The 115,343-nt window shown below is 41.3% G+C and carries 118 protein-coding genes and 1 pseudogene (1 of these 119 cut by a window edge); 39 read left to right on the plus strand and 80 right to left on the minus strand.

The genetic code is table 11. From position 1 onward, the window contains the following. Positions 1–304: the end of an ATP-dependent DNA ligase gene (locus tag SJY16_RS12705; RefSeq protein WP_377889664.1), read on the plus strand. It extends 638 nt beyond the left edge of the window; 304 of the gene's 942 nt are visible here — the last part of the coding sequence; the start codon falls outside the window, past its left edge; the stop codon is at positions 302–304. Positions 305–320: 16 nt separating this feature from the next. Next, complete coding sequence (gene ligD / locus SJY16_RS12710) at positions 321–1,565, plus strand: non-homologous end-joining DNA ligase (protein WP_377889666.1); 1,245 nt, start codon at positions 321–323, stop codon at positions 1,563–1,565. Between the two features lie 63 nt (positions 1,566–1,628). On the opposite strand, the gene SJY16_RS12715 is transcribed toward ligD, so the two are convergent. Both SJY16_RS12715 and SJY16_RS12720 read right to left on the minus strand, forming a co-directional pair. Then, positions 1,629–2,648: a LacI family DNA-binding transcriptional regulator gene (locus SJY16_RS12715; protein WP_377889667.1), complete on the minus strand. Its 1,020-nt coding sequence runs from the start codon at positions 2,646–2,648 to the stop codon at positions 1,629–1,631. Between the two features lie 173 nt (positions 2,649–2,821). Next, positions 2,822–2,917, minus strand: a pseudogene (locus SJY16_RS12720) (sugar ABC transporter permease); the annotation flags it as partial. Positions 2,918–3,178: 261 nt separating this feature from the next. Here SJY16_RS12720 and SJY16_RS12725 point away from each other — a divergent pair. Together SJY16_RS12725 and SJY16_RS12730 are read left to right on the plus strand one after the other, a co-directional pair. After that, a complete protein-coding gene (locus SJY16_RS12725; protein WP_224881418.1) occupies positions 3,179–3,520 on the plus strand; it encodes a P-II family nitrogen regulator in 342 nt (113 codons plus the stop codon). A 22-nt stretch (positions 3,521–3,542) separates the two neighbouring features. Beyond that, positions 3,543–4,931 (plus strand): ammonium transporter, encoded by a 1,389-nt coding sequence (locus SJY16_RS12730; RefSeq protein WP_377889669.1) that lies wholly within the window; start codon positions 3,543–3,545, stop codon positions 4,929–4,931. 79 nt (positions 4,932–5,010) lie between these two features. Here the strand turns inward: SJY16_RS12730 and SJY16_RS12735 are convergent, their stop codons facing one another. The 7 genes from SJY16_RS12735 to SJY16_RS12765 all read right to left on the minus strand — a co-directional run bounded on the left by SJY16_RS12735 (position 5,011) and on the right by SJY16_RS12765 (position 12,431). Continuing rightward, entirely contained in the window at positions 5,011–5,271 is a 261-nt protein-coding gene (locus SJY16_RS12735) for a hypothetical protein (RefSeq protein ID WP_377889671.1), read from the minus strand. A 162-nt stretch (positions 5,272–5,433) separates the two neighbouring features. After that, positions 5,434–7,281 carry an asparagine synthase (glutamine-hydrolyzing) gene (asnB, locus tag SJY16_RS12740; RefSeq protein WP_377889672.1) on the minus strand — a complete coding sequence of 616 codons (1,848 nt, stop codon included), beginning with the start codon at positions 7,279–7,281 and terminating at the stop codon, positions 5,434–5,436. Positions 7,282–7,381: 100 nt separating this feature from the next. Further along, complete coding sequence (locus SJY16_RS12745; RefSeq protein WP_377889673.1) at positions 7,382–8,380, minus strand: class I SAM-dependent methyltransferase; 999 nt, start codon at positions 8,378–8,380, stop codon at positions 7,382–7,384. A gap of 15 nt (positions 8,381–8,395) precedes the next feature. After that, the gene (locus SJY16_RS12750) at positions 8,396–9,724 is read right to left on the minus strand and encodes an FAD-dependent oxidoreductase (RefSeq protein ID WP_377889675.1); all 1,329 of its coding nucleotides are present in this window, start codon (positions 9,722–9,724) and stop codon (positions 8,396–8,398) included. Between the two features lie 136 nt (positions 9,725–9,860). Then, positions 9,861–10,034: a glycine zipper domain-containing protein gene (locus SJY16_RS12755; protein WP_377889677.1), complete on the minus strand. Its 174-nt coding sequence runs from the start codon at positions 10,032–10,034 to the stop codon at positions 9,861–9,863. 78 nt (positions 10,035–10,112) lie between these two features. Beyond that, positions 10,113–11,861 (minus strand): sensor domain-containing protein, encoded by a 1,749-nt coding sequence (locus tag SJY16_RS12760; RefSeq protein WP_377889679.1) that lies wholly within the window; start codon positions 11,859–11,861, stop codon positions 10,113–10,115. A 219-nt stretch (positions 11,862–12,080) separates the two neighbouring features. Beyond that, entirely contained in the window at positions 12,081–12,431 is a 351-nt protein-coding gene (locus SJY16_RS12765; protein ID WP_377889681.1) for a DUF1516 family protein, read from the minus strand. Between the two features lie 166 nt (positions 12,432–12,597). Between SJY16_RS12765 and SJY16_RS12770 the strand changes: the two genes are divergently transcribed. Further along, the gene (locus SJY16_RS12770; protein WP_377889682.1) at positions 12,598–13,791 is read left to right on the plus strand and encodes an ornithine--oxo-acid transaminase; all 1,194 of its coding nucleotides are present in this window, start codon (positions 12,598–12,600) and stop codon (positions 13,789–13,791) included. 41 nt (positions 13,792–13,832) lie between these two features. Here SJY16_RS12770 and SJY16_RS12775 read toward each other — a convergent pair whose 3' ends face one another. The 8 genes from SJY16_RS12775 to addB all read right to left on the minus strand — a co-directional run bounded on the left by SJY16_RS12775 (position 13,833) and on the right by addB (position 30,048). Beyond that, positions 13,833–15,257 carry an NAD-dependent succinate-semialdehyde dehydrogenase gene (locus SJY16_RS12775; protein ID WP_377889684.1) on the minus strand — a complete coding sequence of 475 codons (1,425 nt, stop codon included), beginning with the start codon at positions 15,255–15,257 and terminating at the stop codon, positions 13,833–13,835. 66 nt (positions 15,258–15,323) lie between these two features. Continuing rightward, complete coding sequence (locus tag SJY16_RS12780) at positions 15,324–16,205, minus strand: fumarylacetoacetate hydrolase family protein (RefSeq protein WP_377889686.1); 882 nt, start codon at positions 16,203–16,205, stop codon at positions 15,324–15,326. Positions 16,206–16,266: 61 nt separating this feature from the next. After that, complete coding sequence (locus SJY16_RS12785) at positions 16,267–17,397, minus strand: efflux RND transporter periplasmic adaptor subunit (RefSeq protein WP_377889688.1); 1,131 nt, start codon at positions 17,395–17,397, stop codon at positions 16,267–16,269. A 19-nt stretch (positions 17,398–17,416) separates the two neighbouring features. Continuing rightward, on the minus strand, positions 17,417–18,067 hold the full coding sequence (locus SJY16_RS12790) for a hypothetical protein (RefSeq protein ID WP_377889690.1): 651 nt from the start codon (positions 18,065–18,067) through the stop codon (positions 17,417–17,419). Positions 18,068–18,223: 156 nt separating this feature from the next. Then, positions 18,224–21,571 (minus strand): AAA family ATPase, encoded by a 3,348-nt coding sequence (locus SJY16_RS12795; RefSeq protein ID WP_377889691.1) that lies wholly within the window; start codon positions 21,569–21,571, stop codon positions 18,224–18,226. Positions 21,572–21,589: 18 nt separating this feature from the next. Next, the gene (locus SJY16_RS12800; RefSeq protein ID WP_377889693.1) at positions 21,590–22,750 is read right to left on the minus strand and encodes an exonuclease SbcCD subunit D; all 1,161 of its coding nucleotides are present in this window, start codon (positions 22,748–22,750) and stop codon (positions 21,590–21,592) included. 85 nt (positions 22,751–22,835) lie between these two features. Further along, positions 22,836–26,561: a helicase-exonuclease AddAB subunit AddA gene (gene addA, locus SJY16_RS12805; protein WP_377889695.1), complete on the minus strand. Its 3,726-nt coding sequence runs from the start codon at positions 26,559–26,561 to the stop codon at positions 22,836–22,838. Continuing rightward, positions 26,542–30,048, minus strand: a complete 3,507-nt coding sequence (addB, locus tag SJY16_RS12810) for a helicase-exonuclease AddAB subunit AddB (RefSeq protein ID WP_377889696.1) — start codon at positions 30,046–30,048, stop codon at positions 26,542–26,544. Before addB ends, addA begins: the two co-directional genes overlap by 20 nt. 194 nt (positions 30,049–30,242) lie before the next feature. Here addB and SJY16_RS12815 point away from each other — a divergent pair, with 194 nt between their 5' ends. From SJY16_RS12815 to SJY16_RS12830, 4 genes are all read left to right on the plus strand, one after another. Further along, positions 30,243–30,440, plus strand: a complete 198-nt coding sequence (locus SJY16_RS12815) for a hypothetical protein (RefSeq protein ID WP_377889698.1) — start codon at positions 30,243–30,245, stop codon at positions 30,438–30,440. A gap of 113 nt (positions 30,441–30,553) precedes the next feature. Further along, a complete protein-coding gene (locus SJY16_RS12820; protein ID WP_377889700.1) occupies positions 30,554–30,763 on the plus strand; it encodes a spore coat associated protein CotJA in 210 nt (69 codons plus the stop codon). A gap of 2 nt (positions 30,764–30,765) precedes the next feature. Then, complete coding sequence (locus SJY16_RS12825; protein ID WP_377889701.1) at positions 30,766–31,032, plus strand: spore coat protein CotJB; 267 nt, start codon at positions 30,766–30,768, stop codon at positions 31,030–31,032. A gap of 20 nt (positions 31,033–31,052) precedes the next feature. Further along, entirely contained in the window at positions 31,053–31,622 is a 570-nt protein-coding gene (locus SJY16_RS12830; RefSeq protein WP_377889703.1) for a manganese catalase family protein, read from the plus strand. A 420-nt stretch (positions 31,623–32,042) separates the two neighbouring features. Here SJY16_RS12830 and SJY16_RS12835 read toward each other — a convergent pair whose 3' ends face one another. The 6 genes from SJY16_RS12835 to SJY16_RS12860 form a co-directional block, all read right to left on the minus strand. Continuing rightward, positions 32,043–32,657, minus strand: a complete 615-nt coding sequence (locus SJY16_RS12835; protein ID WP_377889704.1) for a TVP38/TMEM64 family protein — start codon at positions 32,655–32,657, stop codon at positions 32,043–32,045. A 121-nt stretch (positions 32,658–32,778) separates the two neighbouring features. Continuing rightward, the gene (locus SJY16_RS12840) at positions 32,779–33,234 is read right to left on the minus strand and encodes a pyridoxamine 5'-phosphate oxidase family protein (RefSeq protein WP_377889706.1); all 456 of its coding nucleotides are present in this window, start codon (positions 33,232–33,234) and stop codon (positions 32,779–32,781) included. 229 nt (positions 33,235–33,463) lie between these two features. Beyond that, positions 33,464–34,834, minus strand: coding sequence for a hypothetical protein (locus SJY16_RS12845; RefSeq protein WP_377889708.1), 1,371 nt, complete (start codon positions 34,832–34,834; stop codon positions 33,464–33,466). 87 nt (positions 34,835–34,921) lie between these two features. Then, complete coding sequence (locus tag SJY16_RS12850; protein WP_377889710.1) at positions 34,922–35,443, minus strand: hypothetical protein; 522 nt, start codon at positions 35,441–35,443, stop codon at positions 34,922–34,924. Beyond that, a complete protein-coding gene (locus SJY16_RS12855) occupies positions 35,430–35,612 on the minus strand; it encodes a hypothetical protein (protein WP_377889711.1) in 183 nt (60 codons plus the stop codon). Before SJY16_RS12855 ends, SJY16_RS12850 begins: the two co-directional genes overlap by 14 nt. Before the next feature lie 65 nt (positions 35,613–35,677). After that, positions 35,678–35,896 (minus strand): hypothetical protein, encoded by a 219-nt coding sequence (locus SJY16_RS12860; protein ID WP_377889713.1) that lies wholly within the window; start codon positions 35,894–35,896, stop codon positions 35,678–35,680. Positions 35,897–36,077: 181 nt separating this feature from the next. Here SJY16_RS12860 and SJY16_RS12865 point away from each other — a divergent pair, with 181 nt between their 5' ends. From SJY16_RS12865 to SJY16_RS12875, 3 genes are all read left to right on the plus strand, one after another. Continuing rightward, entirely contained in the window at positions 36,078–36,533 is a 456-nt protein-coding gene (locus tag SJY16_RS12865) for a protease complex subunit PrcB family protein (protein WP_377889715.1), read from the plus strand. Between the two features lie 36 nt (positions 36,534–36,569). Then, positions 36,570–37,337: a DUF3891 family protein gene (locus SJY16_RS12870; RefSeq protein WP_377889717.1), complete on the plus strand. Its 768-nt coding sequence runs from the start codon at positions 36,570–36,572 to the stop codon at positions 37,335–37,337. A 179-nt stretch (positions 37,338–37,516) separates the two neighbouring features. After that, on the plus strand, positions 37,517–38,980 hold the full coding sequence (locus tag SJY16_RS12875) for a SulP family inorganic anion transporter (protein ID WP_377889718.1): 1,464 nt from the start codon (positions 37,517–37,519) through the stop codon (positions 38,978–38,980). Between the two features lie 56 nt (positions 38,981–39,036). Here the strand turns inward: SJY16_RS12875 and SJY16_RS12880 are convergent, their stop codons facing one another. The 17 genes from SJY16_RS12880 to SJY16_RS12960 all read right to left on the minus strand — a co-directional run bounded on the left by SJY16_RS12880 (position 39,037) and on the right by SJY16_RS12960 (position 51,413). Continuing rightward, complete coding sequence (locus SJY16_RS12880; protein ID WP_377889720.1) at positions 39,037–39,177, minus strand: hypothetical protein; 141 nt, start codon at positions 39,175–39,177, stop codon at positions 39,037–39,039. Positions 39,178–39,293: 116 nt separating this feature from the next. After that, positions 39,294–41,156: a PAS domain S-box protein gene (locus SJY16_RS12885; protein ID WP_377889721.1), complete on the minus strand. Its 1,863-nt coding sequence runs from the start codon at positions 41,154–41,156 to the stop codon at positions 39,294–39,296. 113 nt (positions 41,157–41,269) lie between these two features. Then, positions 41,270–41,509 carry a hypothetical protein gene (locus tag SJY16_RS12890; RefSeq protein WP_377889722.1) on the minus strand — a complete coding sequence of 80 codons (240 nt, stop codon included), beginning with the start codon at positions 41,507–41,509 and terminating at the stop codon, positions 41,270–41,272. A 70-nt stretch (positions 41,510–41,579) separates the two neighbouring features. Then, positions 41,580–41,729 (minus strand): aspartyl-phosphate phosphatase Spo0E family protein, encoded by a 150-nt coding sequence (locus SJY16_RS12895; RefSeq protein ID WP_377889724.1) that lies wholly within the window; start codon positions 41,727–41,729, stop codon positions 41,580–41,582. Positions 41,730–42,204: 475 nt separating this feature from the next. Next, positions 42,205–42,441, minus strand: coding sequence for an H-type small acid-soluble spore protein (locus tag SJY16_RS12900; protein WP_377889726.1), 237 nt, complete (start codon positions 42,439–42,441; stop codon positions 42,205–42,207). A gap of 3 nt (positions 42,442–42,444) precedes the next feature. Next, positions 42,445–43,077 (minus strand): HD domain-containing protein, encoded by a 633-nt coding sequence (locus tag SJY16_RS12905; protein ID WP_377889728.1) that lies wholly within the window; start codon positions 43,075–43,077, stop codon positions 42,445–42,447. Between the two features lie 51 nt (positions 43,078–43,128). Then, positions 43,129–43,857 carry a SurA N-terminal domain-containing protein gene (locus SJY16_RS12910; protein ID WP_377889730.1) on the minus strand — a complete coding sequence of 243 codons (729 nt, stop codon included), beginning with the start codon at positions 43,855–43,857 and terminating at the stop codon, positions 43,129–43,131. Between the two features lie 137 nt (positions 43,858–43,994). Continuing rightward, a complete protein-coding gene (locus SJY16_RS12915) occupies positions 43,995–44,672 on the minus strand; it encodes an amino acid ABC transporter permease (RefSeq protein WP_377889732.1) in 678 nt (225 codons plus the stop codon). Positions 44,673–44,688: 16 nt separating this feature from the next. Beyond that, positions 44,689–45,534, minus strand: coding sequence for a transporter substrate-binding domain-containing protein (locus SJY16_RS12920; protein WP_377889733.1), 846 nt, complete (start codon positions 45,532–45,534; stop codon positions 44,689–44,691). A 176-nt stretch (positions 45,535–45,710) separates the two neighbouring features. After that, the gene (locus SJY16_RS12925; protein ID WP_377889735.1) at positions 45,711–45,965 is read right to left on the minus strand and encodes a hypothetical protein; all 255 of its coding nucleotides are present in this window, start codon (positions 45,963–45,965) and stop codon (positions 45,711–45,713) included. Positions 45,966–46,031: 66 nt separating this feature from the next. After that, on the minus strand, positions 46,032–47,873 hold the full coding sequence (locus tag SJY16_RS12930) for an LTA synthase family protein (protein WP_377889737.1): 1,842 nt from the start codon (positions 47,871–47,873) through the stop codon (positions 46,032–46,034). 133 nt (positions 47,874–48,006) lie between these two features. After that, positions 48,007–48,279: a hypothetical protein gene (locus SJY16_RS12935; protein ID WP_377889739.1), complete on the minus strand. Its 273-nt coding sequence runs from the start codon at positions 48,277–48,279 to the stop codon at positions 48,007–48,009. A gap of 122 nt (positions 48,280–48,401) precedes the next feature. Beyond that, positions 48,402–49,181, minus strand: coding sequence for a formate dehydrogenase accessory sulfurtransferase FdhD (gene fdhD, locus SJY16_RS12940; protein ID WP_377889741.1), 780 nt, complete (start codon positions 49,179–49,181; stop codon positions 48,402–48,404). Between the two features lie 4 nt (positions 49,182–49,185). After that, positions 49,186–50,205, minus strand: coding sequence for a GTP 3',8-cyclase MoaA (gene moaA, locus SJY16_RS12945; RefSeq protein ID WP_377889743.1), 1,020 nt, complete (start codon positions 50,203–50,205; stop codon positions 49,186–49,188). A 131-nt stretch (positions 50,206–50,336) separates the two neighbouring features. After that, positions 50,337–50,819 carry a ribonuclease H-like YkuK family protein gene (locus tag SJY16_RS12950; RefSeq protein ID WP_377889744.1) on the minus strand — a complete coding sequence of 161 codons (483 nt, stop codon included), beginning with the start codon at positions 50,817–50,819 and terminating at the stop codon, positions 50,337–50,339. A gap of 89 nt (positions 50,820–50,908) precedes the next feature. Continuing rightward, positions 50,909–51,115: a DUF2188 domain-containing protein gene (locus SJY16_RS12955; RefSeq protein WP_377889745.1), complete on the minus strand. Its 207-nt coding sequence runs from the start codon at positions 51,113–51,115 to the stop codon at positions 50,909–50,911. Between the two features lie 46 nt (positions 51,116–51,161). After that, entirely contained in the window at positions 51,162–51,413 is a 252-nt protein-coding gene (locus SJY16_RS12960) for a hypothetical protein (RefSeq protein ID WP_377889746.1), read from the minus strand. A gap of 201 nt (positions 51,414–51,614) precedes the next feature. Between SJY16_RS12960 and SJY16_RS12965 the strand changes: the two genes are divergently transcribed. The 6 genes from SJY16_RS12965 (at position 51,615) to SJY16_RS12990 (ending at position 53,584) form a co-directional block, all read left to right on the plus strand. After that, the gene (locus SJY16_RS12965; RefSeq protein ID WP_377889747.1) at positions 51,615–51,836 is read left to right on the plus strand and encodes a spore germination protein; all 222 of its coding nucleotides are present in this window, start codon (positions 51,615–51,617) and stop codon (positions 51,834–51,836) included. Positions 51,837–51,907: 71 nt separating this feature from the next. Then, positions 51,908–52,522 carry a spore germination protein GerPC gene (gerPC, locus tag SJY16_RS12970; RefSeq protein ID WP_377889748.1) on the plus strand — a complete coding sequence of 205 codons (615 nt, stop codon included), beginning with the start codon at positions 51,908–51,910 and terminating at the stop codon, positions 52,520–52,522. Beyond that, positions 52,519–52,695: a spore gernimation protein GerPD gene (locus SJY16_RS12975; protein ID WP_377889749.1), complete on the plus strand. Its 177-nt coding sequence runs from the start codon at positions 52,519–52,521 to the stop codon at positions 52,693–52,695. The genes gerPC and SJY16_RS12975 overlap by 4 nt, the downstream gene beginning before the upstream one ends. Beyond that, positions 52,692–53,081, plus strand: coding sequence for a spore germination protein GerPE (locus tag SJY16_RS12980; RefSeq protein ID WP_377889750.1), 390 nt, complete (start codon positions 52,692–52,694; stop codon positions 53,079–53,081). Before SJY16_RS12975 ends, SJY16_RS12980 begins: the two co-directional genes overlap by 4 nt. Positions 53,082–53,144: 63 nt before the next feature. Beyond that, positions 53,145–53,360 (plus strand): spore germination protein, encoded by a 216-nt coding sequence (locus tag SJY16_RS12985; RefSeq protein ID WP_377889752.1) that lies wholly within the window; start codon positions 53,145–53,147, stop codon positions 53,358–53,360. Between the two features lie 14 nt (positions 53,361–53,374). Next, entirely contained in the window at positions 53,375–53,584 is a 210-nt protein-coding gene (locus tag SJY16_RS12990; RefSeq protein WP_377889753.1) for a spore germination protein GerPB, read from the plus strand. Between the two features lie 95 nt (positions 53,585–53,679). Here SJY16_RS12990 and SJY16_RS12995 read toward each other — a convergent pair whose 3' ends face one another. Further along, the gene (locus tag SJY16_RS12995) at positions 53,680–56,376 is read right to left on the minus strand and encodes a transglycosylase domain-containing protein (protein WP_377889755.1); all 2,697 of its coding nucleotides are present in this window, start codon (positions 56,374–56,376) and stop codon (positions 53,680–53,682) included. Between the two features lie 135 nt (positions 56,377–56,511). On the opposite strand from SJY16_RS12995, the gene SJY16_RS13000 reads away from it, so the two are divergent. After that, positions 56,512–57,351 carry a superoxide dismutase gene (locus SJY16_RS13000; RefSeq protein WP_377889757.1) on the plus strand — a complete coding sequence of 280 codons (840 nt, stop codon included), beginning with the start codon at positions 56,512–56,514 and terminating at the stop codon, positions 57,349–57,351. 336 nt (positions 57,352–57,687) lie between these two features. Here SJY16_RS13000 and SJY16_RS13005 read toward each other — a convergent pair whose 3' ends face one another. Both SJY16_RS13005 and SJY16_RS13010 read right to left on the minus strand, forming a co-directional pair. Further along, complete coding sequence (locus SJY16_RS13005; RefSeq protein ID WP_377889759.1) at positions 57,688–58,056, minus strand: hypothetical protein; 369 nt, start codon at positions 58,054–58,056, stop codon at positions 57,688–57,690. A gap of 104 nt (positions 58,057–58,160) precedes the next feature. Further along, positions 58,161–58,430, minus strand: coding sequence for a YuzI family membrane protein (locus SJY16_RS13010; protein WP_377889760.1), 270 nt, complete (start codon positions 58,428–58,430; stop codon positions 58,161–58,163). Positions 58,431–58,537: 107 nt separating this feature from the next. On the opposite strand from SJY16_RS13010, the gene SJY16_RS13015 reads away from it, so the two are divergent. Together SJY16_RS13015 and SJY16_RS13020 are read left to right on the plus strand one after the other, a co-directional pair. Beyond that, on the plus strand, positions 58,538–59,011 hold the full coding sequence (locus tag SJY16_RS13015; RefSeq protein WP_377889762.1) for a glycine/sarcosine/betaine reductase selenoprotein B family protein: 474 nt from the start codon (positions 58,538–58,540) through the stop codon (positions 59,009–59,011). A gap of 39 nt (positions 59,012–59,050) precedes the next feature. Further along, positions 59,051–59,275 carry a hypothetical protein gene (locus tag SJY16_RS13020; protein WP_377889764.1) on the plus strand — a complete coding sequence of 75 codons (225 nt, stop codon included), beginning with the start codon at positions 59,051–59,053 and terminating at the stop codon, positions 59,273–59,275. Between the two features lie 108 nt (positions 59,276–59,383). On the opposite strand, the gene aceA is transcribed toward SJY16_RS13020, so the two are convergent. From aceA to SJY16_RS13060, 8 genes are all read right to left on the minus strand, one after another. Next, positions 59,384–60,664, minus strand: a complete 1,281-nt coding sequence (gene aceA / locus SJY16_RS13025) for an isocitrate lyase (protein WP_377889766.1) — start codon at positions 60,662–60,664, stop codon at positions 59,384–59,386. 18 nt (positions 60,665–60,682) lie between these two features. Further along, positions 60,683–61,606: an aldolase/citrate lyase/malate synthase family protein gene (locus tag SJY16_RS13030; protein WP_377889768.1), complete on the minus strand. Its 924-nt coding sequence runs from the start codon at positions 61,604–61,606 to the stop codon at positions 60,683–60,685. Positions 61,607–61,962: 356 nt separating this feature from the next. After that, on the minus strand, positions 61,963–62,286 hold the full coding sequence (locus SJY16_RS13035) for a thioredoxin family protein (RefSeq protein ID WP_377889769.1): 324 nt from the start codon (positions 62,284–62,286) through the stop codon (positions 61,963–61,965). Positions 62,287–62,298: 12 nt separating this feature from the next. Next, positions 62,299–63,141 (minus strand): DUF1206 domain-containing protein, encoded by an 843-nt coding sequence (locus SJY16_RS13040; protein WP_377889771.1) that lies wholly within the window; start codon positions 63,139–63,141, stop codon positions 62,299–62,301. A 242-nt stretch (positions 63,142–63,383) separates the two neighbouring features. Beyond that, entirely contained in the window at positions 63,384–64,268 is an 885-nt protein-coding gene (locus SJY16_RS13045; RefSeq protein ID WP_377889773.1) for a metal ABC transporter permease, read from the minus strand. A gap of 2 nt (positions 64,269–64,270) precedes the next feature. Continuing rightward, positions 64,271–65,620, minus strand: a complete 1,350-nt coding sequence (locus SJY16_RS13050; RefSeq protein ID WP_377889775.1) for a metal ABC transporter permease — start codon at positions 65,618–65,620, stop codon at positions 64,271–64,273. A gap of 15 nt (positions 65,621–65,635) precedes the next feature. Continuing rightward, positions 65,636–66,388 (minus strand): metal ABC transporter ATP-binding protein, encoded by a 753-nt coding sequence (locus SJY16_RS13055; RefSeq protein ID WP_377889777.1) that lies wholly within the window; start codon positions 66,386–66,388, stop codon positions 65,636–65,638. 31 nt (positions 66,389–66,419) lie between these two features. Further along, the gene (locus tag SJY16_RS13060) at positions 66,420–67,343 is read right to left on the minus strand and encodes a metal ABC transporter solute-binding protein, Zn/Mn family (RefSeq protein ID WP_377889779.1); all 924 of its coding nucleotides are present in this window, start codon (positions 67,341–67,343) and stop codon (positions 66,420–66,422) included. A 396-nt stretch (positions 67,344–67,739) separates the two neighbouring features. Between SJY16_RS13060 and SJY16_RS13065 the strand changes: the two genes are divergently transcribed. After that, on the plus strand, positions 67,740–68,039 hold the full coding sequence (locus SJY16_RS13065) for a helix-turn-helix domain-containing protein (RefSeq protein WP_377889780.1): 300 nt from the start codon (positions 67,740–67,742) through the stop codon (positions 68,037–68,039). Here SJY16_RS13065 and SJY16_RS13070 read toward each other — a convergent pair. Next, on the minus strand, positions 68,022–69,824 hold the full coding sequence (locus SJY16_RS13070) for an ATP-binding protein (protein WP_377889782.1): 1,803 nt from the start codon (positions 69,822–69,824) through the stop codon (positions 68,022–68,024). The two genes, SJY16_RS13065 and SJY16_RS13070, sit on opposite strands and share 18 nt — an antisense overlap. A 247-nt stretch (positions 69,825–70,071) precedes the next feature. Here SJY16_RS13070 and SJY16_RS13075 point away from each other — a divergent pair, with 247 nt between their 5' ends. Continuing rightward, positions 70,072–70,356, plus strand: a complete 285-nt coding sequence (locus tag SJY16_RS13075) for a hypothetical protein (protein ID WP_377889783.1) — start codon at positions 70,072–70,074, stop codon at positions 70,354–70,356. Here the strand turns inward: SJY16_RS13075 and SJY16_RS13080 are convergent. Then, positions 70,347–72,194, minus strand: coding sequence for a helix-turn-helix domain-containing protein (locus tag SJY16_RS13080; RefSeq protein WP_377889785.1), 1,848 nt, complete (start codon positions 72,192–72,194; stop codon positions 70,347–70,349). The genes SJY16_RS13075 and SJY16_RS13080 overlap by 10 nt on opposite strands. A gap of 25 nt (positions 72,195–72,219) precedes the next feature. After that, complete coding sequence (locus tag SJY16_RS13085; RefSeq protein WP_377889786.1) at positions 72,220–73,419, minus strand: amidohydrolase; 1,200 nt, start codon at positions 73,417–73,419, stop codon at positions 72,220–72,222. A 234-nt stretch (positions 73,420–73,653) separates the two neighbouring features. On the opposite strand from SJY16_RS13085, the gene SJY16_RS13090 reads away from it, so the two are divergent. Next, on the plus strand, positions 73,654–74,271 hold the full coding sequence (locus tag SJY16_RS13090; RefSeq protein ID WP_377889788.1) for an NAD(P)-dependent oxidoreductase: 618 nt from the start codon (positions 73,654–73,656) through the stop codon (positions 74,269–74,271). Positions 74,272–74,414: 143 nt separating this feature from the next. Here the strand turns inward: SJY16_RS13090 and deoD are convergent, their stop codons facing one another. From deoD to SJY16_RS13105, 3 genes are all read right to left on the minus strand, one after another. Beyond that, positions 74,415–75,122: a purine-nucleoside phosphorylase gene (gene deoD / locus SJY16_RS13095; protein ID WP_377889790.1), complete on the minus strand. Its 708-nt coding sequence runs from the start codon at positions 75,120–75,122 to the stop codon at positions 74,415–74,417. 346 nt (positions 75,123–75,468) lie between these two features. Continuing rightward, a complete protein-coding gene (locus tag SJY16_RS13100; protein WP_377889792.1) occupies positions 75,469–75,999 on the minus strand; it encodes a DUF420 domain-containing protein in 531 nt (176 codons plus the stop codon). Between the two features lie 122 nt (positions 76,000–76,121). Then, positions 76,122–76,736: a hypothetical protein gene (locus tag SJY16_RS13105; protein WP_377889794.1), complete on the minus strand. Its 615-nt coding sequence runs from the start codon at positions 76,734–76,736 to the stop codon at positions 76,122–76,124. Positions 76,737–77,117: 381 nt separating this feature from the next. On the opposite strand from SJY16_RS13105, the gene zwf reads away from it, so the two are divergent. Together zwf and SJY16_RS13115 are read left to right on the plus strand one after the other, a co-directional pair. Beyond that, complete coding sequence (gene zwf, locus SJY16_RS13110; RefSeq protein WP_377889796.1) at positions 77,118–78,614, plus strand: glucose-6-phosphate dehydrogenase; 1,497 nt, start codon at positions 77,118–77,120, stop codon at positions 78,612–78,614. A gap of 251 nt (positions 78,615–78,865) precedes the next feature. Further along, the gene (locus SJY16_RS13115) at positions 78,866–79,489 is read left to right on the plus strand and encodes a cyclase family protein (RefSeq protein WP_377889798.1); all 624 of its coding nucleotides are present in this window, start codon (positions 78,866–78,868) and stop codon (positions 79,487–79,489) included. A 24-nt stretch (positions 79,490–79,513) separates the two neighbouring features. Here SJY16_RS13115 and SJY16_RS13120 read toward each other — a convergent pair whose 3' ends face one another. The 3 genes from SJY16_RS13120 to gndA form a co-directional block, all read right to left on the minus strand. Further along, the gene (locus tag SJY16_RS13120; protein WP_377889800.1) at positions 79,514–80,119 is read right to left on the minus strand and encodes a TetR/AcrR family transcriptional regulator; all 606 of its coding nucleotides are present in this window, start codon (positions 80,117–80,119) and stop codon (positions 79,514–79,516) included. Beyond that, positions 80,085–81,356: an MFS transporter gene (locus tag SJY16_RS13125; RefSeq protein WP_377889802.1), complete on the minus strand. Its 1,272-nt coding sequence runs from the start codon at positions 81,354–81,356 to the stop codon at positions 80,085–80,087. Before SJY16_RS13125 ends, SJY16_RS13120 begins: the two co-directional genes overlap by 35 nt. A gap of 153 nt (positions 81,357–81,509) precedes the next feature. Beyond that, positions 81,510–82,922 (minus strand): NADP-dependent phosphogluconate dehydrogenase, encoded by a 1,413-nt coding sequence (gene gndA / locus SJY16_RS13130; RefSeq protein WP_377889803.1) that lies wholly within the window; start codon positions 82,920–82,922, stop codon positions 81,510–81,512. A 229-nt stretch (positions 82,923–83,151) separates the two neighbouring features. Here gndA and rpiA point away from each other — a divergent pair, with 229 nt between their 5' ends. Further along, positions 83,152–83,814: a ribose-5-phosphate isomerase RpiA gene (gene rpiA, locus SJY16_RS13135; RefSeq protein ID WP_377889805.1), complete on the plus strand. Its 663-nt coding sequence runs from the start codon at positions 83,152–83,154 to the stop codon at positions 83,812–83,814. 32 nt (positions 83,815–83,846) lie between these two features. Here the strand turns inward: rpiA and SJY16_RS13140 are convergent, their stop codons facing one another. Both SJY16_RS13140 and SJY16_RS13145 read right to left on the minus strand, forming a co-directional pair. After that, positions 83,847–84,281 (minus strand): universal stress protein, encoded by a 435-nt coding sequence (locus SJY16_RS13140; RefSeq protein ID WP_377889807.1) that lies wholly within the window; start codon positions 84,279–84,281, stop codon positions 83,847–83,849. An 84-nt stretch (positions 84,282–84,365) separates the two neighbouring features. Continuing rightward, positions 84,366–85,643: a purine/pyrimidine permease gene (locus tag SJY16_RS13145; RefSeq protein WP_377889809.1), complete on the minus strand. Its 1,278-nt coding sequence runs from the start codon at positions 85,641–85,643 to the stop codon at positions 84,366–84,368. Between the two features lie 192 nt (positions 85,644–85,835). Here SJY16_RS13145 and SJY16_RS13150 point away from each other — a divergent pair, with 192 nt between their 5' ends. From SJY16_RS13150 to SJY16_RS13165, 4 genes are all read left to right on the plus strand, one after another. Continuing rightward, positions 85,836–87,110, plus strand: a complete 1,275-nt coding sequence (locus SJY16_RS13150) for an NCS2 family permease (RefSeq protein ID WP_377889811.1) — start codon at positions 85,836–85,838, stop codon at positions 87,108–87,110. Between the two features lie 85 nt (positions 87,111–87,195). Further along, complete coding sequence (locus SJY16_RS13155; protein WP_377889813.1) at positions 87,196–88,032, plus strand: polysaccharide deacetylase family protein; 837 nt, start codon at positions 87,196–87,198, stop codon at positions 88,030–88,032. Between the two features lie 49 nt (positions 88,033–88,081). Next, a complete protein-coding gene (locus SJY16_RS13160) occupies positions 88,082–88,207 on the plus strand; it encodes a DUF6254 family protein (RefSeq protein ID WP_377889816.1) in 126 nt (41 codons plus the stop codon). A 78-nt stretch (positions 88,208–88,285) separates the two neighbouring features. Continuing rightward, positions 88,286–88,492, plus strand: coding sequence for a heavy-metal-associated domain-containing protein (locus tag SJY16_RS13165; RefSeq protein ID WP_377889818.1), 207 nt, complete (start codon positions 88,286–88,288; stop codon positions 88,490–88,492). Between the two features lie 150 nt (positions 88,493–88,642). Here the strand turns inward: SJY16_RS13165 and SJY16_RS13170 are convergent, their stop codons facing one another. Further along, a complete protein-coding gene (locus SJY16_RS13170) occupies positions 88,643–89,488 on the minus strand; it encodes a YihY/virulence factor BrkB family protein (protein WP_377889820.1) in 846 nt (281 codons plus the stop codon). Between the two features lie 131 nt (positions 89,489–89,619). Further along, the gene (locus tag SJY16_RS13175; RefSeq protein WP_377889821.1) at positions 89,620–90,627 is read right to left on the minus strand and encodes an LCP family protein; all 1,008 of its coding nucleotides are present in this window, start codon (positions 90,625–90,627) and stop codon (positions 89,620–89,622) included. Positions 90,628–90,808: 181 nt separating this feature from the next. Between SJY16_RS13175 and SJY16_RS13180 the strand changes: the two genes are divergently transcribed. From SJY16_RS13180 to SJY16_RS13190, 3 genes are all read left to right on the plus strand, one after another. Further along, entirely contained in the window at positions 90,809–92,476 is a 1,668-nt protein-coding gene (locus SJY16_RS13180; RefSeq protein WP_377889823.1) for a PAS domain S-box protein, read from the plus strand. Positions 92,477–92,580: 104 nt separating this feature from the next. Further along, the gene (locus SJY16_RS13185) at positions 92,581–93,600 is read left to right on the plus strand and encodes a YecA family protein (RefSeq protein WP_377889825.1); all 1,020 of its coding nucleotides are present in this window, start codon (positions 92,581–92,583) and stop codon (positions 93,598–93,600) included. Between the two features lie 400 nt (positions 93,601–94,000). Then, complete coding sequence (locus tag SJY16_RS13190; RefSeq protein ID WP_377889827.1) at positions 94,001–94,678, plus strand: DNA alkylation repair protein; 678 nt, start codon at positions 94,001–94,003, stop codon at positions 94,676–94,678. Positions 94,679–94,759: 81 nt separating this feature from the next. Here the strand turns inward: SJY16_RS13190 and SJY16_RS13195 are convergent, their stop codons facing one another. Next, positions 94,760–95,488, minus strand: a complete 729-nt coding sequence (locus SJY16_RS13195) for a CAP domain-containing protein (RefSeq protein WP_377889829.1) — start codon at positions 95,486–95,488, stop codon at positions 94,760–94,762. Positions 95,489–95,800: 312 nt separating this feature from the next. Further along, positions 95,801–96,355, minus strand: coding sequence for a signal peptidase I (lepB, locus tag SJY16_RS13200; RefSeq protein WP_377889831.1), 555 nt, complete (start codon positions 96,353–96,355; stop codon positions 95,801–95,803). Positions 96,356–96,541: 186 nt separating this feature from the next. Here lepB and SJY16_RS13205 point away from each other — a divergent pair, with 186 nt between their 5' ends. The 3 genes from SJY16_RS13205 to SJY16_RS13215 all read left to right on the plus strand — a co-directional run bounded on the left by SJY16_RS13205 (position 96,542) and on the right by SJY16_RS13215 (position 98,008). Continuing rightward, entirely contained in the window at positions 96,542–97,210 is a 669-nt protein-coding gene (locus SJY16_RS13205; RefSeq protein ID WP_377889832.1) for a haloacid dehalogenase type II, read from the plus strand. A gap of 119 nt (positions 97,211–97,329) precedes the next feature. Then, positions 97,330–97,416: a YjcZ family sporulation protein gene (locus tag SJY16_RS13210; protein ID WP_224882924.1), complete on the plus strand. Its 87-nt coding sequence runs from the start codon at positions 97,330–97,332 to the stop codon at positions 97,414–97,416. 256 nt (positions 97,417–97,672) lie between these two features. Beyond that, positions 97,673–98,008 (plus strand): hypothetical protein, encoded by a 336-nt coding sequence (locus tag SJY16_RS13215; RefSeq protein ID WP_377889834.1) that lies wholly within the window; start codon positions 97,673–97,675, stop codon positions 98,006–98,008. On the opposite strand, the gene SJY16_RS13220 is transcribed toward SJY16_RS13215, so the two are convergent. Continuing rightward, positions 98,003–98,836, minus strand: a complete 834-nt coding sequence (locus SJY16_RS13220) for an STAS domain-containing protein (RefSeq protein WP_377889836.1) — start codon at positions 98,834–98,836, stop codon at positions 98,003–98,005. The genes SJY16_RS13215 and SJY16_RS13220 overlap by 6 nt on opposite strands. A 610-nt stretch (positions 98,837–99,446) precedes the next feature. Between SJY16_RS13220 and SJY16_RS13225 the strand changes: the two genes are divergently transcribed. After that, on the plus strand, positions 99,447–99,917 hold the full coding sequence (locus SJY16_RS13225; protein ID WP_377889837.1) for a sigma-70 family RNA polymerase sigma factor: 471 nt from the start codon (positions 99,447–99,449) through the stop codon (positions 99,915–99,917). A gap of 39 nt (positions 99,918–99,956) precedes the next feature. Here SJY16_RS13225 and SJY16_RS13230 read toward each other — a convergent pair whose 3' ends face one another. The 4 genes from SJY16_RS13230 to SJY16_RS13245 form a co-directional block, all read right to left on the minus strand. Further along, positions 99,957–100,199, minus strand: coding sequence for a type B 50S ribosomal protein L31 (locus SJY16_RS13230; protein WP_270181489.1), 243 nt, complete (start codon positions 100,197–100,199; stop codon positions 99,957–99,959). 424 nt (positions 100,200–100,623) lie between these two features. Continuing rightward, entirely contained in the window at positions 100,624–100,803 is a 180-nt protein-coding gene (locus SJY16_RS13235; RefSeq protein ID WP_377889839.1) for an aspartyl-phosphate phosphatase Spo0E family protein, read from the minus strand. Positions 100,804–100,994: 191 nt separating this feature from the next. Further along, complete coding sequence (gene fbpA / locus SJY16_RS13240) at positions 100,995–101,168, minus strand: Fur-regulated basic protein FbpA (protein ID WP_377889840.1); 174 nt, start codon at positions 101,166–101,168, stop codon at positions 100,995–100,997. Positions 101,169–101,170: 2 nt separating this feature from the next. Then, positions 101,171–101,881, minus strand: a complete 711-nt coding sequence (locus tag SJY16_RS13245; RefSeq protein ID WP_377889842.1) for a DUF421 domain-containing protein — start codon at positions 101,879–101,881, stop codon at positions 101,171–101,173. Positions 101,882–102,031: 150 nt separating this feature from the next. Here SJY16_RS13245 and recQ point away from each other — a divergent pair, with 150 nt between their 5' ends. Then, entirely contained in the window at positions 102,032–104,116 is a 2,085-nt protein-coding gene (gene recQ, locus SJY16_RS13250; protein WP_377889843.1) for a DNA helicase RecQ, read from the plus strand. Positions 104,117–104,611: 495 nt separating this feature from the next. Here recQ and SJY16_RS13255 read toward each other — a convergent pair whose 3' ends face one another. The 9 genes from SJY16_RS13255 to SJY16_RS13295 form a co-directional block, all read right to left on the minus strand. Beyond that, positions 104,612–105,799, minus strand: coding sequence for an ABC transporter permease (locus SJY16_RS13255; protein WP_377889844.1), 1,188 nt, complete (start codon positions 105,797–105,799; stop codon positions 104,612–104,614). Continuing rightward, complete coding sequence (locus SJY16_RS13260) at positions 105,796–106,485, minus strand: ABC transporter ATP-binding protein (protein ID WP_377889846.1); 690 nt, start codon at positions 106,483–106,485, stop codon at positions 105,796–105,798. Before SJY16_RS13260 ends, SJY16_RS13255 begins: the two co-directional genes overlap by 4 nt. Further along, positions 106,482–107,600: an efflux RND transporter periplasmic adaptor subunit gene (locus tag SJY16_RS13265; RefSeq protein WP_377889848.1), complete on the minus strand. Its 1,119-nt coding sequence runs from the start codon at positions 107,598–107,600 to the stop codon at positions 106,482–106,484. The genes SJY16_RS13260 and SJY16_RS13265 overlap by 4 nt, the downstream gene beginning before the upstream one ends. Positions 107,601–107,604: 4 nt before the next feature. After that, positions 107,605–108,267 (minus strand): YknW family membrane protein, encoded by a 663-nt coding sequence (yknW, locus tag SJY16_RS13270; protein ID WP_377889849.1) that lies wholly within the window; start codon positions 108,265–108,267, stop codon positions 107,605–107,607. Between the two features lie 300 nt (positions 108,268–108,567). Continuing rightward, positions 108,568–109,809, minus strand: coding sequence for a DHH family phosphoesterase (locus SJY16_RS13275; protein ID WP_377889851.1), 1,242 nt, complete (start codon positions 109,807–109,809; stop codon positions 108,568–108,570). A gap of 143 nt (positions 109,810–109,952) precedes the next feature. Next, entirely contained in the window at positions 109,953–111,518 is a 1,566-nt protein-coding gene (locus SJY16_RS13280; RefSeq protein ID WP_377889852.1) for a fatty acid--CoA ligase, read from the minus strand. A gap of 541 nt (positions 111,519–112,059) precedes the next feature. Beyond that, positions 112,060–112,656 (minus strand): LOG family protein, encoded by a 597-nt coding sequence (locus SJY16_RS13285; RefSeq protein ID WP_377889854.1) that lies wholly within the window; start codon positions 112,654–112,656, stop codon positions 112,060–112,062. Positions 112,657–112,778: 122 nt separating this feature from the next. Beyond that, a complete protein-coding gene (locus SJY16_RS13290; RefSeq protein WP_377889856.1) occupies positions 112,779–113,495 on the minus strand; it encodes an NAD-dependent deacylase in 717 nt (238 codons plus the stop codon). A gap of 165 nt (positions 113,496–113,660) precedes the next feature. After that, complete coding sequence (locus SJY16_RS13295; protein ID WP_377889858.1) at positions 113,661–115,220, minus strand: glycine betaine uptake BCCT transporter; 1,560 nt, start codon at positions 115,218–115,220, stop codon at positions 113,661–113,663. Positions 115,221–115,343 lie beyond the last annotated feature (123 nt).

Below are 115,343 nucleotides of genomic sequence, written 5' to 3' on the forward strand. Positions count from 1 at the left end.
AACTACGTTCTTATTGGGTCTGTATGACTCAAATAATCAGCTGCACTACATCGGAAGTGCTGGTACAGGAAAGTTAAATCGTGATGAGATCGCTCATTTCTCTGAAATCGTGGATTCATTCACACAACCAGCCTCACCAATCTTAGCACTTGATTCTAATCGTAAAGACGTTGTATGGCTTTCTCCAGAAATCATTGTAAAAGTAACCTATCTTGAGTGGACGGCTGATAAACGATTGCGTCAGCCTGTCGTGCAATCGGTAAGTAATGGTGATCCAAAAGCCTGCTCTTTTCAACAAAAATAGAAAGGTAGGAAATGATGTGGAACAGGTGATGAGAGAGTTGTTCACTTTTGACGACAACGTGTTTCGAGGCGATTTTATTATTTATGGTTACCATGAAGAGAGAGAGGAATTTGTCGTCTCGATTATGAAAGACGGTCATGAAACGATTGTAGGAGCATTTTCCGAAGGACTTTCTAATGAAGAATATGATAGTCTGTATCACACGATCGTTGCAAATCAAGACCATATCGATCAGAATATCAGCAGAGTTGCTCCCGGAATCTGTGTTGAACTTTCCTTCAAAGGCATGTTGAACAACGAAATCATTGATCCTACCTTTCTTTCATTTCAACTTGATACTGACTATAGAGAATGCACAGAAATGAACCTTATCCTAACCAATTTACCTTATTATGAAGTGGGGTTCCTTACGAATCCTTCAAAGAAATATTGGCCTGATGTGACGAAAAGAGATTATATTTCTTATTTACTTAACGTTTCGCCGTTGCTTTTACCAATGTTGAAAAATAAGCATTTAACTATCATTCGCTATCCGGACGGTGTTGAAAATGAATCATTTTATCAAAAGAACTGCCCCGCCTATGCTCCAGCTTTCATTCAAACAGATCGAAGCGAAGATATTGATTACATCATCTGCAATCATCTGTCGACGCTAGTCTGGCTTGGCAACCAGGGTTCACTGGAATTACATATTCCTTTTCATACGATTCAATCTAATAAACCTGTGGAAATCGTGTTTGACCTGGATCCGCCTGATGAAAAATCATTCGACCTTGTTATCTTAGCTGCAAACGAAATTAACAAGATTCTCTCTTCACTTGGTATCGTAGGATTCCCTAAACTCACTGGTAGCAAAGGAATTCAAATCCACATTCCTATGAAAGGATTGGAATTAACGTATGACGACACAAGGTTATTCACTTCGTTTATTGCGAACTACCTTGTTCAGCAGAACCCTGCCTCGTTCACAATCGAAAGAATGAAGAGAAATCGGAAAGGTAAACTGTATGTCGATTTTCTTCAACACGCTGAAGGAAAAACAATGATTTGTCCTTATTCCACTAGAGGAAAACATAAACCGACCGTCGCAGCCCCCTTATACTGGAAAGAAGTTAACAACTCTTTATCACCATCGTCTTTTACAATCAATTCAGTACTTGAACGAATAGAAAAGATGGAATGCCCATTCCAAGCATATTATCATGAAACGAACCCTTCCCTTTTAGCAATCATCGATAAGCTTCAGAAAGAAACATCATGAAAGAACTCTAGAATACAAAAGAAGACTGTCAAGAAATTCTCAACAGTCTTCGAAACCAATGCTTTACAATGTTTTAACAGACCAGCGCTCAACAAGTTTATGCGGGACACAAACTCGTTTGTTGCTTGATTCTGCATCTTCGATCTTTTCGAGTAAGCAGTTCACTGCTTGATAGCCTAGTTGAAAGATATTAATATCAACTGACGTTAATGGTGGGCTTGCGTATTCAGCGAGCATCACGTTATTAAAGCTGATGATCGAAATATCATCAGGGACGGAGAGTCCGATTTCATCAAGCTTGCTCATAATACCGAGCGCCATCAAATCATCCGCAACCACAAGTGCCGTTGGCGGTTCTTCAAGCGAGCATAATTCCATAACCGCTTCGTGCCCACCTTCCTTCAGAAACTCCACGTGCACAATATACTCATCCCTATATGTTAAGTTCGCTTCACGTAGTGCCTTCTCATAACCACTCAATCGATCGACGGTTACAACGAGGTCGAGCTTCCCTCCGACAAAAGCAATACGCTCATGCCCTCTACTGATCAGATGTTCGGTTACATCTTTTGCCGCTCGAAAATTATCGTTATCAACATGAGTCACTTCATCTGGATACTTAAAAGGCTTCCCAATAACAGTAAAAGGAAACTGTTCATCTTTTAAGAATTTCATAATGGAATCATCGATTCTAGAGTAAAGTAAAACGATACCATCCACTCTTCTTCCGTGAACCATTCCTTTCACAGCATCAAGTATTTCTTCTTCCTTCGAACCTGTCGACAAGTACAGCATAAATTCATTTTCATGCGCTTTCGTACTGATCCCTCGAAGAACTTCTGGGAAGAAAGGGTTTTGAAATACTTTATCTGCTGAACTAGGCATCACAATCCCTAGCGTTTGTGTGCTTCTGTTCGCAAGACTACGTGCGTTATAGTTTGGGTGATAGCCGAGTTCTTCCATCGCTTCACGAACGCGGCGTTTTGTTTTTTCACTGATTCTCGGATTATTTGCAATGACTCGAGAAACAGTGGATGGGGCGACATTTGCTAGCTTTGCTACATCTTTTATCGTTACTGCCACTGGTTTCCCTCCTGAACAACAGGCTATCCGCAATTGTTACGCTTTATGATTTTGTGCATAAGCCGTTGTTAATACTTTCTTATTGTAAACGATTCCAGTTTTAATGTACAAACTCAATTAAAAAAGAGAAAGAAGACGGTATACAACCTGAATCCTCTCCCTCCCCATGATGCCTATCCTTTCGTTCCTCCTGCTGTTAAACCAGAGATAAAGTAACGCTGAAGCGATAGAAATAGAATCGATATTGGAATCGCTATGAGGACAGATCCTCTCTCTCACATAACAGCCCAAAGCTTCTGGATTTCATTCCGGAAGCTTTTTTTCGTCTTTTTTCACTCTCAGTTTCTGAAAACGCAACCACCTAAACCCCATCTACGTTCAAATCATTTTGCTTTCCTTAATTCGTTAGATTACCTCACAAAGTATTTTAAATATTCTAAAAATAACCTTGAACTTCCTCGCTTTACAGCATAATATAAGCATATAGAAAGTAGCTTTTGTTAGATTAACTAACATGGAGGTGCCGGAAGGTGAAAAAAGTTGAAGCGATTATTCGTCCTGAATCATTTCAGGACTTAAGGGATCGGTTACGTGATGAAGGCATTACTGGAATGACCGTTTCAGAAGTAGCAGGATGTGGTTTACAAAAGAAACAAACGGGACTTTTCAGAGGAAGCCACTTCGAAGTTGATCTCCAACCAAAAGTGAAAGTTGAACTTATTTTTGAAGATTACCTTCTCGATCATGTTGTAAAAACGATTCGCGATGTATGTTCCACTGGGCAAGTTGGAGATGGTAAAATCTTCGTTTATCCTGTTGAAGATGTCATTCGTATACGCTCTGGTGAACACGGTCTAACTGCTTTTAAATAATAACGTAAAGGATGGTTACGTCATGAAAAAGGTATCAGTTCTATTTGCAGCTATTCTTCTATTATCAAGTGGAAAGGCTTTTGCCGCGGCAGATGACTCTGTGGTAACGGCGTTAAGTCAGTCAATCGATACGGTTTGGGTCATGATTGCAACATTCCTCGTGTTTTTCATGCATGCGGGATTTGCAATGGTAGAAACAGGGTTCACACGTTCAAAAAATGCACTTAATATCTTAATGAAAAACTTGTTAACGATGTCGATTGGAGCTGTTTTGTACTTCGTAGTCGGATATGCATTCATGTTCGGTGAATCTGCTTCCGGATTCATCGGGAGTAACGGGTTTTTCCTCATTGGACAGTCTGATCAAATCGGATTCTTTGTCTTTCAGGCCGTTTTTGCTGCTACATGTGCCACGATTATCTCAGGAGCAGTTGCTGAGCGTATGAAACTGATCAGCTATATCGCGATCACAATCGCCATGGTAGGTTTTGTTTATCCAGTAGTAGGACACTGGATTTGGGGAGGCGGCTGGTTAGCTGAATTAGGATTCACCGACTTTGCCGGCTCAACTGTCGTCCATCTTACAGGTGCCTTAGGTGCTGTCGTGGCCGTAACATTTCTCGGTGGACGTATTGGAAAGTATTCAAAAGATAAAGTGAACGTTATTCAAGGACATAACATACCTCTTGGTGCTTTAGGCGTATTTATTCTATGGTTCGGATGGTTCGGGTTCAACGCTGGTAGTACGTTATCTGCAAGTGATGCACTTATTCCTACAATCGTCGCTACTACTCTCCTAGCTGCGTCTGGAGGCGTCATTTCAAGTGCCCTTTATTCATACATTAGGTACAAACAGATCGATGCATCACTTACGCTAAACGGTGCGCTTGCGGGACTTGTTGGGATTACTGCTGGGACGGCAAGCGTCTCTCCTCTCGGTGCGATTGCGATTGGCCTTATTGCAGGCGTCATTCTCATTGAAGCTGTTCAGTTGATCGACCGTCGAGTGAAGCTAGATGATCCTGTCGGAGCGATTGCTGTTCACGGAGTATGCGGCGTTTGGGGAACCCTTGCTGTAGGTCTGTTTGCAATAGATGGTGGTCTTTTCTATGGCGGTGGCGCTGCCCTTCTTGGAGTTCAAGCTATTGGAATTCTCGCTGTCATGGCATGGACCTTCTCGACTGTAGGACTATTCCTATTCATCTACACCCGCTTCTCTTCCATTCGCGTTTCTAGAGAAGAAGAAATACAAGGACTCGACTTCTCTGAGCATGGTTCTACTGCTTACGAAGTTCGTGGAGCGATTAACTCAAGCAACAGTCTTTCTACTGGAGGTGGATTTGGTCACGGCCTTGTTGACCGATTAAATCGCTTAGAATCTCCGAAAGTGAAAGAATCTCAAACTCAATAGCACGCGAATGAAAACCGCTCAGAGCTTAAGCTCTGAGCGGTTCTTTCATGACATTGTTTTCGAATCATACTTATCGACTTTAGGAGTTTCCATCAGTAATAAAGTTTACGAAATACCCAATGAACATAAAGATAAAAAAGCTAAAAAACATCACTGTGTTTGCAATGATAAGCCACCTTCTTTTAATCAAAGCAGCAAACACAACGCCAACTGGAGCAATGAAGAATGTCACGATCCATAGTTGACTTGAAACATCGAAAATAATATTTGGCATCCAAACAAGTATACTAACAACCAAGCAAGTGATCGATAGTAGTTTTAAGGAACTGTTCTTTTCCATTTCCTCCTCACCCCAAACCATATTCTACCATATGTTGTTGACCGGAAATTAAATGAATTGGTGTTATTTAAAGCCCTATTAACCAAAAAAATGTCCTATGTTAATCCACAGGACATTCTATCATTATGAGATTTTTACACTTCAAGTTTAACTGACCACCCCTTAGTCCACGAGGTTTATCTTGTTGTGTTCTAACCAAAAATTAATCTGAGCGAGATGGGCGATGAGCTGTGGTCCTGCCATAAGCTGACCAAACCACGGAACTTTGAATGCTTTTCCATCCGTATCAAGGATGTCTTGAACGACTTTTCGATCAATCAGTTCAAGAATCGGTGCTTGCTTATTTGCAAGCGTCGCTGTTAGCCAGCTTTTCACAGCTTTGGTGTAAGCAGGGTTATATGTTTTCGGGTAAGGACTTTTCTTTCGATAAAGAACATCGTGTGACAACGCACCTGTCATTGCTTTTCGAAGTAGCCCTTTCTCTCTTCCATCTAGCATCTTCATTTCCCATGGAACATTCCAAACATATTCGATGATGCGATGATCAGAAAAAGGTACTCGCACCTCTAGACTTGCCCCCATACTCATTCTGTCTTTTCGTTCGAGAAGAGTTGTCATAAACCAATTTAAATTCAAATAGAAAAGCGCTCTTCGTTTCGCTTCAAGTTCACTCTCACCATCAAGTGTCGGGGTTTCCTTAATCGTTTCCCGATACCGTTCCGTTACATAGCTTTCGAGGTCTAATTTGTTTCGCAACTCTTCTTTTAACATTGCTTGACGTTCTAAAGTCGAACGCATCCACGGAAATTGTTCTTGGTCAAGTAGCTCTGGTTTGTGAAACCATGGGTATCCACCGAAGATTTCATCGGCGCACTCTCCAGATAGAGCCACCGTTGCTTGCCTTTTAATTTGTTTTGAAAACCATAAAAGCGATGAATCAACATCAGCCATACCTGGCAGATCACGACAGATAACGGCTTCTTTTAAATGGTGCACGAGTTGGTCGGTATCGATCACATGGTTACTGTGATCTGTGCCTAGCTCTGACGAAACTCGTTTTATCCATGGAGCATCTGAATTCGGCTGAAATTCACTGCTCTCGAAGTATTTATCATTGTCTACGTAGTCGACAGAAAATGAACGAAGAATCCCTTTTCCATCTTGTTGAAATGCCGATTGTGCTACTGACGTTATCGCACTTGAGTCGACTCCACCAGACAGAAATGTACATACAGGCACATCCGCAACCAATTGGCGCTTAATCGAATCTTTTAGAAGATCGCCCACCTTTCCTACAGTCGTTTCAAGATTATCTGTATGTTCGTTACTCTTAACGTCCCAATAACGCCAAGTCTTCAATCCGTTTTGATTAAAAATCATTGCAAATCCAGGGCGAATCTCATTTATACCCCTGAATACGCCGTGTCCTGGCGTACGAGAAGGTCCAAGCCCAAAGATTTCTTGTAATCCTTCTCTGTCGATCTCCGTTTTCACATCAGGATGCGCAAGAATCGCTTTAAGCTCTGAGCCAAACTGAAGGGATGGACCGCTAGACCGATAAAAAAGAGGCTTTACTCCTAGGCGATCTCTTGCTAGAAACAGGTGTTTCTTCAGGTCATCCCAAATGGCGAAGGCAAAGATTCCGTTCAAATGATCAACACAAGCTTCTCCCCACTCTATATAAGAAGTCAGAAGTACTTCTGTATCTGAATGAGACTTGAACGTATAGCCTTTCGTAAGGAGCACAGTTCGTATATCCTCTGTGTTATACAATTCACCGTTATAACAGATCGTATACGTATGATCACGATGCGTTCTTGACATCGGCTGGCCTCCACCAGACGGGTCTACAACAATAAGCCGCGTGTGACCAAACCCACAGTGTTTATTCATATAACAATTCGTATCATCCGGTCCTCGTTTAGACAGGGTCGCCGCCATCTGTTGAAGTACTGTTTCCTTTTGTGTTAGGTCTTGCTTCCAATCTACCCACCCTGTTATTCCACACAAAGGCATTCCCCTCCTATCCATACTCTCTTTAACGTATGCAGGAGCCCAAGTTTTGTGATAGGAAACTTCACAAAAAAAAGAAACCCTCAGCAGGGGTTCTTCACATAGCTTTTTGAAACGTTAAACAGTACCATGCGCCTTCTTTTACAATAGGCTTCATTTGTTTTAATTCAAAGCCTGCCTTCGAGGCCATATCGACCATCTCCTTGCTAGTTGGAAGCTGATGAAGGTTACTATGAGCACTCATAAAGCTATTGAATGCAGCTGAAAAAGCATGTCCGTGCTGAGACTCGTGCAGTGGGGAGATGATGATCAATGATCCGCTATCACTTGTAACCTCACTCGCTTTCTGAAAAAGCTGGTACCGCTCGTCCGGCGCAAAATAGTAAAGCAAGTTATTCATCATCGCTACATCAAATCGATCACCATCCCAGCTCCAGCTCATCATGTCTTCTGGATAAAGGTCGATCGATGATTTTAATTCGTATGGAATATGTGACTCAGCATCAAGACAAACCTGCCTGCTTTTCTCAATCCCTACTAGCTTCATATTCTCTTCCTTTGCGCCGATTCTAGAAAGGTAGCCTGCATACCCTGCTCCGAAGTCGACCACCGACTTCGCATCAACCTTTTGAAGCCATTGATATACTTTCGGAAATGCGAAGCGTTCAATAAAACTAGAAGTTGCCGCTACCGTTCCTGCGTAATCATCATCTTGATATGAAGCATACTCCTCGCCGTTCAAAAGTTCCGAGTACGAAAGGAGGATTGGAATATGTAACTCCATCATCTCTTTTAACAATACGCCTACGTTCTGATCACTACTTTTTGACATCGATTCAACCATACTCTTCTTTGATCGAATCAATCCTTTCCTGTCAATCTTCAAATGGCCGATCGCAACGCCAACCTCGGACCATCTTGTTAAGAGTAATTCATTCATTTCGCGCTTATCCGCAACTGCTGTAACAGTAGCTCCATGTTGAAATTCATCAAATAAATCATGAACATAACCTAAATGGGCATGCCACGCATAAAGGAACGGCTCATTGCTCTTCATCCATTTCCTTGCACGCCATATCTTTTTGATCTCGTTCACCCTATCTCCTCCTCACTACCCTTTGTTCCAAGGGTAATCCTCGTTTTTGTCAAAAATAACTTTATGTTCGATACCGGAAAGCTTGTTATCATTTCTCCTGGCCGGAAGGAGACCTGCTTGCTTCATACGATCCAAGATCGTAAATTTCCAAATTCCTAATCCAGATGTATTAAGCATCTGCTTGTAATGAAGCACGGATGAATGTTCTGTTTGCTGTACGCCTTTTATCCGTAGCCTCTGCCACGGGCGGTAAGGGAATGAATAAAGCAATGCCGCCTGATGACTAAGGCGTGAAACAAACTCAGCTCTTGGTTTTCTAACTTTTTCATACCATGCAAGGTGCTGCCATTCTGTTTGATTCGTCTTAAACATCCAACAAAGTAGTTCTCCGAGTATATCAGAATCTTGTATCGCAAGATTCATACCTTCTCCTGCCATCGGATGCACACTGTGCGCCGCATCGCCCGTTAATATAATATTGTCTTTTACATATTGAGAGACATTGTGTCGAACTGGAATCATGAGCTGAATCTTTTTCCACGAATCGATCTGTTGAACATACCCATCTAGTTCGGGTATCAATTCGCAGTACGCGCGGTAGAAGGAATTTAGCCCTTCTTTTCGCATTTCCTTGAATTCCCCTGGCTTGATCAACAATACACTTCTCACTTCATTATTTGGTAAAGGAAAGAGTCCAAGAAAACGATTCTGTGTCGTAATGATAGTGGATTGATCAAGGCTGTCAGGGCGAGGGAATGAGACTGTTAAGAAATGATGGTTGTATGTCGTTTTCTTCATTTGCACATCCATTGCAGTTCGCGTTGGAGACGCTCGTCCTTCAGCACCAACGTAGAACTTTGCCTCGATTTCAAGCCTTCCCTCCTTCGTTTCGATCACCGCTTTTTTCTTCGTTGCTTCTTCATCGGTAAACCCTGTAAACTTCGCAGGTTGTATATAATCAATTGAGTCATACTTTGATGCTTTCTCAAATAATAGTTCTTTCAACCGTTCATGCGGAATCATCAAAGACGTATTGTAAGGAGATTGAATGAGATCATATCGAAATTCGTTTTCACTTAATTTCTTAAGAGAGCCATTATCCAATCGTTCGAACTCATGAAATTCAATCGAAGGAAGGCTAACTCCGTTGGCTTTCACCGTTTGAAGGAGACCGATGCGATCTAGTATATCGAGACTTTTGGGCTGTAGAAGTTCTCCTTTGTATATCAAACCGCTTTTCTGATCTTTTTCTACGATAAGGGTCTTCACATTGCTCTGACCTAGCTTGACTGCAAGGGTGAGCCCCGCAATTCCCCCTCCGATAATCAAGACATCATATTGCATCTCTATCACCTCGTTACTACCCTTCTCTTCCCTTCTACATAGCCGGATAAACTGAATGACCAGCGCAAGATCTCCATCTCAACAATTTAATGCGACATACAAAAAAGCTTAGCCCAAAGGACTAAGCTGCAAAAAGTTATTTCTTTTTAGTAAATAGGATACTATCCAAGCCTGCTCCAAAAGCAACGCCAAGGGCAATTCCAAGTCCAATATTATCAAAGACGACGCCAAACACGACACCTAATGCAGTTCCGAGACCTACAAACGTTCCTGGTGCAGCTACATTCTTCTTCAGCTTTTTATCGTTCATTCTTATCCCCTCCTGCATGATTTTATTATGAATAAAAAACACCTATCAAATCAACTGGATTTGATAGGTGTAGCACACTTAAGTTGCGAGTGGAAATTTACGAGAAGTAAGGAGTTTTTCAAAGTGTTCTTTATTTAAAGGTTTACTATAAAAGAATCCTTGTGCGAAATTACATCCAAACCGTTTGACGATCTCGCCTTGCTCCTCGGTTTCAATCCCTTCTGCAACGATCGATAGATTCAAGCCTTCACACATCGTGATAACGGCTTTGACAATCGCTGCATCCGCACTGTTTTCTTTTAAGTTTCGGATAAAAGATTGGTCGATCTTTAAGATATCAAGCGGAAAATCCTTTAAATAACTAAGGGATGAGTAACCAGTTCCGAAATCATCAATCGATACCTTGATCCCCATCTTTCTTAGCTGTTTGAGCATCGAAATACTATAGTCAGTATTGACCAGCGTAGTACTCTCCGTTACTTCTAGATGAAGAGAATGAGGCGATAGCTGAGACTTATTTAACGCTTCTCGAACCGATTCAACGAACTGTTCACTCTGGAATTGACGCCCAGATACGTTCACGCTAATCGATAGGTGCTCATAACCTAAATCCTGCCACATCTTCGTTTGCATACACGCCTCGTTCAAAACCCAAATACCAATTTCTTCTATGAGTCCCGTATCTTCCGCAAGTGGAATGAACTCTGCAGGAGACACTAATCCTAACTTAGGGTGATTCCACCTGATCAATGCTTCACACGCATAGATCTTTTGTTCGTCAAGATTCACTTGAGGCTGATAGTAAAGCGTCAGTTCTTCCTTCTCGATTGCTCTACGTAAATAACTTTCTAATTCTAGTCTCTCAAATGCCTGATCATTCATTTCGTCAGTATAAAATTCAATATGATTCGCGCCCTGCTTTTTCGCACGGTCTAATGCGATATACGCATTTCGCATTAACTCATCCATACTCGCACCATCATGTGGAGAGATGCTGATGCCAATTCCTACTGTCATAAAGTATTCTACTTCATTATATAATATCGGTTCTTTCAGCTCATCGATGATCTTTTTCGCAAGACACAACGCATCATTTTCGGTATTCATCCCAGAAAGGATCATTGTAAACTCATCGCCACCAAATCTTGCTAGAACCGCATCTTCCTGTACTGCTTCTTTCAATTTCGCTGTGACGAGTTTTAATATATGATCACCCCGGTGGTGACCAAGACTATCGTTGATGAGCTTAAAACGATCTAAATCTACAAACATGACAGCAAGCATCTCTTCACGTGCTTTTAGCGATTCTTCTAAAAGATTCTCGAAAAGCAGACGATTTGGTAGTTCAGTAAGAACATCATAGTATGCAAGGTGTGCGATTTTCTCTTCAGCTCTAAGCTGCCTCATAATGTTCTTTCCGATTCCATAAGCACCTACTACTTCACCATTCTCGATGATAGGGATGTTCGTTATTGTAAAAAGAACACTTTCTCCTGACTTATGAATCAGATGCACATCATAAGACTGCGCTTGCCCTCTAAGAGCCTGATTGAATTTTTCTTTTGTTTTCGAGAAATCGCTTTGAGCTACAAAATCCAGTGAATAATTGCCCATCACCTCATCAGGCCTATAACCTAACAACGGTTTAAGAGCAGGGTTCACGCTGGTAATCTTACCAAAAACGTCAACAGAATAAACGAGGTTAGGATTTTGTTCAAATAGGGAGTTATATCGCTGCTCCGACTGCTGCAAACTAGCAGCCAACGATTCTAACTCTTCTGTTGATGCCTTGATCAAATGAGATAATGCCTTTGTTCCTCCATCCAATTCGTTCATCTCCTGCATATAGAATGATAGTAAAGATTCGATCCTCATCTTTTGTTCTATGTAATACCAACGACTTCTAATTATGTTCAATGATATCAAAAACTAAGGTATACGAATACCTTTAAAGCAAAAACAAGTCTATTACCCTATTCTATATATCGGTAGAAATATCCATTTGTTTAATAGAAAAAAACCGCCACAAATATGGCGGTTTTCGGCTTACAATTGATACAGATGTAGTACAGAGTACCCATAAAAGAAGACAAGAAAGAATGAAAACATAAACTGTAGCCAGAATGGCCAGATTGACTTTTCTTTCTTCCCTCTTACAAGAATCATCTCCATCGATGAAAGCAACCAGATTGCTAGGACCGCTTTCACGATAGAAGGTCCCCAGAAATTATACCCTGAAACGAGGATAACCCCTGAAATTAGAGTTAAGACGTATAACGTCCGAAGCACCATATGAGTGATTTTTTGGACTTTCATTTTCCCTTTTCTCATAAGAAAATAGCTAATGAGAAAGGTCAATAGCGTTAACCCAAACGCAGTGTAATGTGCATGAAGCATAGTAAAGTTCCTCCTCAGAATAATTGCAACAAATCTATCTTATCACGAAGAAGGATTCCCGCGAAAACTATCAGATAATTTTGACTCAAATGATAGGAACCTGCCAGTTTCATTGTTATAATAAGGGAGTGTGACATGAATATATAGACGGGAGTGACGGATTAACATGGTACAAACACAGGATATTATTCAAATGACAGAGCAATACGGTGCTAACAACTATCATCCATTACCTATCGTCATCGCAGAAGCTGAAGGGGTTTGGGTAAAAGACCCAGAAGGAAATCGCTATATGGACATGCTAAGTGCATATTCAGCAGTGAACCAGGGTCACAGACACCCAAAGATCATTCAGGCTCTCAAAGACCAGGCCGATCGCGTCACATTAACTTCTAGAGCATTTCACAACGACCAGCTCGGACCATTTTATCGAAAGATTTCTGAATTTACGAACAAAGACATGGTGCTACCGATGAATACGGGCGCTGAAGCTGTTGAAACAGCAGTAAAAGCGATGCGCCGCTGGGCTTACGAAGTAAAAGGTGTTGAAAAGGACAAGGCTGAAATCATTGCATGTGAAGGAAACTTCCACGGACGTACAATGACAGCTGTTTCTTTATCTTCTGAAGAAGAATATCAGCGTGGCTATGGACCGATGCTACCTGGAATCAAGCTCGTACCATACGGTGATATTGAAGCGCTAAAGAAAGCGATCACACCGAATACAGCTGGTTTCCTATTTGAACCGATTCAAGGTGAAGCCGGAATCAACATCCCACCTGAAGGGTTCTTAAAAGAAGCTTTTGAGTATTGTAAGAAACATGATGTTCTCTTCGTTGCTGACGAAATTCAAGCTGGCCTTTGCCGATCAGGTAAAAAGTTTGCTTGTGATTGGGATAACGTAGAGCCCGATATGTACATTCTTGGTAAAGCACTTGGCGGTGGTGTTTTCCCTATTTCTTGTGTTGCCGCTAACAGCAACGTCCTCGGCGTGTTTACTCCAGGCTCGCACGGCTCAACGTTCGGAGGAAACCCGCTCGCTTGTGCAGTTTCAATCGCTTCTATCGAAGTGCTTGAAAATGAAAAGCTTGCTGACCGTTCACTCGAACTAGGAAACTACTTCCAACAAAAATTAAAAGAAATCGATAACCCTGCTATCAAAGAAGTGCGCGGACGCGGTCTTTTCATTGGTGTCGAGCTTCATGAAGCGGCTCGCCCATACTGTGAGAAGCTAAAAGAGAAAGGCCTTCTCTGTAAAGAGACTCACGAAACAGTAATCCGCTTTGCCCCTCCACTAATCATTAGTGAAGATGATCTAAACTGGGCAATCGACCAAATTAAAGATGTCCTTTCTGTATAATGAAAAAGCCCCGCTGTCATGCAGCGGGGCTTCTTGTTGCTTTATAATCCGATCGAAACATATTTGGTTTCAAGGTAAGCTTCGAGCCCTTCATGACCACCTTCACGTCCAAGACCACTTTGCTTCATTCCTCCGAACGGTGCTTGTGCAGCAGAAGGAACTCCGTCATTCCAACCTACGATACCATAATCAAGACCGTTAACAACGGCATTCCCTCTCCTTACGCTTTCACTAAATACATATGCCGCAAGTCCAAATGGTGTTTGGTTCGCATATTTAATCGCTTCTTCATCAGTAGATACCTTTTGAATCGGCGCTACTGGTCCAAACGTTTCCTCATTCATGATCAACATGCCTGGTGTAACATCTTTCAAGATCGTTGGGCGATAGAAATAGCAACCATTTTCTTCGTATCCTTCTCCGCCTAGCACAACTGTTGCTCCTTGACTCGTTGCATTCTTCACGTGCTTATCAACTTTGTCATACCCATCTTTGTCGATCATCGGACCGATATCCGTTCCTTTTTCAAGACCATTACCAACGTTTAATTCTTTTGTTTTCTTAACAAATCGCTCAACGAACTCGTCGTGAACTTTCTCTTGAACATACACACGGTTCCCACAAATACATGTTTGACCACCGTTTCTAAACTTCGAGGCGATAACGCCATCAACAGCCTTTTCGATATCCGCATCATCGAGAACGATAATCGGTGCATGCCCTCCAAGCTCGAGAGAAATGTTTTTAACTGTTTCTGAAGCTTGTTCCATTAATTTCTTACCAACCTCAGTAGACCCTGTGAACGTAATCTTTCTTACGTGAGGATTACTCATCAGTTCACCTGCAACTTCAGAAGACTTTCCTGAAACGAGGTTCACGACTCCTTTTGGAATTCCTGCTTCTTCACAAAGTTCAACGAGTCGAACAGCAGTTAAAGGCGTTGCAGAAGGCGGCTTGACCACGAACGTACATCCTGCAGCAAGAGCAGGAGCTAACTTCCTCGCAATCATCGCAGCAGGGAAATTCCATGGGGTGATCGCCCCAACTACACCAACAGCCTGCTTTCGCACTTCCATCATTCTACCTTCTTTATGTGGCGGAATCGTACGGCCATACACTCGTTTTCCTTCTTCAGCAAACCATTCAACGAATGAGGCGGAATAAGCTACTTCTCCCTTCGATTCATGAAGGGGTTTTCCCATTTCTTTCGTCATTAATTCTGCTAACTCCTCTTCATGCTCGAGCATGAGTGAGTGAAGCTTTTTTAAGTATGAAGCCCGCTCGTATGCAGTTAGATTAGACCATGCGGGGAATGCGTTATGTGCGGCATCGATCGCTTTTTTCGTTTCGGACTTACCTCCGATCGGAACAGTTCCAACGAGTTCATTTGTTGCTGGATTTCTTACTTCGATTTTTTCTAAATCTTGTCCTGTCCATTCTCCGTTAATGTAATGTAACTTATCCATTTGGTAACCCTCCTGATAAACTCGAATCTGGTCATACATTTCCTTTTTTATGAAGCTGTTAAACACTTACCCTATACTTATTTCATTCTGAAGTGAGCCAATTCCTTCAATAGAAATTGTAATCTTATCACCATGTTTAAGGAATTTCGGTGGCTTGAATCCTTTCCCAACACCAGATGGCGTTCCAGTTGCGATGATATCTCCAGCTTCAAGAGTCATACCTTTTGAAAGGACAGAAAGTAATTCCGGAATATCAAAAATCAGATCCTCTGTACTCCCGTCCTGTCTTACTTCATCGTTGATTCTTGTAACGATATTGAGCTTATGAGGATCCGCAATTGCTGAATGGTGGAGAATAACGGGTCCCATCGGACAAGACTGATCAAGACTTTTACCTATAAAAAACTGTCCATGCTTTTTTTGAAGATCACGAGCTGTGATGTCGTTAACAATCGTATACCCGAAGACATGATCCAATGCCTCCTGACGAGAAATCCCTTTCCCACCTTTACCAATGATGATTGCAAGCTCCCCTTCATAATCAAGCTGTGACGAAACATCTGAAGGAAACAACAATAGCTCATTCGGGTTCGCAACACTTGTCGGTGCTTTTGTGAAAATCATTGGACTTGTAGGAATATCCTTTTCACTTCCCATCTCAATCGCATGATCTTTGTAGTTCTTACCTACACAAAAGATATTCTTTAACGGCCGTTGAATCGGCGAAATAAGCGTGATATCTTCAGCCGACAAACGGTACTTTTCTTCACTTTGTTCCATTAGGAATTCGACTTCACCATGGCAATCCTTTCTGATCAAGTCTACTAAAGTTGAAACGCTTTCACCTTTATCTTGAAAATACTCGGAACAATCAATAACTGTTTTCTCCTCTTCAAGCCATACGCCAAACCGGTTTTCACCTTTGTAAAGAAATGATATGTATTTCATCTTCCATTCTCCTTTCGTTATATGTGCAAAGAAGACCTGCAGTAACGTGCAGGCCTTCTTACTATTCTTTCTCTTCTTTACCGCTCTGCTTCTTTTCAGTTAGAAGTTCGGTAAATTCTTCTCTTGGTCTTTTCAATACTTTGTCATTCACTTTAAGTCCAGCTAGTACTTCAACAGAATTGTTCTTCATCCTGCCAGTTTCGATCGTTCTTAACTGTAGCTTCTTCTTCTCAACCACTACGACGTACGAGATACCATCTTTGTTGATGATGCTTTCTTCAGGTACGATCGGAGCATCAATATTCTGATGAAGAGGAACTTCAATCTCAACATGCGTACCTGCTGTCATCTCGCCCGTTTCTTCTATCAAAACTGTAAAGTGGAAGTAGCTTGATCCTTCTTCAATCGAATATGGACGGTTTTCCATCATCGTAATTCGACCGCTTACAGATTGTCCAGGATAAGCAGGAGCTTTAATCGTTACTTCTTGATCCACGGCAAGTAGTGGATAATCAAGTTCTGAGACAGTTCCTTGAACAGCCAGCTCATTCGAGTCTATTTTAGCAACTGCTTCTCCGTTTTTGGGAGTTCGGTTAATCTTCGTAACCGTTCCTTGTAACGAAGATTCTACCCCTCTTTCGACTTCTACACGATCAGCATCCTGAATTTTTCGATTTAGTTCTTTCTCATCTAGTTCAGCCAAACGCTTCTGATACTCCGTTTCGCGTATTTGTTCATCGATACCGAGTAGAAGTTGAATCTTTTCTTCATCTCTCAAATCAGAATTAAGCTGGATTGTCGATGCCTGGGACGCAAGGTCATCCAATTGATCATCCAACACATCGATCTGTGTTTCCACTTTGTTTTGCTCTGCTTCTAATTCAGAAACATCTATTTCCTTTTCAGCTTCATATTCAAAAAGCGCAGTTCCGATCGAAACTTCTTCCCCTTCACCGACAAGAAACTCTGAAATCTCTCCTCTAGATTGCTGGTAATAATAGACTTCTTCATCTTGGGGAACAAGCAAACCAGCAAAACTGTTTAAATCTTCAAACGTTTCTTTTTTCACCGATACCGTTTCTAGCTTCTTCTCTCCTGCAAGTACTCGTTGAATGACGAGTGTGTTCACAGTTACGAAAGCTACAAGAAGCAGACCGACACTTATACTGATCAAGAGCGACTTACGATTCAAGACGAAATCCACCTCTCATTTAAAATGCCGTCCTTATATATGCCATCATGAAAGCTAGTGCGATGTCGAGAATGATGATCCAGATAATGATTGCACTTCTTTTATGAGAAGTTGCTTGTTTGATGGCTGCATATTGCACAATGATGGCCCATACGAGAAACAACGACAAACTATAGCTGAAAAATAACCAAAATGAATCATCCACGAAAATATCGATATAGACACCGATGCTAAATGGTGAAATATATGAGGGCTCATGGAGAAAAATAATAAATGGCAGCTGCACGATCATTCCGATTAACAAAATAAATACAGCGTAACTATGTATAATTGCTAGTCTTTTAAACCCAACATCTTGAAAGAATGGCCAAAATAATAGCGCTCCAACAAGAATCATGAAGAAAAAGACAAGAATTCCTAAAACGCCATTCGATATGACTTCACTTAATACGAATAGTAGCTTCTCGCTCGACTCTAACCCTGCATACTCAGGTAACTCACCAGCATATTTAATGTTCAAAAAAGATGTTGTTGCCGTTACAACAAAAGCTAGCAAGCTGAGCAAGAGAAGACGCCACCATGAACCTTTTAACCGATAAGCCGAACTGAGCGTTCGAAAATGAGTAAAAGGCTTAACAATTCCTTTTCCTAATTTCATAGAGTGCAACATCCATGTTCCTCCTACGTTAATTACCTCAACTACTAATCATATTTTTACATAAAATACGTTATTTTGACAGTCTCTTTCATCAATTCTTTACAATTATTGTATGGATGAGAGAAAACAACAGGCTGCCGAGAATCATCTCGACAGCCTTGGATATAACTAAAGCGTTTCTAATTCGATTCTGCTTCCTTTACCTGAAGGCTCAGAAGGTGTTACAACAAGTTTCCGCGGAAGTCTTGCTCGTAACTCAGGGACGTGACTGATCACGCCGACTGAAAGACTCTCGGTTTGTAGCTTTTCGAGTGAAGTAATCACCGTATCGAGCAATGTTTCGTCGAGCGTTCCAAACCCTTCATCCAAAAAGAAGAATTGAAGAGGATGCGCTCCTCTTAGCTGAATTTGCCCTGATAGAGCAAGTGCTAGAGAAAGAGAGGTCAGGAACGTCTCGCCACCTGAAAGAGTCGAAACAGGTCGTTTCACTCCACCATTTGCGTCATCTCTTATAAGAAACCCACCAGCAGAATCAACTTCGAGTGCATAGCGTTGTCCTGTGAGATCGCCTAGTTTTTGTGAGGCATCAAGACTAACCTGCTCTAGCTGTTCTGAAGCGATGAATTCCACAAAACTATTGCCACGGAATACCGCTTGAAGCTTCCCAAGCTTTTCGAGCTCTTCACTTCTTTTCTTTCGATCACTTTCTAACTCCATGAATCGTTTGTGCCTTTTCGTGACGTCTTCTAATTGATGACGGCTTGCTGCTACATGTGAATGAGCATCGTCTCTTGCTTGTTGCTTTTCTTTGGCAGCTGCTTCTGCTTCTTTCCATTCATCCTCTGTAATCTTCTCTCCACCTAGTCTCGTTTCAAGCTCTTCGATTCCATGAATGACGCGATTCCATTCTCTCTCATACGTTTCTACTTCTTCTTCCCATTCAGAACGAGAACGTTTTGATACTTCAGCAGCCCTCACACTCTCTCGATCTGAGAATATTGATTCTTTTTGTTCATTCTCATAGGAAGATTTGGCTTTTTCTAAACGAACTTGCACATCTTTACCATAGTTTTCATCAGCAGCCGCCTGACGCTCTGCTTTCTGATAATGCTCTTCCATCTTAGTGAGCTCTTCTCGAGCCGTTTTCTCTGAAACTCTTAAATCATTCAACCGTTGTTCAACGTTTTGATACAATGATTGTGCTGAACCTTCGCCAACTAGTTCAGAAAGCTCTTGTTCGTCCCTGAGAACCTGCTCATTGTTCTGATGAAGGGTACTCTTGATTTCCGCTTTCTGAACAGTTAATGCTTGCACTCTTTCTTGTAAATGAGTAAATCGTTTTTCTTTTTCCTCGATATAAGGGATGCTTTTTGACAGCCGTTCTCGAATAACTTCCGCATCATTGTCCATCTTTTCAAGCTGCCTTACTTTCCCTTCAACCTCTTCAACATCAAGAGAAAGATCTTCCTTCATCCTTCTCTTTAATTCATCTACTCTCCCACTGAGTGTTGCCTTTTTCTCTAAGAGAGCTGTGAGATTTTCATTAACCTGGTCAATCCGATAGCTGTTCTTCGAAACAGTAGAACTGTACTCCTGCAGGTTTTTCCCTACACTTTTGATCGTTTCTTCTAACTCCTGTACATCTTGGGCAAAAGATTTCATCTCTGTTAGTAGATCCTCTGATAAATCAACAGGCTTCTGTTCCGCTTTGATTTCTCTTACACCTTCATCAAGATCAATCATAGTATCCGAAAGCTGTTCGAGTTTGTACTGAAGCTGCTTACCTTGTAAAAGGCTATCTTTCAGTGCCTCGCGCTGCTGTTCCGACCTTTCGATTTTATGCTGCCATTCGAGCGTTTGGTCTTCCCCACTTGCAAGATCAACATGTTCGACCGCTCCACAAACTGGACAAGCCTCTCCATCCTGAAGTTCTGAAGCAAGCTTTATCGCGATTGCATGAGTTCTACTATTTTCAAGTTTCTGATAGGCTTCATGAATCGTTTCACTTACTCTCGCAATTCGTTGGTCAATCGCTGTTTTGCATGAAGATACGCCTTCATAATTGCTTAATAACTTACGAAAAAGCGAACGATAGCTTTCTTTCGTTTTTTCGTAAGTTTCAACCATGTCTTTCTGGGAAGCTTCGATTGTGGATTTTTCGTTGTGAATCTTCTTTTCTTCCTCTACCGTTTCTTGCATTTGTTTTGTTACGCCTTCGTATTCTTGCTTTACCTGCTGAGCTGTCGACAGACGCTTTCGCTCTTCATTTGGGATTTGTAAGTCCTCGAGTTTACGATTCAAATCTTCTTGCAGCGATCTTGCTACTTTCAAATCATGATCGGCCTGTTCTTTCGCTTTGTTTGCTTCAACCGCTTCTTCTTCGATTAGATTCGATTTTTCAAGGTTACCGTCGCGATTCTTTTTCAAACTAGAAAGATCATTCTCAAGCTTAATTCCACGTTCAAGATCATTCAGCTTCTTGATTAGTTGCGGCTCTTCTGTCTGCTGTTTCTTTCTTACGTCGTCGTACTTTTCCTTAGCATTTTCATAATGCCTTTTCGCTTCAGATAGCTGTTGTTTCGTTCGTTCATAACGACGTTGCGCTTCTTCTTCCTCATTCTCAGTAGATTCTAGCGTATCGAGGTACGGTTTCAGTTCTGATGCGGCAAATGCTTGTTTAATCTTCGTCTTAAGCTCGTTCACTTCTTCACTTTTCGTAAGTAGGTTTGTTTTCTTATTCGTTAACTGCATGAGCTCTTGTTGAAGAGACCACGTACGCTCCGCATGTTCTCGACGCTTTTTCGAAGCCTCAAGTTCCATGTTTGCTTTTTCCGCTGATTCCTCGGCGCTTTTCAGAACTGCTTTCGCTTCCTTCAAATGTTCCTTAGAAGCATCTCCTAGACCGGTTTGCTCTGCAGTAAGCTCATTCAACACGCTTTTTTCTTGATCAACTCTCGCTTTCAGTCTGCGATTGAATTGGTCACCGTACTTCTCTAATTGGAATAGTCGTTGAAGCATCTGTCGCCGCTCCGTCCCTTTTAAAGAAAGAAATTCAGCAAATTTCCCCTGTGGCAAAACGACAGCACGCGTAAAATCATCAATTGTTAGTCCAAGAATTTCTTGAATGCGTTGCGATACGTCTCGATCTTTATCAGCTAGAATGCTTTCTTCGTTCGTAGTGATTTCTACAAGACGAGATGTGGTTGAGCGCACCGAAATATCACCAGAGCGCTTGTAGCTTCGTTCGACTCGATATTGAACCCCTTCACTAAGTTCAAATGTAAACGAAACAGAAAGCGTGTCTTCAGCATGGTTCATAATTCCCTGCGTATTGTTCGTCGCACGCTCAACTTTCCCGTAAAGTGCGAGTGTCATCGCATCAAGCAAGGATGATTTCCCACTTCCGGTCGGACCAAATATTCCGAAGACTCCTCCCTGACATAGCGCTTCGAAATCGACAACTTGTGATTCTCTAAAACTATGAAGACCTGATACAGATAAGCGTAATGGCTTCACCTTTTCATTCCTCCCTTCTTATTCATCTTCTTCACCTTGAGAAAGTTCTAAGAATAAGCGCACCAATTCTTCCTCAGGCTCTCCTCCATCTGTCTGCTGTTCATAGAAACGTTTGAACAGTTCATCGATTGGAAGACTTGAATTTGCCGTCGTATTCTTCGTTTCACTTTTATTAAAAACAGGTCTTATATGTATAAAACCATAGTGTTTACTTCGTAGTCTATGAATTTCTTCAATCGAGAGCGTATCACGTAAATGCACCTCAAGGTCGACCCATGCATCCTGATCCCTTCCTTCTTCAAGCCACGTATACACCTGTTCGATGCCTTGGTCCGCTATCCACCTCACTAGTGGTTTCCCCGACTGAAGAGGAACTTCATCAATATGTGCAAGACCACCTGGTTCTACGTCTATGAGCGTAACTGATTTTGCGTGGCTTGCTTCAGAGAAGCTGTACGCAAGAGGGGAGCCAGCATACCGCGCTAGAGCAGACCCTCTTGTGATCGTTTGTGGGCGATGGAGGTGCCCGAGAGCGACGTACTGAGCCTGTTCAGGTAATGAGTTAGCAGAAACAGTGTAAGCACCTCCGACTTGAATCGGCCTTTCTGAATCCGTCTCCCTACTTCCAGCAACATAAATATGACTCATCGCAATATGCACTGCATCATCTGGTACGTCTGAGGATAAATCGTGAAATAATTTCTCCACCCGATCATCGTATGCAAGCTGTAACAGCCCTTCTTCCTGACTTTCAGTAAGACATTCATTCAAACGAGATTCTGACGGATAAGGGAGAGCTGCAATCGAGAGTTTCTGTCCATTACGAACTGTCAGTTCAAGGCGTTCTGCCGTAGGAAAACCGATGATTGTAATACCGTTTCGATCAGCAAGAGGCCGTGATGCAGCTAGGCGATCTGGACTATCATGGTTTCCAGAAATAATGATAAGCGGTCGTTCGCCGTTTTGCGTTAGTTTAACAGCAGCATCGTAAAATAGCGTTTCAGCAGCTGCTGGCGGATTTACTGTATCGAACACGTCTCCCGCCATTAAGATTGCATCCACATTCTCATCATCTGCGATCGTGATGAGCTCTGCTAGGAATTCTTTTTGTTCCGGTAATCTGCTTCTTCCTTCAAGTGTTTTCCCTAGATGCCAATCTGCCGTATGAAGCAACTTCATCTTCTTCACTCCTTTGCAAATATATTGTGTATGTAGAATAGTACTTGAATAAATAAGCCAGCCGGACATCTGCCCGGCCAGCACATTAATCGATTGTAACCAACCTACCACCATCAAAGAAGTATAGTACCTTTTCTTTGCATGGCATGTTCCATATTTCATCGATTGCTTTTTCGTATAATCGTAACTGAGTCGAATAGCGGTTCTTCATTGTAGTTTCAACCTGTTCTTCTGAAGTGAACCGATTCTCGATAACATCCGTTTTGTAATCGACTAACGTTAATCCATCTTCCTCTTCGATAATAAGGTCGATGACACCTTGGAGGACAACCGTTTCTTGTTCGCCTTCGAAATCAGAGTAGATCCAGGTAGAATCTACACCGAGACTGAACGGAACTTCCTTATGAATAGCCTTTGCTTTCCTCATCTTTTCTCCAAGAGGTGAGTCAATAAACTGTGTAATCTGCACAGCATCGATCGCATCGGTTTGTTCAGAAGTTAACAGTTCTTTTTCTTCAAGACGAGCGATTACCTCCCTAACAGCATGCTTATCCGCAACACGTGAAACGTCCAGATGTTGCATCACGACGTGCATCGCTGTACCTCTCTCAGCCGGAGTTAGCTTTTTACTTTGCAAAAAGCGCGGTCGTTCTTTCAGAGACTGCTTAAATCCTTTGACGATCGTTGAGTCACTTCGCTCATCAGAAAACACTTCCCGCTGTCGCTTCACTTCAGTTACTGACTGCTTTGATTTCGTTTCTGTAGCACCGGTATGTGGATACGACCAGCTTAATCGATTCACGACATCTTCTTGATGTGTGCTACTTTCAGGAATCTTGTTTTTCTCACGAAGTAACCTTTCATACTCTTCTTGTTTTTCAACATCTTCAGATTCTACTTCAGCAAAGTCAGCCGCTGAGTGGATGGTAAGGTCCCACCTTGACGTGTGGTTGAACACAGGCTCTGGCTTCTTAATATCGGCTACTTCATCGATCACCTTCGCTAAATCACGGTGTCTGAGCAGGGATGGTCCGATCCAGCTTAGATAGGATTTCCCTTTTGATCGTTCAAAGTCTGAGAGCAACCATTCCTCTGTGGATGCGCCTGTCCAAGTTAATAGCTCTTTCTCCCATTCCTTCACGGTTCCGATCAAATAGAGCTTTTCTTTCGCTCTCGTTAACGCAACATACAATACACGCATTTCCTCTGCGAGCATCTCGAGCCGCATTCTTTTTTGAAGTGTAAAATACGGAAGAGTCGGATACGTTACGCGATTGATCGGATCAATGAATTTCGAAGCGACTCCTAGCTCTTTATGCATAAGCATCGGATTGACCATATCTCGTAAGTTGAACTGTTTTGCGATACCTGCAACAAACACGATTGGAAACTCGAGTCCTTTACTTTTGTGGATCGTCATCACTCTCACAACGTCTTCTTGTTCACCAAGAGCTCTTGCTGTTCCAAGATCTCCACCTTGCTCTTTCATACGATCGATAAAGCGAAGGAAACGGAACAAGCCTCGAAATGACGTTGCTTCATACTGTCTTGCGCGATCATATAATGCACGTAGGTTTGCCTGTCTCTGCAAGCCCGCAGGCATTCCACCAACAAATTCATAGTAGTTCGTTTCCCGATACAATTGCCAAATGAGTTCGCCAAGAGATGACTGTCTAGCTTGATCTCGCCACTTGTTCAGTTTCTGTAGAAAATCTGCAAGCTTGTTGGAAAGCGCATCGGATTCGTTCCTTACATACGTTTGTACTGCACCAAAATAGTTCGAATTTTTCTCATGGATTCGTATTCTAGCTAGTTCTTCCTCTGTTAATCCTATGATTGGAGAGCGAAGCACTGAGGCGAGTGGGATATCTTGATACGGGTTATCGATCACGTTGAGTAAACTCATCATGATCGCTACTTCAGTCGCTTCAAAATAGCCCGTAGCTAGATCTGAATACGAGGGTATACCCGCCTGCTTTAATTCTTCAAGAATAACTGGTGCCCAGCTTGCCGTTGCACGGAGCAGTACGACCATGTCCCTGTATTCCACTGGCCTCATTCGATCTTCTTTACGGTCGTAAACTTTGACGCGCTCCTGTTCACCCTTGCCCATCATCGTCTTGATGCGCGATGCCATCAAACGTGCTTCAAGCTGAACTTTCTCAACATCTTCTTCGGTATCTTCCACGTCTGTACTTTGATCGATCAAGTGAACTTCAGGAACGACGGATTCAGAAGATGGGTAGCTTGCCCCAGGTATCAATTCAGCTGCTTCATCATACTGAATTTCACCAACACGTTCGTCCATTATTTGTTTGAAGATATAGTTCGTCCCATTAAGAACTTCTTCACGACTTCTAAAGTTTCGCGCAAGATCGATTCGCTTTGATGGCTCGTCAGATGAACGTCCGAACGTCTTATACTTCGAAAGAAACAGACCTGGTTCTGCTAGTCGGAAGCGGTAGATACTCTGCTTCACGTCACCAACCATAAAGCGATTCCCTGCTTTATCACCACTACGACTGATCGAATTCAGAATTGTTTCCTGAACCGAGTTCGTATCCTGGTATTCATCAATCAACACTTCTGCAAACTGCGTTTGATATTCTCGCGCAGCACTAGAAGGGATAGGATTTGCTGGCGTTGACTCTTCATCAAGAAGAACCGAGAGACAATAGTGCTCAAGATCACTATAGTCGACAAGACCTTTCTCTTTTTTCAACAGTTTATAACGTTCTCGGAACTGTTTCACGAGCTCAGTTAGCGTTCGTAGATGAGGCGCTAACTTTTCAAGATCTTCCACATATTCTTCTGCCGATCTCTGGAATAATTCTTCCTGTAGGCTTTGAATCGTCTTTTTCACTTTGTCTCTCATACCTTTTACTGCATCGATTTTGGCTGAATCATACTGATCGCCTTTACATGGCTTCAGCCTACCGAAGTGAAAAGCTTCAAAGCTCGTTTTCAGGGATAACCAGGTATCATTTGCTGACTCGAGAGCAGCAGAGACCATCGTACGCTCAGTCTGAAGTGTTTCAAGATAAGGTTCCGGACCATCGGATGAAGACGCAAGATCAATCGATTTGTCCTGAAGTTCTTTCATCCCTTCAAGCTGAAGGGTCACATCCTTCTTCAGTTCCTTCACCCAAATCAATTCGTCGAATGCTAGATTGCCTGCATTCTCATACTGTACAACACTTTCATATAACCATTGATCTGGCCACGGATGACTTGATGAGAAATGATACAGCTTTTCGACAAGCTGCTGAAGGTCGATATCGCTTCGATCACTACTATAACGATCGACTAATTCAAAGAACGCCTCGTTCTTCTCGTCACTATAATGTTCCTCAAACAGCTCTTCCATTGCTTCTTCTCGAAGAAGCGCGGCTTCCGTTTGATCAGCGACTCGGAAGGCCGGATCAAGATCGATTTCATAGTAATTGCGGCGTAGAACCTCCATACAAAATGAATGGAGAGTGGAGATAGAAGCCCTATTGAGCATCGAAAGCTGTCTTCGCAAATAGAGTGAAGAAGGATCTTCCTTTAATCTCGCTTCAAGCGCTTCTCCAATTCGATGTCTCATTTCAGCAGCCGCTGCGTTCGTAAACGTAACAACAAGAATACGATCGACCTCCGCTGGATCTTTCTCATCCGCAAGTCTTCTAATAATGCGTTCAACGAGGACTGCTGTTTTTCCTGACCCGGCAGCAGCCGCAACAAGAACGTCTTGATTGCGAGCTGCGATCGCTTCCCACTGTTCGTCTGTCCAGTTTGAGCCTTCTGGTTTCTTAATTAAGTCCGTCATCATCGTCTCCCCCTTTCTCTCTCATACTTCTCAATATCGTTTCATCATCTTTTACGGGAATCACTTTGTATGAATTATCCTCCATTGCCTGATCAAACTGACAAAATGAGCGGTATGAACAAAACGTACATGGAATTTTATCTTTCATTTTGTATGGGTCTATATCGATTTTCCCATCTGAAATATCTGTCCCGATCTGTTGAATCGTTTTTCTTGTATATGAACGGAGTGCATCGAAATCTTCTCTTGAAAGAACCGAAGAGTTCTTTGTGAAATTGCCATCTTTCTTAAGTGCAGCAGGAACGATATCCGATTTATCCATCTCGATCGTATTATCCATCAGGCTAACCACATCTTTATCAGCAAGGAGCATGCCTTTCATCTTAAACTTCTTGAAGAGTTCCCTCTGTATGGCAGATTGTGTTGGAGATGACGTTTGAAGCATCGGATTATGAACATGGAAATAGAGCATTCCCGCTGCCGCTGCTTCTCTTCCTAACCAGAGATGGGAATAAGAAATCACCACATCTAAATAAGTAAGCATCTGTAGCGCTAGCCCAAAGTATACTTCAGACAGATCAAGTGACGTACCGCTCGATTTATAGTCGATAACTCTTAGAAGAAGCTGATCTTCTTTAAATGCTTGATCAACTCGATCGATTCGTCCAATCAATTGGAGTGTACAGCCATTTTTCAATTTGAATTGGATCGGCGGCAGTTCTTGTCCTGGACCGAAAGCTAACTCTAAGCCAGCTGGCTGAAAGCCACTTCTTTTTGCTTGCTGACCGAGCACGGATGATGCACGTCCAACGACTTGTTTTAGCTTTCTCATAATATAATGATAGCGGTTTGAGCTTAATAGAATCTCATTCTGTAGTCTTGGCGCCAGCTGCTCAACGATTTCACCAGAAAGTTCATAGTATTGATTCGATGAAAGCTTACTCCAGTCCCAGTCTCGCTGTTTAATTGTTTCTGCAAGCATATTTAAAGATGCATGGAAAAGCTGACCGATGTCTGGCGCTTCCAACTTAAATGTTGAGCGCTCTTTCAACCTGAGTCCATGTGAAGCAAACTGAGAAAAGGCACAAGATTGATAGCGCTCCATTCTCGAGACACTCGCTTGTATTTTCGATCCGTACAGTTCTCTGCTCGTTTCCACTGAGAGATTCGTTGCTTTGTTGCGATAGAAGAGGCTTTCTACTAATCTCAACTTACCGCTCTCTTGTTCTTTGTGGTCAACAAACCAGTTATATGCATCCCACCAGATAGGATTTATCGGATAGCCTCTATTCCATTGTCGAAGCTGACCAGTCAGCCTCCCGATCGTTTTCAAAGGATTCGTGATGAAGGATAGCTCATCGACCGCTTCTTCACCTGGTTCAGCAAACTTCAATCCAATATAGAGGTCAGGGAACATTTCTTGAATTCGGTTCATGACGATTGATGGCTGTAATCCTTTTCCTTCCTCATCAGCGAGTGGACAGCTTATCCATAAATAATCGGAAGGTGTAGAAAGGGCATGATAGATGAGAAACTCTTCATCTAATAACCGGCGTTTCAATCCAGGTGCAAGTTGAAGCCCCTGTTCTTCAAGCTTCTCTCGATCTTGCTCACTTAATAGCCCTTCATCCTGAATTTTCGCAGGTAAGACACCGTCGTTCACACCAAGTAAAAACCCACACTTCACGTTCGTGAAACGTGTACGATCGATGCTTCCGATTACAACTTGGTCAAGAGAAGCAGGAACGAGTGCAAACTTCATGCTTTCGATTCCAGCTTCAAGAAGCTTCGTAAACTGACCGATCGAAAGTTCCTGGTCTCCAATCAGTTCTACGGTTTCATCAAGAAGAGCGATTACAGCATCCCAAACCTGATCATGCTCTCTCGCTTTAGTAAGCTGCCCTTCCAGTTCCGCATGTTCTTTTAACCGATCTACCTTTTCTGCAGCGTTACAGTTTTCAAGGAAATAATAAAGAACTTCACACTTCTCTCGCACCGTTTTGGCATTTTTCATTTTTCGTTCGAATTTCTCAAGAGGATCCGCGATCCATTCCTTCGTTTCATTTAGGCGGTCTTCCATCTTCTCGATATCTTCTGAAGAGACCGTTTCTTTGTCTTCCAACTGACGGTAAATATTCGCTTTCCAGTGGTCTCCAGTTCTCCATCGATAGCCTTTGATTCCTTTTGCAATCACATAGTTTTCGAGTTCGTCCATCCGATCTCTCATTTCAGCTTTGCTATCCTCAGTTTCATCAGGGAATAACAATTCTGTTTTGACACAGCGGAATACTGCTTCATAACGCCAGTGATACTGAATTATATCCAAGCTCGATCGAATGAGCTCAATTAATGGATGATGAAGCATCGTACGTTTCTGGTCAGAGAAAATAGGGATACCATGATCAGTGAAAATCGTTTCGACCAGTTCATAATAAGTCGACATATCTCGAACCATCACAGAGATATCCCGATAGCGATATCCCTCGTCTCTAACAAGTCGAATCGTATCACGTGCTGCAGCTTCAACTTCAGACCGAATATTTACTGCATGATTAACGTGTATATGCTCAAGTTCCCCCGAATATAAAACCGGGGGGCGTTCACCATAATTTGCTTCTAAATGACGGAGCTCGTTGTTTCGATATCGTTTCTGTTCACTAAGAAGCTGAGGCGTTTCCACATTGATGACTTCCTCATTCGCAATCTCAAGCAACGTTTGATACGTTGTAGCAGGCTCATGAAAAAGATCAAGTTCATGCACAGTAGATAGGTTCATCTCGGTATCCATCGTAATCGTGAAGGTGATGTTCGCACCTTTTTTCATCAATGCTTGTAAAACGAGTAACTCCTGAGGTGTAAAGCTATGAAACCCATCGACCCATACCGATGCATTTTCTAAATAGTTAGATTCAGAGATTTTCTCAGCTAGTAGCTGCAAGTAATCTTCCGAATCTAAATAGTGACCGATCATCGCTCTCTGAAACGCCTCGTATACAAGATGAAGATCGTAGAGCTTGTCTCTCAATAAACTTCGATCGTCCGTTGTATAGTAATCATCTGCATAGCTTTTAATATGGTCTGGTTCAAGACAGTACCGCTTAAATTCAGTCACCATATCATTGAGCTGATCAATATAACCTGTTTTATCAGAAGAGCGTTGATAGATTCGAAGTTTCTGTTTATTTTCTTCAATTATATGGCGAAGCATCATGCTCGTACCAACAGACGTTAAATGCGGTCTCGCCATTCCACCGGTTTCTTGAAGCACTTTCCATGCAAGCCGTGTGAAGCTAAACACTTGAGCGCGGATCATTCCTTTTAAGCCACGATTATGTACTAACTCATACTCTGACTGAAACGTCATTTGTTCTGGAACTAAATAAATCATCGTCTCGCCTAGAGGACGTTTGGTTAACTCATTTTGAATTTCAGTAAGGCAATGATCGGTTTTTCCGCTTCCCGACCTGCCAATAACAAATTGAACTCCCATGCCTTTCTCCTCCCGTACCCGTGTACTAAGTATCTCTTCCTATTATCTCACGTTTTTGGGCAATTTGATAGGCACCATAAGAAGATATGTTCGCATCAAACACTACCAAATGTTGAGTGATTCTCCAATAGGTTTTAGGCAACACTGTAAGGGTATAGTGTACTAAGCACAACTTTTGAAAAGGAGTTTTTGACATGGAAAACAAAGAAATGGATACATTCAAATGGGAACTAAACAGAATTACGAGAGATATGACTGAATTTGTGCATAGCTATGAAAAGCTTGATGAATCACAGAAAACAAGTGTTCACAGCAACTACCCTTTCGAATTAGATCTTCATGAACTGAAAAACGCGTTAGCGAAATGGAACAACACCGTGAACAAAATGTAAAACCACCAAGCACCTCCCACTAGGGGGTGCTTTTTTTCATGTCCGAAACATCTTTTTAAAGGAAAAAACATACATCTAGTAAAGGTGACGATTCGAAAATGAGGAGGGGAACAATGTACACCAATAGGAAATATTACGAGCCTTATGTGAGCCCCTTTGACCCGTGTAAGCCAATTCGAGTGAAGTCTTATTCCACACCTCCCAATCTTTATTTAGGTTTTCAACCGCCTGGACTTGAACAGTTCTCTCCAAGAGAAGCACTCAGAGCGGGAACGCTCTGGAAAGTGTTCTATGATCCTTATGAAAAGAACAAGGAGGGATAATCGTGTCGCACAAACAGCTACCAAAGGAGTATTACGAATTACTCGAAGAGCTTCAGGCAACTGATTTTGTGCTATTAGAACTCACTTTGTACCTCGACACTCACCCGAACGACATCGATGCGATTAAACAGTTTAATGAATTTGCGAAAATGAGGAAGAAACTAAAAAAGAAATATGAAACCGAATATGGCCCACTCCTTCAGTATGGAAACAGTTACAGCAGCTATCCATGGAATTGGAACGATACACCGTGGCCCTGGCAAGTTTAATAGTGAAAGGATGAGTGCATTTGTGGGTTTATGAAAAGAAACTTCAATATCCTGTAAAAGTAAGCACATGTAACCCCATGCTTGCGAAATTTCTAATCGAGCAATATGGAGGAGCAGATGGAGAACTCGCCGCTGCCCTTCGATACTTAAACCAGCGGTACACGATTCCAGATAAAGTCGTCGGATTACTAACCGATATCGGCACAGAGGAATTTGCCCATCTTGAAATGATTGCAACAATGATCTATAAACTAACAAAAGATGCAACCCCAGACCAAATGAAAGCAGCTGGCCTTGGCGCGCACTACGCAAACCACGACAGAGCACTTTTCTACCAGAACGCAGCAGGCGTTCCATGGACAGCGAGCTACATCGCCGCAAAAGGCGACCCAATCGCAGACCTATACGAAGACATCGCCGCCGAAGAAAAAGCACGAGCCACCTACCAATGGATCATCGACCTCTCAGACGACCCAGACCTAAACGACTCCCTCGCCTTTCTTAGAGAACGAGAAATCGTCCACTCGCAGAGATTTAGAGAAGCCGTGGAGATACTGAAGGAAGAAAGGGATAAGAAGAAGTTTTATTGATTGGAAAAGCGGAGACGAGCGGTTAGAAACGGAGCTATTGGAACTCTTGAAATTGAACACGTTCTTTGTGTTCAGTTGAAAGAGTGAAATAGCGCAGTTTCTGCGAGTCGGAGCTGGAGGCTTTTTATAGCAATTTGCCGATAAAACAACCATTTCCGCTGATATATTGAAAAAAGCGCTGATATCGTACACTTTTTCGCTGATATATCAAAAATATCGCTGATATCGCTCCGTTTTTCGCCGATATCATAATTTGAGAACAACAGTTATCAGCTAAATCAAGGTTTTATTGTCCGAAACAGAGTTTTATTAGCCAAAATCAATTTTTATTGTCTAACTAAAATAATTCTAAACACGCCCCACTCCATCCACCGCCCAAAAGCCGAGCACTACAAAAGCCATGCCGACTGCCGGCATGGCTTATCTTGATTGATCTTCAACTCTAGTTTTCCTTGGTCGCTGATTCAATTTGAGTTCGATGATTTTTCCTGCTCCCCATAGCAAACCGATGGCAACAACGATCAATACCAACTGAAGCGGTTGATGGATCAGTGAAAAGACATCATGTCCAATGAATGAAACGATGGCAATCATAACCATTTTTCCAAGAAGAACAGCTAGTACAAAGTTTCTGATACTCATATTGGATAAACCCGCGACCACGTTTATAAGAGCGGATGGTGTAAATGGAAAGCACAATAATAGGAACACCATACCAAACCCGTGCCGCTCAATCCAACGCAAGGTTTTATCTATTTTTTTATGCCTTGAAATCAATCCCATGAAGCGCTGCCTAGCAAGTTTTCTTACTACTATAAAAACAAGCAATGCACCAAGAGATGCGCCTAACCACGAAAGCAATGAGCCAAACCAAAATCCATAGGCTGCGGCATTGCCAGCAACGAATAGGAATAATGGCAGTATCGGCAATACAGCTTCCAACATCGGTAGCAGGATGCCAGGCAAAGGCCCAAGTGCTGCATACTGGTTAAGCCATTCTTTTATAGTCTCTTCGTTTAGAGAATCAATTATCATTCCCCACTCCATATGGGAATCAACCTCGTTTCATGATGCGAGTGTCATGGTATGTGACAGCACGGATTACTTTTCTTAATCTTTATTAAAGCATAAAACAACTATGATAGAAAGTTGGAAGCTAGTTCATCAAGGCTTGATACACTTCCTCATCCAACGCTTTCGCTTTATCTTTGTTGTAAGTCTTTTCAAACTGTGGGTCAGCCGTAATCTTAGCTCCCCAAAACATGGACTCTAAGACTTGCTCAACTTCCACGTTTATTTTCGCTAGCTTTAAAGAAACACCATTCATGGCTTCTTCTAGAATAGAGACTTTCCCTTGTATAGAGTACACCGTTTCTAATCCGATGATTGCTAATACAACTCCATCATTTCCCTTCAAATTCTCAACCGTTCTCGAATTACTTGTAACAGAAAAACGAATGTTCTTCGAATCAAAAGCTTTTACCCATGAAATTGCCGATACATTTGGCATCCCTGTTTCGTGATCGATCGTTGAAAGCATGACGAGCTTTTCACCATCTAGAAAAGTCATTAGGTCATCGGTTAATTCAGTTACCTTCTCGTTCTTTGCCATTCGCCTCATCCTTTCACTCTCATATCTCTACTCTCTCCTAAAAGATTACCATGAATACCCTGCAATGGAAACGCTCTATAACAGTGAAGAACATGTTTTAGACCAAAAAAATTACCGTACTCATCGAGTACGGTAAAAAGGGGGAAAATCAATGTAAAACATCATTACTTAGGGGGTTTGATAATAACTATACCCGGTATGACAGTTCCGAAACCTAAAGTTTATTATTTTATTTATTTTTTTTCACCTTTGTAAGAGATGCACTAATTTCCCCTTCTGCAGGAATAATATTAGGAAGGTTCGACAGCTTCACCTGTGCTGGCGCTAAAGAAGTTACATGTCCCATATCAAGATTAATGAAAAAGCCGTTACCAGATTCTTCGATGTCGTAAATAAGAACATCATCACCATGACGATCCTCAACTGATAGAGAACTAAAGTCTTCTCGATATGGATGCTGATCTCTTTCATTTTCATTCATCAATCGAAACGTTCGAAGTTCTTCTTGATGAACAGGATATTCGCCAACAAGTTCGAGAGAAAGTGCATGGGATGCGCCTCTCTCTCTTGTACCAATCGAATAAGAAATCCCTCCATAATTTCCTACTTCCATGGACCCACCGCTTTTTAACTTTTTTAACTCTTCCGGATTAATTGTTGTTGAAACAGAACCGTTTTTATCATTAATAATGCCGGTAATTCTATAGTTAATCTCATCCTCGTATTCAATAAAAGGTTGAAGCATAATCGTATAATGGTCCTCTTCCTTATTTACCTTATATCGATTTTGAAAAGAGTGTTCACCGAACTGCTGAGTGATAAGAATATGTGAAAGATCCACTAGATCCGTTTTAAAATGCAGCTCATTCCCATGAAAATTCGCAGTGAATTTCGTAAACTGAATCGTACCTTGCCCAACCTGGACCTTTGTATCTAAATCAGCTTCAGCGAAAGGACTTTCCTTGTAACCATTGCTTAGATTCAACCTTATATCATCTAAAGGAACTTTCTTTCCTTTTTCTGTGACAACTAGTTTTTGAAGAGTAACGTATTCACTGCTATTCAACCGCGGCATATCATTTGGACTTAACGATCCAAGATCTTCAGGGGCTAAGATTGCAACTTGATAGACACGATGATCAATAACCATTGGCTTTTGAGAATTCGGGAAGTGCATCTCTTGATGGTTTACATGTTTCGATTGTTTCCCTCCATCTCCATCATCATAACTGATGAGTCCGACGGTAAGGGAGGGAAGATCGTATGGCATGTCATTTTCCTTTAACGGGAAGGAGTAGGCGATATATATGCCCCCGTAAGCAAGCTCCATCGCTTCATGGATCTTAAGCTCTCGATCCAATTTAAGGATTGGTATGGTCTTATTGTATGTATTGATTGCATCGAGCTCTTCCGCCAACTTAACTTGTGGGAATAGTTGATTCATTTTTTTATCTAGTTCAGCAGAGGATTCAATCACGTTGAATACCTTTGAATCCACTTCAAAATCAGCTTCTCTATTTTGTAAGTAATTGAATATTACAAAGAATAATACGAATGTAACCAATATTCCGATAATTTTATATGCATTTAACCGCTTCATCCCTTTCCCCCTTGCTTCTATTTCCTATAGTTTAACATAATAAGAATGTGAAATTTCTCATAAAAAAACAGCAGAAAATCTGCTGTTTTAAGGTTGAACTTCAACTGGGATGCGAAATAGAAAACGCTCTTTTTCGCCTTCATATTCGATTGGAACATTGACTTCGATTTGATAGACACCAGGATCAAGCTCTTCTGTTAATTCCGATTCCCCTTCAATCACATCTTTAGGGGAGACTTCTTCTTCAACAGTGGGGGCATCAGATTGAAATGGAACAACTACTTCATCCGATTCATGTTTTGTAATCTGATAATCCAGCATCTCATCTTTAATAACTTTGATCGCACTATTTTCATCACCGCTGTATCGCAACTTTGCAGTCAAAGATACGCGATTATCATCCGTAAGCTGACTAGTAAGTAATCCACCGACAGGAATCTTTGGTTGCGTTTCTGATCGTGAGACAACATCCTTTTGAGTCTCACTCAGAACGTACTCACTCGTGTTCATTTTGCCGTCACTCATCAAGACGTTTGCTGCTCCTACAATAACGAATACGATGAAGAAAACAATAATAAATTTTGATCCATTAAACTTAATACGTTTCATGATGACATCCTTCCATACCTGAACTCAATGCCACTAGTATAGCATTTTCTCCATCTTGTTGGACGAGTAATCCAACAAACTTTCTAAACAGTTTGTTACACTGGAAAAAATAACACTTTGAAAGGATGTCACCTATGTTATCTACAATAATGAACATATTTGTTGCCATTGGTTTGTTTTTCTTTGTCCTCTTCGGTATTTATTTAGTTGATACCTTTCGTCGCAAGAAATAATTTAAGCTTCTGGACCTGCCTTATACAATACCGATGGTGCTGGGTCTACGACCGATGCATCATATTCAGTTTGGAGCTTCGATGAAGGGATTTCTTTCATCACCCTTACAAGCTCTTCTTCATCGGGACTATATCCCTTCATTGCTAAATACTCCATGATTTCGTGTGTAGAAACTGGTTCTTCAATGTTTTTTAGATACATAAGAATTTCCTTTTCCATGTCTAATCCCCTTCCTTGTCATAATCTTTATCTGCATATAGTCATTACCCTGTCATACTAGAATGTAACCCCTTAACTGGGGAAACCCTTTCCATTTCATCAAATTTTCGCTAAACTTAAACTTACTACGCACATGGTTTTCATACGATCGGTGTTTATGTGCAAGGAGGGGGAAAAATCTGTGCGACACATTATCCTTTTACTTACTATTGTGATCGCTTTAGTTATCTCTGGCTGCCAGAATAAAGAGAATTCTTCACAGCAACCAGAAACTAACGGGGGTGAAAAGGTGTCTCAGGACGTTGAATTCGAAACCGTTCAAATGAACAATGCACCAGAGGATATACAAACAACCATTCAACAAAAGTGGTTAGAAAAATCCACATTCGCTGTTCCATCAAATGAACACCTCTATATTATTATTACGAGAGGTGAAATGCCTACCGGCGGTTATTCGATTACGATCGATAACATTTCAAAAGAAGGCAATTCATTACTAGTTTCGTACTATACAACTGATCCTAATAAGGATGAGATTGTGACACAAGCGATTACAAAGCCATTTACGATTGCTAAGATCGACCACACGAATGCGCGAATCAATTTTCAGGAAATCAAGAAAAGCTCCCTACAATGATTGGGAGCTTTCTATACTTATTGAAAGGGTGAGTAGATGATTGTATATGAACAGAATGATTCTTACGTTATGATCAGACAGCATGAACATGCTCTCCTATCAGGTCAGCTCGCAAGTAAACTTGACCGGGACTACTGGCCGGACCTTTCTTATCAACATGATGTACTTTATGCAATACACCATCATGATCGCGGGTGGAAATCTCTTGATGAAGTCCCGATTTGGAATGATGGGGACCAAATCCCATTTTCCTTCATGGATTATCCCCTTCCAATCAAACTTGATTATTACATAAAAGGAATTGAAGAGGTTCTTAAGTATAGCCCATATGCAGCATACCTATGCAGCAAGCATTACCAGTCTTTCTTCAGAAACGCTACTTCTAAAAAAGGGGTTAGCTTTTACAATAATGAAAACAAGCGTCAAAAGGCACTGTTACACGATGTTAAGATCCAGGATGACCTTTTCACCTTTCACTATCATCTACTTCAGTTTTTCGATGACCTCTCATTATATGTTTGTTTCCAAGAACCCGGTATCGACAAATCCAAAGAATTATCATGGTTCCGACATGGCTTCTCCCAGCCTTTTTATTTCCTTCCAAAAGACGAACGCATCGTTGCCAGGTGGGAAGATGAAAATACGATTGCCTTATCCCACCCACTGATATCAACAGACGCGCACTTTTCAGTTCAATTGAAACGCGTACCGAAACACTTAATAGGACTAAAAGGAATTGCTGCTGCTTATCAAGCTACTTCTTCAGAACAACGCTCATTTAAAATTTTACCCCCAAAAAGTTGAAATCTAATGAATAACAGAGATAATCAAAGAAAATAAAAGCATAAAAACCATGAGTTCGCTTTCACGCCGTTATTGGCGACTCGTCACATTCCTCTTTCCTGCGTATAATTCACTTTGTTTTGTCCGGTCTACCTTTCCGGGGAGGAAAGGAATACGTAGAAAAAAAGGAAGTGTATTATTTGTCAATTCAACAATTAAAAAGTGATTGGTTCGGAAACGTCCGCGGAGACGTTATGGCAGGTCTAGTCGTAGCACTAGCGCTTATCCCAGAGGCCATTGCTTTCTCTATAATGGCAGGAGTCGATCCTATGGTAGGATTGTACGCCTCATTCTCAATCGCCGTCGTTATTTCATTTACTGGTGGAAGACCAGGTATGATTTCAGCAGCAACAGGTGCGATGGCTGTGCTGATGGTAACTCTTGTCGCGGATCACGGTCTGCAGTATTTATTTGCTGCAACGATATTAACTGGTATTTTGCAGTTTGCTATGGGTGTATTGAAAGTCGGTAAATTCATGAAATTCATTCCTCGTTCGGTTATGGTAGGTTTCGTGAATGCTCTGGCTATTCTTATCTTTAGCTCACAGCTACCACATTTCGTCGGAGAATCTTGGCCAATGTATCTTATGGTTGCTGGAGCACTTGCGATTATTTATCTTTTACCTAGGTTCACAAAGGTTGTCCCTTCCCCACTTATAGCGATTGCCGTTATTACTGTGATCGCCATCATGACAGGAAGTGGTGTTCGAACTGTTGGAGATATGGGCGAGCTTACTCAAGCACTCCCAGCTTTCTTTATTCCATCCATTCCATTTAACCTAGAAACACTAATGATTGTTTTCCCATATTCATTAGCACTTGCGCTCGTTGGACTTCTTGAGTCGTTCCTTACAGCATCAATCGTTGATGATATGACTGATACAGATAGTAATAAGAACCGTGAAGCAAAAGGTCAAGGTATCGCGAATATCGTAACTGGTTTCTTTGGCGGTATGGCTGGTTGTGCTATGATTGGACAATCTGTCATCAACGTTAAGTCTGGTGGGAAAGGACGACTTTCAGCTCTTGTAGCAGGGTCATTCTTAATGTTCTTGATTCTTGTAATGGGAGATATCGTTAGTCAAATCCCACTAGCTGCACTTGTTGGCGTTATGATCATGGTATCAATCGGAACGTTCGACTGGTCTTCACTAACCAACTTACACCGTCTACCTAAGACAGACGCTGCAGTTATGATCGTGACGGTATTAACCGTATTGTTAACTCATAACCTTGCGAACGGTGTACTAGCTGGTATCGTATTGAGTGCGATTTTCTTCGCTGCAAAAATCTCAAAGATCCATGTGAACAGTACGCTCGATGATGCGAATAGCCGTAGAATTTATGAAGTATCTGGTCAAATTTTCTTCGCATCTGTTACAGATCTAATCAAAGCTTTTGATTATAAAGAAAAGATCGATCGAGTTGAAATATCATTATCTGATGCTCACCTCTGGGATGATTCTGCAGTAGGAGCGATCGATAAGATTCACGCAAAATTTGTTCAAAATGGTATTTCTGTTAAGTTCGTCGGCTTGAATGAAGCAAGTACAACATTGATGAACAAACTCTCTGATAGCAATTCAAACAAAATGGCATCTTAAACGAAATAAAGGCATTTCCTCTTTTGGAGGAAGTGCCTTTTTATTATAGAATGCGATCATAAGATAAAAGTTAGTCCATACACCACGACAGCAAGTGTCGCTAATGAATAATTAAAAAGGCGATTGTTTTCTTTCCAATTCGTTTCAGCGTTGAATTCTTCAAAGGCAAGGAGTCGGTACTTCGTCTCGCTTCTCAACCTCAACACATCCTTTTTATTTAACTATTCTGATAATATCTTTCTTATATTGTAAGCGCTTACTATTCCTTTGTAAAGACATTATGAATTAAAAATAAAGCGTCCCAAAGGACGCTTTATTTATGTAGATCTAATGGAAGCTTAATCGAAACGATCGTACCTAAACCTTCCTCACTCTCAAATGTGATCTCACCTTGATGATTTTGAATGATTCTTCTGCTTATCATCAGCCCAAGCCCATTCCCCTTCTTCTTTGTTGTATAGAATGGCTCACCTAGGTGAGCTAATTGATGATCGGGTATACCGGTTCCATTATCTTTCACTTCTATCAGGATGTCTGTTGAATCCATGTAAACGGACACGACGATTTCTCCACCATCTGGCATCGCTTCAATCGCGTTCTTTAGAACGTTGATCAAGACTTGTTTGATTTGATTTTCACTACATGTAATCGCAGGCACTGTCTTTATGAGTCGCGTAAAGATCTGCACATTATTTAATATTGCCTGCGTTTCAATTAAGGTAAGGACATTCTCGATGACATCAAGAATGTTCGCCTTTTCATAAGTAACAGCTTGAGGTCTGGCTAAGACCATAAATTCGTTAACGATCATGTTGATCCGGTCGAGTTCAGACATCATGATCTTTATAAATTCCTGATCACTTTCATTTGAAAGTCTTGATTTCAGTATTTGTGTGAAACCCTTCAATGATGTTAGTGGATTCCTGATCTCATGGGCGACACCAGCCGCAAGCTCTCCTATGACAGATAGCTTGTCAGACGTACTTAAAAACTCTTCTGTTTGTTTACGATTCGTAATGTCTTTCCTAATATATACATACTGATAAGGTTCTCCCTCATCATCAAGAAATGGAACAATCGTGGTATCCACCCAGAAAACGTCACCATTTTTCTTCTTATTGTTAATTTCACCTTTCCATACTTCACCGTTGCTTATTTTGCTTCTCATCTCATTGAAAAAGGATTGCGGGTGATAGCCTGAGTCCAGGATCATATGTTCTTCACCAATCAATTCCTTTTCCGTATAGCCAGACGTTTGGCAAAACTTATCATTGACTGCGGTGATCTTCCCTCTTTTATCTGCGATTGATACAAGCGCACTTTCATCAAGCGCATACTTCATATCCTCTAGCTGTTTGAGCGTTTGTTTCAATTCACGCTCTGCTTCTTTTTTCTCAGTAATATCTCTTGTGACAACAACGAGCGTCCGCTCATTGCCTGGGCCAGTCGGAATAAGCGTCGCTCGATCTTCAAGACAAAGCCATGTGCCATTTGCATGTTTTCTACGAAATTCAACGACAGCAGGCGAAGGATCAAGTGGGTCACTTTTTAGTAAATCACCTACGCTTCTCTTATCGCCTGGATAGATATCTAGCTCGATCGACCGACCTAAATAATAGTGAGGTGAATGACCAAGAATCGTTTCATGTGATGGTGAGGCATAGATCACAGAATCTTTTTCAACGTTAACCAGGCTAATTAATTCCGAGGTATGTTCAGCAATCAGCCTGTACTTCTCCTGGCTTTCCCTTAATGCCACCGCTGCTTCTCTTTCTGATGTAATATCTCTCACAATACTAAAAGCACCACTGATGTTATCGTTAATGTAGATAGGGATGGTGATGATTTCTACATCCACTCTAATCCTAGCTACATGTAAGAGAGTCGTTTGAAGCCGGGTAATTTGCCCCGCTTGTGTTTTGCGAAATTCTTCTTGTACTTTCTTCCGATCCCCATGTATGATAAATTCCGTATAATGTTTGTTTATCACACTATCTCGATTTTGCTGTACAAACTGTTCGCCAAACCCATTCATATTCGTGACTAATCCATTTCGGTTGAGGGAAAACATCATGCCAGGATAATGGGTGAAGAGAGACAGATACTTTTCGTATTCTCTATGTAATTCATGGAGTTGATGTTTTTCTATGAGAATATTTTCTGACTGTTTGACCATTATTTCCTCCCCAGTGCATGGTAAAATCGTATTATGATAAACTTTTCTACATGCTCTGGTTTTTATCCTGCTTAAAATTAGTAAAAAAAACCAACAAAAAAAGCCGTGTCTCGTTAACGGCTTTTACACTGGTTAAGTGGATCAACCTCATCTTTCCACATCTCTTCATTTCGAAGAGCGTATAACGTCCAGTCATCGTTCCCATTATAATTTGTATCATTGCATTCACGAAACTGAACGATCGATTGAAATATGTTCCCTTCAATCGATTCTATCAATTGGTTACGTTTCGGATGGTCCTGTATCCAGTCAAACAACTCTTTATTTAGAATTGCTTTAAGATCAATCTTCATAATGATTTCCTCCTCTTTTAACCCACACAGGAAGAAAAATAGTCGATCTCTAATTTCTCTAACCCGCTAGTTACGTAGTCCGGCGATGCATAAGTGCATTTAACAACCGGTCCAATTCCTGGCTGCAGCGAATCGTTTTCTCAGAAGCAAACCCGTATCGTCCTGCTATATCAAACATTTCTTTTCGTTTCTTTTCAATGATTGCCTCAAACTCATACATTCTGCATTCCTCCTCACTCGAACACATAACCATTATGCCCAATACTGAGAGGAATCAAAACGCATTCGACTAAACTTCTAATTTCTTTGCATATGCTGCTTTAATTAGACAAGCTTCGCCGCAACTATTTATCACAATTGTTAGTAGAAAGTCTTCTATATTACTTATTTGTCTTATTCCCCAATAATCTGGAATTAATGCGTTTACTAGGAAAGAAGTTTATATTAAGTAGCAAACACATCGTTTTTACTAATATGGCTACCTAAAATCGTGCTTTTCCATAGAAAAAGAGAGAGCCACCGGTTCTCTCTTTTCAAAAGGCTTATTTCGTCAACATTGCTGCTAGTAAGTACGGGTGTTTTCACTCCAGGATACACGCTTCCGCTCTAGTCTGCTAAGTGTGGTTCTTTATGCAAAAATCCTTTCAAAAAAACTATCTTATAGAATAGACCATTCCAGAAAATAATTGTTCAGACTACTGCTCAAATAGCTGATAAAGCGAAACGTCATGTTCGTGATCTGGGCGATCTGTTTCATGAATTCTCGCTGTTTCTTTTTGCTCATTTACGCTCGTTAACCAAACTGGGACTCCATTATGAAGGACTTGAATGTCATTTTTTGAAGATAAGATTTGTTTTGCTCTCATAGCATCCACACGAAACATCCTCTCGTCTTTTGTTTCAGTTTGTACGAGTGAAAGGCGTTTATTCACATCTTATTTCTTTCCTACCCACTCATCATGAAATTGTTCAAGAAAAGACTCCATAAAGGCATGCCTCTCTTCTGCAAGCTCTTTTCCTTTTTCCGTGTTCATCAAGTCCTTTAGCTTTAATAGCTTCTCATAGAAATGATTGATCGCGGTGGAACGCCCTTTTCTATAGCTCGATGCTGACAACTTATCTCTAGGGGGAAGGTCCGGGTCATACATCATGTCACCCTTTGACCCTGCGTAAACGAACGTTCGAGCAATACCTATTGCTCCGATTGCATCTAATCGATCAGCATCTTGAACGACTTTTGCTTCAAGAGATTCCACAGGAGACATCGTTCCACCTTTGAACGAAATAGTCGAGATAATCTCGATAATCTGTTTTCTCTCACCTTCCTCTACTTGATTAAGAAGCTGTTCAACTTCCTTAAAACCTTCTTCCGGATCAACGAGCTTATCATCGACGAGATCATGAACAAGCGCAGCAGCTTCACAAACGAATAAGTTTGCGTTTTCTACTTTTGCAATGGTTTTTGCATGCTTTGCTACGCGGGCAATATGTGACCAATCATGACCGCTGCCTTCGTTTTCTAGCTTTTGTTGAACATACCGACGAATATCTTGAATTATTTTTTCCATGTATTAGCACCCCTATTTATTTCATGAAAAAAGGTCAGCTTGTTTGCTGACCTAGATCATTTCTTCTATTTCTGCTTTTTCATTTAGCTCATTTCTAAGTTCTTGAACCTTTTTCTGTAGCTTTGTTTCTTCGAGGTAACTTTTGATGCGATCTTTCATTTCATCATAAGAAGGTGGGTTGTCCGCATCTTTTGTAAATTGCTCATCATAAAATGCTTTCATTTCCTCTTCTGTCACTTCTGGTGTTTCGACGTTCTCTTCAACGTATTTATCAACGACAACGATATTAGCGAGTTGACGTTCGTATTGTTCAAGAGTGATGCCTTGTGCTTTCAACGCTTCTTGTAGCTGTTCTTCACTTTCGAATTGTGATTTCACTTGACTAAGCTCAGCTTCAACTTCTTTATCTGAAGCTGTAAAGCCTTCTTCCTTAGCTTTCTGCAAAAGAAGCTCTTGACCGATCAAGTTATCCATCACTTCTTGTTTGATTGTTTCAGCTGTCTCATTCTTAGAAGGATCTTTACCTTCCATCGTATAACGAAGCTGTGTTTGTACTAACATCGTGTTATAATCTTTCCCTCTGATTTCTTCTCCGTTAACAGTTGCTACGACACTATCCGCTTCAACTTTCATAGCTTCAAGTTCTTTCTGAGTATCTTCCATAGAAACGGTATCATTCGTCGTATCTTTTTCTTGCTTGTTTTCATCACCTTCATTGTTGGAACAAGCAGCCAGCAAAAGCGCCGCTAGCAGGACTAGCAAACTTAATTGTTTTTTCATGCTGTGAACGTTCTCCCTTCAAATTGAACTCCTATGTAAATCCTATCACAAAACCTATCACATTTACGATATAGATAAGATAATTATGGAAATTTTTCGATACTTTTCTCTAAAAAAAATCCCCGCAAAGCAGGGATCTAATTTACATAATAGTAGCGCTTCTCGAGTAGTTCCTGTAAGAATGACACGCCTACGCATACACCCCAATAGATGAAGGCTACTAAAATATAGAGAGTCATAAAATCAAATTCTCGCCCACCAACAATTTGAGCATGATGGAGAAGTTCTGGCACTGTAATTACAGCCGCTAGCGAAGAAGCCTTGATTAAATCTAACATCACATTTGATAGTGGCGGAATAGCAATCCGCGTGGCTTGGGGCAAGACCACCTCTCTCATCGTCTGCCAATAAGACATACCAAGAGCAGTTGACGCTTCCCATTGACCTTTTTCGATCGAAGACAGAGCCGATCGCTGAATTTCTGCGATATACGCAGAGCTGTTTAAACTAAATCCGATCAGTGCTGCTGTTATCGCTGAAAACTCGATTCCAGCCATAGGAAGACCGAAGTATAGGATGTAGAGAAACACTAGTATCGGCGTCCCTCTCATGAACGAAATATATAACCGTGCCGGCCACCTTAAAGCCTTAACTTTGGACATACGACCAAGAGCTAGAAACAGCCCTAGAAACAGACCGAAAAGCATCCCAACTACGGCGATTAACATCGTTAATCCTAAGCCTTCGAGCACGTAAGGAAACGATCTTATCGCAAGATCTGCATCAAATAGGTTTTCAGGTTGAAAATCACCCATTTGTTACATCACCCTTCTATTTTTCAAAATCGATATCAGGCTCTACAGAAACATCTGCACCGTTGAAGAACTCTGCAGAGATTTCTTTCAGTGTGCCATCTTCCTTCATCTCTTTAACCGTTTCGTTAACTTTTTTCTCAAGCTCGCCGTTTCCTTTATTCATCACGATTGCTTGATTGTTTGGTAAATACTCGATATCTGGGTGAATCGTAATGTTCAATTCAGGAAACGCTGCAAGCGCAAGCGTCTGAAGATAATAATCATTTAGAATAATATCCGTACGTCCAGTCGCAACATCTCGTAAGTATTGCTCATTCGTTGCATTGGGATAAATCTTTTCTTCAGCACCATTCTCTCGAGCAATTTCCATATAGACAGTTGTAGATGCTCCTGCAGCAATCTTCCCTTCAAGATCATCTAATGACTCGATTCCTGATAAGTCATCTTTACGAACGATCGCTGTTCCGTAAGAATATTTAACAGGCTCAGAAAAAGTGAACTTCTCTTGGCGCTTTTCTGTATCCGTAATGTCGTTCGCTGCAAGATCTACTTGACCTGATTTAAGGCTTGTTAGCATAGCGTCGAAGCCCATTTCTTTGAATTCAACTTCAAGGTCAAGACGTTTTGCTAGTTCCTTCACCACTTCTACTTCATACCCAGTAATTTCATCTGATCCTTCTTTATAATAAGAGGTCGGGTATAGTGTGCCTGAAGTTGCAACAACCAGCTTGCCCTCTTCTTTGATTTCATCCCACTTCGAAGTGGTTTCTTCACTTTGTTCATCATTCGAACAAGCGCTTATCGCGAACACGAGAAGTCCTACAATTAACATAGGCGCAAATCGTTTTATGTACTTAAACATAATAATAATCCCCCTTTACTGTACTAAACAGTTAAAAATATATCATTGTTTTACGACAAAATGCAACAAGCAGGACTATTTTCTCGAACATACTAAGTATTCATATTCTTCAAAAATAAATATAGAGCACCCCCGATATTTGGAAGTGCTCTATCGTTTTTTCTATTGTTCTAGAATTAATGATTCGGCATCTGCTCATCGATTTTCTCATGAAGATAAGCAGTTGCATCATCCAGGTGTTTGATCGCTTCTTCAGGAAAGCGATCGATTTCTTTCGCTCTTTTCACGTGCCCATAAAGCACTAAGTCTTGTGAATTCATAATGATTTCAAGGACTTCACTACCGATTTCATCTTTTCTCTCATCCATATGAATCGCCGTTTTGTATTCACGGATAACTTCAGTCAATATTTGCAATCGTTGAATATCCATACACTCAAACTCCTTATTCATAGTCCTCTTAAAGGGTACCATGATTGTTACTCTTTTAACATCATCTTACTTCATAAATCTAAGGAGATCGCCATAGATCACGCGATCTGAGTAGTCCAGCTCATCTTGAACATGATCAAAATGACGTGCACATTTGTTTCGCTTTGTTTTCTCGGCTGTTTCTTTGTTGTAACATGTATTCTTCGTGTAAACGTACTCCTCTGTCACGAAGCTTCCATCTCTTAGAATTACAAGGTTCTTGCGATCTGGTGCTAGTAAGCTCCTACCGAAATTCAAGCTCTTTTGTTCATTCACTCCCAGAAGTTCTAGAATGGTCGGTTTCAAGTCAATCTGACCTCCGACAGTGTTGAACACCTTGCCTTCCTCACCTGGAACATGGATGAGCAAAGGAACTTTTTGGAGTTGAACGTGTTCAACTGGCCCGATCTCTTTGCCAAGGTATTCTCCGATCGCCTCATTATACGTTTCTGATAAACCGTAGTGGTCCCCATATAACACGAAGATCGAATCTTCATATAATCCCTCTGCTTTCAAGTCTTCAAAGAATTTCTTAATCGATTCATCTTCATATCGTACCGTTGCGAAATAACGATTCACCACTCCTTTACTTGTATCTGGTAAAGAGATGAGCGTATCTTCCTCTTCTAATAAATATGGAAAATGGTTCGTGAGCGTAAGAAATTTTGCAGAATAAGGCTCTTTTAGTTCTTTTAAATAAGGGATGGATTGCTCAAAGAAAGGGATATCTTTCAACCCATAATTGATCGAGTTATCATCCGTTACATCAAAGTCTTTCTTGGAAAAATACCGATCATATCCAAGCGTTTCATACATTTCTTCACGGTTCCAAAACTGACGATCATTGCCGTGAAAAGATGTTGTTAAATAACCTTCACCCTTCAATGCTAACGGAAGGGAGAGGAATTTATTCTCCGGTTTCCTAACGAAAACCGATCCACCAGCAAGTGGATATAAACTATTATCGATCATGAATTCTGCATCAGACGTTTTTCCTTGTGCTGTCTGGTGATAGAAATTAGGGAAATAAAAGCTCTCATCTTTCAAATTGTTCAAGAAGGGCATAACTTCTTTACCTTCGACTTTTTCGTCCATCATGAAAGCCTGTGTCGATTCAAGCGAAATGATAATTAAGTTCTTATCTTCAGCAACGCCGAAGTAAGGAGACTCATCAACGCTGTTCTTATCAACAAATTTCTGAATCTCTGATATATCAGTATCATCCGCAAATAAGCTGTTCAAGGACGTGATCGATTGGAATGCCACGTCGTACACATGATATGTATAAGCTCCGAGGGACTTAACAAAAAGCTCACGATCATACGATTTTTCAAATAATAAAGGATGCAAAATAAATGCAAGAGCTGCTGTGACAAGAAACATTCCCGTCGCAAAGAGTGCTGTTTTTTTCTTTAGCTTGCTTGCTAATGAGACAGACTTTAAGTTCCATCTTCTAATTAGCCAAAAGAGGACAAGTGAATCTAATACAAGTAGAGGGTCATACCAATTGATCAATTCAACTGTACTCTGACTTAATCCACCAACATTACCGAACTGAAAAAGCACGGGCACCGTAATGAAGTCTATGTAAAAACGGTAGTAAAGCACATTCGCATATAAGATAACAGATAACAAAAAATAAACCGCTAGCATTAGGCCCGGCTTTGAGTATTTCTTAAAAAGACCTATCCCCAGCAGTAAACTAATCGCTCCTATCGAATTGATGAGCAATAAAAACTCTTCTCCCGCACCTCTCATCGTTAATGAAAATTCAAATCGATACACCAAATACGTTTTTACAAACAGCAACGCTACTAGCACAAAATAGAATCGCCAGACATGATCGCTTTTTCTTTTGTCTATTTCCATCTTCTCCAACCCCTTACGTCTCCCTGAATCGTTCTATCTTATACGTTAATACCACTAAATGAGGGAGACCAAACGGCAACCCTTGTTTCTACTTTACTAGTTAAACGAACGAGCATCCTATAAAGTTTCGTTTTCAGTAAGAAAAAACAAGTGCGATCACACCAAGTGCGATGAGAAAGAGACCTGTTAACACACAAAAAAGTGTGACCACCCACCATGGAATGGAATCGAGTGCTTTTGTTTCAAGCAAAAAAAACATACTCTCTTTACGATTTGAGTTCTTTGAAGCTCGCGAATGATTGGCAGTATCTGATTTTTTTATTTCAAGCTTGTGGAACAAAACCCTTGGACTCGCAACAATCAATAACCCAAACGCCCAAAGTAGCATAGCAATCGCCCAACTCATTACAAATCCGCCCTTTCTTACTGTGTATGTACAGTAGTATGAGCTGATAAGTGAGAGAACATGCGAATGGGTTCTATCTTGGAAATAAAAAAGCTAAGAGACATCTGCCTCTTAGCTTCACTTTACGAATGAATTCGATCTGTTCGCGTATATACATTAAATCCACCGCGCCTAATAAATCCTACCGTTGTAATTTCTAGATCTTCAGCTAAGCTTAACGCCAGGTCAGTCGGTGCAGATTTCGATAAAAGAACGCCGATCCCCATCTTTGATAATTTCAGCACAACTTCTGAAGAAATTCGGCCGCTGAACGCAACCGCTAACTCAGAAGGTGGCAGGGTATTCTGTAGAATATAACCGTATAACTTATCCAGTGCATTATGACGGCCGATATCTGTTCGGATCGCTACCATCTCACCATTGCTGAAAAGCGCCGCATTATGAACGCCACCGGTCGAATGAAAAGTCGTTGATTCATGTTGTAACGTACTCATATACTCAATACAATCTTCAGCTGTCAAGGTCGGAGCGTTCATAATGGTTCGGGCTGTCCTAGAATCGCTTTCTAAATAAAAATGCCTACTTTTCCCGCAGCATGAGCTGATCTTCCGCTTCGTATACGTGTCAGTTTCTAGGGAGACGTTTGTTTCAGCTGTGACGTTAACGATTCCCTGCCCCTCATTGAACATCATTTCTTTAATTGCTTTATGAGAGCGAACCACTCCTTCTGACGCAAGAAAGCCAATCACTAATTCCTCGAGGTCTTGAGGGGTACAGACGACTGTTGCGAACTCGACGCCATTCACTCTGATCGTAAGAGGTTTTTCAAGAGCGATCGTATCTTCTTTCTCATGAAACGTTCCATCATGATAGCTAACGATCTTTCTTTTACTACTGTTCATCTCGTCACCCACCTATGAAGGACATTTCAATCTTCTCTCGATTTGCGACCTTCTCAGCGGTCCTCTCATCAGAATAGCGATCATCGCGTTTCCCCCATATAGAAGCGAGCAAATCCTCCATCTCCTGATCTGTAGCGCCATTGCGAAGTGGGTTCCGTAAGCTTTGTCCCTTTGATGAGAACAAACATGTATAAAGAGCACCGTCTGCTGACAACCTTGCACGCGTGCAGTTCGAACAGAAAGAATCACTTACAGAAGAGATGACTCCAATTTCGCCAGCTCCATCACTGTATGAAAAGCGGTTAGCAACTTCGCCATAATAGGCAGCTTCAACTTCTTCCAATGGATATCTCTCTGATATATGATCAACGATTTCTTTTTTACTAACAACGTGGTCAAATTTCCAGCCGTTCGAATTTCCCACGTCCATGTATTCAATAAACCTTACAATATGATCACTGTGCCTAAAGTACTCTGCCATCGGTAGAATCTCGTGATCATTCACACCTTTTTGCACGACCATATTTATTTTCACCTGTAGCCCTGCATCTTTAGCCGCTTGAATACCTTCGAGAACAGGCTTGATTTTCGTGCCTCTTCCATTCATTTTCCCGAACGTGTCATCGTGGATTGCATCCAGACTTACATTGACTCGATCTAAGCCAGCTTCTTTTAATTTCATAGCATGCTTCTTTAAAAGGGAAGCATTGGTTGTGAGGGCAATATCGTTAAGCCCATCAATACTAGCAAGCATGTGTATAAGCACATCTAGATCTTTCCTCAGGAGTGGCTCTCCTCCTGTAAGCCTTATTTTCTCGACTCCCATTCCAACAAACAACTTGGCAAGCCTTGTAATTTCTTCGAAACGTAGAAGACTTGCTTTCGGAAGGAATTCATAATCCGGTCCAAATGTTTCTTCTGGCATACAATATCGACACCGAAAATTACAGCGATCCGTCACTGAAATACGCAAGTCTCGTAACGGACGCTGGAAGTAATCATAGACTCTTGGCTCATGTGACATTAACCTCACTCCTTTCACTAAGTAGTAGTAAGGCTAATGTTAAAGGGTACGAGCACATTTTTCCAGTCATAACCGTTACATTCATTTTAGTTAAGTTTGTCCAAAGAAAAAAACTGACCCGCCTGGCCAGTTTAACTTATTGACTTTGTATACTTATCCGCAACACTACTTGCGCCATAAGAATATGGTTTGATACGTGCGATGTATCCTACAGCTGTCACCCAACCCACAACTTCCTGGATAATTTTACGCGTTTCACCTTGCTTTCCAACATCAAGGTGTATCTCGATCGGCCATTTCTTTAATAGTTGCGCGATTCCCTCGTCTTTCAGCGATTCCATAAGCTCAAGACTCATTTCGGTTTCTTTATAAATGCGATGCCTCAATTCGTGAATCGGCTTATGTTTCTCTCTTCGATAAAAAATCCTCGCACCCTTTCCTACACGATGAATGATCAACGCAGTCACAAATTGTGTAGTTTTACTTGTTGTTTGAGAGTCTGTACCAATTACGATGCGATACGTCGCTTTTGGATCTTCTTTCGTATATTTCTCGATTAATCCAGTAACTTGTTCGACCGTCACTCTTCCAGCTGTGGGACTAATAAAATCCATCACAGTTCCCTTCTTTCATCTAAAAGTAGTAGTTAGTACTACTATATTTATTCAAAAGCTGAAAAATATGTACGCCCGAACGAAATTTACTAGTCATTATAGAGACTTTTATCTTCTATTTCACCGTCTAACTTATGCACGATAAGCTCTGAAGGTCTATTAGAATCACAAACTTCCCTTCCATACTGATAGGCATCCTCTTTCTTTCTGAAGGTTTTAGTAGCTTGCTCCGCTCCCTCTCGTTTCACTTGCCAGTTCTCATCATTATGACTTTGAACACGATAAATAGTCTTCATGGATGAGCCTCCTTTTTGAAGTGTTAATACCACTTGCTTTGCTTTTCTAAACGCTTTGCTTTCGCTTCGAGAATAGGAGGACCTCGGCAGGTGCCTTGTTTATTTTGACTGTGATCGTTTTATATCCTTCCTTTTCTTTCACTCTGAACGTCTTACTGGTAATAGGTCGTTTAGCAGACCATTGTATGGATGAAGGATTTTGCCAGGTATCGTGTGTAATGAGCTCCTGTTTATAATAATAATGATTTCCACTTTGATAGTGTTCGCATATGTAGCGCACCGTTTGTTTTGTATGCATCCTCTTCACTCCTACTTCATAGATACAACGAACCGCAGCGGCGATCCACTGCGGTTCATTCAACCTTATTTCAGTATAATTCTGTCCATTTTCCAAGGCATTATTCAGAATTCGGTACGATATCGAAACGCACTTGTCTGAACATCAGCCCGTTTTATCGCATACAGTAACAAGAGACGTTTATAAAAAGGATGTGAAATAATGCCGGCATTAGTTGGAGCAATCAAAGTAAACAGCATCGGTAGTAGCGGAGTATTTCATGTCGGTGACGTGTTTATTGTATCTCCTATCAGTACGGCGAAAACCTTTGCTGGTGCAGGTTCATTTAATACAGGTAATGGACTCAACGTGAGCAGTTCCTATAGTGTAACCAACGTTAACGATTCAGATGTTGCAGACCAAAACGTAGTAGCAAATATCTAAAAGCGGGCTAACACCTATTATAAATTTCAGCATAGACTGAAAGTAAGATTGCCACACGGGAGTGATTGTCTATGTATCCAAACGATAACTTATATGCGATATTACAACGGATGCAAGAAACGATTGCTCAACAAGACAATCGAATAACCAAGCTTGAAAAGAAGATAAAGCGGCTTGAATTAAAAATGCAAGAACAAGCGCAATCACCTAAAACAAACATTGAAAAAGTTGAATATAAATTTGATCAGCTAAAAATAGAAAGATTAGATGGCACTCTAAACATAGGACTCACTCCAGGGGCGGGCGGAGAAATGTTAGAAGACTTTTCTGTTAACGGACAGCCGCAATCGCCTAACAATTCACCAGCTGCTTCACCTGAATCAATTCAAGCGATACAAGAGCACGTCCAATCTTACATGCAGAGAGATGCGCTACCACAACTTATGGAATTAGAAAAACAATATAACTATCCTCTTGACGATCCGTATCGTCATTTTATATTAAACGATATACAAAAACAGCTCGATCAACGAATCAATCATTATTTGAGTGAACCTAGTACCCGTTCACCTTCAGCAACCAATGAAGAGGTTACCGAAGAAATCGTAGGAAAAATCAAACGGGACGTCGTAAAGGGGATGGAAGCTTTCATTAAAAACTTACCAAAGGGGATGGAACCACAGTGAAGTACACCGTCATAAATAGAGGTCTATCAGTTGGTCAACTTTCAATCATGGCCGTAGCTAGCTCTTCCGTTGTTCTAATCGGGGATACCCAGAATATCGCATGTTCTTCAATTTATGATACACCACCTGAGTCTCTTATTGTCACAAGACCATTTGTGCCGATCACAACATGATTCCATCTAGAGCTTCGCTCGTTAACTGGATTCGAGTCGCTTCAATCGACCTTGCTGGATCCGTGCAAATCGGGGACAGTAATCAGGTCACACCTGAAGCGCGCGTCTATGCCGTTCAAAGGGAATTACCGATTTTCAATAATAACGAAGCAAAGGATTTATCCAAATTCCCTATCTATTCTCAAGAAATACCGCTTCCAGTGATTACAGAATGTGTTCAGCAAGTGACCATTCAAGAAAACCCCGTTATCAAAGTAGGCGGTATAGATATCATCGGAGTCGCTGCTTCCTCTGTCCTTCACGTTGGTTCAACACAAACCATACGGAGTGAAGCTAGGATTAAAAATATTCGCGAGTTCTTCTCTGATCCTAACCAGGATAATTAGAACATATCCCTAAATAAGACATAGTATACGGTATAACTATCACTGCAAAGGATGTTAATCCATATGCCTTCTATTGTAGGTCCAGTAAAAATCAACAGCGCAGGGGGAGTCGTCAACTTCGGCGACAGCTTTAATACGACACCTAAATCGACTGCAAAGACGTATGCAGGTTCAGGAGGATTTAATACAGGAGATTTTCATGTTGTAAACAACGGCTTCAGTATGACGAATTCCTTTGATCCTGACGTAGCTGACCAAGACATCACTGCAAATAATTAGGGAGCTGAAGAGCCTTGAATTTCTTTGTAAATCAAAACATCGTTATTCATCAGCTTAGAGTAGAAGGAATTTCAAACTCTTCAGTTCTCCAAATTGGTAGTGCAGGAGTCATCAAGCCACTTTCTAATCTTTATAATACTGGAGCGTATACAGAGCCAGCGCCAGACCTTGAAGTTCCCCAGTCTGAATTCAGCCCTTATGTACCGTTAGCACCTCCATCTTAAACCGCCTCGACGCGGGGCGTTTATTGGATGATATCAAGAAGAAACCTCTATGAGGCGAATCTCACTTTCGCCAACATAGAGGTTTCTTCATAATCTTATTGTTCTTTCTCGCTCACAGTAGACGTTTTGGTCTTTGAGCTATCGTTTGACGTATCTTTGTTTTCATCTTTCGTTTTTGAAGCTTCTTCAGCGGCTTCATTACTATCTTCGCTCGTATCACGTGAGCCTCCAGTACCTTCTTCACTTCCGGTATCATCTGAGCCTCCAGTACCTTCTTCACTTCCGGTATCACCTGAACCTCCAGTACCTTCTTCACTTCCGGTGTCACCTGAGCCTCCAGTACCTTCTTCACTTCCGGTGTCACCTGAACCTCCAGTACCTTCTTCACTTCCGGTATCACCTGAACCTCCAGTACCTTCTTCACTTCCGGTATCATCTGAGCCTCCGGTACCTTCTTCACTTCCGGTATCATCTGAGCCTCCGGTACCTTCTTCACTTCCGGTATCATCTGAGCCTCCGGTACCTTCTTCACTTCCGGTATCATCTGAGCCTTCGGTACCTTCTTCGCTGTTATCGCCTTCAGTGGTTCCTTCCTGCTCAGTCGTTTCAGAGTCACTCGGTTCACCGGAATCATTGTTTCCTTGATTACTTTGCTCGTCTTCTTTTTTATTATCGGATGATTCTTTATCCTTCTTGCTATCTTTCTTTTTATCAGCAGCTTTATCTTTTTTGTCCTTATCTTGTTTAGCGTCTTCTTTTTTAACAGGTTTTGGTTTTGGTAATTTTGCTTTCTCTGGCTCCTCACCTTCGAAATAAAGTTCCTTTATGATTTGAGAGGAAGGAGTTTTTGAATTTGCTCGCAAACCTGTTTCCTTATCAATTTTCAACTCTACTATTGAATCTGGTTTCTTGAACGATGCCGTTTCAACATCTTTTGAAACAGTTGTCATCACATGCTTAAACAATAGTTTCGCGATATCGTCATTTTTCTTTCGTATAAACGTATTAGCTGTCGTTTTGTCATAACCCGTCCACACTGCAGCTGTATAATTCGTTGTATATCCAGAGAACCATGCGTCTGACGTTCCCTCTGCATTGATATTTTCTGGTAAGTTCGTCGTACCCGTTTTACCAGCCAAATCAAGACCTGGTATTGCCGCCTGCATTCCTGTACCCTCTTTAACTACTGTACGAAGCATATCCGTGATCATATACGCGGTTCCTTCACTCATAGCACGCTTTCCTTCAGATGCTAGATCAAGCTCCTTACCATTTGGATAAACAACTTTTTCAACGCTATATGGTTCGTTGAATACTCCTCCAGATCCGAACGAAGCGTAGGCACCAGCAAGCTGTAGTGGAGAAATTCCTTTTTTGAATCCACCTATTGCATACGAAGGATACGTATGATCGATTGTGATCCCAAGGTTTTCAGCAAATGCCTTCGCCTCTTCTCCACCAACTTCCATAAATGCTTTAATCGCTGGAATGTTATATGACCATTGGAGAGCCGTTCTGATCGATACACTTCCTTGATACTCATCGTTCCAATTGCTTATTTCATCTCCATTAAATTCAAGCTCTTCATCGATAAACTGTTTATTCGTAGACCACTTATGTTTCTCAATCCCAGGGCCATAATCAAGGATAGGTTTAATCGTAGAACCTGGCTGGCGTTCAAGCTGTGTCGCATAATTGAATCCTTTTTGAACGTCTTTCTTTTCAGATTGACGATTCCCTCCAATCGCCTTGATCTTTCCTGTTTCCGTATCGATCAAGGCTATACCAGCTTTGAATTTATCATCTGGATAATGTACGGCCTTGTCTGTCGTAAGAGCGTCATCGACGACTTTTTGAGCTTCTTGGTCTAGCGTTGTATAAATCTTCAGTCCACCTGTAAACAAAGCCTTCTCAGGAATTCCTGCTTTCTTCAAGTCTACGATCACTTGATCAATAAAGGCGTCATTCGTCGTCGTAGGAGCTTTTTTCTCGACGATTAAATCAGACACCGCTTTTGATTCTGCCTCTTTTTTTTCTTTTTCATTTATAAAACCGTGTTTTTTCATCAAGTACAGCACGGTTCCTCTTCTCTCGTCAGCAAGATCTTCATGTTTGTATGGATCGTATCCAGATGGTCGTTGTGGTAATCCAGCAAGAAGTGCCGCTTCACCTGTAGTTAATTCATCTAAATTCTTATTGAAGTATGTATCTGCCGCGGTTGCGACGCCATATGCTCCATTTCCAAAATAGATTTTGTTCACATACATTTCGAAAATTTCTTCTTTTGAATACGCTTCTTCTAATTCCACCGCTAAGTATGCTTCCTGAACCTTTCGCTTCATCGTTTTTTCAGGCTCTAGTAGCATGTTCTTCACCACTTGCTGTGTGATGGTACTAGCGCCTTCAGCTCCAAACCCTTCTTTAATATTCGCAAGGATCGCACCACCAATTCGCTTAACATCAACGCCGTTATGATCCCAGAACCTTACGTCTTCAACTGCGATAAACGCGTTCACAACATGATCGGGAATATCTTCAAAAGCAACGGTTTTCCTATGTTCTTTACCGATGAGATCTTTAATTTTATTCCCTTCTCGATCGTAAAGCGTTGAGGATTGTGCCAGGTTTAACTCCTTTTCGTTGAGTTTAGGCGCTTCGTTTATATATGCATACGTATTATAGCCACCGAAAGATAAAACAAAAATCATAATAAATACCATACTTAGTGCTATGTATCTTAAAAAGGTGCGTTTCTTAGCTTGTTTTTGCCCTTTTTTCTTCTGTTTCCCCATATTAATCCCACCTTAAAGGTCTTAGTCTATATGAAGGAATACCCACATGGTATGTATTAAAAACATTAAATTTCGATGAAACAAATTTCATTTCTGATTCATATAGTAATAACGGCACATAAAGGAGGATGATCCATGGACAGTTCCGCATCGAATGAGTTGCTGATTTGGGGGAGAAAGTTTCATGAAAAGATAAGCACAAATGAAAACTACGGTTCACTCGTGCCCTTAACAGAAAACTGGTTAAAAGATCTGGAGCATCATGTAAACCTGCGAGATCCCTCTCCAAACAGTTCGTTATATGTAAGGGCAGCAGACTTATATAATCAATGGAGAACGGTCAGACGTCAAAGCGTACCAATCGGCGGGCATACCCTACCACCGCTACCATACGCATATGATGCATTAGAACCTTATATATCTGCTCGCACTATGAAACTTCACCATGATAAGCATCACCAAGGCTATGTAGACGGATTGAATAAGGCGGAAAAAGAGCTTGAAAAAGCGAGAAAGAAAGGAAATTATGATCTTATTAAACATTGGGAAAGAGAGCTAACCTTCAACGGTGCTGGGCACTATTTGCACACAATTTTTTGGAAAATAATGACCCCTCATGGCGGCAAACCATCAGGCGTATTATTAGATGAAATCAATAATAGTTTTGGTAGCTTCAAACAATTTAAAGAACAGTTTACGAACGCTGCGAATAATGTCGAGGGGTCGGGTTGGGCAATCCTTGTCTGGTCCCCTGTATCAAGACGATTAGAAATTCTGCAAGCGGAAAAGCATCAAAATTTAAGTCAATGGGACGTTATCCCACTTCTAGTACTGGATGTGTGGGAACACGCTTATTACCTTCAATATGAGAATAAGCGAAAGGATTATATTAATAATTGGTGGAATATTGTAAACTGGCTTGAAGTTACGCACCGTCTGGAAACAGCACAAAATGTAAAGTGGGAATCCTTTTAATCCAAAAAAGCAAAGACAGTGTCTTTGCTAAGCTTGTAGAAGAACCTGTGGCTCCTCTACAAGCTGAAGCGCCAGATCGGCGCTTCTTTTCATTTTGTAGAGAAGCCCTAATAATTGCTTGTTTTCATATCACACATAATAATGTTGATTGGAGCGGAAGGATGCTCGACTCCTACGGGATGTGCGGGACAGGTGAGACCCCATAGGCGAAGCCGAGGAGGCTCACCGCCCGCCCCGTGGAAAGCGAGCATCCTGGAGCGGAAATCACCTCCATACCCGTGGCAGATGGTCCTTAAGACTTTCTCGACACTCTAAGCAAAGACGTCTTTGCTTTTCCTATCTATATGCACCTTGCCAATAAGGTGATCCATACTGACTTCCATAACCGCTGTACCCCTGGCCACCCTGAGGATATCCTCCGCCTTGGTAGCTTCCCTGCCCCTGATATCCTGCTCCATACCCCTGGCCTTGATAACCTTGGTACCCATAAGGTGGGTAGCCATATCCACCTCCACCATCGTATGGAGGCCTTGGTCTCGGGTAGCCATAACCTGGCGCAATTGCACTTCCAATAAACCCACCAGCGAGCCCTCCAGCTAAGCCGCCCAGAAAAGGATAGCCGAGCCCAAACTGTCTCATTTGATGATTGTATCGATTATGCAGATGCGGATCATAGTAATTCATATGATGTCCCATATACCTCACATGTCATCTCCCTTTCCATATCCGTTCAATTGCCTACAGTATAGGTTATGGAAAGGGATAGATATTGAAAGGGACATTCGCGGAGAAAATGGGATTTCACACATTTAAAACCTAGGCCAATAAACACTCACCCAAATCACAATGATGCCGGAAGCGAATAAAAATAACTCTGGCCTTGTCGAAATATATTGTAAATACTCAAAAACCGTATGCCCGATAATAATAAAGTTTAATTCTAGAATTAAAGTGACGCCACCCGCAACAGAGAGACCAAAGCCTATAAGAAAAATGAAGAAACGAAAGATCATGTCACATGTGCAGTAACTGTCTTTTTCATTTCTGCCTGTCCCTCCTCGCGTTTTATTACTCATCATATTAACTTGTCCTTCTAATTATGCTAACAAGAGCATATATCTTTTCTTCTATCAGCATAAATGATAAAACGGAATGGAGATAGTATGATTGGAAAGGAGGAGTAAAATTGATTGAAAAAGTTGAAGAAGCAGTAAGAAAAAATTGGGTTCCCTCTTTTCGATATGAAAAGAATGAGACTACACCTTTTACACCTTTTACAAAGGATCTTAGTCAGGCAAAAGGTGCGGTCATTTCTACAGGCGGTGTTTATGTGAAAGGTCAAACACCTTTTACCGATCATTTCGGGCTAGGTGACCCATCATACCGAGAAATACCTGTATCTACAGCAAATAAAGATCTATCTTTTTCACACGAACATTATGATCAAACGAACGTGAGGCAGGACCCTAACGTCCTCTTTCCACTCGAAAGAATGAACGAATTGGTGGCTGAGGGTAGGATTGGAGAATTAGCAAATACTCATTACAGTTTTATGGGTTATATCCCAACTCCTCATCCACTTAAACAGGTGACAGCACCTGAAGTAGCACAAAAACTACTTCAACAAAACGTTGATTTCGCATTGTTGGTCCCTTCCTGACCAGTTTGCCAACAGTCGGCCGGTCTGGTCGCGCGCATCTTGGAAGAACACGGGATTCCAACAATTACACTTTCAATGTCAAAAGAAATAGCAGACTATGTTAAGATCCCCCGTACCTTATATAACAGATTTCCGTTCGGAAGTGCTGTAGGACAACCTGGTAACAAAGAACAACAACAGCAGGTTCTTCATAAAGCCCTTGATTGCCTGAAAGAAGCAACAGAAGGCGGAACGATCGTTGAATCAAACATTAAATTTAAGTAATGGAAAAACCGGCTGTATGTCAGCCGGTTTTTTACTTAAAAAGAAACATACAGTTCCTCTACAAACTGATTAGTTATATATACCGATCCTTTTAGCCGGTTTTCATCCCTAATTCGAAGTTGTAAACTGCTCTTCTTCCGTTGAGCCTTTAAGCGCTGTTGTCGAAGATGTACCACCTGCGATTACTTGAGAAACAGCATCGAAATATCCTGTTCCTACCTCTCTCTGGTGCCTTGTCGCTGTATATCCATCAACTTCACTAGCGAACTCTGCCTGCTGAAGCTTGGAGTATGCAGCCATTCCATGATCTTTATAGTCTCTTGCAAGCTCAAACATGCTATGGTTAAGAGCGTGGAAACCAGCTAACGTAACGAACTGGAATTTATAGCCCATCTTTCCTAATTCCTTTTGGAATTTCGCGATCGTTTCGTCATCAAGCTTCTTCTTCCAGTTAAACGATGGAGAGCAATTATAAGCAAGAAGTTTCCCAGGGAATTTCTCATGAATAGCAGCCGCAAATCGCTTCGCTTCTTCCAGGTTTGGTTCAGATGTTTCACACCATACGAGGTCTGCATAAGGGGCATACGCGAGTCCTCTTGCAATCGCTTGATCAAGTCCTGCTTTCGTATAGAAGAAGCCTTCAGGTGTGCGCTCTCCTGTTATAAACGCTCGATCATAGTGATCGACATCGCTCGTTATTAGATTTGCAGCATTCGCATCTGTCCTAGCGATGATAAGCGTAGGCACGCCCATGACATCTGCTGCAAGCCTTGCAGAGATTAGGTTTCGTACTGCTTGCTGAGTCGGTAGCAACACTTTCCCACCTAGATGACCACACTTTTTCTCAGAAGAAAGTTGATCTTCGAAATGAACGCCTGCTGCACCCGCTTCAATCATCGACTTCATCAGTTCAAACACATTCAGTGCCCCACCAAACCCAGCTTCTGCATCGGCAACGATCGGAACGAACCAGTCACGGTCGTGAATGCCTTCTGAATGTTCGATTTGATCAGCGCGTTGAAGCGCTTGATTAATGCGCTTAACTACTTGAGGCACGCTATTAACAGGATATAAACTTTGATCCGGATACATTTGTCCTGAAACGTTTGCGTCAGCAGCAACCTGCCACCCGCTTAAGTATATGGCCTGCAAGCCCGCTTTTACTTGTTGTACAGCTTGATTACCCGTTAAAGCTCCAAGTGCATTCACAAAATCTTCTTCATGGATGGATTTCCATAGCCTTTCAGCACCTCTACGTGCCAGCGTATGTTCAATCTGAACAGAACCTCTTAATTTAAGTACATCTTCTGCCGTATAAGGTCTCTCAACTCCCTTAAAACGATCCTCTTTCCAGCTAGCCAATATCTTCTTTCCTTCTTCACTCATCATAGTTTCCTCCTCCTATTATCAACACTCGCGATTCCGCTTCTTCCATATCTGATTACTTTCAGGCATAACGAGATTCCAGATATGTTTAACTTTCTTCATGTCGGAAGGTTTGGTAATACACATTCCGTCAAACCCTGTGATCGCTGTAGAACGTGCATCAACTTCGCTAACGTTTCCAAATTTCCATACGCAAAGAACATGAGCACCACGCATATGTCCAACGTGAATGGTGTTTTGTACGATCATACTTTCTTGGTCAAAATTTTCTATTGAAACCCTAAGTCCTGCACAGTGTTTTCTTAATTCGAATAGAATTTCATCACACTCTCTCCAATTCGATTCGTCGATAACGACTGCAGCTTTCACCGTTCCATTCACGAGCGAAAGTTCATCCTCAGCAAAACAAATCATTTCCTTCCACAGTCTTGCTGTTCGATATGAGTCGATTCCGTGTAGTAACAAATAAGGTGCTGATCGCATCCCTAAAAGGTATTCAGCGTTTCTGAACATGTATGATCCAACCGTCATCAACGTTTGAGAACTGATCGACCCAACTTGAATCATAATGGCAGGAACTTTTTTATCGAGACGTGTACTGCTCTCTTGAATAAAATGATGGATAATTTCTAATGATGAATGCACGTCAGAAGAGGATCTGTGAAAATCGATCGTAACAAGGTTCGCTCCTGCTTCAAGACTTCGCTTTATTTCTGAATGCTCGTTGGGGGTCAAACTGACTCGTTGGTCTTGCAAATCTGCTCGAACTGGCTTGATGTTCCAATACGTCTCACGAACACGTTTTGAATGCTCGTTAGTTTGTGAAATCGTCAGCTGCTCTTGGATCTGCTTGTGCTGTTCTTCATTAAACTTCTGTAATAATCTCTTTAGGAACAATGCTTCTGACTTTGCTACAGATACTCTTTCTATATCCAACGTTCCCATCTAGAGCCCCCTCCCAATCAATCCAAACGTCCATTACCACTACAGCGGTGACATCCTACGCACCCTTCTCCACGGCAATGTGAGCATTGTTCAGCCTTACGATCCTTACCATTGCAATGCGGACAAGAGAGTTCACCATTTCCAGAACAGGTATAACAATTCATTTTATCTTCCTCCTAACTGTTATAGTACAACTAACTTAATATGTTAGTATTATATAACAATAAAAGAAAAAGGTTCAACCTATTTTTCAGAAAAATCCAAATTATTATAAACACCCAAATTTAATGATGATAACAAAGGTTTTTTTGTGAAAACACATAAAAAAACCAGCATCCGGTTGGATGCTGGTTTCATTATTCCTTGAACAGTGTAGTAATCCTTTCGATACTTGCGCCAAAGGACGCCATGTTAACAAACCTTGCTTCCCTGATCGTTTCTTTTCCTTCTACGTACAAAAGTAGAACAGGAATGGTGAAAACAGAAAACTCTCCTGCCGCTTCGGGTATTTCATGGACATTTAACTTTGCATATTGTATTTCTGGATAATCGTTTAGTATCTCCTCAACTTGTGGGAGGAGCGCATGACAAACGGAACAGTTTGTTCCATATAGATATAAAAAGAATAATTTCTGATTGCGTATAGAGTCTAATGCATCTTGTAAAGAGATCTCTTTCATACTGTCACCCACCTATGAAGAAACGGTTACTCGTCTATTCTTCGCTTTTATAAACATAAATAACCCATATGCAATAAAACCAAGTGCAACGACTCCTAACAGAATCATTCCATAAGGTTGCTGAGCAAGCTCTGAAAGTGCACCGTCAAGACCTTTCGTTTTATCTGGATTAGCTGTGATCGCTGTTTGGATAAAGAAGATTCCCATCAAGGCGAATACTATCCCTCTTGCACTTAGACCAAATTGCCCTACGCGCTTTCCCCACCATTCCTCTTGGTCGTGCATGTTATGATTCTTCAAACGCTTCATAAATGACTTCTTATATGCACGAACGACTTGAGCGATACCGAAGACAATAAACCCTACTCCGATTAGTGCGATGATCCATTGACCAAATGGTTTACTCAAAAGCATAGCTGACCACGTCTGTTTTCCACCAGAAGAAGAGCTCCCAGCTCTAGATATGATCTGAACGGCATTGTACGCAAGGAACACATGAACGATTCCACTTCCAACAAATCCAATTCGCAAGAAAATTTCTTTCGTTCCATTCCCTTTCTTCTCCGGGTCTTTTATTCCCTGAATACACTTCCACATGGCATAGCCAAGCAGTCCAACAGCTAAGACCCAAAGTAGCACCTCCCCAAATGGCTTTGATGCTATCGATACGAATGCCCCTTTTGAATCTGTGGTTTTCCCACCAGAACCTATGGCGGCTTGAAGTGCTAGGATCCCAATTATTAAGTAAACAATGCCTTTAGCGACGTAGCCCATCCTCGCAAAACCTCTTATCCAGGGCTTAACATCATTAGCGGCTTGCTGAGCTTTAGCTTTTGATTCTGTACCTACATCCATCTTGATTTCTCCTTCCAACTATTTCAATCTCTCAGGTATATTCCCTAAGGAAACTCATTTCAATCTAAAAATGAAAAAAGAAATAGCCATACTTGCGAATCCAGCATTCGCAAGTATGGCACTTCAATTGAGGAGATAGATCTGTGGGTACAGTCTATCGATATGAATTTACTATACTATAAGTCTCTAAATTTTCATATAGTTTTGAATCATTTCTTCTGTAATTTATCGCGTTAAACCATTTACGAGTGTTGAGCAGATAGTGATCTTCTCGCGAGTACTTTTCCTAACATGCCATGTTTTGGAGATAAAATAAACGTTAGACCAAAAATCAAACCAGCGATTGACGCCATTGAACCTGCGATCGAAACATTCCATGTAAGAGCTGCATAATACCCTCCAACAGCAGAAACAACTCCGATTACTGCACTGATCACTAGCATGATGAGAAGGCGATCAGTTAACAAGTATGCTGTTGCACCAGGTACAATCAACATCGCAACAACAAGGATTGCCCCAACGCTATCGAAGGAAGCCACTGTCGTGATCGATACCATAGACATTAACAAATAGTGAATAAATGCTACTGGAATTCCGATTGCAGTTGCCATAGCAGGATCAAATGAGCTGATCTTGATTTCTTTATAGAAAAGAAAGATCAGCGTGAGGTTAAGAATGAGAACGAACCCAAGCATCCATACGGCCGATGGTCCTAGGTCTATTCCGTTGATCGTCAATGTATCCCAAGGGATAAACGTTATTTCCCCCATCAGCGCATGATTTACGTCAAGGTGTACTTTACCTGCGAAGGCTGATAGTAAGATCACTCCAAAAGCGAACAGTGATGTGAACACAACACCAATCGCAGCATCAGATTGAACACCGGAAGTATCGAGCACTTGCACTAGAAATGCCGTTAGGAGACCGATTATTCCTGCTCCGATGAGCATATAGATCCCTTCAAGGGAGTGACTTATGAGATACGCGAGCACGATTCCCAATAAGACGGTGTGACTGATCGCATCAGCTAACATCGCCATTTTTCTCAAAATAAGAAAACAACCAACGATTCCACATGAAACACCTACAAGAGAACCTGTAAGTATGATCCAAGCACCATAGCTCATGATCAGTTCACCTCCCTTTTTCTTTGAAACTCTGTTTGATCACTATAAATGCCGCCTGTTGCAAATAATTCCGGATCTAATTTCGGCGTTCGATCATGAATCGCCATGTATTCCTTTAATTCATGAAGTGTATTGGTGGGGATCTCCTTATAATTCCATGAATCGTTTGCAGCAAGCTGCAGATGAGCGAACTTCATCTCATACATGAGATACGTTTCAAACAATCTGTTGTTTAACGTAATTTCATAACTTTCCATTGCACCTTTAGATGTTAGTTTCCAAAGGTTATCATCCGTCTTTGCGATCAAGCCTTCTTTTTCAAGGATGACGAGATTCGCATGAAGCTTTCTGTCACTCAACGGCCTACGTTCGACAAGTTCTTCTTTAGAAAAATCGATTTCTCCTTCAGTCGTTGTTGCTGTTTCTGTTAAGTCATACAAAGTCTGAAGGACTGTTTCACGTGCTACTTCCTTACGGATTTTATAGAGTTTCAACCCTTTTGAAACCAGTCCACGCTGTGGAGCAAATACGAGAGAAAAAATAAATATTAGCGTTGCTGCTACCACGATGACTGGTCCAGTAGGTAAACTACTCGCCATCGAACTTAAAATCGTACCAAGCGTTCCTGATAGTGCCCCGATACCACCTGCTATGATTACCATCCGATCTAAACGATCAGTCCAATAACGTGCAGAGATTGCTGGGGTAATCAGCATCGCAGCCATCAAGATAACACCTACAGCCTGAAGCCCGATCACAACAGCACTCACGATCAACGTCATTAACAAGGCATTCAGCAAACCTGTCGGTAGTCCGATACCCTTTGCAAATTGACGGTCGAACGTAAACAATTTAAGCTCTTTGAACAATAGGAACGTAATGATTAATAGTGCGATTGCAACTCCAGAGATTACTTTTACATCTGTTCCTACTAAAGAGGCTGCTTGCCCGAAGATAAAATCATCAAGCCCACTTTGATTCCCATTTTCAGACTGTGCAATTTTCGTTAATAGTACGATACCAAAACCAAAAAATACTGAGAGCACCAATCCGATCGCGGTATCTTCTTTAATTCTTGAGTGATGGATGATCGTTTGGATGAAATAGGTTGCCAGCAGTCCAGAAATGGCAGCACCAATAAGAAACCACCCGATCGACTTTGTACCATAAAGAAGGAATGCGATACAAATTCCTGGAAGTGCTGCGTGTGCCATCGCATCACCGATCAGACTTTGTTTGCGAAGAAGGGCAAAGCTTCCAAGCACGCCACTCGCTATTCCAAGAAGTATGGATCCAAAGAGGACCCATTGTGTGTTTGCATCCTGTAACGTGAGGATTATGTCATTCCACATTTCTGGTCCTCCTTATCACTGTTGAACAAACGGCGGGTTCACTTGCTGATCGAGAAAAGCAAGTCGTCCTCCGTAAGTTTTCTGTAGGTTATCGATTGTAAACACTTCTTCAGTTGGCCCAAGCGCTACCTGCCGCTTATTTAATAGAAGTGTCCAATCAAAATATTCTTTAACTGTTTGAAGGTCGTGATGGACAACTAGAACGGTTTTCCCCTGTGCTTTTAACTCGTTCAATAGTGCGATGATCGCTTTTTCCGTTGCAGCGTCAACGCCTACAAATGGTTCATCCATAAAGTAAACAGTGGCATCTTGAGCTAAAGCTCTCGCAAGGAATACGCGCTGTTGCTGTCCACCTGAAAGCTGACTGATCTGTCGATCCGCATATTCTTTCATACCAACCTTATCAAGAGCCTGGAGTGCAATTTGTGTATCTTTCTTCCCCGGTCTTTTAAACCAACCAATATGGCCATAACGCCCCATTAGTACGACATCAAGTGCGTTTGTTGGGAAATCCCAATCAACGGAGCCACGTTGAGGAACATACCCAACAAGTTTTCTTTGCGCTCGATAAGGTTTTCCATATATTTGAACCGTTCCTGATGCGGTTGGAATCAGACCCAATACAGCCTTGATCAGAGTTGATTTACCTGCACCATTCGGACCAACAATCCCGATAAGCTTTCCTTCAGGAACACTAAACGTGACTTCCTGAAGTACCGGCTTACGGTCATATGCAACTGTTACGTTTGAAATATCTACCGGATTCATTCCTGTAACTCCTTTCGCCTTCTTAAGAAATTTATTTTAAAGAATTTGTGATAATTTCAATATTATGACGGTACATACCAGTGTACGTACCTTCTGGTGTTCCCTTCTCACCCATCGCATCGGAGAACAATTCCCCGCCAATTTTTACATCGTGACCCTTTTCTCTTGAGCCTTCGACCACTGCATTAATAGAACGTTCAGAAATACTACTCTCAATAAATACTGCCTTTATGTTTCGATCGACCAGCACATTCACAAGATTTTGAACGTCACGTAAGCCATATTCTGAATCCGTGCTCAAACCCTGCAGCCCCTTCACTTCCATTCCATAAGCCTGACCGAAGTACTGAAACGCATCATGCGCGGTTACGAGTACGCGGCTTTCTTTTGGAATTTCATTGATCTTTTGTTGAGCTTCTGCCTGCACTTCTTCTAATTCATTCAAATACGCTTCTGTATTCTTCGTATATTCGTCTTTATGTTCAGGGTCATACTCAATCAAACCGTCACGAACTTCTTCCACTGCATATTTCCAAAGATCGATGTTAAACCAAACATGTGGATCGACAGCTGAAGAATCAGCCTGGTCACGCAGAAGCATATCTTCTGGAATGGCTTCAGCGACCGGATGTGTTGGCTTATCTTTCTTCATCTTTGCAAAGATATCGCCCATCTTACCTTCTAGATGAAGACCATTATAAAAAATTATATCTGCTTTAGAAAGTTTACTAATATCTCCTTGAGAAGCTTTATATAAGTGAGGATCGATACCTGGTCCCATTAGTCCATCAACTTCTACATGCTCTCCACCTACATTTTTCACGATGTCGGCAATCTGTCCGATAGTGGTTGTGACAACGATCTTGTCGTTCTCACTCCCCTCATCCGTGCTACCGCATCCTGTAAGAACAAGCGCCAAGATGGCACCTAGAAATAGTCCTAGAAATTTGTTCATAATTAGTTCCTCACTTTCAATTAATTAAAATTGTATTCTTCGACAGCGAATTTGTGCATAGTAGAAAAAAAGGTGGCTCGGTGCATATTCACTATATAATCTTGGCCACGTTTATATTTTTTTACCATGGGCAAAATTTATTTTAAAAAAAGGGAGCCAAGATAAGTTCTCAACTCTTTTTTATCACACTATGCATTCGCACACAAATGTTTCCTTAGTACAAAACTATCGCGTTCCACCATCTTTGTCAATACTATTTTATTCATTTCTTTATCAATTAGAATCGTAAGCGTGAGCAATGTCACAGTTTCCTATTCAAACAGGATATACAATTGCATGATAAGCTGCTACTCACTTGTTGAATGAGAAGTAAAAACAAGACAGGGGGAGATGACGATGAACATATCTGAGAAAATTCGAAAACACCGACAAGAAAAAGGAATGACGATCGCAGAGCTTGCGGTGAAAGTTCGCATTGGAAGAGGTAGTATGAAAGCTATTGAAGATAACAAACGATCACCTGATGTGCAGACGTTATTAATGATATCGACCGCATTAGACATCCCAGCGTCAGAATTTCTAGAGCTTGATTTCTCTCAAAAAAAGCAGAAGAAAGAGTCGACGAATAATGGGAGCGAACGTAAAAAACATGAAGAAGCGCTGGCGAAAGCCAGCGCTTTAATTTACTTTTATTAAATTTTCTTGAGCTGAAGGTAAAGCAACATGTACAGTGGTACCCTCTCCCTCCCTACTCGTTAATTGTAACGTACCACCATGATTTTCAATGATATTGAAACTAACCATCATACCGAGTCCAGTTCCATTCTCTTTCAACGTGTAGAAAGGTTCTCCAATTCGCTGAAGCTGTTCAGCCGAAATCCCGACTCCCTGGTCTCTTATGCTTACCGTTGCCTCGTTCTCATTATTCAGCGTGACTTTCACTGTAATGATGCCGCCATTCGGCATCGCTTCAATCGCATTTTTGATAAGGTTTACGAAAACTTGTTTGATCTGATTTTCTTCACAGATTATGAGAAGACGATCGAATTCATAGTGCGTTCGGATCATCACATCATTCAAGATCGCTTGGGTTTTTAATAGTGTCACAACATGTCTTAGAAGGGATATCAGATCACACTGATCGAACTCCTTATCGTGTGGTCTTGCTAGGAGCATGAATTCACTCACGATCACATTGATCCGATCGATTTCAGATAGCATGATTTGTAAGAACTCTCTTGATTTCAAATCATCAGAAGACGTATAAAGAATGTGCGCAAATCCTTTCAATGATGTTAAAGGATTTCGAATTTCGTGCCCAACTCCTGCAGCCAATTCACCAACCGCTGTTAGCTTCTCAGATTTTCTCAACAGCTCTTCCGTTTCCTTGATTTCTGTAATATCTTCAACAATAACGATGACACCTTTTATGCTTCCATCAATCACATGAGGGATCATGATAAGCTTCACTTTAATCGCGTGTCCCTTCTTATGTAAGATAGCGGACTCGCACTTTTGTGGAATACCTTTCTTCACTTCTAAAAAGCACTTCATGCTTCTTTTCTTTGTTTCATAAGAAAGCATGCTATAACAATTAATGTGATTAGCTTCTTCAAAGGAATACCCTGATATCTTCTCTAGCGCAGGATTAAAGTTGATAATAGCACCTTCTAAATCAACAAGCATAATGCCATCCGGGTTGTTTTCTACTAGAGAATTATACCGGCGTTCACTCTCCTGAAGCTGCGCAGTTTTCAATGCGAGCTTCCGATCCCTTACAACACTTATCAAAAGAAGAACCGTAACGATAAAAACAGCAGTTAGAATCACGTAAGGCATCATGGAGTTCTCGCTGTATTTTTCCATGTTAAATGACGTGGATGAAGAAGCATAAGAGATGGTGAAATAATGAACGGAAGCAATACCTAATCCTAAGATGAGTGCTCCCACTACATTATTGATAAACTGTCTCTTTTCACTCCTCATCCTATATACAATCCAGAAACTACTAAAAGACGAGAACATCGCAATGAAAGTCGTCACGACTAATTGCCAAACGTTAGTAAGACTATAAGATACCCCTAGCACATATACAGAGCTTAATAGCTGAAGGGCTAGTAGCGTTACGGTTAAGGAAATGCTGCCCAAGATGATTGGAACAAGGCGGCCTTGCATTTTTGAGATTAAGAAAAACGACACGAACGAACCGATTAACGGTATTGTTAACGACATTATGATAAACCATGGTTGATCGAATTGAATAGCTACGTAACTTGAATACCCATGGAGCCCTATATAGTATAGAACCCAAATACCCGATCCAAGAGTAGCAGCACTCCCCAATGCCCACAGTTTCTTAGTCTTAGAGCAAATACCCACCGTTCGTTCATGAAAATCAAACGCTGTATACGTGTAGCTCACCACCATAAAAATCGACAATGCAACTAGAAAAAAGTGAAATGTATAAGTGAAATTCCCCATTTTATACCCCGCTCGAATTATGACTAACTACTTTAAGAAAAATGAAAAAAGTTATACTATGTAATCTATTTGACACTTTCCTGAAATACCCTTCCATAATTCATCAAAATATCCTATATTTCACATCCAGCATTGGGATGTTCACAAATGACCGAACAAAATTGTCACATGAATAGTCATGATTCGGCACATTCTCTTGAGTAATCTCTTAAAATGATGGGTATCTAAATGGGTGAGGAGGTATCTCATGGATCAATTATTATTTAAGGTACAAAAGGTCAGTCGACTTGAAGACGATCATATCCCAGACACTTTTGAAGCGAATGTAGAAGTAGAACTGATCGATCGAAAATCTGGAGACTTACTCAAGCAAGCAACCTTACCCGTCCGCTTCAATGAACACGGGGCATTCCCTTCTATTTCACATGTACTGTCATTTACAACTGACAAAAAAACACAAACAAAATTATTATTTGATATAAGACGATACATTAAAAGACTTAGACCATTTTTAGAGCCTGATCATAAGTAACTCTCATCGTATAAATACTTATAGATATTGCAGGCAACTTGAATGTTTAATAAGTCACCAGGAGAATCAAAATCGACATCCAATATCTCTTGAATTCTCTGAATGCGGTAGTTCATCGTGTTCACGTGCACGTGAAGCAATTCAGATGCTCTTCTTAAATCTTGTCCTGTAGAAAGATAGATAAACAGCGTGTGAAAAAGGTCTCCTTTCCTCCTTTTTTCATAAGTAAGAAGCGGTGATAGATAGTCTAGAGCGTATTCTGAAAGCTCCTGTTCCTCATTGTTAAGTAACAAGCGCAGTGCCCCAATCTCTCCATACCAGGAAACGCTCCCATCAAAGGTAAACCTGCGTAAGAACGTAATCGTTTTCTTCGCTTCCTTGAAGGTTACGTACAAGTTCTGAACTCCTTTTACAGGTTTACCGATCCCTATTCTATACTGGTGGTCGTCAATAACAGAACTAAGAAGCTGTTTCAGATTACATATAAAGGTATCCACTTGATTGACTACACAAGTCGCTTCTGTTTCTTTATCAAAATGAAAAAGCATGACGATTTGTCTTCCCCACTCCGTTACATGAATGTTCTTATAGTGATGTTCTATAATTGAGTGTTGAATAGCAGAATGCACGCACTGCCTTGACCACTCTTCCTTAACACCCTTTTCTTTAGGTAGATCAATGAGTCCGATTGCGTACGAACCGTTTTCACATGTATATAAGCGAGAAGCAAGGTAGTCAAAGTCAGAATCCTCACCGTCAACTGACATCATAGTGATCAAAAGCTCATTTGTAAGTCGCTGCTTTTCTTTTTCTTCCATTTCCTTTTTCATCAGCTGTAATCCCGCAACTGTGCATGAATGCCAAATTGCCGAATGCTCAAACCTTGTTAGCTGAGTTGTCGTGGATAGAATCGCTAAGTATCCCGTCGGAAACGTTAACCGACCTAGCGCAAAAAGCATAAATCCTTTTCCATTCATAACGTTCCTACCAAACCGCTTCTCCGTAGAGCGTATGTTACGAAAGATGGCATTTTTCAGATCATCCAGCACGGGTATCTCTGTCATACTTGCAGCCTTGATATCACCGAAAGGACTAAATAATACGACGGGCCGATCAATTGAATTTGCTAAGAACGTACATATATCTTGAAAAGAGTTCTCTTCCATTCCGAAATCCGAAAGTGCTTGATGCGTTTCTACCGATTTTGATAAATTTTCGTTTTGGACGAGCACCGATTGATTGAACGATTTCAGCCGCTCAACCGACGTTTTTTTGTTTTCATATAGTCCTGCATTTTCGATTGCGATAGCAGCCTGTGAAGAGATGGCCTCCACAAGCTTGATATCTTCAGCTTTAAATTGTTTCATTTCATCAAAGCTATCCAAGACAATGACCCCGGTACAAGAAGAATCTTTTTTGATTGGCACACAAACGGTGCTCATCGGTAAACGGATCGCTGACTTATTGTAAAGTTCTTTATTAAGCGATGTCATTGTCCTCATCGCCTCCGCTGCTTTGTCACTTGTAGGAAAATGCATCGTTTTCTCTTTCTCGAAAGCCATACCTGTCATCGATTCTCCAGGCGTTAGAATGACTTCACTTAAACTTTCTTTATTAAACCCAGATGAAGCCGCAACTCGCAATCCTTCACCCTTCTCATCTAAAAGAAACAGAATCCCACCCTCAGCAGCATCGATCGCAGAAACAGCTTCTTCAATCACCGATTGAATAACAGAGTAAAAATCCAATGATGAATTGAAGATCGTGGAGACTTCCATAAGTAAGTGAAGTTGACGTTTACTTAGTTCTGCTTCGTTGTAAAGTAATCCTTTCGCCATACGGTCCACTCCCTATCCTTGTAAACTATCTCTCTATAGCACTCATTTTAGACACTTCTAAATAATTTAACGTCACGTCTCCAAGTGCTTTTGCTGCGATTAACATCGCTCTTTCATCAATATCGAACATTGGATGATGATGAGGATACACCGCATTGACTTCTTCATTTCTTGCTCCTGTTAAGAAGAAGGTGCCTGGCACCTCTTGCAAGTAGTACGAGACATCTTCACCTATCATCATGGCTTCTATTTGAAGAGCTTCTGTCACATCCGTAACCTTTGCTACAGTGTCCGCAAGTAGCTTTGTTTCTTCCTCATGGTTCACAACAGGAGGGTAGCCTCGTTTATAGGTAAAGGAATAGTCAGCGCCAACTGCTTCACATGCAGCTTTGATGATTCGTTCCATCCTCTTCACAATATCTTCACGTACTTCCATATCAAACGTTCGAACCGTACCCGTTAATGTAGCTGTTTCAGAGATAACGTTGTTTGCTGACCCAGCGTTGAACGACCCTACTGAAAGCACTGCAGTCTTCGCAGGGTCAATCGATCGACTGATGATTTGTTGAAGGCTGCCTACAAGTTGACTTGCTATAACGATCGAGTCGATCGCTTCATGTGGAATCCCGCCGTGTCCACCTTTCCCTTTAATGACGATTTCAAAGGAGTCCGCTGCAGCCATCAACTCGCCAGATTTATATGCGATCGTACCTGTTGGAAAACCAGACCATAAGTGTGTTCCGAACAAGACATCAACTCCGTCGAGACAACCATCTTCGATCATCGGTTTTGCGCCACCAGGTGCCAGCTCCTCAGCAAACTGATGAATAAAAACAACTTTGCCTTCAAGGCTTTCTTTTTGCTCATAAAGGGCTTGAGCTAAATAAAGCAGCGTAGAGGTATGTCCATCATGACCGCAGGCGTGCATAACGCCAGGAACTGTGGATTTATAAGGAACATTCTTTTGATCATGGATCGGAAGAGCATCGAAATCCGCTCGAAGTGCAACGGTTTTACCAGGATGCTTGCCGTTTAGCGTGGCAACTACACCCCGTCCTCCTACTTCCGTTCGGACTTCCATACCAAGGTTTTCATAAAACGCTGCGATTAAACTAGGAGTCCGTACTTCTTCAAATGAAAGTTCAGGATGCTGGTGAAGTTCCCTTCTAAGTGACACCATATTTGGATAGAGCTCTTCGAGTCTTTTGTGTAAGGATTCCTTCATTTATAAAGCTCCTCTCTTATCGTTGAGATTTTCAATCAGACTTAAGTGTAGTTTAACAAAGAATTCTGGTAAAAAAAGGCTAATTCCATTAATTCTCATGTAAAACTAAGAATTTTCTTACTCTTCCTTAAAACGATTCGTTCGGATTCATACGTTTGTTACGGAATTTCAATTGGATTGCAATCTTCAAGGAACTTTTCTAGAATTGTGAGAGATAAGAAGGAGGTAAAATCCATGCACATTTTGCTTTTAGGCAGTACAGGAAGAGTGGGTAGTCACATTCTGAAATTAGCAGTAGAGGATGAACATGAGGTAACAGTTCTCGTCCGCTCGAAAGAGAGACTCGAAATAAAAGAAGGAATCACGATTGTTGAAGGAGATGTACGCGACGCATCTAAGTTAGATGAAGCCGCTAGTAAGGCGGATGTGATCGTAAGTGCCCTCAGCACAGATAAGGCCACAACTCTATCTGAAAGCACTCCGCTCATCATCGATACAATGAAGAAGCATGCGATCAAGCGGATCGTTACCGTTGGTACAGCGGGGATATTGAATAGTAGAACATCACCAAAATTGTTCCGCTATGAATCACCAGAATCAAAACGAAAAATAACTCGAGCAGCTGAAGAACACCGAAGTGTTTACGAAGTACTCCAAGAAAGTAACGTAGATTGGACGATTGTATGTCCTACGTATTTACCTGATGGTGAAGCTGTTGGGAATTACCGAACGGAAGAAGATGTGTTACCAGAAGACGGTAAGAAAATTTCCGTTGGGGACACTGCGAACTTTGTTTACCATGAACTTCTAAATGGACATCACCTTCATAAACGTGTTGGTATCGCATACTGATTACGGGATCACCCCAGTATCTTTCACCTTCATAACGATCGACAACGTGATCGATCTCGTTTGAAGAACAGACTTCCAACCCAATTTAATCAAAAAAACTAGGCTGTCAATTTCGACAGCCTAGTTTTACTATCAGCGCTTCTTTATTTCTTCAATGATGCCTCAAGCGCAATAACCATCATGTCTTTAAACGTCGTTTGGCGTTCTTCAGAAGTTGTTTCTTCTCCTGTTACAATATGGTCGCTTACTGTTAATACAGTCAAAGCATTCACACCGTACTTCGCAGCAATCGTGTAAAGTGCGGAAGTTTCCATCTCTACACCTAGCACTTGATAATCAGAAAGTTTCTGGAAGACCTCAGGATTATCACGGTAGAACGAATCGCTTGTGAACACATTACCTACATGAACGCTCATTTCTTTTTCTGCTGCAGCATCATAAGCATTCTTAAGTAAGTTGAAATCTGCTGTTGGCGCAAAGTCCATTCCGTCAAACTGAAGACGGTTCACTCCAGAGTCAGTCGTTGCACTCATCGCAAGAATGACGTCTCTTACGTTTACTTCTTTCTTTAATGCGCCACACGTACCGACGCGGATTAAGTTCTTAACGCCATAGCTCTGAATCAATTCGTTCACGTAAATTGAAATCGATGGTACGCCCATCCCTGTACCCATCACAGAAATTCTTTCGCCTTTATATGTACCTGTATAGCCAAGCATCCCTCTTACTTCATTAAAACAAACCACATCTTCGAGAAATGTCTCAGCGATGAATTTTGCTCGTAGCGGATCGCCTGGTAGTAGAATCGTTTCTGCAATATCGCCTTGTTTTGCTCCAATATGTACGCTCATTGTGTTTCCTCCTCGAGTTTAAGTCATTATCAAAAGTAGCATAAGATGCATAGACAATCCAGTCTGAATGGCTATTTTGTTAAGTTTCCATATTTTGCTGATGGGTATACCGTATTTTGTTGATTTGGCTAATAAAATTGGGATTTGGACAATAAAATGAGATTTCGGCTAATAAAAGTAGAAACTAGCTAATAAACCCGGAGTTTGGACAATAACCGTTGTGGGGCGGGGAAGTTATGGTCTGCAGGGCTTGGGACGAGCGGGATATCCGCTAAACTCAACTTTTATCCGTGATTCCTCTACAAAGCTCTTTCTCAAACAAAAAAAGCGCTACGATGAGCGCTTCTTAATAATATGGTGAAATCATCAAGTAGACGATGACTCCGGTCAGGCTGACATATAGCCAAATCGGCATGGTCCACCTTGCGATTTTACGGTGTTTTTCAACTTGCATATTTAGCCCACGCGTTACTGTAATGAGTGCGAGCGGCACGATTGCTGCTGCAAGTACAATGTGGGTGATCAGTATAAAGAAATAGATTGGACGAATGATTCCTTCTCCACCAAACGAAGTTGATTCTGATAAGCCGTGATACGTGACATAAGACAATAAAAACAACGCCGTCGTCGCGAATGCTGCAAAGATAAAGCGTCGATGCACTTTCACGTTTTTCTGTAAGATAAAGATCAGAGCTGCTGCGAGAAAAACAAAAGTAAAGCTGTTTAGAATTGCATTTAATAATGGAAGAATTGTAATATCGAATCCTATTTCACCGTTGTATTCTGGTAATAAAAACAGAATAACAACGAGCACGTTAACTGCGATCGATAGTCCTACAATCCATGGTGTATAGTTCCGTTGTTTTACTTCATTCATTGTGATTCTACTCCTTATCACTGTTTTCTACCTATTAAGGATAAGAAAGTTTACGAAATTGAGCAACTACTTGCAGACAACTATAGAAAACTATTTTCTTCTCCATTCACGATTTGTTCACATTACGGTGTCCACTGATCATGAACGATGCCTACAAGACGAGGTTCACCTTCATAGTCTTGAAAGACGAGCTTTAGACTTTTCCAATCTAAACCATCAAATTCTTCAGAACCAGGGACGAAATATTCAACATACGTACTGTCTGGAAATGCTTTATGAATGTTCTCAACGCTATTCGTTTGTTTGTACATAGCATCTAATGTGACAAAATCTGTTTCAAGAAAATCCACATCGTACACATACTGATCAAAATATTCTCTTGGTGTTAACCTGATCGGGTCGCCTTTCCCTGCGCTAACTCCCCACTCATACTGTTTATCCGATTCTAAAATCTTTTCGAGCTGACCTTTCATAAAGACCTGAGCTCTATTTTTATCCACGGTCATATAGGGAGAAAACAACACACCTTTATTAGGATGAACGACAGCTGCTAATTTTTCCATGTCACCGCTCTTAATCGCAGATAGCACATGGTATGATTGCTCCATCACGCTTGTTTCTTGTGGCTTTTTCGCTTCTACTTCCGTTTCATCAACGGTTGGTACTTGTTGCTCTGCATTACAGGCGACTAGTAATCCAGCAAGGAATAAAAAGAAGAATCCTTTACGCATACCCATTCCTTCTCCCTCCTTTTTATACGAAGTTTGCTTGTTGTTAACTATATTCGCCGTTTAAGTCCCCAATCATTCATATCGACTAAAAGACCGGGAATTTTCAAATAAAATATATTTGTCTGTCATCGCTTACATGTCTATGAGAATAGGTTCGATGCCCTATCATGGGAAGGGTACGAAATCTCACTATTTGATTTTAGTAGGAAAAAGCTATAAAATTTTTACTTGGGAACTCAGATAACGCAATAGTTATGGGATCGTCGCACTAATAATTAGAATTGTAGTGTTTGTTCCAGGATTAACGATACGAAAATAGGAATATTACTGTTCCATTATGAGTCCGTTCCCTCTGGAACAGCAATAATGAAAAGTGAGGTCAGAAAGATGAACCAACCATCCAAAAAGGCTTCTGTTATTGTCATATTTGGAGCTACGGGAGACCTAGCAAAACGCAAGCTTTTCCCTTCGTTGTATAACTTATATTGCAAAGGTGAACTTGCGGAAGATTTTGCAGTTGTCGGTGTAGCACGCAGAAAGCTTTCAAATGAAGAATTTCGTTCTCGTGTACATGATGCAGTGATCGATACTGCTTGCATGGACAAAGATGATAAGCATAAAGAATTCAGCAGCCACTTTTTCTATCAACCTTTTGACGTTACGAAAAGTGAATCTTACCAAGACTTAAAAGCCTTGACTGAATCTCTGGATACGAAGTTTAACATTCCAGGAAACCGAATTTTCTACATGGCGATGGCGCCAGAATTCTTCGGTACGATTGCTCTTAATCTCGATGCAGAAGGATTGATTCAACGTGAAGGCTGGAATCGTCTTGTGATCGAAAAACCATTTGGTCATAATTTCTCATCCGCACAAAAGCTTAACGATGAAATTCGCCAAGTTTTCACAGAAGATGAGATTTACCGAATCGACCACTATCTTGGAAAAGAAATGGTTCAAAACATTGAAGCGATTCGATTTGCGAACGCACTGTTTGAACCACTCTGGAATAACCGTTACATATCAAATATTCAGATCACCTCTAGCGAAACGGTCGGTGTAGAAAATAGAGGTGGTTATTACGAGAAATCAGGTGCTTTACGAGACATGGTTCAAAACCACATGCTTCAAATGGTTTCCCTGCTCGCAATGGAACCACCTGCTAGTCTATCAACAGAAGAAATTCGTAGCGAGAAAGTTAAAGTACTTCGTGCTCTAAGAGCTGTTACCCCTGAAGAGGTGAGCAAATACTTCATACGCGGTCAGTACAAAGAAGGGGAAATGAACAATTCCCCTGTCCCAGGATACCGTGAAGAAGAAAACGTAGACGAAGAATCAAATACAGAAACATTTGTTGGCGCGAAGCTTATGATCGATAACTTCCGCTGGGCTGGTGTTCCTTTCTATATTCGATCAGGTAAACGTATGGAAAGTAAGTCTACTAAGATTGTCATCGAGTTCAAGGATATGCCTATGAACCTTTACAAAGAGCAAAGTGGGAAACTCGGCCCTAACCTTCTTGTTATTCACATTCAACCTGAAGAAGGCATGACGCTTCATCTGAATGCGAAAGACACTGGCGATATGCGGAAAACAACGCCTATTCAGTTAAACTTTAATAACAAACAAGAGAACTACATCAACTCTCCTGAAGCGTATGAGCGACTTCTTCACGATGTGATGCGTGGTGATGCAACGAATTTCACGCGCTGGGACGAAGTAGCGCTCTCATGGAAATTTATTGATCCTATTTCTGTCGCATGGGCAAATGAGAAGGAACCTGCCTTCCCTAACTATGCTTCAGGATCGATGGGTCCAAAGGCTTCAGATGACCTGCTTGAAAAAGATGGTTTCCACTGGTGGCCTTTACCAGAAAACAAGTAAGTCGATTGGATTGAATACAAACTAGTAGGAGTGAATACCGCTTGACTCCCGTGGAAAACGGGCGATCGAGACCCCGGAGATGATGGCTTTTTGTCCGCGAAGAGGCTCGGGCGTTCGTCCACAGGAAAGCAAGCGGTATTCAAACTCCTACGGTATAGGGAGCACAATAATCAGGGTTTCGCTACAAACTTAAGATATGTTAGAGATATATTTTTCTAATATCCATTACATATGAAAGGAAGTGCAAAACGATGAAAATGTATGATGTTAGTGCACCAATTTTTAAAGGAATGGCTGTGTATAAGGACAAGGAAGAAAAACAGCCTGAAATCAACACCAAGACAAACGGTCATGTAACAGAATCTCGCCTTTCGCTTGATGTTCATACTGGCACTCACGTTGATGCTCCTCTTCACATGGTGAATGACGGTGCAACGATTGAAACGATCAACCAGGAAGATCTTGTTGGTACGGTCAAAGTAATCGATGTAACTAGTGTAAAAGGAGCGATCACAAAGGCTGATATTGAATCAGAGGATATTCAAGCCGGAGACTTCGTTCTCTTCAAATCTCAAAACTCTTTCGAAGAAGAATTTAACTTTGAATTTGTTTTCGTAGGTGAAGATGCAGCACGCCATCTCGCTGAATGTAGTATTCGTGGTGTTGGTGTTGATGGTTTAGGAATCGAAAGAAGCCAACCCGATCACCCAACACACCGTTCTCTTTTCGAAAAAGACATCATTATCATGGAAGGCCTTCGCCTAAAAGATGTAGACGCTGGTCAATACTTCATGGTCGCAGCACCACTGAAACTTCAAGGAACTGACGCATCACCTGCTCGCGTCCTGTTGTTTGAAGGGCTAAAAGAAGCATAACAAAAAGCCGGGGTTTCCCCGGCTTTATTTTTTCACCTCAAGCGCCATTCTTAAATATTCCACGAACATGATCGACTGCTCTTTCAACTTCACTTCTTCAGGATCGAGAATTGAGGAATCAAGAGCTAATCCATCAACAAAAGAGATGATTGACCTCGCTACAAGTTCACTGTCGAATTTCGAGCTGAACTCTCCACACTTTTGCCCATTCTGAATCACATCGTTATAAATCCTAATTCCATAATGGTAACGTTCTTTCCCATACTTTCTCCTCCGCTCATCATTTCGACCGGTAATAAAGAACTCTAGGTTTGAAGCTGCCATCGGATCCATTTTCTCAAGTTCTTGCTCTTCTCCAAATAACCTTTTCATGAGAAGATCCCAATGCGACAGTTCCTCATTCTTTAAAATCTCTTCTGTGTCCTCCATAGCCGTTTCTAAGCCTTCTTTTAGAATTTCTTCATAGACATCTTCTTTACTCTTAAAGTATTGATAGAGACCGCCTCTACTGACGTTCGCTTCTTCCATAATATGCTTCATCGTGGCATTTTCATATCCGTGCTGAATAAACACATTTTTTGCCGCTTCTAATAGCTCAGCTCGACGCTGTTCCTTGTGTTCCTTGCTCACTTTTGGAGACAACCTTCTCACTCCGTTCTATTTTTGATCGAAAAAGTAACCCAATGAATGACATGATAATAAGTAATGTACCTGTTGCGATGAACATTGGTATAACACCAAACAAAGTTACTAGTATTCCTCCTAGTAAGGGACCAATGATGGTTGCAGTTGTTGTTGTACTATTGATTACGCCAAATACTCTTCCAGTAATATGTACCGGAGTGTCCGTTTGAACTGCAGCTTGAAATGGAATAAAAACAAGTCCGGCAGAGAAACCAGCAATTAAGCCAAGACCTGGCCCCCATACAATTGAAGATTCAAGGTCCATTCCCGTAAATACAGCTAACAACCCAAAACTTACCCCCATTCCGCAAACTCCTAACAGCATGAGTAAGATCGGTTTATAGTCTGTTTTCTTTGCAAGGAGCCACCCTGAGAAAAACATCCCAAGACCAGAACCGGTCACAAGTATACCAAACAAGTCAGGAGATGCGTTCGTTAACTCTCTGATCAAGACGATGATTTGAGAATCCGAGAGTTGAAGGATAAGCAGGCTGATTGTAAGGATTGAAAGCCCCACTAGCAAGAACTGATTTCCCTTCATAAACGAAACACCTTCAAGAAAGTCTTCTTTGAACGAAATGGTCTTCCCTTTTTCTTCTACACTACCCTCATTAGAAAATACGCTTGCTGGCAATGTGATCAGCAGGACAGCAGACACGACAAACGTCGCTGAATCGATTAAGAAAACTGGATTAGAGCCAAAGGCGGTTACGAGTAAGCCACTAAGTAGCGGACCAAGCACTTTTGTTCCAGAATCGATCATCGAGGTGACCGACATGGCACTCTTCATCTGACTATCCGGTACGAGTTCTTTTAATTTCCCATTCTTTGCTGGAATGAATAACGCTGCGAACAAACCGATTCCAAATAAACACATGTAAACCATCCAGATAGTTGAAGCGAAGATTAGCATGATGACAAGCCCTGCTCTCACGAGGTCGGAAAGCACCATGAGCGTCTTACGATTAAATCGATCGGCAAATGTCCCTGCGAATGGTCCAAACAAAGCCATTGGAACTGCAAGACAAAGGATAATAAGCGAAATTTCAATAGGTGTTGCGTTCCATTTCAACCCGACCAGCGTTATGATGGCAACGATACTTAGCCAATCACCAATGCTTGAAATTAACTGTGCAATCATAAGCGTGAGATACCCTCTGTTACGTAAAAGTCTTTGCTCCAAACTAGCAACCCCCTAAAACGACACTAATGTCTTTTTTGTTATCTTTATTATATCGACACTAATGTCTTTTTGCAACACATATTTCCAGACTATAAAAAAACCACGCTTAACCTCTTATGAGGTTAAGCGTGGTTTCATTAATTCGTTATTAGATTAATCTTCAAGCCACTCTGTGTGGAACACGCCTTCTTTGTCGATACGCTGATACGTATGAGCACCGAAGTAGTCACGCTGTGCTTGTAGTAGGTTTGCTGGCAACGTTTCGCTGCGGTAGCTATCATAGTATGCAAGTGCACTAGATAGACCTGGAACAGGAATTCCACGCTGTACCGCAAGTGATACTACGTCACGAGCTGCGCTTTGGTAAGATTCAACGATTTCCTTGAAGTAAGGGTCAAGAAGAAGGTTCGTAAGACCAGCTTCACGATCGTAAGCATCTTTGATGTTTTGTAGGAAGCCTGCACGGATGATACAACCGCCACGGAAGATCATTGCGATGCTACCGTAGTCGAGGTTCCAATCGTATTCATCAGAAGCAGAGCGCATTTGAGCGAATCCTTGAGCATACGAACAAATTTTGCTTAGGTATAGTGCTTTACGGATCTTTTCGATCAGTTCTTTCTTATCACCATCAAATGGTTTTACATCAGGGCCATTAAGAATCTTGCTTGCTTTCACGCGCTCATCTTTCATTGCTGAAATGAAGCGAGAGAATACGGATTCTGTAATGATGGATAGAGGCACACCAAGGTCTAGTGCACTCTGGCTCGTCCATTTACCAGTACCTTTTTGGCCAGCTGTATCCAGGATCACGTCAACAAGCGCTTTCCCTGTCTCAGGATCTTGCTTCGTGAAGATATCTGCAGTGATCTCGATCAGATAGCTATCAAGTTCACCTTCGTTCCATTCTTTGAATACTTCGTGAAGCTCTTCAGTGGATAGTCCAAGAACGTGCTTCATCATATAGTAAGCTTCACAAATCAGCTGCATATCACCGTATTCGATGCCGTTATGCACCATTTTCACATAGTGACCTGCACCGTCTGGACCGATATATGTTGTACAAGCTTCTCCTTCAACTTTTGCTGCGATATCAGTAAAGATATCTTCAACTTCACGGAAAGCATCTGGCTGTCCACCAGGCATGATTGATGGGCCATTAAGTGCACCCTCTTCCCCACCTGAAACGCCAGCTCCGATGAATCGAATGCCTTTCTCTTTCAACTGCTCAGAACGAGCTTGAGTATCTTTGAAGAAAGCATTTCCGCCATCGATAATGATATCATCTTTATCAAGATGTGGAAGTAGTTGCTCGATCGTAGCATCCGTAGGACCGCCTGCTTTGACCATTAGCAAAATTCTTCTTGGAGTTTCTAGAGATTGAACAAATTCTTCAATGCTGTATGTATCTTGAAAGTTACGACCTTCAACTTCACTCATCATTTCTTTTGTTTTACCTTCTGAACGGTTATAGACAGATACAGAATAACCGCGACTTTCGATATTCATGGCAAGGTTTTTACCCATTACGGCTAAACCGATTACACCGATTTGTTGTTTTGACATGTTTTACCCTCCAACTTTATACTGTATTACTCTACTCGATGACTGCAAAGAAAAGTATACCATAAACGATGTTTTTTAGTATGCACACCTGTATTACAGCTACTCATAAAGCCTGACAGTATGCATTATACGTCTTTCGCACTTATGGTGCAAAGGTTATAAACTATGGTGACTAATTTTGAGGGAAATGGGAAAATAAAAGAAGGTAATGATAAAGGAGTGAATCAGCGTGAATGAAAAGAAAATAGCAGGTGAACGTGCTGCACAACTCGTTCAAGATGGTATGGTTGTCGGCCTTGGAACAGGGAGCACGGTTCACTATACAATCGTAAAACTCGCCTCCATGGTTAAAGAGGGCCTCTCAATCACTGGCATACCTACATCAAAACAAACGGAAGTTCTAGCTCAGAAGCACGGCATCCCTCTCGCCACGTTAGGAGAGGTTAAGACGATTGACCTTACGATTGATGGTGCTGATGAACTCGATGGGCAACTCACCCTTATCAAAGGTGGTGGCGGTGCACTACTGCGCGAGAAAATGATTGCATACCACTCAAAACAAATGGTCGTCGTAGCAGACTCCAATAAACTTGTAAGGCAGCTCGGTGCTTTTCCACTTCCTGTCGAAGTTGTTCCTTTTGGGTATCAAACAACGATGACCGCCCTTTCAAAACTAGGATGTCAGGCTACCTTACGAATGAGAGATGATGAACCTTTCATAACAGATAACCAGAACCTGATCGTCGATTGTTCGTTCGAAAGTATTCCTTCTCCACCCAAGCTTCACGAATGGCTCAATGCGATACCAGGTGTTGTTGAAAATGGACTTTTCATCGATCTTGCTGAGAAAGCTTTTATCGGCCGAGAGGGCGGCGTAACGATTATCGAATAAAGAAATCCCGGCTCATGAGCCGGGATTCCCTATTATTTAATAACTAGCACTGGGCAACTAGCTCTTTGTAAGACGTTATGACTGACACTTCCTAGGAAGATTTCTTTAATTCCACTAAGACCTCTACTCCCCATTACGATTAAGTCACACTGATTTTCTTCCGCATAATTCACGATTTCTTCTCCCAGATTCCCTTCGAGAACCATCGTTTTGGTGTTATGATCCGGAATCCGCTTAGATACTTCCTCACTTACCTCATTCAACATAACCACAGCGTCTTTTCTTAATTCATTTAATACGCTCGCATAGATGACAGCTGAACTGATCTGAGCAGTAGGATTAAGAGCTGTAACAATGTCAAGATGAAGGTCAGGGTTTTCCTCAGCCATCTTTATGGCCTCGTCGAGTGCCTTTACACTTAATTCAGAACCGTCGAAAGCAACCAGGACTCTATTATATTGTTTCATGAGCCATTCTCCTTTCCTGATCTGCTTAAAAGATAACAAGACTGACGTGTACGGTCTGTGATTGTTGTCACAATAGGCAACCCTTTATGATTTTTTTCTGTAAAGTAACTGCTCGGTAATAATAGCAGTGATCGATCCTAAAATTAATCCATTATTTAAAATTGATGCCATGATAGGTGGTGTATCTTTAAAAGCTTCTGGTGGAATAAACATCGTTCCAATTCCAACCATAAAGGAAATACCTATTATAAATGCTTTTCCCTCTGAGGTATCCTTCTTAAACTCATTAAACGCAATTCCCACCATTTTCACAAAAACAAGGAAGATAACGGAATATCCTACAGGTTCAGGAAGTGCGGCGAAGAAAGCCATCACGGCTGGAAAAAGACTGATCAGAACAATAAGAATACTTCCTAAGATGAACGGAAGACGCTTCTTAATTCCTGTCGTCATGATGAACCCAGCAGCTCCTGAAATCGGCACGCTCCCTACTGCTGAGAACACTCCTCCAAGCAGCTGGTTGATACCTGATATGAAACCCGCTTGCTTGTATCTGGATTTCGGTCGTTCGTTATTCAGCTTACTTAAAACCTCTTCTACTACTCTGATGCTTGCAATCATGTTCGTGAGCAATAAGAGGGTTACAAGCGCTGCGGTTACAATCATACCGGAGTCCCACGTTGGCATACCGAATGCAAAGACTTCAGGAAGCTTCAACAGCGTTTTGTCTGATAACACGACAGGTTTGGCTAGTCCGAGTATAGCGAAGATCGCCCATCCTACCAACATGAGAATAAGAATAGAATATTGTTGAATGGCTGCTGGCATTCTTCGTGAAAACCAGATTGCAAGGATAACAAGAAGAAGCGATAAGCCTGCAATGCGTAGGTCAATCCCCTCTTTTAAATAGCCCACTCCCATCATACCGTTTAGAAAAGCACCACTAAGCTGAGCAACAAGAAGAAGGAGATAGATTCCGGTTACAACTGGTGTAAACAGCTTCGAGAGCTTTTCTACCAGTCCTAGTCCACTCAATATAATGAACAGAATACCACTAGCAATCATTGCTAATTCAAGAGCTTGAAGGGTTTCGATCTCAGAGCCGAATATCGTTGCGCTTAAGCCAGCATAAAGCACAAATACGCCCCACCATAACCCTGCAGGCCCCTCATTAATCGGCAGCCTATGTCCTAATGTGACCTGTAAGATACCAGCAATTCCAAGCACAAACATGGTTCTCTGTACGAACCCTGCAGCTGCAGTAGGATCTAAATGGAATAAACTCGCGATCGCTACTGGTGCTACGATCGATCCTGCGATCATAAAGACAGCCCATTGAAGGGCGGATAACGTGTTTTTCATATCAATAAGCCTCATTTCTTAAATACGTTCCAAACTTCCTTTTCCATCATAACAAACAGGACTTGAGCGGTCATTACGAATTTTTCCACTGTGCAACAGAGCGACCAACTGTTATACTATTTTCTTGGTGATTTGATTTCGTTATCAAAGTCACGGGTGGGAGAGGGCTAAAAAAAGTAAGAAGGGAATAGAGTGAAAACGAAAATTAATTTTGATTTTCAAGCTCACGATACTTCACTGAAAAAGGAGATACTTGCAGGTCTAACGTCATTCTTTACGATCGTTTATATCGCAGCTGTCAACGCTTCGATCCTTGCAGATGCAGGCATTCCGTTTGAAGCTGGAATGATCGCAACCGTCATCACATCTGTCTTTGGTTGTTTGCTCGTTGGTTTATATGCAAACGCACCGATCATTCTTGTACCAGGAATGGGCGTAAATGCATTCTTCACGTTTACAATGGTGGAGTCGATGGGCTTGAGCTGGGAAGTGGCACTTGCTTCTGTATTCATTGCAGGAATCTTGTTCGCCATCACAGCATTCACACGTCTAGCTGGTGTGCTATCAAAGGCTATACCACGCTCACTTAAAGAAGCCATAACAGTTGGTATAGGACTGTTCCTAACCTTCATCGGTCTTCAAAAAGGTGGAATCGTGGTGTCGAGTGAATCGACCTTCGTCTCACTTGGAGATTTAGGATCGGGTCATGTTATTGCGACTCTAGCTACCTTAGCAATTGCAGCGGTTCTATTTCTTCGAAACGTTAAAGGTCATTTCTTAATCAGCATGCTTTTCGGTACTGCACTTGCTTGGAGCATGGGATTAATTGAAACAGGACAGCAAGAAAGCTTTTCCTTCAGTTCATATGGATCAGTTTTCGCAGCAATGTCTTTCGAAGATTTCTTAGTCTTACCGTTCTGGATCGCGACGTTTTCGATGGCGATGATTCTGGTGTTTGAGAATATGGGACTGCTTCACGGTCTACTACCTGATCAGTCTAAATTCTCTAAAGCTTATAAAGCGAACTCCATTTCTGCAATAACAGCTGGACTGTTTGGAACGAGCCCGACTGTATCCACAGTCGAAAGTGCTTCTGGAATTGCTGCAGGCGGACGAACAGGTATGACTTCGGTTACAACAGGACTACTCTTCTTAACGTCACTGTTTTTCATTCCTGTCTTCAAAATGATTCCTGATTCAGCGATAGCACCAGTGCTCATCATCATTGGTGGATTAATGATCACATCGATCCAAAACATTTCGCTTCAAGATTTCTCTGAAGGATTTCCAGCGTTTTTGATCATCGTGATGATTCCACTCACGTACAGTATCGTAGACGGCATTGCTTTCGGTTTCATCGCTTATCCTTTTCTAAAGCTAGCGCTTGGTAAAGGGAAAGAGGTTCCGGTTCCAATGTACGTGATCGCAAGCTTGTTTTTCCTAAACTTCTTCCTCCACGGAATATAACAGTTAACGCTCCCGCCTTAGGGGGCGTTATTTTTTGTCTAACTTTTCCATTACAGCTGTGATATTCTGGTAAAAGGTGATGGAATTGAAAAAACTTTGTATATGTTTGGCACTGCTCGTAGGGTGTCAACAGCAGGCAGTAACAGGTCACTCTACAATCGAAAACAAATCCTTCGAACGTTCTGACAAAGACCTTCCCTCGTACTCTGTTTCACAGAACAAAGAAAACGTTATATCGTCTTATAAAGATCAAAGTCCTTCAGAATGGGGAGAACGAGTTACGGGGGTAAAAACCGCATTTCATACGAAGACAGATGAACTAGCACTTACTTTCGATGCATGTGGCGGCCCATCGGGAAGCGAAATCGACCAAAAGCTTCTCTCTTATTTGAACGATCAAGGGATCCCCGCTACCCTCTTTGTCAACAGCAGGTGGATCAATGAAAACAAGGAAGACTTTCTAGAGTTAGCTGAGAATCCTCTCTTTCAAATCGAGAATCACGGCACGGAGCACAAACCGCTCTCCGTTTCAGGGAAAACAGCCTGGGGAATCCAAGGGACACGCTCTGTTGAAGAAGTTTTCGAAGAAATAACGAACAACCAATCTAAGATCACAAAGCTAACAGGCCGATCTCCTAAGCTGTTTCGGTCTGGGACAGCATACTACGATGAAGTCGCGGTAAACCTCGCTTCTGACTTAGGTATAAGCATTGTAAACTTTACGATCCTGGGAGATGCAGGTGCAACATATTCAAGTAACCAAGTGAAGAATGCGCTGTTAGAAGCCTCTCCTGGTGATATTGCTTTACTACATATGAACCAACCGAATAGTGGGACGGCTAAAGGTGTTATGGAAGCAATCCCCCTTCTAAAAGAGAAAGGTTTCTCATTTGTTACGCTCGAAAACCAAATTTTGCGTTAATAAAAGACTGGCTATGTTAATTATCATGAACCGAAAGGAGTGATCATTGATGAGTCAATCAAAAGGACAGCGCGAACGCCAATTCAAGAAACGAAAAGAAGCACAGAATCCACATGGGAAGATCAAGTCTCTAGAGGAGCTTTCTAACGATGCAGATTCTAAAAGAACGCCATAAAGTGACCTTAACCGATTAAACTCCACTCATTCCGGGTAACTACGCAAAGAGTGAACAATTTGAAGGGAGTTTAACAATATGAACGAATTGAAAGTGTCAGTTGCCGGTATGAAAGGCGACGACTGTATACAAGAAATTGAACAAGCCTTACTTTCCCTTAACGGAGTTGAAAGAGCTCTGGCTGATTTAAAAGAAGAAATGGTGTCGATCGAATATGATGAACATGCGATTGATGTATCAGTCATTATCAATACAATCGAACAAATCGGTTTCGAGCCTGCATGATGCAGGTTTTTTTCTTGCATTATAAAACAAAAAAGAGCAGGCTATCGCCTACTCTACTTAAAGAACTAGTTATTTTCTTGAAGAAGGTATTCGCGCCTACGGCAGACACGCTGTGCCTTTTTTAACACAAAGCAAGAAAATTCTCCTCACCTACACATCTAAAGACTTTCCATCACTAGGAGTACTTACGCCAATCTTCAGTTTATGAATCAATGCATTGATCTCTCCTCCAACAAGAAGAATGATGCCCGTTAAGTAAAACCAAAGCATTAAGATAATTACACCACCAAGACTTCCATACGTAGCGGAATAGTTCCCAAAGTTACTTACATAGAACGAGAAGGCTAGGGAAATAACCTGCCATCCGATCGTAGCAATTATGGACCCGATCATCACTTCTTTAAAAGGAAAATGTTTGTTTGGAGCATAACGGTATAAAACAGATAGTACTAATGCCATAACCGCTACTGCAACTACCCAGCGTAAAACTCTGAACAGGATTTCTGTTGACTCTGGTAAATTTAAAGACGTTGTCACTTCATCAATAATAAGATCACCAAACACAGGTAACACAAGCGTGACAACAAACGCTAAGATAAGTCCAACTGTAAGAAGTATTGAAAGAAGACGTGCTTTAAGAAAGGACCTCGTTTCATCTACATCGTACGCTAGATTGAGTGCGCGAATAAGAGCCATGATGCCGTTAGAAGCTGACCAAAGCGTACCCAAAATTCCGACCGTTAAAAGGCCTCCCTGCGGTTCACTTATAATAGATACGACATTATCCTGCAGGATTCCACCGATTTCACCCGGTGCATACTTCGTGATGAAGTTCACCGCCTCCTGCTTCTCTATCGATAAGTAAGGGAGAATCGATATAACCAATATGAGCAGAGGAAAGATCGAGAGCATGAAGTAATAAGCAAGCTCAGCAGCTAGGCTCGTAACTCGATCTTCTCCAATTTCTTTTCCGAGTTTCTTTACAAAAGACAGCATATCGCTTTTCCCCTTTCTATCATTCTCTAAATTTCTTACCCTGAATAACAGGTGAATAATCCTTCGAATGCAAAAAGAGCAGGCCGTTACGCCTGCTCTCCCACTATGGTAAAGGTGATGATTCAACTTGATTACTTTGCTTGCTCTTCATGGTTGAACGCATTCAAGTTATCACTCGTACCTTCAATATTCAAATGGTTCCTTAATTCCTTTTTGGCTTCACTTAAAGTTGGCTCGTCCAGTTTCAGATAATACGTTGAGCCTGGTTGATAGTTCTCTCCTGAAAGCTGAATCTTATCGATCGATTTCAGATTGGATACAAACGGATAGAGGCTAAGTGCCTCTTTGAAACTCATGCTCATCGTTAGGTTTTCACCGATTCGCTCAAGCACTCCGCCATATTTGGGTACAGACGAAAGGGAGCTTAGCTTATCGATCGAAGCCGTTATCACTTCCATTTGACGCTTTCCTCGCATAATATCTGAGTCGGCTTTACGAGTCCTTGCAAACGCCAATGCTTCTTCTCCACCAAGCGTGTTCTCGCCTACATGTAGTGATATTTCACCTTTAGACTCTTTATATAATTGATCGACGACACGTTGATTTTCTATCGAAACATCGATACCCCCAATTTCATCGATAACGGTTTTGAAAGCATCGAAATTCACGCGAACCACTTCGTCGATTGGAATGCCAAGCATTCCTTCTACTGTTTGTATAGTTAAATCGATTCCTCCATAAGCATGTGCATGTGTGATTTTATCCTTTCCTTGCCCAGGGATGTTCACATAGGAATCTCTCGGAATACTCAATAATTTCATCGACTTATCATCCTGATTAAATGTAGCGACCATCATTGCATCGCTTCGTCCCTCTGATGATTCTTTGCGATCATCTACTCCAAGCAACAAGACAGAAAAATGATCCTTACCAATGTCGACCCCTTCTTCTCGTAAAGCTGATTGAGTTCCTCGTTCAGGCTCCATCACCGATTGATTTGAAGCAGTCGATACTTTATAAAAAAGGTACCCACCGTATCCTGTAACACCTATTACAAGTAACGTTAATACGATTAATACGCTTCTCTTTATACTTCTTTTTCTTCTTTTCCTTATACGACGTTCATATCGTTCGTTCATTTTCCAAAAATCCCCTTCAATACAGTCTCATTTTGAAACAATTAGATGATTCGAATAACACACCCAAAAAAAGACGGTAGTGACTGCTTTAGTATAGTGCACGCCATGACTTTTTTGTATTTCTTGCTGTATAACTGTAAAATACAAAAGGAGGTTACATAGATAGAAAGGACGAAGCGCATTGGAGATTAAGATCAAGTACGTACCATGGATTATTACAGGGTTTTATTTTGTGTTCGGATCCCTTTGGATATTACTCTCCGATACTATCCTATATCAAATTACAGATAACTTCCTTGTGAGTAAACAGATCGGCTTGTATAAGGGCTGGTTCTTTGTCTTGATCACATGTCTCCTTCTTTACTTTCTATTAAAGCAGCTTCTTTTCTTAAACCAAAGTACGCAAGATAGGCTGACAGAAAGTGAAGAGCGCTACAGAAGACTTGTTGAATCTTCCCCGTACTCCATCGTTTTGTATCAAGATGGGAAAATCGTTTACACCAATCAAGCTGGACTCGATATGATGGGCGTTCGATCAAAGGAGTTTTTATATGAACGAACACATTCTACTGTGGTGAACCCTACTGACTTCATATATATCAAATCGATTCTGAAACAATTGCAACAAGAGCCCCAAAGTGATGCGGTCACAAAGGAATATCAAATTTTTAAAGAAGATGGAAATATGATCGAAGTAGAATCAACCTTTACACCGATCTTATTTAAAGATGACAATGCCATTATTATTCAAACGAAGGATATCACGGAACAAAAAATGGCTCTAAAGGAACTTTGGGAAGCAAAGCAAATGATTCAAGCTATCATCTCTGCTTCACCGATCGCTATCCTTACACTCGATTTAAACTCAACGATTCGTTCTTGGAATCCTGCTGCTGAAAAGATATTCGGCTGGAGTAGTCACGAAATAATCGGTCAACCAAATCCCATTGTACCAGAACATGAGAAGGATATTTCGATTGCTGAAATTGTAAAGCACGGCCACATCGTTAATAAGGAAGTGAAACGGAAACGAAAAGATGGTTCATTCGTTTATGCTGTTCTCTCCACAGCTCCTATTGAAGATGAAATGGGAGAGATTAACGGGATTATGGCAGCTTTCATGGATGTAACAGATACGAAAAAAACAGAAGAAGCCTTGCTGAAAACGGAGAAGCTCTCCGCTGTTGGCCAGCTTGCTGCTAGTGTCGCTCACGAAATACGAAACCCTCTTACATCTGTGAAGGGGTTCATTCAACTTCTACAGAGAGATGAAGAAATTGCGAGAAATGCCCCTTATCTCAGCATCATATTATCTGAAATCGACCGAATGGATGATATTATTAAAGATCTTTTAGTCCTTGCAAAACCTCAGGCTGAACGGTTTACTACGTTACTTGTTAATGATCTACTCTCCTATGTCGTTCAGCTATTGAACAGCCAAGCTTCTCTTTACAACATATCATTCAAAATGGAGCTGACAGAAGAAGTAGTAAGCATCTACGGGGAAGAAAATCAGTTGAAGCAGGTATTCATCAACCTGATCAAAAATGCAATTGAGGCCATGCCATCAGGTGGAACAGTTACACTTGAAACGTATCGCGAAGGGAGTCACGTAACGATTACCATTCAAGATGAAGGGGTTGGCATCCCAACTCATAAGATTAAAACACTCGGTGAACCATTTTATACAACTAAAGAAGATGGAACAGGACTCGGTCTGCTATCAAGCTTTCGTATTGTAGAAAATCACGAGGGCTCCATTTTCTTCGATAGCACTGAAGGCAAAGGTACAAAAGTAACGGTTATCCTCCCTCTTCCTCATCAAAATGATGAGAAAACAGAGCAATAGTAGTCGTTGCACTTCGAATTTTTTTGTCCTTCCTTCCCAATCTATGCTAAAATATCTTTCGTCTCTTATGTTCGAATAAGGTTCACCTGAAGGAGGAAGCAACATTGGATAAAATCAAACGTAATGATCCGTGCCCTTGTGGAAGCGGAAAAAAATATAAAAAGTGCTGCATGGGGTCAGAAACAGCACAGCATCAAATCGAAGAACAGCTTTATACACAGGAACTCTACACGATTCAAGCTCAACTAGTCGAATACGCGATGAGTGAGCACGATTATAAGATGGTGACACTAGCTAACGAGCTATTCATCCGTCATAACATACCGAAAGAGTTAGAAGAAACGTATATGCATGGCGTATTCCCATGGGCGATCTTCCATCAATCTGTTAATCAGTGGAATAAGACGATTGTGAAAGAATATATTCAGGGCTATACGAGCACGTTCTCAACTGACAAAGTAAAAGCAACGGTCGACAGCTGGCGCGATGCCTACATGTCTGTCTATCTTGTTGAAGAAACCACTGGGAATACGGCAATTGTAAAAGAATACAGTGCTACACAACCATTCAGTATCTTATTACCAGATGGAGCAGACCTTTCAAAAGGCGAAATCGTGGCGGGTATCATGCTCCCAGTGAAAGACGGAGCGATGCCATTTATCGAACTTCTCAAAATCTCAAACGATGCGATGAAGACGATCATCACAAAGCTTGAGCAAGAAGAGAAATCCATCCGCACACTTATGCACACAGCATTCCCTGAAGTGCTAAGTGATATCGTGAAGCTTAAAGACGGAAGAACACCAAATGAAAGTCAAGAGCTTCAATGGGCAAGAGAAGAAGATGAGAAAGTTGGATCTCTTTTCACTGAACATGCTAATGATGAATTTAGTTCTGAACAGCTTGATGACATTCTCTCATTCTGGAGAAAATACAGTGAAGAAGAAGCTCCTTCTATAAGAAAACCCGCAATTTTTGCTGCAGCACTTGAGTATTTAGCAGCGAAAGAATACGGCGTTTCAGCAAGCCAAAGCGCACTCGCGAAGAAATATGAAACGTCACCGTCTAGTATTTCAAGCAAGTATAAAGCAATGGCTGAGAAATTTGATCTTGTGCCACAATAACCTAACGAAGGTTGCCAGATGTACGCTGGCAATCTTTTTTTGTTCGACTTAAGAAAGTAGAGTAGTTCCTTTTGCATCACTTTTGTAACATTAGCGGCGATTTTGTAATGGTTATCAAAATTAACTCATAAAGCCCTATTCCGTCTCTCTTCCCTGCTATACTGTAGTCAATCCAGTTAACCTTTCTCTCAACCCGGAAAGGAACTGGTGTTAATAGGAGAAAGTAAGTGTATCCCTTTCCCCCCGGAAAAACCTCCTTATTCTTAAAGCCAGAAAGAGGCGCGTCACGAGACGCGCCTCTTTCGTTTGTTGAGAATTTTAAATTCATCCCTACGTTGATTGTAACGAAGGCACATCATTTTATATTCATGTATGATAGAAACCAGGGAGGGTGATGAAAATGAATATCGAACATATTTATTCAACATTCGAAGCGCTTAGAAATCCTGACAATGCAGAGAAGATGGAAAAGTACATGCGCAATCTTTTTCCTTTTCTCGGAGTGAAAACGCCAGAAAGAAAACAAGCCTATAAATCGATTTTAAAAGAACATGGCGCTCCTACTGATGAACGGGTCGTCCCGCTCGTTAAAGAACTTTGGAACCTCAGAGAAAGAGAATATCAATACATAGCCCAGGAACTACTTGCTCGCAAATGGGAGTTTAATAAAGATGAATATGAACTGATCGAGTATCTCGTTACGACAAAATCATGGTGGGATACAGTAGACGGACTCGCCTCAAATACAGCTGGTACTTTTTTCATTCAACATCCAGAATTGATCGATGATGTGACTGAAAGATGGATTGATCACGAAAACATGTGGCTAAACCGAACCGCTATCCTTTTCCAACTAAAGTACAAAGACAAAACAGATTTTGAACGACTGAAAAGCTATTGTTTAATACACGCAGAGTCGAAAGAGTTCTTCCTGCAAAAAGCAATAGGCTGGGCGTTAAGAGAATATTCCAAAACGAATCCTGACGCTGTTCAACAGTTTATCGAGCAGCATAACCTCGCACCATTAAGTAAGCGTGAAGGTCTCAAGGTGATTAAAAAGAAACAAACGACTTCATAATACACAAACAACACATCGCATTACAAAAAAACAAGCTGCCGAGTTGATCTCGACAGCTTGTTTCTATATAAAAATGAACACTTATTTACCAATGAATTGTTGTGTCCAGATGTTACCTTCTTCAACATGCCCCACACCGATATGAGTAAAGCTATCATTCATGATGTTCTTACGGTGTCCTTCACTGTTCATCCATGCATTTACTACTGCTTCTGGAGTTTGTTGACCTTTTGCAATGTTTTCCCCTGCAGTACGGTATTCAACACCAAACTGATCCATCATCTCAAAAGGAGATCCGTAAGTTGGGCTATTATGAGCGAAATAGTTGTTTGCTTTCATGTCTTCCGACTTAGCTTCAGCTACTTTACTAAGCTCTGTATCTACTTTTAATGCTGGCAATCCAGCTTTCTCTCTTTCAGCATTTGTCAGGTTCACAACTTCTTGTTCAAATTGAGAAAGTCCGTTTTCTTGCTTAGTTTCATTGTTTTGAGCTGGTTGTGCTTCCTCATTAGAAGCTGACTCACTTGGTGCTTGCGCATTGCTTGGTGCAGTAGCGTTTTCCTTTGGAGCAGGCTCTTGCTCTACTTTTCCATTTGAAAAGTTGATTGAATCCTGTATAGAAATATTGTACTGACTTTCAATCTGTTTAACGTATGATTGAAAATCTTCCATATTAGAAAATTGATAAGACTGTGTCTTCACGTCAATGTTGGAGTTTTGCTCAGCTCCTGTATTAGCTGAACTTGTAGATGGGTTTGCTGCCAACAGGGCTGCTGCCGCTGTGACGCTAAGCATAATAGATTTCTTCAATGATATTCCTCCTTGTTTTGGTGAAAATGTCTTGCACATTGAAGGTATCATAAGAAAAGGAGCTTGTAAGACCGTAAAAAATTCCTGTTCCGGAAATCACTGGGACACATGTAAGACATTTAACACTCCTCGAAAAAGGCTAGTTTCCTACTCCATCAAGGGTTCAACCCACTTCTCCCCCTCACGTTTGCGTGATACACGCCTGCCAAAATATCCATATTATAGGTGATTCCTACTCATTAACTCTTCTTTTCAACTATTGCAGAACCGTAACAAAAAAGAGAGAGCTGTAACAGCCTCCCTCTTTCAGTGTTAATTTGTAGATCTTAAGTCGGCAAATGGGTACCAAACCATTTCAGCTCGACCTACGATATCCTTTGTCGCAATCTTCCCGAGACCATTTCGACTATCCATGCTTCTTAGACGATTATCGCCCATTACAAATAATTCTCCTTCAGGAATTTCAATCGGTCCGAAATCCTCTGTTAACTGCATTCCCATCGTTTCTGCTTTGTTACGATTCGTGGATAGATAAGGTTCATCAAGCTCCTCTCCATTCACTAAAAGGCTGTCATTCTTCATTTCTACTGTATCACCAGGTAAACCGATCACACGCTTCACATAGTGCTTATCCATTTCTGTATCTTTTATGATGACGATCTCGCCTCTTGCAGGTTCTTCTTGGACATATGAAATGAATTTATTTACTATAAGACGATCACCGTCATGTAAGGTTGGATCCATTGACGCACCTTCAACAATATAAGGTGCAATAATAAACATTTTTAATACGAAGGCTAGAGCTACTGCAAATATTAGAGGACTTGCCCACTCTTTTACCCACTTGGTTTGAGACTCTTTTTCCATTTCATCCTCCTTAAGTGCTTCCTATTCTTCTCTATCACCTTTTGAGATTCCCAGTATATTCTAGCATGATTTTCCTATATTTTGCTAGCGCTTACCACCGTCAATCTGCCTATTTTTGAGCATTTGATTTCAATATTCGCTCATTTTATGGTGAACTTAATCTATCATGTTTTTAGGAGGGTATCTATGGAGACGATAAAAACATTCGTATTTGATGCATATGGTACGTTGTTTGATGTATTCTCAGTTACGGAGAAATGTGAAGAGCTTTTCCCAAACAACGGAGATGCAATAAGCCAAACATGGCGCAAGAAACAGTTAGAGTACAGCTATTTGAGACAAATGATGGGGAAGTATCGACCTTTTTCAGAAGTGACGAGAGATGCGCTGCGCTATGCAGTGGCCGAGGCTGGCCAAGAATTGAAACCTGAAGACGAGCAACAGCTTCTAGATGCCTACAGGCAGCTTGAAGTATATGAAGAAGTTCCTGAAGTATTGAAAGCACTGAAAGAACAAAACGTTAAGCTTGCTATCTTTTCAAATGGCTCGCATGATATGTTAGACCCACTTGTAAAACAGTCACCTATTTCTGACTACATCGATCATATTATTAGTGCTGATGATGTGAAGCACTATAAACCGACTCCTGCTTCCTATACACACGTCATCGATTCTCTTGACATGAAAAGAGATGATGTTCTTTTCATGTCCTCAAACGGCTGGGATATTTCTGGAGCAGCGAACTTCGGGTTCCATACAGCCTGGATCAACCGTAAAGAGCAGCCAGTTGAAGAACTCAATCTACACCCTTCTTCGATCTATCATGATTTAACTGGTTTAAAAAACTGGAAGTAGCTTGCCTGAGCCAAAATGGTTCAGGCTTTTTTTCATTCTTGTTTGCCCAAACCATTTATAACTTCTTACATACAATACTATTACAGATCAACAAAAGCTAGTTAAAGGAGGTGACTAGAATGGGTTACGGCTATGGCCAAGGATTCGCGCTTATCGTAGTTCTTTTCATTCTGCTTATCATTGTAGGTGCTGCTTTCGTTTATTAATCTGTAGAAAGAAGAGGGAGCTTCTCCCTCTTCTCAAGCTGTCGAGAAAATCTCGGCAGCTTTTTTATTAGCAAGCTGTTTTCAAACTTCTACCATTGATAGATGCAAGCGCTATTAGTCCTTTAAAAAGAACGGTGCTTTAGACCTAACAAGGACAAGCTAACTTCCCATATTATACCCATTGATTCTTTGATCTCTTAGCCGTATAATCTTCGCATAGCATAAGAATTCAACGAACGTAGTAAGGATGGATAATATGATGAAAGAAGATCGTTTAATCAGGAGGGAAATCATTCGTTATCAGGAACAGCTGAAGGAATTCCGAATCTCTTTCCACCAGCTCAGTGTTCTTTCACCAACGGAATCATCTATTCGTAACTGGTGCAAAGGGGTAGCCTATAAACTCATCGAATTACCGGCTCTTTCAGCTCGGGTTCTTCAAACACACAAGCTCCCTTATCGGGAGCTTGTTAAACAATACTTATTTAATAAATCGAATTTGAAGCGTTATCACAAATACATTCTAGCGATTTTCTTGTTAAAGCAAGGGAACTACCAACATTTAAGTGAGTACCTATCATTCTCGTTATAAGATTTCGTGTATGGCTTGATGTAAGTGTGCGAACGTTTTGACGTTCTCAAAATCAATTCCTAAATTCACAGTGGTTTGTGCAATCTCTGGGCGAATTCCGGTAACGACTGTTTCGATACCAGAGAGCTCAAGTATTTTCATTAACTGAAAGATTTCATTCGCTACCATCGTATCCATGATCGGAACACCAGAGAGATCAACAACTAAATGAGATAGCTTGAGCTCAGCACTCTTCTCCACTCCTCTACGCTGTATAAGAGACGCTCGATACGTATCGATTGTTCCGATCAATGGTAGGACACCTACATTCTTGGATAAAGGAATGATCGGAACGCTTAATTCAGAAATTCTCGTTTCCTGCGCCTTCATCTTCTCTTCATTCAGTTGATTTGTATAGACAGTCACTTTATGAAGAAGAAGGTCAAAGGATCTGTTCATATAACTGCCCCATTCAGCAAGCTGAGCAGCTTCTATGTTTTCATTCTTTTCCCTACTAAAATCAACCATGATATCCCAAAGAATTTGTCTCAAATACGTAAGACTGGCTACTGATTGCTGCAAAGAAAACGTATGATGCTCAAAAATTTCAACGATGCGACTCGCCCATTGCATAACATCTCGATGATTAGATTCAAGAAAAATCATTTGACGTACAAAATCTGAACAAAAAGCCTCTATTTCGGTTTTTAACTGTGAATCATTGATCACAGCTGTATCCGTTGCTTCATGTTCGCTTACTAGGTTATGAAGCCTGCCAACCCACTTATCACTTATTTCTTCCAAGTGTTCTTCGAAGAAATCGACATATCTTCGTTCAACTTTGTTCATGATCTCTTCTCCCATTTTTAGAATTTACTGTTTAATCATTGATTCCCCGTTTGCTTCATTTATACACATGAACATTTAGAATAAAGTGTAAACACGTTTGAAGAACGATTAAAGGATTCACTCAATTAACGTGGAATAGTATACTAAGGACAGTTTATCGTCATTGTTACGTTTAAAAATTGGAATCCAAGGGAAACAGTATTTTGAAAAGATGCTATGTAAAGTGATGAAGGCTCGAGCCCTGAATATAAAATCCCCCGGAGGTGCCACATGCTGAAAGAAAAACTCTTAACGAAAGAAGAACTACGACGAATCGTCCGTGATCTTCAAGGTAAAGGTGTTAAAGCACAGCTCTGTTACAGAAAAGCATAGGACACTCTGAGCGATCTTTCAAAAGGTCGTTTTTTTTTGTGTCAAAAAGCTCAAAAGTGTTCATTCGATTTGTCTTCTACACGGTATATTCATCGTTTACCTAAGAACAAACTCTCTGTTTCACACCTCCTTTCCTCGCAAACTCTTTGTTTCCTACAATGAAAGTTATATAGAATTCGAATAAAATTCTCTTACCGACGGAATTTGAGATGGGTGCACCCTCTGTGGAGAGCAGATTGTGGAGGATCATCAATTTGAATTACTTGTATCACAGTACATCCCTCTGATAAAAAGCCAGATAAAAAAGCTAAACCTTACAAGGAACTATGATCAATATGAACAGTTTGCCTTAATTGCGTTATGGGAATGTGCAACTCATTATGATTCATCAAAGGGGAGTTTTTCTACTTATGCGTATATTAAAATTAGAGGAAAATTAATCGATGAACTACGAAAAGAGGTAAAGTTTTCAAATCAATTTGTTTACTCCCATGTCATCGATCAAGTACATTCACAAACTACCCGATCAGACCATCACCTTCTGGATTATCTGTCTTTATTGACAGAAAAACAACGTAAGTGGGTGGAGTTTTCAATTGTTGAAGAACTCTCACTCAAAGAAATCGCGTTGAAAGAAGGCGTTTCAGTAGAGGCAGTCAAATCGTGGCGAAAAAGCGCGATAGCAAAGCTTAGAAACATATTAAGATAAAAAAAACACCCCGTATAATAAACGGGGTGTTTGTCATTACTAGCGGTTGTATTTCTTTTTGAACTTCTCAACACGACCACCAGCATCGTTAAAGCGCTGTTGACCAGTGTAGAACGGGTGAGACTCAGAACTGATATCAACTTTGATTAGTGGATATTCGTTACCGTCTTCCCACTCGATTGTTTCGTTTGATCCTTGAGTAGAACCAGTTAGAAACTTAAATCCGCTACTTACATCTAGAAAAACAACTTTTTGGTATTCAGGATGAATTCCTTGCTTCATTGTGTAGACCTCCTTTATCGATTGAATCATCATTTACATTTAAATGAATGGTATAACTTAAGAGCGGTTTTGACTCCATCAAATGATGAGTTCAAAACCCGTCCTTCCTAGTATATAATCTTTAGGCAATTTGTTCAAACATGAATCACATATTTTCAATAAAATTTATGAAAATGTTATGTAGAAATCTAATTAACTAGTTCAAAAGAACCAAATACCACGTCTTGTGATACGTTAAGAAAAAGTTTTTTGAAAACATTCGCGATTCTATGTGATGTTTGTGATAATATAAGCATGCCATGGAGGTTGTTGAGATGAACGATGTCGCTCATAAGGAGAAAATGCTTGTTCATAACACATCTTGTTGCAAAGAAGGATTTTGGATGTATTTCAATTGTTCAACTAGATTTTCTCAACGGACTGTCTAGTCTTGTTGGAACTGGAAACGTTGGTAAGACGTTAATAAACTATCTAATTCCTGACTACACTGCAACGTTTCTTCGTGGGAAATCCCTTTCTTAACACCAATCTCGATCATTTCTTCCTGTTTTCGTTTAATCCAATCAAGCAAAACTTCCCTAGCATCAAAGTCAACATACAACAAAGCTTGTCCCTCCTTCAATTCGTACAAATTCTATTATCCAAATATTCACATCGCTTGTGAACCCTTTCGCCAAAACTAGACAAAAACCTTTTACTCTCGCACTATAACAAAACTCTTTACATTCATTCGCACGAACTTCCAATTTACGACCATATTTTTGAAATAAAAAACAGCTTCTTGTGACGAAGCTGTTAAGAACTTACTTTCGTATTCAATACCTGTAGCTTTTCTTTCGTAAGAGATAGATAATAATAAAATAACTCTGTTGTCGAACATTCGTATAGCTGCTTTTGTTTCACTTTATATATTCCCTTCTCTAATAAGAGAGAGATAAGCTCGTCTTTCGAGCGTGTATGCTTGATCACTTTCATTCCTCCAACTGCTTTGTATCCAAATCGCCATCCTCAAAATAGTCCAGCGTTAGCTTTCCATCTGAGTGCAACTGCCCTAAATAGATTTCATTGATGTTAATTTGTTTCTCGGCGAGTTTATTTTCTAACCATTCTTTTGTCTTACCGATGCTGTTCAATACATCACTCATCACAACACCATCCATCACAACCGCTTTTGGCTCTTTCTCTTCTGGAAGGTGAAGCCACAACTCTGTAGGTCGAACCGCTCGATAATCACGCTTCAACAAAACACTTAACTCACCATCAGCTTCAAGAAGGGCAAACTCCACCTCATTTACTGAGAAGACATCTTTCTTACGTAACATCTCTAGAAGCTCATCAGCAGAAATACGCTCTTTCTTAAGGTTTTCTTCAAGGATTTTTCCGTCCTTTATGAAAATACTGGCCTTACCTTCGACCACGTCTCGAAACGCTTTGCTTTTTAGTGAGATAACGCTTATGGCAACAGAAATTCCTGCCCAAATGAACAAACTCGTTAGCCCATTGAACAGATTTGCGTCTGTATTCATCGTTAGGGTTCCAGCAATATCACCGATGACTATTCCTACTATGTACTCAAAATAAGATAGCTTTGAAAGCTGTTTCTTACCAAGTACCTTCGTTAGTAAAAATAAAACGACCAATGTAAACAATGATCTTGCGATAACTTCTAGCCATTCACTCATCTTAGTTTCCCCTTTTATTAAACTTAAAACATCCCATTAACATTTTCTACTAGTTTGCGTATTGGATTGAAATTTATGTGTTCTGTACACCTATACTCTTGTACGATAAGATAATATGGGTAACTTCTGAACTGAAGAAAGGAAGATACAATGCTCGAGCAAGCAAAACACCAGCTGAAACATTATTTTGGATACGATGAGTTTCGATCCGGTCAAAAGCAAATCATCGATAGTATTCTAACTAAGCGAAACACTCTTGGGATCATGCCAACAGGCGGAGGAAAATCGATTTGCTACCAAATACCTGCACTTATGAACGATGGATTAACCATCGTCATCTCTCCTTTGATTTCATTAATGAAAGATCAGGTAGATGCTCTATCTGGTTATGGAATCGATGCTGCTTATATAAATAGTTCCTTAACAGAAACAGAAATAAGGTCCACGATGCAAGAAGCAGAATACGGGGAAATCAAACTTCTCTACATCGCTCCTGAGCGGTTGGAAGCCCCATCTTTCCAACGAATGTTACAACGAACTTCGGTTTCCTTAATCGCTGTAGACGAAGCACACTGTATTTCTCAGTGGGGGCACGACTTTCGCCCAAGCTATATGAAAATCAGTAACATGATAAATAGCTTTTCTGAACAACCACCGATTATCGCCTTAACAGCTACCGCTACTCCTGAGGTCGTGAGTGACATCCAGCGCATTCTTACTATAACGGAAGAACAAACCTACATATCTGGGTTTGAACGAGAAAACCTCCATTTTTCAGTTGTAAAAGGGGAAAAGAAAAAAAGCTTTATCACTTCTTATTTAAAGAAAAATGCGACGCAATCTGGCATTATTTACACCGCAACTAGAAAAGAAGCTGATCAGCTCTATTCTTCTCTCGACAAGCTTGGTATCAAAGTGGGAAAATACCATGCTGGACTCTCAGAAAACGAGCGCAAAGCCGCACAGGAATCGTTTCTGTTCGATGATCTGGCAGTCATGGTAGCGACAAACGCTTTTGGAATGGGAATCGACAAGTCTAACGTTCGATTCGTTATCCATCACAACTTGCCAAAGAACATGGAATCGTATTATCAAGAAGCGGGACGTGCTGGAAGAGACGGCGAAGAAAGCGACTGTTTTCTCCTCTTTTCTCCAGGGGACATTCACATACAAAAGTTCCTCATCCAAGAAAACCAGCACGATGCGGTGAGGAAATCAGCAGAACTCGCGAAATTAAAAGCGATGGTCGATTATTGTCATACCGAGAAATGCCTTCAAGGTGCAATTCTCCATTACTTTGGTGATGAGCGTCCAGATTATCGATGTGGAAAATGTAGCAACTGTGTAGACGATCGTGAATCAGTTGATATTACAAAAGAATCTCAAATGATTTTCTCAACGATCAAGAGGGTGAATGAACGTTTTGGTAAAACGATCATTGCACAGATTTTGAAAGGTTCTAGATCTAAACGAATAAAGGAATTGCACCTTGATCAAGTTTCAACTTTCGGTCTTTTAGCTCGTCGAACTCAGCAAGACATTATCGATATGATCGACTTCCTAACCGCTGAGCAATACATTACTTTAACTGACAGTAAATACCCAACACTCATTCTTCAAGAAAAAACCTTACCCGTGCTCAAAGGACAAGAAGCGATTCATAAGAAAGTGTCAAGAAAGCCAGAGGCAATCGAAGGAAATGACGAGTTATTTGAAAAGCTCCGCATGTTAAGAAAGCAGCTTGCAGATCGAGATGGCGTCCCTCCATACGTGGTTTTTGCAGATAACACGTTAAGAGAAATGAGCGAGGTCCTCCCTACTTCACGTGAAGATATGCTTAAAATCAAAGGCGTAGGTGAAATGAAATACGAGAAGTATGGCAGTGCTTTTCTTAATTTGTTAGAATCCCTTTCCACACGAAATCAATCTGGTGAGAAGCCAAGTCACCTAGCATCCTTCGAACTATTTCAAGAAGGAAAAGAAATTCCGATGATTGCAGCGACAAGGGGATTGAGCGAATCAACTGTCGAAGGTCATCTTTTAAAAGCAATCGAGGATGGGTTACTGAAAGAGATTGATCGTATTGTAGCTCCTGAACATGAAGAACTCATTTTACAGGAAGCAGCATCAATCGGTGAGGAGAAACTTAAACCATTGAAGGAAGCGCTCCCTGAAGAGATTACGTATACACAAATTAAAGCTGTTCTAACGAAAAAGAGAAAAGTAACCACATAAAAGAGGAAGAGCGTGGAAGCTCTTCCTCTAAGTTTGTTGGGAAAGTTTGATTCGTTGTTCCCTATGCCGTAGGAGTTTGAATACCGCAAGATTCCTGTGGACGAACGTCCGTTTTCCACGGAAGTCAAGCGGTATTCACTCCTACTGGGGTGCAATTAATCCTAGCAAACTTTCCGATTGATTATGATCAAAGAGTCATTTGCTTTCATTGTCTATCCCTTTTTATTCGCTTTGAGTTTGTTTCCTAATCATTCATTCAAATGTTGATTGGAGCGGAAGGAGGATCGACTCCTGCCAGATGTGCGGGACAGGTGAGACCCCGGAGGCGCAACGGTTTTGTGCGCTGAGAAGGCTCACCGCCCGCCCCGCGGAAAGCGAGCATCCTGGAGCGCAAATCACCACCGCATTCAAGGGTGGTATCCATTCAGAAGATGGATTTCGTAACTAGCTTAACGAAAAGAGGAAGAGCATTATCGCTCTTCCTCTTTTTATATCCTATTCATAACGCAATGAATCAATTGGATCGAGTCTAGATGCTTTGTTAGCTGGTAAGATCCCAAAGACGATACCGATCAACATCGAGAACACGAGTGCTCCAACAACTACTTGCCATGAGATAAGTGAAGGCCAATCTGCGAAGAATGAAACAAGGTACGCGGTTCCAGCTCCTAGCAATATCCCGATCGTTCCACCGATTAAGGTTAAGATGATGGACTCGACTAGGAATTGCAAAAGAATCTGCTGTCTTGTTGCTCCAAGTGACTTCCGAATTCCGATTTCTCTTGTCCGCTCCGTAACAGAAACGAGCATGATGTTCATAACGCCAATTCCTCCAACGAGAAGCGAGATACCGGCAATACTACCGATGATCGTCGTCATGATCGTTGTCACCTGGCCAATTCCAGCTGCGATTTCCTCCATGTTCATTACTTGATACGAATCTTCAGTATCATGCAGACGATTGAGTACTTCTGTCGCCTGTTCGCCAGTCGGCTTTAGGTCGTCCGTATTCCCTACCTGGAGCGTTACCTGGCTATAATTAGTTGTACCAAACATATTCCTCATGGCAGACCATGGGAGATAAGTATCGACTGATCCGAAGGCGAACAATCCTGTAGGCTTCTCAAGGACACCTATAATTTCGACAGGCTGAACGCCGACACGGATGATTTCACCTATAGGAGATTTCCCTTCGAAAAGCTCTTCCTGCATGGCGGCACTAACGACTGTCACTCTTCTTCCACCTAAGAAATCTGCAGAAGTAAAACCACGTCCTTCTGCAATATTAAGCTTATTGACTTCCATGTAAGCTTGATTGATTCCTGTGATCGAGGTATCAGTCGAATCTTCACGAAGTCGCACCGTCGAGTATTCTGAAGTAGATGCTACGACATTCGTAACCTTATCTAACTTTTCAAGCTCACGGATATCGTCTGAAGTAAAGGGGTTTTGTTCCCAATCGCCTTGCTGCATCTCTTCTTCTGATGGCTGGTAAAATACTTCGATCGTATTTCCATCACCTGCGATCTGAGATTTCAGCATAGCTTCTCCGCCTTGACCGATCGCTACGACTACGATAACAGCCGCTACACCGATAATGATGCCAAGCATCGTCAAGATGGAACGCATCTTATGTGCTTTAACAGACATGAGTGCCATCTTAATATTTTCAAACAGACTCATGAAGGAAACCCTCCATTCGTAGGCTGCTTGCCGAGTAAGCCATCTCGAACGTAAATCACCCGATTGGCATACGCCGCTACTTCAGGCTCGTGTGTGACGACGATAATCGTTGTTCCTTCTTTGTTAAGTTCAACGAAAAGCTCCATAATAGCGACACTTGTAGCAGTATCGAGGGCACCCGTTGGTTCATCCGCTAGAATAAGAGACGGATCGTTCACAAGTGCTCGGGCGATCGCGACACGCTGCTTTTGCCCACCGGATAATTCATTTGGTAAATGTCCCATTCGATCTCGAAGACCAACTCGAGTCAACGAATCACTAGCGCGCTCTTCTCGCTCTTTCTTTGCCGCTCCTGCGTAAACCATCGGGAGTTCAACGTTCTTTAATGCCGTTAATCTCGGCAAGAGTTGAAATTGTTGAAAGACAAAACCGATCGACTTATTCCGAACCTTTGCAAGCTCTGGATCAGAATGAGTCGAAACATCTTCTCCTTCTAAGTAATAGGAGCCCGAAGTTGGACGATCCAAACATCCGATAATGTTCATCAAGGTGGATTTCCCTGAACCGGATGGTCCCATGATCGCGACGAATTCACCTTTTTCGATCGTGGTTGTAATACCCTTTAACACTTCAACCGTCTCTTTACCCAATGTATAACTTTTTACGATTTTTTCTAGTTCGATCATTTCACTTTCACTTCCATCCCATCCTTGAGTTTATCAGGAGGGTCGATGACTACGTTATCATCTTTCTTAACGCCTTTTGTCACTTCGATTCGTTCAGCAGTGGATGAGCCAGTTTTGATGTCTTTTCGTACTGCTTTTCCTTTTTCAACAATGTAGACGTACTGATTATCGCCATCTTGAAGGACTGCGCTAAACGGAAGCGTCATCGCTTCATGTGAGTCAGTTTCAATTTCCACAATCATTTGAAACCCAGGTTTAAGATCGAGTTTTTGGCCATCATCGATCGTGATCGTCACTGGGAACTGAACCGCAGTCGAACCACTTTCCGTTGCAGTAGCTTCTGGTAAGTAACCTACATCAGAAATCTTTCCCGTCCACTCTTCATCTGGAACTGCATCAGACGTCAGTGTTACACGTTGCCCGTCTTCTACACTCAAGGTGTCGTATTCAGAGAGCTTTCCTTTTACGACAAGATTATCGATGCTGCCTAATCGAACCAGCGGCTTTTCTCCTTGGACTGTTGGAGACTCGTTTTCGTTCACTTCGATCACTATGCCATCGATCTCACTGGTCACCGTTAATTCTGTCAATCGTTCCTTTAGACGATCTCGTTGAAGCAATGCTTGTCGAAGGTCAAGGTTCGCCATACGAATATCCATCTGTACCTGATCGAGCTCTGCTTCCATTGCTTCCTCAGCTTCTTCTCTTCCTACATCGTCGGCAAGATCATCTTCTTTTTCTTGTAATCTCGTTTTCTGTTTATCAAGTGAATTTATACGAAGGTAGAGCGATTCAATAGAAATGTCATTCTGCTCTTTCTCCATCTTAAGGTCAGGGTTCTCATAAGTTAGTACCTTATCACCTTTACTTACAGAATCGCCCTCTTCTACATGAACCGTCGTTAACTCTCCCTTCGTTTGATCCTCAAACAAAAGGCTTTCGTTTGCGAGCGTCAATGTACCTGGTGTCATCACCGTCGTATTAATGGTTTCACTTTGCAGTGTCTTTGTTTCAACATCTGCAGATTTACTAGCAGATGTTCGATACACGTTAAATCCTATGATAAGTGCTAAAACTGTTACTACTGATATTGAAATCCATACTTTCTTCTTCATTCAATTACATTCCCGTCATGCTATTAAACATAGTTCCAATTGCAGCAAAGCCAATTCCGATTAATAAGAAGACGATCGGAATAATCCATGCAAGGACTTTTGGCCAACCAGCTGTAATTCTAAGACCAATGACAGTTAAGATCGTCGTCCAGATGTTGAAGATTTCAATGCTATTCAAGATACCAGCAGTGGCACCATCTGCATTCACTAGACCACCAATACTCGTGTACATCGAACCGACTTCGCCACCTAGTAACGCCATCAAAAGACCATTTAGCAGAAGGCCGATCGAGCTAACAAAAGCAATGAAGACATTCATAGAAAACATCTTTTTGAACGTTACTTCAGAAGGTGTTGCTTTTGAAATCAACCAGTAAATAAAGCTTCCGATCAACACTCCGAACACCGGGGCAAGACCGATTGAAATTGTAGTAGAGATTTTGAAGAATGTGAGCATCCCCTCTGTACTTTCCGCACCGTTCATTCCTTGATTCATAGTTGCTTCAAAATCAGGATTCATTACCATCAACCAGCCTGCTACAAATGAGGCGAGGACAACGATAAGTAGGGGTAACCACACCTTTGGTTTCTCACGAATCCTTTCAAATTGCTCCCCTGGGCTGAAAATCATCCCTAGGATTGATGGATTTGTTGAGTTTTCGTTCATCTTGTCACAACCTTTCTAATTTACTCACCTGTATATACGCATGAGTATTTTGAAAGGTTCCCAAAATTTATAAAAAATTGTTTGTATTTCCTGTAAAAGATGCATTACTTTTCACATTCTGCAGCTTTTAGTATTTTTTCGTGGTTCGTTATCTTTCTAATAAAGCCTCCTACCATTGCCAACACTACTACCGAAACAACCGTTTTCATGAGGAGAACCTCTCCTTTGCCATTGTTTCTTCATCGTATGAGATGACCACCTTTCGGGACCTTTCCTTTTTTAAACCAAAAAAGAAGACCCTCAGCTAAGAGAGTCTTCTTTTTGGTAAGAAATAACGTGTAACAATTCATCGTAACGCTCAACAAGTTCGTCCTTAGACAGTGGAAGCACTCGGGTAAGATCTTCGACGATACGCTCATCTGATCTTAACCATGCATGATGCTGCCGTTTCACGTAACGTTCTGCATCTTCGAATGTATGGAATGTGCAGTCAACGACTTCGCCCTGTTTCATTACTTCATAAGCATGATTCACTGGCCTGATGTAGATAATCTCATCATCGTGGTTTTCATAAAATGATCCTTGATCACCATCTCGGCGGTTCAATCGATTACGATCTGCATCGCTTTTTAGTGGTTTAATCGGAAAAGGATCTGCTACAAGAAGGGTGTATGTCCGCTCGGTCAGTTCACACCCTGACGCTTTCGGGTGTCCACCTCCTCCAAATCGTCCAGCAAATTCTGATACATCGACCTCATCATGGATCGTTCGAAAGCCAGCTCGCTTGTTACCGATATTTATAATGGCAATCATGTCAAGATGAGGATGCCTTTTGTTCAATTCATTCCCTAACTCTGAATGATACGATTCCGCATGCACGATGCCTATACAGTATTCATCGATAAATGTTTGTACAATCTGATAGTTCTTTTTATGAATATACCGACTTATTTTGCGCTCCTCTAGATCAAGAATCATCTCTTCTGATTCACTTAATGAAAAGGAGTCTGGTTCTCGTGTCAATCGCCTCAGCATTTCTGCTTTAAACGTTTCCCTTCCTAGTATCGAAAACAGGTCGTTCAAGCGTTTGGCATCTGTATCGTTATCTTCTTCCCATTCCCATGTATCATATTTCCGTACAAGTTCCAGAAATTGTTCTAGACCTTCAATACGGTCAATTTTCTCTCGTTCTACTAAATAGTCATAAAACAATGTGGCTGCACACGTTTTTTTCTCACGGCCAGGCTCTACAAATCCCCACTCATAATCGTTAAAATGTAAAGCACTCGCATGGTGGTCGATCATTTGCACGTGTCCACCATCATGATGTCGCTTTTCAAGAAGGTGTTCTACTTCTTTATTCACTGATAGATCTGTAATAAAAAGTGGACTCTCGTTGTTTTTCTCCAAGAAAGATTCTACACGCTGATTTAAGTTCCGATATGTACAATGTGTGATATCTGCGCTTTTCTCGAAAGCAAGTTCTGCAATAAGCGCGCAAGCTGATCCGTCAAGGTCGCTATCTGTAAAAAGTTTTATCATCGCCCACTCCTCCTATTCCACGTTAGTATGTGCCCCGCATGTAAAATCATTACACCGCAATTCAAAAAAGCGAGCTCTTTAGCTCGCTTCTTAAGACAACGTTTCAAATTATACATCTCAAGCCTTATGGATACAACAGGGTATTAAGATGGCGTATTCGTATTCTGTTGAAACCGTTCACGCAGCATAAATTTCTGGATTTTGCCGCTTGCATTTCTTGGTAGCTCATCGACGAACACATACTTCCTCGGTCGTTTATACGTAGCTAAGTTCGGGCTATCTCTACAGTAACGATCGATAGCCTCTTCAGTAAGTGCCGCATCTTTTTTCACGATGATCGCAGTCACCACTTCACCCCATTTTTCATCTGGCTGGCCAAGAACGGCAACATCCAAGACGCCTTCATGAGCATGCAATACATCCTCAATTTCTCTTGGGTATACATTCTCTCCACCAGAAATCACCATATCATCGACTCGATCTGACACGAATAAATAGCCTTCATCATCCATATAACCGAGATCACCTGAATGGTACCACCCTTTGTATAACGCTTTTTCAGTAGCGTCTGGTCGGTTAAAATACCCCGTCATCATACAAGGTCCCTTCACAATGATCTCCCCTACTTCACCTGGAGGAAGAATCGCTTCTGGATCTGATGGCCCATCTTCAGACGGTCGAACGACTCGTACTTCATGATTAATCGCTGCACGACCGGCAGAACCAACCTTTGTAAGCTGTTCATGTTGATCGAGAAACGTAACCGCAGGTCCCATTTCTGTCATCCCGTACGCTTGAAGAAGATTGATTCCAAGCTTCTCCTTGATCGCTTTCACTAATGATGGTGCCATAGGAGCTGCTCCGTACAACCCTAGTCGCAAACTGCTGATATCATATGAAGAAAGGTCTTCCTGGAGCATCATATTCCACATTGTAGGTGCTCCAAACATAATGCTTACCTTTTCTTCCTGTATTGCTTCTAACACTTTCTGAGGTTCGAAATGATGCAGAATTACGTTAACCGCACCAAAGTGCACACGAGGCAAAAAGTTACAATGAAGTTCTGCGCAGTGAAACATTGGTGCAGCAACAAGGCCGATATCATGATCTTTCACATGCAAACTAGCACCACAGATCAAGCTTTGTTCGACCATGCTTCTATGCTTATGTAGCACGCCCTTAGGTCTGCCTGTTGTACCACTTGTGTACATGATGGCATACGGATCATTTTCATCTACGTCGCTTTCTGGTTCGTCTATAGATGATAAGCGAACTTGCTTCTCATACCTTTCAGCGAATGCCGGTGCCTCACCATCCGTTAACCAGAAAGATACATCGGGGAAATCTTTTTGTACAGCAGCGACAATTGGTTCGAGTAATTTTTCATACACAAGAACGGATGGCTTCGCATCTTTCACGATATAAGCGACTTCATTTGGTTTCAGTCTGAAATTGATCGGATTAAGGATCGCTCCAATCTTCGCACAAGCGAAAAAGAGACATGAGAGTTCAGCATTATTAAACAAAAGCGTTGAAACACGATCTCCTTTTTTTACACCTGAGTCAAGAAGAGCATTTGAAACGCGGTTTACTTCTACATTCCATTCCTCATACGTCCATCTGATGCCCTTCGTTTTATCCACAAGAGCTTCTTTCGCACCAAATTTCCTTACCGTTTGCATGAATAAAGAACCGATCGTTACGTACATGAACATCCTCCTCTTTCGAATAATGTCGATAAGCGATGATTAGTCTCGTATGTATGGGTCCATGTGTATAGTTCCATCTTCTTAGGTAAAATCCTCTCTATTTCTGAATATTTCGATATATTAAATTATTCTCTGGAAGTTGAACCATATAAAAAAGACTGCCTACAAAAGGCAGTCGCTGGTTGTAATGAAACCTAGAATTTGGTGCTCGACGCAGGAGTTTGAATACCTCTCGCTTTTCCAAGGACAAATAAAGGAGTTAAGCGATATTCACTCCTACTAGATTATAATGAACCTCTAAGTTGTTTTTTTAAAAAAGGTTGTTGGTTTGATGAAGTGTTTTTCTTTTACACAACTACGCTGATTGGAGCGGAAGGATGCTCCTGCGGGATGTGCGGGACAGGTGAGACCCCACAGGCGCGCGTCAGAGCGCCGAGGAGGCTCACCGCCCGCCCCGCGGAAAGCGAGCATCCTGGAGCGGAAATCCCTCACATCCATTGAAGCAACGGACCAATAAAATGCAGTCGCTTACAGTATTATCTTAGATTCGCTCTGTCAGATCATCCTGATTCCATTTATTCATCTTTGGTACGGAGTGGTTTTTTATCATCTCAAGTAACTGTATCGGATCTTCATGAGAGAGAAGCGGTTCCATATATTGACGAGCGAGGAAGCCTTCACTCACCATGTGATCTAGCATGTTATGATACGGAGCGTAATAATTCTTCGTATTCAATAATGCGATCGGCTTATTATGATATTCAAGCTGGTACCATGTAAAGATTTCGGTTAACTCTTCAAGCGTTCCGATTCCACCAGGTAGTGCAATAAACGCATCACCGTGATCGTACATTTTTGCTTTTCGTTCATGCATCGTTTCGACTATGATGAGTTCTGATAGTTCAACATGTTCAACATTATCGTATATTTTTCTTGGAATGATTCCTGTGACCTTTCCACCATGCTTTAAAACAGTTCGAGCTAACGCTCCCATTAGTCCAACATTCCCACCGCCATATACAACTTCTATTCCTTGAAGTGCTAATTGCTTCCCTAGTTCTTCAACAGCCTCAAAGTAGAGCCTGTCAACATTCTCACTAGAGCCACAAAACACGGTAAGTCGATTTACTTTCGTCATTCACAGCGCCCCTTTTGATAGAATCTTTCTATCGTCATCTTACTATTTAATATAAAGGAAGAATAGAGGAAATACTCACAAAAAATACCGATGAACTCTCATCGGTATTTCATTGGTATTTTCTAATTATCCTTTGTTTCCTGTGCTAATTCTGCTAAAACGTCTCCGATTCGACGATTAATCACAAGATCTGCCATCGAATCATATTTTGTTTCTTCATCATTTATGATGATAACTTTTGCACCGTGGCGTTTCGCTTCTACAGGAAAGAGATTCGCCGGAGAAACGCTTAAGGAGGAACCTAACACGATGAAAAGATCGGCTTTTTTTGTCTCTTGTTTCGCCATGTGGATCGCGTTCATAGGTAACGGTTCACCGAATAGCACGACACCAGGTCGTTTAAATCCGCCACACGCACAAAGCATGTCGTCATTCATGAAATGGTCGTTTCCCGAGGATTCTCCACAATCATCACAATACACTTCACTTAACGATCCGTGCATTTCTGCGACGTTCTTACTACCCGCTCTTTTATGCAATCCGTCAACGTTTTGAGTTAACACACAGTTAATATGGCCACTCTTTTCCCATTCTGATAAATAATAATAGCCTTCATGTGGAATTGCTTCTTGTAATTTCTCAATGCGGTTTTTATAAAAACGGACAAACATGTCCCGTTCATATGTCATTGCATCCCTACTAGCAAATAACAGAGGGTCGTACTCGTTCCACATCCCATCTAATGCCGACCGAAAATCTGCTAGACCACTCTCGGTACTCATTCCAGCTCCAGTTAGCACCACGGTATGCTTCGCTTCATAAAACCATTTTGCAAGCATTGTTTTCACCTGCCTTATAAAAGTACGAATAATTAACCATTCACATATTTGCGATGATTCAAACCTTTTTCCTTATATTCTGTCATTTCCATGTAACAAATTTATTCTTGATCAACTAAAAAAGCAATGAGGCGTAATCGCCTCATTGCGTAGATTGAATCACCACTATGACTCTGTTGGTGATGGGTTTTCTGTTACTTGCTTATCTTTCTTCTTTTCCTTTTTCGGCTTAGGACTTTTCGCAACGAGATGCTTCTCTTTCGTTATCGCTTTGTAGAAGGAGACGGTCATGAGTATCATTATGACTGAGAACGGCATCGCGGCGAGTATAAGTACGTTTTGCAATGCTTGAAGACCGCCACTATAAAGTAATACTGCTGCCATTGCTGACTGCGTAATACCCCAAGTAAGCTTCACGCTCGTTCCTGGATTCAATGAACCATAAGTTGTTTGCATTCCAAGAACAAATGTTGCGGAGTCGGCAGACGTTACGAAGAACGTTCCGATCAATGTAATCGCTACAATAGAGAGCACGATACCGAACGGATAATTCTGTAACGTTCCGAATAAGGCTTCCTCTGTTGCAAGTGATGCAATATCAGCTGTACCGTTTTGTTGAAGGTTGATCGCTGATACACCAAATGCTGAGAACCATAAGAACCCTACAACAGAAGGAACAAGTAGAACACCAACAAGAAATTCTCGAATGGTTCTTCCTCGCGAAACGCGTGCGATGAAGATTCCTACGAATGGTGACCAAGAAATCCACCATGCCCAATAGAAAATCGTCCAGTTGTTAATCCACTCACGGTTTTCTGGGTTAAGTGGTGCGATTCTGAAACTCATCGCTAATAAGTTAGTCAAATAAGATCCAATCGTATCTGTAAACATATTCAAAATGTAAATCGTCGGTCCTAGAATAAACATTGCAAGGAATAAGAATCCTGCAAGACCGATGTTTGCATTACTTAAGTATTTGATTCCTTTACTAATGCCTGTCCATGCTGAAATCATAAATAGTACTGTTACAACGGCGATAATGATTAATTGAGAGGTAAAGTTATTTGGAATTCCTGTTAAGTAAGAAAGACCGCCGTTAATTTGTACTGCACCAAAGCCTAGCGTCGTTGCTACACCAACGATCGTTGCAAAGACAGCTAAAGTATCGATCACTTTTCCTAGTAGACCGTTTACACGTTCACCAAAGATCGGGTAAAGTGTCGCACTGATCAGTCCAGGACGATCATGTCTAAATTTAAAGTAAGCGAGCACAAGGGCTACGATTGCATAAATGGCCCAGGCGTGTACACCCCAGTGGAAATATACGAACTGCATCGATTCCTTAATTGCTGCTGGTGTTCCTGCTTCTGCTGTCGGAGCATTTACAGCATAGTGATAGATCGGTTCAGCTGCTCCCCAGAATACAAGCCCGATTCCCATTCCAGCACTAAACAACATCGCAAACCAGCTTAGCCTAGTAAATTCTGGCTTCTCTCCCGGTTTACCGAGCTTAATTTTACCGTAGGGAGTAAAAATAATAAATACACAAAATAGGACAAGGAGTGTTACAAGAATAAGATAATACCAACCAAACTTATTCGAGATAAACGTTTGGGCAGTGGCCGATATAGACTCAAGACTGCCTGGAGAAATCGAACCCCATAAGACCATGAGTAAGCTGATAACCAGCGTGCTCCAAAACACTGAAGAAACTTTTCCTGTCACTGTCGTCACCTCAACTTCATTTAATTTTCTGTTTTAACATCACGATGAGTTAAAGGACAGAATGTAGTACGTTTTTACCTCTATCTATCTATACCACTACAAAATAGGTCGAAACACCGAATT

It is taken from the genome of Alkalihalobacillus sp. R86527 (assembly GCF_042466185.1).
Lineage (GTDB): Bacteria > Bacillota > Bacilli > Bacillales > Guptibacillaceae > Guptibacillus.

Excerpts from the sequence above, each read along its gene's own strand:
- deoD (WP_377889790.1), bottom strand. The coding sequence starts at position 75,122 with ATGAGCGTACATATTGGAGCAAAACAAGGCGATATTGCAGAAACGATT.
- recQ (WP_377889843.1), top strand. The coding sequence starts at position 102,032 with ATGCTCGAGCAAGCAAAACACCAGCTGAAACATTATTTTGGATACGAT.
- SJY16_RS13280 (WP_377889852.1), bottom strand. The coding sequence starts at position 111,518 with ATGTACGTAACGATCGGTTCTTTATTCATGCAAACGGTAAGGAAATTT.
- SJY16_RS12960 (WP_377889746.1), bottom strand. The coding sequence starts at position 51,413 with ATGCATACAAAACAAACGGTGCGCTACATATGCGAACACTATCAAAGT.
- SJY16_RS13220 (WP_377889836.1), bottom strand. The coding sequence starts at position 98,836 with ATGAACAAAGTTGAACGAAGATATGTCGATTTCTTCGAAGAACACTTG.
- SJY16_RS12750 (WP_377889675.1), bottom strand. The coding sequence starts at position 9,724 with ATGCAATATGATGTCTTGATTATCGGAGGGGGAATTGCGGGGCTCACC.
- addA (WP_377889695.1), bottom strand. The coding sequence starts at position 26,561 with ATGATGACGGACTTAATTAAGAAACCAGAAGGCTCAAACTGGACAGAC.
- SJY16_RS13090 (WP_377889788.1), top strand. The coding sequence starts at position 73,654 with ATGCACATTTTGCTTTTAGGCAGTACAGGAAGAGTGGGTAGTCACATT.
- SJY16_RS13175 (WP_377889821.1), bottom strand. The coding sequence starts at position 90,627 with ATGAACGAACGATATGAACGTCGTATAAGGAAAAGAAGAAAAAGAAGT.
- SJY16_RS12840 (WP_377889706.1), bottom strand. The coding sequence starts at position 33,234 with ATGGCAAAGAACGAGAAGGTAACTGAATTAACCGATGACCTAATGACT.
- yknW (WP_377889849.1), bottom strand. The coding sequence starts at position 108,267 with ATGAACGAAAACTCAACAAATCCATCAATCCTAGGGATGATTTTCAGC.
- SJY16_RS12855 (WP_377889711.1), bottom strand. The coding sequence starts at position 35,612 with ATGGCAACAAATATGTTCATTATTGTAGATAACATAGGTGACATCCTT.
- SJY16_RS13050 (WP_377889775.1), bottom strand. The coding sequence starts at position 65,620 with ATGTGGAATGACATAATCCTCACGTTACAGGATGCAAACACACAATGG.
- SJY16_RS13080 (WP_377889785.1), bottom strand. The coding sequence starts at position 72,194 with ATGGCGAAAGGATTACTTTACAACGAAGCAGAACTAAGTAAACGTCAA.
- SJY16_RS13265 (WP_377889848.1), bottom strand. The coding sequence starts at position 107,600 with ATGAAGAAGAAAGTATGGATTTCAATATCAGTAGTAACAGTTTTAGCA.
- zwf (WP_377889796.1), top strand. The coding sequence starts at position 77,118 with ATGAACCAACCATCCAAAAAGGCTTCTGTTATTGTCATATTTGGAGCT.
- lepB (WP_377889831.1), bottom strand. The coding sequence starts at position 96,355 with ATGGAAAAAGAGTCTCAAACCAAGTGGGTAAAAGAGTGGGCAAGTCCT.
- SJY16_RS12730 (WP_377889669.1), top strand. The coding sequence starts at position 3,543 with ATGAAAAAGGTATCAGTTCTATTTGCAGCTATTCTTCTATTATCAAGT.
- SJY16_RS13010 (WP_377889760.1), bottom strand. The coding sequence starts at position 58,430 with ATGATGAGTAATAAAACGCGAGGAGGGACAGGCAGAAATGAAAAAGAC.
- SJY16_RS12885 (WP_377889721.1), bottom strand. The coding sequence starts at position 41,156 with ATGGTCAAACAGTCAGAAAATATTCTCATAGAAAAACATCAACTCCAT.
- SJY16_RS13000 (WP_377889757.1), top strand. The coding sequence starts at position 56,512 with ATGGACAGTTCCGCATCGAATGAGTTGCTGATTTGGGGGAGAAAGTTT.
- SJY16_RS12910 (WP_377889730.1), bottom strand. The coding sequence starts at position 43,857 with ATGAAAAAACAATTAAGTTTGCTAGTCCTGCTAGCGGCGCTTTTGCTG.
- SJY16_RS12775 (WP_377889684.1), bottom strand. The coding sequence starts at position 15,257 with ATGGATAAGTTACATTACATTAACGGAGAATGGACAGGACAAGATTTA.
- SJY16_RS12835 (WP_377889704.1), bottom strand. The coding sequence starts at position 32,657 with ATGATAATTGATTCTCTAAACGAAGAGACTATAAAAGAATGGCTTAAC.
- gndA (WP_377889803.1), bottom strand. The coding sequence starts at position 82,922 with ATGTCAAAACAACAAATCGGTGTAATCGGTTTAGCCGTAATGGGTAAA.
- fdhD (WP_377889741.1), bottom strand. The coding sequence starts at position 49,181 with ATGAACAGTAGTAAAAGAAAGATCGTTAGCTATCATGATGGAACGTTT.
- SJY16_RS13165 (WP_377889818.1), top strand. The coding sequence starts at position 88,286 with ATGAACGAATTGAAAGTGTCAGTTGCCGGTATGAAAGGCGACGACTGT.
- SJY16_RS12755 (WP_377889677.1), bottom strand. The coding sequence starts at position 10,034 with ATGAACGATAAAAAGCTGAAGAAGAATGTAGCTGCACCAGGAACGTTT.
- SJY16_RS13075 (WP_377889783.1), top strand. The coding sequence starts at position 70,072 with ATGGATCAATTATTATTTAAGGTACAAAAGGTCAGTCGACTTGAAGAC.
- SJY16_RS13260 (WP_377889846.1), bottom strand. The coding sequence starts at position 106,485 with ATGATCGAACTAGAAAAAATCGTAAAAAGTTATACATTGGGTAAAGAG.
- SJY16_RS13055 (WP_377889777.1), bottom strand. The coding sequence starts at position 66,388 with ATGAATCCGGTAGATATTTCAAACGTAACAGTTGCATATGACCGTAAG.
- SJY16_RS12780 (WP_377889686.1), bottom strand. The coding sequence starts at position 16,205 with ATGAAATACATATCATTTCTTTACAAAGGTGAAAACCGGTTTGGCGTA.
- SJY16_RS13100 (WP_377889792.1), bottom strand. The coding sequence starts at position 75,999 with ATGAATGAAGTAAAACAACGGAACTATACACCATGGATTGTAGGACTA.
- SJY16_RS12955 (WP_377889745.1), bottom strand. The coding sequence starts at position 51,115 with ATGAAGACTATTTATCGTGTTCAAAGTCATAATGATGAGAACTGGCAA.
- SJY16_RS13065 (WP_377889780.1), top strand. The coding sequence starts at position 67,740 with ATGAACATATCTGAGAAAATTCGAAAACACCGACAAGAAAAAGGAATG.
- SJY16_RS12800 (WP_377889693.1), bottom strand. The coding sequence starts at position 22,750 with ATGAAGTTGCTTCATACGGCAGATTGGCATCTAGGGAAAACACTTGAA.
- SJY16_RS13030 (WP_377889768.1), bottom strand. The coding sequence starts at position 61,606 with ATGGGAACGTTGGATATAGAAAGAGTATCTGTAGCAAAGTCAGAAGCA.
- SJY16_RS13205 (WP_377889832.1), top strand. The coding sequence starts at position 96,542 with ATGGAGACGATAAAAACATTCGTATTTGATGCATATGGTACGTTGTTT.
- aceA (WP_377889766.1), bottom strand. The coding sequence starts at position 60,664 with ATGATGAGTGAAGAAGGAAAGAAGATATTGGCTAGCTGGAAAGAGGAT.
- SJY16_RS12995 (WP_377889755.1), bottom strand. The coding sequence starts at position 56,376 with ATGGGGAAACAGAAGAAAAAAGGGCAAAAACAAGCTAAGAAACGCACC.
- addB (WP_377889696.1), bottom strand. The coding sequence starts at position 30,048 with ATGGGAGTTCAATTTGTTATTGGCAGGTCGGGAAGCGGAAAAACCGAT.
- SJY16_RS12770 (WP_377889682.1), top strand. The coding sequence starts at position 12,598 with ATGGTACAAACACAGGATATTATTCAAATGACAGAGCAATACGGTGCT.
- SJY16_RS13140 (WP_377889807.1), bottom strand. The coding sequence starts at position 84,281 with ATGAAACAATATAATAGAGTCCTGGTTGCTTTCGACGGTTCTGAATTA.
- SJY16_RS13285 (WP_377889854.1), bottom strand. The coding sequence starts at position 112,656 with ATGACGAAAGTAAATCGACTTACCGTGTTTTGTGGCTCTAGTGAGAAT.
- gerPC (WP_377889748.1), top strand. The coding sequence starts at position 51,908 with ATGTATCCAAACGATAACTTATATGCGATATTACAACGGATGCAAGAA.
- SJY16_RS13230 (WP_270181489.1), bottom strand. The coding sequence starts at position 100,199 with ATGAAGCAAGGAATTCATCCTGAATACCAAAAAGTTGTTTTTCTAGAT.
- SJY16_RS12765 (WP_377889681.1), bottom strand. The coding sequence starts at position 12,431 with ATGCTTCATGCACATTACACTGCGTTTGGGTTAACGCTATTGACCTTT.
- SJY16_RS12815 (WP_377889698.1), top strand. The coding sequence starts at position 30,243 with ATGGAAAACAAAGAAATGGATACATTCAAATGGGAACTAAACAGAATT.
- SJY16_RS12860 (WP_377889713.1), bottom strand. The coding sequence starts at position 35,896 with ATGGAAAAGGAAATTCTTATGTATCTAAAAAACATTGAAGAACCAGTT.
- SJY16_RS13170 (WP_377889820.1), bottom strand. The coding sequence starts at position 89,488 with ATGCTGTCTTTTGTAAAGAAACTCGGAAAAGAAATTGGAGAAGATCGA.
- SJY16_RS12920 (WP_377889733.1), bottom strand. The coding sequence starts at position 45,534 with ATGTTTAAGTACATAAAACGATTTGCGCCTATGTTAATTGTAGGACTT.
- SJY16_RS12820 (WP_377889700.1), top strand. The coding sequence starts at position 30,554 with ATGTACACCAATAGGAAATATTACGAGCCTTATGTGAGCCCCTTTGAC.
- SJY16_RS13290 (WP_377889856.1), bottom strand. The coding sequence starts at position 113,495 with ATGCTTGCAAAATGGTTTTATGAAGCGAAGCATACCGTGGTGCTAACT.
- SJY16_RS13190 (WP_377889827.1), top strand. The coding sequence starts at position 94,001 with ATGAATATCGAACATATTTATTCAACATTCGAAGCGCTTAGAAATCCT.
- SJY16_RS13060 (WP_377889779.1), bottom strand. The coding sequence starts at position 67,343 with ATGAACAAATTTCTAGGACTATTTCTAGGTGCCATCTTGGCGCTTGTT.
- SJY16_RS12790 (WP_377889690.1), bottom strand. The coding sequence starts at position 18,067 with ATGTTGCACTCTATGAAATTAGGAAAAGGAATTGTTAAGCCTTTTACT.
- SJY16_RS12980 (WP_377889750.1), top strand. The coding sequence starts at position 52,692 with ATGATTCCATCTAGAGCTTCGCTCGTTAACTGGATTCGAGTCGCTTCA.
- SJY16_RS13115 (WP_377889798.1), top strand. The coding sequence starts at position 78,866 with ATGAAAATGTATGATGTTAGTGCACCAATTTTTAAAGGAATGGCTGTG.
- SJY16_RS12870 (WP_377889717.1), top strand. The coding sequence starts at position 36,570 with ATGATTGTATATGAACAGAATGATTCTTACGTTATGATCAGACAGCAT.
- SJY16_RS13085 (WP_377889786.1), bottom strand. The coding sequence starts at position 73,419 with ATGAAGGAATCCTTACACAAAAGACTCGAAGAGCTCTATCCAAATATG.
- SJY16_RS13210 (WP_224882924.1), top strand. The coding sequence starts at position 97,330 with ATGGGTTACGGCTATGGCCAAGGATTCGCGCTTATCGTAGTTCTTTTC.
- SJY16_RS13160 (WP_377889816.1), top strand. The coding sequence starts at position 88,082 with ATGAGTCAATCAAAAGGACAGCGCGAACGCCAATTCAAGAAACGAAAA.
- SJY16_RS13040 (WP_377889771.1), bottom strand. The coding sequence starts at position 63,141 with ATGGATGTAGGTACAGAATCAAAAGCTAAAGCTCAGCAAGCCGCTAAT.
- SJY16_RS13245 (WP_377889842.1), bottom strand. The coding sequence starts at position 101,881 with ATGAGTGAATGGCTAGAAGTTATCGCAAGATCATTGTTTACATTGGTC.
- SJY16_RS12985 (WP_377889752.1), top strand. The coding sequence starts at position 53,145 with ATGCCTTCTATTGTAGGTCCAGTAAAAATCAACAGCGCAGGGGGAGTC.
- SJY16_RS12965 (WP_377889747.1), top strand. The coding sequence starts at position 51,615 with ATGCCGGCATTAGTTGGAGCAATCAAAGTAAACAGCATCGGTAGTAGC.
- SJY16_RS12895 (WP_377889724.1), bottom strand. The coding sequence starts at position 41,729 with ATGTATGAGTTTGAGGCAATCATTGAAAAGAAACGAAAAGAAATGTTT.
- SJY16_RS12890 (WP_377889722.1), bottom strand. The coding sequence starts at position 41,509 with ATGAAGATTGATCTTAAAGCAATTCTAAATAAAGAGTTGTTTGACTGG.
- SJY16_RS13215 (WP_377889834.1), top strand. The coding sequence starts at position 97,673 with ATGATGAAAGAAGATCGTTTAATCAGGAGGGAAATCATTCGTTATCAG.
- SJY16_RS12850 (WP_377889710.1), bottom strand. The coding sequence starts at position 35,443 with ATGAAACGTATTAAGTTTAATGGATCAAAATTTATTATTGTTTTCTTC.
- SJY16_RS12925 (WP_377889735.1), bottom strand. The coding sequence starts at position 45,965 with ATGGATATTCAACGATTGCAAATATTGACTGAAGTTATCCGTGAATAC.
- SJY16_RS12950 (WP_377889744.1), bottom strand. The coding sequence starts at position 50,819 with ATGGATTTTATTAGTCCCACAGCTGGAAGAGTGACGGTCGAACAAGTT.
- SJY16_RS13145 (WP_377889809.1), bottom strand. The coding sequence starts at position 85,643 with ATGAAAAACACGTTATCCGCCCTTCAATGGGCTGTCTTTATGATCGCA.
- SJY16_RS13045 (WP_377889773.1), bottom strand. The coding sequence starts at position 64,268 with ATGAGCTATGGTGCTTGGATCATACTTACAGGTTCTCTTGTAGGTGTT.
- SJY16_RS13255 (WP_377889844.1), bottom strand. The coding sequence starts at position 105,799 with ATGAGTCTGTTTGAAAATATTAAGATGGCACTCATGTCTGTTAAAGCA.
- SJY16_RS12930 (WP_377889737.1), bottom strand. The coding sequence starts at position 47,873 with ATGGAAATAGACAAAAGAAAAAGCGATCATGTCTGGCGATTCTATTTT.
- SJY16_RS12845 (WP_377889708.1), bottom strand. The coding sequence starts at position 34,834 with ATGAAGCGGTTAAATGCATATAAAATTATCGGAATATTGGTTACATTC.
- SJY16_RS12905 (WP_377889728.1), bottom strand. The coding sequence starts at position 43,077 with ATGGAAAAAATAATTCAAGATATTCGTCGGTATGTTCAACAAAAGCTA.
- SJY16_RS12915 (WP_377889732.1), bottom strand. The coding sequence starts at position 44,672 with ATGGGTGATTTTCAACCTGAAAACCTATTTGATGCAGATCTTGCGATA.
- SJY16_RS13070 (WP_377889782.1), bottom strand. The coding sequence starts at position 69,824 with ATGGGGAATTTCACTTATACATTTCACTTTTTTCTAGTTGCATTGTCG.
- SJY16_RS13275 (WP_377889851.1), bottom strand. The coding sequence starts at position 109,809 with ATGATAAAACTTTTTACAGATAGCGACCTTGACGGATCAGCTTGCGCG.
- SJY16_RS12735 (WP_377889671.1), bottom strand. The coding sequence starts at position 5,271 with ATGGAAAAGAACAGTTCCTTAAAACTACTATCGATCACTTGCTTGGTT.
- SJY16_RS13105 (WP_377889794.1), bottom strand. The coding sequence starts at position 76,736 with ATGGGTATGCGTAAAGGATTCTTCTTTTTATTCCTTGCTGGATTACTA.
- SJY16_RS12935 (WP_377889739.1), bottom strand. The coding sequence starts at position 48,279 with ATGAGTTGGGCGATTGCTATGCTACTTTGGGCGTTTGGGTTATTGATT.
- SJY16_RS13035 (WP_377889769.1), bottom strand. The coding sequence starts at position 62,286 with ATGAAAGAGATCTCTTTACAAGATGCATTAGACTCTATACGCAATCAG.
- moaA (WP_377889743.1), bottom strand. The coding sequence starts at position 50,205 with ATGTCACATGAGCCAAGAGTCTATGATTACTTCCAGCGTCCGTTACGA.